At 70.5% G+C, this 82,783-nt stretch carries 87 protein-coding genes (1 of these 87 cut by a window edge); 21 read left to right on the top strand and 66 right to left on the bottom strand.

The window, feature by feature from the left end:
• From HPT28_RS12590 to HPT28_RS12575, 4 genes are all read right to left on the bottom strand, one after another.
• Positions 1-302, bottom strand: a 302-nt coding sequence (locus tag HPT28_RS12590; RefSeq protein ID WP_306824609.1) for an NAD(P)H-hydrate epimerase, incomplete at its 3' end; no start/stop codon positions are given.
• A 41-nt stretch (positions 303-343) separates the two neighbouring features.
• Positions 344-712: a holo-ACP synthase gene (locus tag HPT28_RS12585; RefSeq protein WP_219091121.1), complete on the bottom strand. Its 369-nt coding sequence runs from the start codon at positions 710-712 to the stop codon at positions 344-346.
• A gap of 8 nt (positions 713-720) precedes the next feature.
• A complete protein-coding gene (glmS, locus tag HPT28_RS12580; protein ID WP_219091120.1) occupies positions 721-2,568 on the bottom strand; it encodes a glutamine--fructose-6-phosphate transaminase (isomerizing) in 1,848 nt (615 codons plus the stop codon).
• A 102-nt stretch (positions 2,569-2,670) separates the two neighbouring features.
• Complete coding sequence (locus HPT28_RS12575; protein ID WP_219091127.1) at positions 2,671-2,925, bottom strand: hypothetical protein; 255 nt, start codon at positions 2,923-2,925, stop codon at positions 2,671-2,673.
• A 123-nt stretch (positions 2,926-3,048) separates the two neighbouring features.
• On the opposite strand from HPT28_RS12575, the gene coaA reads away from it, so the two are divergent.
• Complete coding sequence (coaA, locus tag HPT28_RS12570) at positions 3,049-4,071, top strand: type I pantothenate kinase (protein WP_219091119.1); 1,023 nt, start codon at positions 3,049-3,051, stop codon at positions 4,069-4,071.
• A 1,246-nt stretch (positions 4,072-5,317) separates the two neighbouring features.
• Here the strand turns inward: coaA and glmM are convergent.
• The 5 genes from glmM to HPT28_RS12545 form a co-directional block, all read right to left on the bottom strand.
• Entirely contained in the window at positions 5,318-6,676 is a 1,359-nt protein-coding gene (gene glmM / locus HPT28_RS12565) for a phosphoglucosamine mutase (protein ID WP_219091118.1), read from the bottom strand.
• A gap of 243 nt (positions 6,677-6,919) precedes the next feature.
• Complete coding sequence (gene rpsI, locus HPT28_RS12560; RefSeq protein WP_219091117.1) at positions 6,920-7,435, bottom strand: 30S ribosomal protein S9; 516 nt, start codon at positions 7,433-7,435, stop codon at positions 6,920-6,922.
• A gap of 38 nt (positions 7,436-7,473) precedes the next feature.
• On the bottom strand, positions 7,474-7,917 hold the full coding sequence (gene rplM, locus HPT28_RS12555; protein ID WP_219091116.1) for a 50S ribosomal protein L13: 444 nt from the start codon (positions 7,915-7,917) through the stop codon (positions 7,474-7,476).
• Between the two features lie 290 nt (positions 7,918-8,207).
• A complete protein-coding gene (locus HPT28_RS12550; RefSeq protein WP_219091115.1) occupies positions 8,208-9,836 on the bottom strand; it encodes an ABC-F family ATP-binding cassette domain-containing protein in 1,629 nt (542 codons plus the stop codon).
• Between the two features lie 82 nt (positions 9,837-9,918).
• On the bottom strand, positions 9,919-11,631 hold the full coding sequence (locus tag HPT28_RS12545; protein ID WP_219091114.1) for a hypothetical protein: 1,713 nt from the start codon (positions 11,629-11,631) through the stop codon (positions 9,919-9,921).
• 184 nt (positions 11,632-11,815) lie between these two features.
• On the opposite strand from HPT28_RS12545, the gene HPT28_RS12540 reads away from it, so the two are divergent.
• Entirely contained in the window at positions 11,816-12,667 is an 852-nt protein-coding gene (locus HPT28_RS12540) for a hypothetical protein (protein WP_219091113.1), read from the top strand.
• A gap of 270 nt (positions 12,668-12,937) precedes the next feature.
• On the opposite strand, the gene truA is transcribed toward HPT28_RS12540, so the two are convergent.
• The 9 genes from truA to map all read right to left on the bottom strand — a co-directional run bounded on the left by truA (position 12,938) and on the right by map (position 19,164).
• Positions 12,938-13,780: a tRNA pseudouridine(38-40) synthase TruA gene (truA, locus tag HPT28_RS12535; RefSeq protein WP_219091112.1), complete on the bottom strand. Its 843-nt coding sequence runs from the start codon at positions 13,778-13,780 to the stop codon at positions 12,938-12,940.
• A gap of 127 nt (positions 13,781-13,907) precedes the next feature.
• Positions 13,908-14,423 carry a 50S ribosomal protein L17 gene (rplQ, locus tag HPT28_RS12530; protein WP_219091111.1) on the bottom strand — a complete coding sequence of 172 codons (516 nt, stop codon included), beginning with the start codon at positions 14,421-14,423 and terminating at the stop codon, positions 13,908-13,910.
• 122 nt (positions 14,424-14,545) lie between these two features.
• Positions 14,546-15,568 carry a DNA-directed RNA polymerase subunit alpha gene (locus HPT28_RS12525; RefSeq protein ID WP_191209723.1) on the bottom strand — a complete coding sequence of 341 codons (1,023 nt, stop codon included), beginning with the start codon at positions 15,566-15,568 and terminating at the stop codon, positions 14,546-14,548.
• 135 nt (positions 15,569-15,703) lie between these two features.
• Positions 15,704-16,330: a 30S ribosomal protein S4 gene (rpsD, locus tag HPT28_RS12520; RefSeq protein WP_219091110.1), complete on the bottom strand. Its 627-nt coding sequence runs from the start codon at positions 16,328-16,330 to the stop codon at positions 15,704-15,706.
• A gap of 25 nt (positions 16,331-16,355) precedes the next feature.
• Positions 16,356-16,760: a 30S ribosomal protein S11 gene (gene rpsK / locus HPT28_RS12515; protein ID WP_004571845.1), complete on the bottom strand. Its 405-nt coding sequence runs from the start codon at positions 16,758-16,760 to the stop codon at positions 16,356-16,358.
• A 65-nt stretch (positions 16,761-16,825) separates the two neighbouring features.
• A complete protein-coding gene (rpsM, locus tag HPT28_RS12510) occupies positions 16,826-17,206 on the bottom strand; it encodes a 30S ribosomal protein S13 (RefSeq protein WP_219091109.1) in 381 nt (126 codons plus the stop codon).
• A gap of 198 nt (positions 17,207-17,404) precedes the next feature.
• Positions 17,405-17,518 carry a 50S ribosomal protein L36 gene (gene rpmJ / locus HPT28_RS12505; protein ID WP_003956441.1) on the bottom strand — a complete coding sequence of 38 codons (114 nt, stop codon included), beginning with the start codon at positions 17,516-17,518 and terminating at the stop codon, positions 17,405-17,407.
• Positions 17,519-17,576: 58 nt separating this feature from the next.
• Entirely contained in the window at positions 17,577-17,798 is a 222-nt protein-coding gene (gene infA, locus HPT28_RS12500; RefSeq protein ID WP_003948620.1) for a translation initiation factor IF-1, read from the bottom strand.
• Between the two features lie 520 nt (positions 17,799-18,318).
• Positions 18,319-19,164: a type I methionyl aminopeptidase gene (map, locus tag HPT28_RS12495; RefSeq protein WP_219091108.1), complete on the bottom strand. Its 846-nt coding sequence runs from the start codon at positions 19,162-19,164 to the stop codon at positions 18,319-18,321.
• A 646-nt stretch (positions 19,165-19,810) separates the two neighbouring features.
• Here map and HPT28_RS12490 point away from each other — a divergent pair.
• Positions 19,811-20,182 (top strand): hypothetical protein, encoded by a 372-nt coding sequence (locus HPT28_RS12490; protein ID WP_219091107.1) that lies wholly within the window; start codon positions 19,811-19,813, stop codon positions 20,180-20,182.
• A 742-nt stretch (positions 20,183-20,924) separates the two neighbouring features.
• On the opposite strand, the gene HPT28_RS12485 is transcribed toward HPT28_RS12490, so the two are convergent.
• The 29 genes from HPT28_RS12485 to HPT28_RS12345 all read right to left on the bottom strand — a co-directional run bounded on the left by HPT28_RS12485 (position 20,925) and on the right by HPT28_RS12345 (position 39,948).
• Positions 20,925-21,578: an adenylate kinase gene (locus HPT28_RS12485; RefSeq protein WP_219091106.1), complete on the bottom strand. Its 654-nt coding sequence runs from the start codon at positions 21,576-21,578 to the stop codon at positions 20,925-20,927.
• A complete protein-coding gene (gene secY, locus HPT28_RS12480; protein ID WP_219091105.1) occupies positions 21,578-22,894 on the bottom strand; it encodes a preprotein translocase subunit SecY in 1,317 nt (438 codons plus the stop codon). The genes HPT28_RS12485 and secY overlap by 1 nt, the downstream gene beginning before the upstream one ends.
• Before the next feature lie 218 nt (positions 22,895-23,112).
• Positions 23,113-23,568 carry a 50S ribosomal protein L15 gene (rplO, locus tag HPT28_RS12475; RefSeq protein WP_219091104.1) on the bottom strand — a complete coding sequence of 152 codons (456 nt, stop codon included), beginning with the start codon at positions 23,566-23,568 and terminating at the stop codon, positions 23,113-23,115.
• A 1-nt stretch (position 23,569) separates the two neighbouring features.
• Complete coding sequence (gene rpmD, locus HPT28_RS12470) at positions 23,570-23,752, bottom strand: 50S ribosomal protein L30 (RefSeq protein ID WP_219091103.1); 183 nt, start codon at positions 23,750-23,752, stop codon at positions 23,570-23,572.
• Positions 23,752-24,357, bottom strand: coding sequence for a 30S ribosomal protein S5 (gene rpsE / locus HPT28_RS12465; protein WP_191209731.1), 606 nt, complete (start codon positions 24,355-24,357; stop codon positions 23,752-23,754). The genes rpmD and rpsE overlap by 1 nt, the downstream gene beginning before the upstream one ends.
• A 43-nt stretch (positions 24,358-24,400) precedes the next feature.
• Positions 24,401-24,784: a 50S ribosomal protein L18 gene (gene rplR / locus HPT28_RS12460; protein ID WP_219091102.1), complete on the bottom strand. Its 384-nt coding sequence runs from the start codon at positions 24,782-24,784 to the stop codon at positions 24,401-24,403.
• A gap of 3 nt (positions 24,785-24,787) precedes the next feature.
• Entirely contained in the window at positions 24,788-25,327 is a 540-nt protein-coding gene (gene rplF / locus HPT28_RS12455; RefSeq protein ID WP_219091101.1) for a 50S ribosomal protein L6, read from the bottom strand.
• Positions 25,328-25,350: 23 nt separating this feature from the next.
• Entirely contained in the window at positions 25,351-25,749 is a 399-nt protein-coding gene (gene rpsH / locus HPT28_RS12450) for a 30S ribosomal protein S8 (protein ID WP_219091100.1), read from the bottom strand.
• 236 nt (positions 25,750-25,985) lie between these two features.
• Positions 25,986-26,171, bottom strand: coding sequence for a type Z 30S ribosomal protein S14 (locus HPT28_RS12445; protein WP_003948630.1), 186 nt, complete (start codon positions 26,169-26,171; stop codon positions 25,986-25,988).
• 1 nt (position 26,172) lies between these two features.
• Complete coding sequence (gene rplE / locus HPT28_RS12440) at positions 26,173-26,733, bottom strand: 50S ribosomal protein L5 (RefSeq protein ID WP_219091099.1); 561 nt, start codon at positions 26,731-26,733, stop codon at positions 26,173-26,175.
• A complete protein-coding gene (rplX, locus tag HPT28_RS12435) occupies positions 26,733-27,056 on the bottom strand; it encodes a 50S ribosomal protein L24 (protein ID WP_219091098.1) in 324 nt (107 codons plus the stop codon). The genes rplE and rplX overlap by 1 nt, the downstream gene beginning before the upstream one ends.
• Positions 27,057-27,058: 2 nt before the next feature.
• Positions 27,059-27,427: a 50S ribosomal protein L14 gene (rplN, locus tag HPT28_RS12430; protein ID WP_219091097.1), complete on the bottom strand. Its 369-nt coding sequence runs from the start codon at positions 27,425-27,427 to the stop codon at positions 27,059-27,061.
• Between the two features lie 153 nt (positions 27,428-27,580).
• On the bottom strand, positions 27,581-27,865 hold the full coding sequence (gene rpsQ / locus HPT28_RS12425) for a 30S ribosomal protein S17 (RefSeq protein ID WP_065963004.1): 285 nt from the start codon (positions 27,863-27,865) through the stop codon (positions 27,581-27,583).
• A complete protein-coding gene (rpmC, locus tag HPT28_RS12420) occupies positions 27,865-28,089 on the bottom strand; it encodes a 50S ribosomal protein L29 (protein WP_219091096.1) in 225 nt (74 codons plus the stop codon). Before rpmC ends, rpsQ begins: the two co-directional genes overlap by 1 nt.
• Positions 28,089-28,508: a 50S ribosomal protein L16 gene (rplP, locus tag HPT28_RS12415; protein WP_219091095.1), complete on the bottom strand. Its 420-nt coding sequence runs from the start codon at positions 28,506-28,508 to the stop codon at positions 28,089-28,091. The genes rpmC and rplP overlap by 1 nt, the downstream gene beginning before the upstream one ends.
• A gap of 5 nt (positions 28,509-28,513) precedes the next feature.
• The gene (gene rpsC, locus HPT28_RS12410) at positions 28,514-29,332 is read right to left on the bottom strand and encodes a 30S ribosomal protein S3 (protein ID WP_219091094.1); all 819 of its coding nucleotides are present in this window, start codon (positions 29,330-29,332) and stop codon (positions 28,514-28,516) included.
• On the bottom strand, positions 29,332-29,679 hold the full coding sequence (gene rplV / locus HPT28_RS12405) for a 50S ribosomal protein L22 (protein ID WP_219091126.1): 348 nt from the start codon (positions 29,677-29,679) through the stop codon (positions 29,332-29,334). Before rplV ends, rpsC begins: the two co-directional genes overlap by 1 nt.
• Positions 29,680-29,722: 43 nt before the next feature.
• Positions 29,723-30,004: a 30S ribosomal protein S19 gene (gene rpsS, locus HPT28_RS12400; RefSeq protein WP_143616895.1), complete on the bottom strand. Its 282-nt coding sequence runs from the start codon at positions 30,002-30,004 to the stop codon at positions 29,723-29,725.
• A gap of 12 nt (positions 30,005-30,016) precedes the next feature.
• The gene (rplB, locus tag HPT28_RS12395; protein WP_219091093.1) at positions 30,017-30,853 is read right to left on the bottom strand and encodes a 50S ribosomal protein L2; all 837 of its coding nucleotides are present in this window, start codon (positions 30,851-30,853) and stop codon (positions 30,017-30,019) included.
• 40 nt (positions 30,854-30,893) lie between these two features.
• Positions 30,894-31,235 (bottom strand): 50S ribosomal protein L23, encoded by a 342-nt coding sequence (gene rplW / locus HPT28_RS12390; RefSeq protein WP_219091092.1) that lies wholly within the window; start codon positions 31,233-31,235, stop codon positions 30,894-30,896.
• Entirely contained in the window at positions 31,235-31,909 is a 675-nt protein-coding gene (gene rplD / locus HPT28_RS12385) for a 50S ribosomal protein L4 (RefSeq protein WP_219091091.1), read from the bottom strand. Before rplD ends, rplW begins: the two co-directional genes overlap by 1 nt.
• A gap of 5 nt (positions 31,910-31,914) precedes the next feature.
• On the bottom strand, positions 31,915-32,559 hold the full coding sequence (gene rplC, locus HPT28_RS12380) for a 50S ribosomal protein L3 (protein ID WP_219091090.1): 645 nt from the start codon (positions 32,557-32,559) through the stop codon (positions 31,915-31,917).
• 13 nt (positions 32,560-32,572) lie between these two features.
• Positions 32,573-32,881: a 30S ribosomal protein S10 gene (gene rpsJ / locus HPT28_RS12375; protein WP_016473429.1), complete on the bottom strand. Its 309-nt coding sequence runs from the start codon at positions 32,879-32,881 to the stop codon at positions 32,573-32,575.
• 465 nt (positions 32,882-33,346) lie between these two features.
• Positions 33,347-34,666, bottom strand: coding sequence for a hypothetical protein (locus HPT28_RS12370; RefSeq protein ID WP_219091089.1), 1,320 nt, complete (start codon positions 34,664-34,666; stop codon positions 33,347-33,349).
• Between the two features lie 244 nt (positions 34,667-34,910).
• Positions 34,911-36,116 (bottom strand): hypothetical protein, encoded by a 1,206-nt coding sequence (locus HPT28_RS12365; RefSeq protein WP_219091088.1) that lies wholly within the window; start codon positions 36,114-36,116, stop codon positions 34,911-34,913.
• A 152-nt stretch (positions 36,117-36,268) separates the two neighbouring features.
• On the bottom strand, positions 36,269-37,579 hold the full coding sequence (locus HPT28_RS12360; protein ID WP_219091087.1) for a hypothetical protein: 1,311 nt from the start codon (positions 37,577-37,579) through the stop codon (positions 36,269-36,271).
• 29 nt (positions 37,580-37,608) lie between these two features.
• Positions 37,609-38,010, bottom strand: coding sequence for a hypothetical protein (locus tag HPT28_RS12355; protein ID WP_219091086.1), 402 nt, complete (start codon positions 38,008-38,010; stop codon positions 37,609-37,611).
• Between the two features lie 37 nt (positions 38,011-38,047).
• Entirely contained in the window at positions 38,048-38,581 is a 534-nt protein-coding gene (locus HPT28_RS12350; protein ID WP_219091085.1) for a hypothetical protein, read from the bottom strand.
• Positions 38,582-38,604: 23 nt separating this feature from the next.
• Complete coding sequence (locus HPT28_RS12345) at positions 38,605-39,948, bottom strand: AAA family ATPase (protein WP_219091084.1); 1,344 nt, start codon at positions 39,946-39,948, stop codon at positions 38,605-38,607.
• 593 nt (positions 39,949-40,541) lie between these two features.
• Between HPT28_RS12345 and HPT28_RS12340 the strand changes: the two genes are divergently transcribed.
• Positions 40,542-40,955 carry a DUF5959 family protein gene (locus tag HPT28_RS12340; protein WP_219091083.1) on the top strand — a complete coding sequence of 138 codons (414 nt, stop codon included), beginning with the start codon at positions 40,542-40,544 and terminating at the stop codon, positions 40,953-40,955.
• Positions 40,956-41,008: 53 nt separating this feature from the next.
• On the opposite strand, the gene HPT28_RS12335 is transcribed toward HPT28_RS12340, so the two are convergent.
• A complete protein-coding gene (locus HPT28_RS12335; RefSeq protein ID WP_219091082.1) occupies positions 41,009-50,143 on the bottom strand; it encodes a DNRLRE domain-containing protein in 9,135 nt (3,044 codons plus the stop codon).
• Positions 50,144-50,588: 445 nt separating this feature from the next.
• Here HPT28_RS12335 and HPT28_RS12330 point away from each other — a divergent pair, with 445 nt between their 5' ends.
• On the top strand, positions 50,589-52,148 hold the full coding sequence (locus HPT28_RS12330; RefSeq protein WP_219091081.1) for an integrin alpha: 1,560 nt from the start codon (positions 50,589-50,591) through the stop codon (positions 52,146-52,148).
• A gap of 21 nt (positions 52,149-52,169) precedes the next feature.
• On the opposite strand, the gene HPT28_RS12325 is transcribed toward HPT28_RS12330, so the two are convergent.
• On the bottom strand, positions 52,170-53,045 hold the full coding sequence (locus tag HPT28_RS12325; protein WP_219091080.1) for a LysR family transcriptional regulator: 876 nt from the start codon (positions 53,043-53,045) through the stop codon (positions 52,170-52,172).
• 114 nt (positions 53,046-53,159) lie between these two features.
• A complete protein-coding gene (locus HPT28_RS12320; RefSeq protein WP_219091079.1) occupies positions 53,160-53,600 on the bottom strand; it encodes a VOC family protein in 441 nt (146 codons plus the stop codon).
• Positions 53,601-53,874: 274 nt separating this feature from the next.
• On the opposite strand from HPT28_RS12320, the gene HPT28_RS12315 reads away from it, so the two are divergent.
• Complete coding sequence (locus HPT28_RS12315; protein ID WP_219091078.1) at positions 53,875-54,243, top strand: nuclear transport factor 2 family protein; 369 nt, start codon at positions 53,875-53,877, stop codon at positions 54,241-54,243.
• Positions 54,244-54,261: 18 nt separating this feature from the next.
• Here the strand turns inward: HPT28_RS12315 and HPT28_RS12310 are convergent, their stop codons facing one another.
• Positions 54,262-54,702, bottom strand: coding sequence for a hypothetical protein (locus HPT28_RS12310; RefSeq protein WP_219091077.1), 441 nt, complete (start codon positions 54,700-54,702; stop codon positions 54,262-54,264).
• 245 nt (positions 54,703-54,947) lie between these two features.
• Between HPT28_RS12310 and HPT28_RS12305 the strand changes: the two genes are divergently transcribed.
• A complete protein-coding gene (locus HPT28_RS12305) occupies positions 54,948-55,904 on the top strand; it encodes an alpha/beta fold hydrolase (RefSeq protein ID WP_219091076.1) in 957 nt (318 codons plus the stop codon).
• Between the two features lie 240 nt (positions 55,905-56,144).
• Positions 56,145-57,788, top strand: a complete 1,644-nt coding sequence (locus HPT28_RS12300; protein WP_219091075.1) for a right-handed parallel beta-helix repeat-containing protein — start codon at positions 56,145-56,147, stop codon at positions 57,786-57,788.
• Here HPT28_RS12300 and HPT28_RS12295 read toward each other — a convergent pair.
• The 4 genes from HPT28_RS12295 to HPT28_RS12280 form a co-directional block, all read right to left on the bottom strand.
• Positions 57,713-59,188 carry a UDP-glucose/GDP-mannose dehydrogenase family protein gene (locus HPT28_RS12295; protein WP_219091074.1) on the bottom strand — a complete coding sequence of 492 codons (1,476 nt, stop codon included), beginning with the start codon at positions 59,186-59,188 and terminating at the stop codon, positions 57,713-57,715. The genes HPT28_RS12300 and HPT28_RS12295 overlap by 76 nt on opposite strands.
• 94 nt (positions 59,189-59,282) lie before the next feature.
• The gene (gene galE / locus HPT28_RS12290; RefSeq protein ID WP_219091073.1) at positions 59,283-60,305 is read right to left on the bottom strand and encodes a UDP-glucose 4-epimerase GalE; all 1,023 of its coding nucleotides are present in this window, start codon (positions 60,303-60,305) and stop codon (positions 59,283-59,285) included.
• Between the two features lie 41 nt (positions 60,306-60,346).
• A complete protein-coding gene (locus tag HPT28_RS12285) occupies positions 60,347-62,230 on the bottom strand; it encodes a glycosyltransferase family 2 protein (RefSeq protein ID WP_219091072.1) in 1,884 nt (627 codons plus the stop codon).
• Positions 62,231-62,334: 104 nt separating this feature from the next.
• A complete protein-coding gene (locus tag HPT28_RS12280) occupies positions 62,335-63,516 on the bottom strand; it encodes a UDP-glucuronic acid decarboxylase family protein (protein ID WP_219091071.1) in 1,182 nt (393 codons plus the stop codon).
• Between the two features lie 374 nt (positions 63,517-63,890).
• Between HPT28_RS12280 and HPT28_RS12275 the strand changes: the two genes are divergently transcribed.
• From HPT28_RS12275 to HPT28_RS12260, 4 genes are all read left to right on the top strand, one after another.
• Positions 63,891-64,307 carry a hypothetical protein gene (locus tag HPT28_RS12275; protein ID WP_219091070.1) on the top strand — a complete coding sequence of 139 codons (417 nt, stop codon included), beginning with the start codon at positions 63,891-63,893 and terminating at the stop codon, positions 64,305-64,307.
• Positions 64,308-64,409: 102 nt separating this feature from the next.
• Positions 64,410-65,153 carry an ATP-binding cassette domain-containing protein gene (locus tag HPT28_RS12270; RefSeq protein ID WP_219091069.1) on the top strand — a complete coding sequence of 248 codons (744 nt, stop codon included), beginning with the start codon at positions 64,410-64,412 and terminating at the stop codon, positions 65,151-65,153.
• 7 nt (positions 65,154-65,160) lie between these two features.
• Positions 65,161-66,414, top strand: coding sequence for a hypothetical protein (locus HPT28_RS12265; protein ID WP_219091068.1), 1,254 nt, complete (start codon positions 65,161-65,163; stop codon positions 66,412-66,414).
• A 44-nt stretch (positions 66,415-66,458) separates the two neighbouring features.
• Entirely contained in the window at positions 66,459-67,028 is a 570-nt protein-coding gene (locus tag HPT28_RS12260) for a hypothetical protein (RefSeq protein WP_219091067.1), read from the top strand.
• Positions 67,029-67,077: 49 nt separating this feature from the next.
• Here HPT28_RS12260 and HPT28_RS12255 read toward each other — a convergent pair whose 3' ends face one another.
• The 4 genes from HPT28_RS12255 to HPT28_RS12240 form a co-directional block, all read right to left on the bottom strand.
• Entirely contained in the window at positions 67,078-67,314 is a 237-nt protein-coding gene (locus HPT28_RS12255) for a hypothetical protein (protein WP_219091066.1), read from the bottom strand.
• 92 nt (positions 67,315-67,406) lie between these two features.
• Complete coding sequence (locus HPT28_RS26835) at positions 67,407-67,547, bottom strand: hypothetical protein (RefSeq protein WP_306824608.1); 141 nt, start codon at positions 67,545-67,547, stop codon at positions 67,407-67,409.
• A 92-nt stretch (positions 67,548-67,639) separates the two neighbouring features.
• Positions 67,640-67,843 carry a DUF397 domain-containing protein gene (locus tag HPT28_RS12245; RefSeq protein WP_219091064.1) on the bottom strand — a complete coding sequence of 68 codons (204 nt, stop codon included), beginning with the start codon at positions 67,841-67,843 and terminating at the stop codon, positions 67,640-67,642.
• Entirely contained in the window at positions 67,840-68,691 is an 852-nt protein-coding gene (locus HPT28_RS12240; RefSeq protein ID WP_308119188.1) for a helix-turn-helix transcriptional regulator, read from the bottom strand. The genes HPT28_RS12245 and HPT28_RS12240 overlap by 4 nt, the downstream gene beginning before the upstream one ends.
• A gap of 166 nt (positions 68,692-68,857) precedes the next feature.
• On the opposite strand from HPT28_RS12240, the gene HPT28_RS12235 reads away from it, so the two are divergent.
• The 4 genes from HPT28_RS12235 (at position 68,858) to HPT28_RS12220 (ending at position 71,007) form a co-directional block, all read left to right on the top strand.
• Positions 68,858-69,286, top strand: coding sequence for an ATP-binding protein (locus HPT28_RS12235; RefSeq protein WP_219091063.1), 429 nt, complete (start codon positions 68,858-68,860; stop codon positions 69,284-69,286).
• 140 nt (positions 69,287-69,426) lie between these two features.
• Positions 69,427-69,870, top strand: a complete 444-nt coding sequence (locus tag HPT28_RS12230; protein WP_219091062.1) for a GNAT family N-acetyltransferase — start codon at positions 69,427-69,429, stop codon at positions 69,868-69,870.
• Between the two features lie 614 nt (positions 69,871-70,484).
• The gene (locus HPT28_RS12225) at positions 70,485-70,751 is read left to right on the top strand and encodes a type II toxin-antitoxin system Phd/YefM family antitoxin (RefSeq protein WP_219091061.1); all 267 of its coding nucleotides are present in this window, start codon (positions 70,485-70,487) and stop codon (positions 70,749-70,751) included.
• Positions 70,744-71,007 carry a type II toxin-antitoxin system RelE/ParE family toxin gene (locus HPT28_RS12220; RefSeq protein WP_219091060.1) on the top strand — a complete coding sequence of 88 codons (264 nt, stop codon included), beginning with the start codon at positions 70,744-70,746 and terminating at the stop codon, positions 71,005-71,007. The genes HPT28_RS12225 and HPT28_RS12220 overlap by 8 nt, the downstream gene beginning before the upstream one ends.
• Before the next feature lie 16 nt (positions 71,008-71,023).
• Here HPT28_RS12220 and HPT28_RS12215 read toward each other — a convergent pair whose 3' ends face one another.
• Positions 71,024-72,436 carry an aminopeptidase P family protein gene (locus HPT28_RS12215; RefSeq protein WP_219091059.1) on the bottom strand — a complete coding sequence of 471 codons (1,413 nt, stop codon included), beginning with the start codon at positions 72,434-72,436 and terminating at the stop codon, positions 71,024-71,026.
• A 234-nt stretch (positions 72,437-72,670) separates the two neighbouring features.
• On the opposite strand from HPT28_RS12215, the gene HPT28_RS12210 reads away from it, so the two are divergent.
• Positions 72,671-73,657: a LuxR family transcriptional regulator gene (locus tag HPT28_RS12210; protein ID WP_219091058.1), complete on the top strand. Its 987-nt coding sequence runs from the start codon at positions 72,671-72,673 to the stop codon at positions 73,655-73,657.
• A 74-nt stretch (positions 73,658-73,731) separates the two neighbouring features.
• Entirely contained in the window at positions 73,732-74,535 is an 804-nt protein-coding gene (locus tag HPT28_RS12205) for a hypothetical protein (protein WP_219091057.1), read from the top strand.
• A 75-nt stretch (positions 74,536-74,610) separates the two neighbouring features.
• Here HPT28_RS12205 and HPT28_RS12200 read toward each other — a convergent pair whose 3' ends face one another.
• The gene (locus tag HPT28_RS12200; RefSeq protein ID WP_219091056.1) at positions 74,611-75,630 is read right to left on the bottom strand and encodes a triacylglycerol lipase; all 1,020 of its coding nucleotides are present in this window, start codon (positions 75,628-75,630) and stop codon (positions 74,611-74,613) included.
• A 271-nt stretch (positions 75,631-75,901) separates the two neighbouring features.
• Here HPT28_RS12200 and HPT28_RS12195 point away from each other — a divergent pair, with 271 nt between their 5' ends.
• Positions 75,902-77,146, top strand: coding sequence for a CdaR family transcriptional regulator (locus tag HPT28_RS12195; protein ID WP_219091055.1), 1,245 nt, complete (start codon positions 75,902-75,904; stop codon positions 77,144-77,146).
• Between the two features lie 31 nt (positions 77,147-77,177).
• On the opposite strand, the gene HPT28_RS12190 is transcribed toward HPT28_RS12195, so the two are convergent.
• The 5 genes from HPT28_RS12190 to HPT28_RS12170 form a co-directional block, all read right to left on the bottom strand.
• Positions 77,178-77,564 carry a VOC family protein gene (locus HPT28_RS12190; protein ID WP_219091054.1) on the bottom strand — a complete coding sequence of 129 codons (387 nt, stop codon included), beginning with the start codon at positions 77,562-77,564 and terminating at the stop codon, positions 77,178-77,180.
• A gap of 212 nt (positions 77,565-77,776) precedes the next feature.
• Entirely contained in the window at positions 77,777-78,952 is a 1,176-nt protein-coding gene (locus HPT28_RS12185) for an acyl-CoA dehydrogenase family protein (RefSeq protein WP_219091053.1), read from the bottom strand.
• A gap of 117 nt (positions 78,953-79,069) precedes the next feature.
• Positions 79,070-79,642, bottom strand: coding sequence for a TetR/AcrR family transcriptional regulator (locus HPT28_RS12180; protein ID WP_219091052.1), 573 nt, complete (start codon positions 79,640-79,642; stop codon positions 79,070-79,072).
• 65 nt (positions 79,643-79,707) lie between these two features.
• Positions 79,708-80,106, bottom strand: coding sequence for a RidA family protein (locus tag HPT28_RS12175; RefSeq protein WP_219091051.1), 399 nt, complete (start codon positions 80,104-80,106; stop codon positions 79,708-79,710).
• A 21-nt stretch (positions 80,107-80,127) separates the two neighbouring features.
• Complete coding sequence (locus HPT28_RS12170) at positions 80,128-80,892, bottom strand: DUF4232 domain-containing protein (RefSeq protein WP_219091050.1); 765 nt, start codon at positions 80,890-80,892, stop codon at positions 80,128-80,130.
• A gap of 201 nt (positions 80,893-81,093) precedes the next feature.
• Here HPT28_RS12170 and HPT28_RS12165 point away from each other — a divergent pair, with 201 nt between their 5' ends.
• Both HPT28_RS12165 and HPT28_RS12160 read left to right on the top strand, forming a co-directional pair.
• Positions 81,094-81,975 carry a peptidase S1 gene (locus HPT28_RS12165; RefSeq protein WP_219091049.1) on the top strand — a complete coding sequence of 294 codons (882 nt, stop codon included), beginning with the start codon at positions 81,094-81,096 and terminating at the stop codon, positions 81,973-81,975.
• A 489-nt stretch (positions 81,976-82,464) separates the two neighbouring features.
• Positions 82,465-82,783: the 5' portion of a DoxX family membrane protein gene (locus HPT28_RS12160; RefSeq protein ID WP_219091048.1), read on the top strand. 101 nt of this gene lie beyond the right edge of the window; the window shows 319 of its 420 coding nt (coding positions 1-319); the start codon lies at positions 82,465-82,467; its stop codon lies beyond the right edge, outside the window.

Below are 82,783 nucleotides of genomic sequence, written 5' to 3'. Positions count from 1 at the left end.
CGCCCGCCGGCCGCCCGGAGCGCGGCGAGCCCGCCGGGGTGGGCCCGGTCGGGGGCGAGCAGCACGGCCGTCACGGCGGCCCCGCGCCGCGCCAGCCGGGCCCCGGCGTACAGGGCGTCACCGCCGTTGTCCCCGCTGCCGACGAGGAGGGCCACCCGAGCGCCGTAGGTGCGGCCCAGCAGCTCCGCCGCGGCGACGGCGAGCCCCGCGGCCGCCCGCTGCATGAGGGCGCCCTCGGGGAGCCGCGCCATCAGCTCCCGCTCCGCATCCCGTACGGCCTCGACCCGGTAAGCGTTCCGCATGGCCGCCAGCGTAGGCCGTCCCGTCCGCGTCCACCCGCCCGTCAGGCCTCGGCGACGACCACCGCCGAGGCCACGCCGGCGTCGTGGCTCAGGGAGACGTGCCAGCGCCGGACGCCGAGGGCGGCGGCGCGCTCCGCCACCGTGCCCCGGACCACCAGCGAGGGCGCGCCGCTGTCCGCCGTCACCACCTCCGCGTCCGTCCAGCGCAGGCCGCGCGGCGCGCCGAGTGCCTTGGCCAGTGCCTCCTTGGCGGCGAACCGGGCGGCCAGGGAGGCCACACCGCGCCGTTCCCCGCTCGGCAGGAACCGCTCGGCGGGAAGGAAGAGCCGGGTGGCCAGCCCAGGCGTCCGCTCCAGGGACCGCGCGAAGCGGTCGATCTCGGCGACGTCGATGCCCACCCCCACGATCATGCCCGCGCTCACTCCACGGTCACGGACTTGGCGAGGTTGCGCGGCTGGTCGACCTCGTTGCCCCGGGCCGTGGCCAGCTCGCAGGCGAACACCTGCAGCGGGACGGTCGCCACGAGCGGCTGGAGCAGGGTGGGCGTCGCGGGTACTCGGATGAGGTGGTCGGCGTAGGGCGCGACGGCCTCGTCGCCCTCCTCGGCGATGACGATCGTGCGTGCGCCGCGGGCCCGGATCTCCTGGATGTTGGAGACGATCTTGTCGTGCAGCACCGAGCGGCCGCGCGGCGAGGGCACCACGACGACGACGGGCAGGTCCTCCTCGATGAGCGCGATCGGCCCGTGCTTCAGCTCGCCCGCCGCGAAACCCTCGGCGTGCATGTAGGCCAGCTCCTTGAGCTTGAGCGCGCCCTCCAGGGCCACCGGGAAGCCGACGTGGCGGCCCAGGAACAGCACGGTGTCCTTGTCGGCGAGGGAGCGGGCCAGCTCGCGCACCGGCTCCATGGTGCCGAGCACCTTGTCCACCTCGGTACCCATGTGGGCCAGCTCGCCGATGACGGACTGGATCTCGTCGCCCCACTTGGTGCCGCGCACCTGGCCCAGGTACAGCGCGACGAGGTAGCAGGCCACGAGCTGGGTCAGGAACGCCTTGGTCGAGGCCACGGCGACCTCGGGCCCGGCGTGCGTGTAGAGGACGGCGTCGGACTCGCGCGGGATCGTGGAGCCGTTGGTGTTGCAGATGGCCAGCACCTTCGCGCCCTGCTCGCGGGCGTGCCGCAGGGCCATCAGGGTGTCCATGGTCTCGCCGGACTGGGAGATGGCGATGACGAGCGTGCGCTGGTCGAGGATCGGGTCCCGGTAGCGGAACTCGCTGGCCAGCTCCGTCTCGCAGGGGACGCGGGTCCAGTGCTCGATGGCGTACTTGGCGATCATCCCCGCGTGGTAGGCGGTGCCGCAGGCCACGACGACGACCTTGTTGACCTCGCGCAGCACCGAGGCGGGGATGCGGACCTCGTCGAGGTGCAGGGTGCCCTGGGCGTCGATGCGGCCCAGCAGCGTGTCCGCGACGGCCTTGGGCTGCTCGGCGATCTCCTTGAGCATGAAGTAGTCGTAGCCGCCCTTCTCGGCGGCGGACGCGTCCCAGTCGACGTGGTAGCGGCGCACCTCGGCGGGGGCGCCGTCGAAGTCGGTGACGGTGACGGAGTCCCGGGTGAGCGCCACGACCTGGTCCTGGCCCAGCTCGATGGCCTCGCGGGTGTGCTCGATGAAGGCGGCGACGTCGGAGGCGAGGAAGGCCTCCTCGTCACCGACGCCGACGACCAGCGGCGAGTTGCGCCGGGCGCCGACGACGGTGTCCGGCTCGTCGGCGTGCACGGCGACCAGCGTGAACGCGCCCTCCAGCCTGCGGCACACGTGGCGCATCGCCTCGGCCAGGTCGCCCACCGAGGAGAACGCCTCGGCCAGCAGGTGGGAGACGACCTCGGTGTCCGTCTCGGAGGTCAGCTCGTGGCCGCGCTCGGCCAGCTCGGCCCGCAGCACGGCGAAGTTCTCGATGATCCCGTTGTGGACGACGGCGACCCGGCCCGCGTTGTCCAGGTGCGGGTGGGCGTTGCCGTCGGTGGGGCCGCCGTGGGTGGCCCAGCGGGTGTGCCCGAGCCCGGTGGTGCCGGACGGCAGCGGGCGCTCGTCCAGCACCTTGGTGAGGTTGGCGAGCTTGCCCGCCTTCTTGGCGGAGGCCAGCCCGCCGTCGGCCAGGACGGCCACGCCGGCCGAGTCATAGCCGCGGTACTCCAGCCGCTTCAGACCTGCGATGACCACGTCGAGGGCGGACTGCCCTCCCACATATCCCACGATGCCGCACATGGCACGGCAGCCTACGCGGTACCGGCCGGCGGGGCGGCGACGGCGCCGGAGGAACGCCGGGCGCGGCCCGCCGCCCGGGTGGCCGCGGGGGCCGGGCACCCGCTACCGGGCGCCCTCGCCCGGATCGTCGTCGGCCGCGTCCAGGAGGGCGAGGAACTCCTCCTCCTCGCCCTGCGGCTTGCTCCCCGTGACGTACAGGTCGAGCGCCTCACCGGCGTCGGAGCCGAGGTCGTCGTCGGGCATTTCCTCCACGAGCAGCTCGAACCGGTCGGGCCGTACGGACCGCTCTCGCCGGGCATACCGGTCGGTTCGGAGCCAGGGTAACCGCTTCAGGACGCCTCGGTCGAAATGGTACATCCCCCGAACCTAACCCCGCCCGACCAGGCACGTACAGGGGTTCGATGCCGGGGTACGTCACATCGCGGGGCGGTACACGCCCCCCGGGTGTGGGGGCGCGCCCGGCGGGCGCACAATGGGCGCGTGCCCCGTCCATCTGGAACCTCCCCCGGCCTCAGACCTGCGAATTCGCCCGCCCCGCCGCCCGTCGGCCCCGGACGGCGACGCACCGACGTCACGCCGTACGTCGACCTCAGCCGCGCCGAGTGGAGCGCCCTGCGCGAGCGCACCCCCCTGCCGCTGACGGCCGACGAGGTCGAGGAGCTGCGCGGCCTCGGCGACGTCGTCGACCTCGACGAGGTGCGCGACATCTACCTGCCGCTGTCCCGGCTGCTGAACCTGTACGTCGGCGCGACGCACGGCCTGCGCGGCGCGCTGAACACGTTCCTCGGCGAGGGCGCCCAGCCGGGCACGCCGTTCGTCATAGGGGTCGCCGGGAGCGTCGCCGTCGGCAAGTCCACCACCGCGCGGCTGCTGCGGGCGCTGCTGGCCCGCTGGCCCGAGCACCCGCGGGTGGAGCTGGTGACGACCGACGGCTTCCTCTTCCCCAACGCCGAGCTGCACCGGCGCGGGCTGATGGCGCGCAAGGGCTTCCCCGAGTCCTACGACCGCCGCGCGCTGACCCGCTTCGTGGCCGACGTGAAGGCCGGGCGCGACGAGGTCACCGCCCCCGTCTACTCCCATCTGATCTACGACATCGTCCCCGGCGAGCGGCTCACGGTGCGGCGCCCCGACATCCTCATCGTCGAGGGCCTCAACGTCCTCCAGCCGGCGCTGCCCGGCACCGACGGCCGCACCCGTGTCGCCGTCGCCGACTACTTCGACTTCTCCGTCTACGTCGACGCCCGCACCGAGGACATCGAGCGCTGGTACCTGGAGCGCTTCCGCAAGCTGCGGCAGACGGCCTTCCAGAACCCCTTCTCCTACTTCCGCAGGTACACGCAGGTGTCGGAGGAGGAGGCGCTGGACTACGCCCGCGGCACCTGGCGGGACATCAACTGCCCCAACCTGCGGGAGAACATCGTCCCCACCCGCGGCCGGGCCTCCCTCGTGCTCCGCAAGGGCCCCGACCACACGGTCCAGCGCCTGTCCCTGCGCAAGCTCTGACGCCCCGCCGGATCCGCCGCGAACGGAACCAAGCCGCACTACACCGAAGTCCTGAACCCTGGGGGATGTTGCGCATGGCGGACCAGGCCGAGATCGACGAGAAGCTGGCCCGGGAGGCCGAGGAGCTCCGGAACCGCCCGCTGTCCGTACAGCGACGCGCCACGGGCTGGGCCTACGTCTCCTGGATCGGCATGCTCGTCGCGATGGCCGTCGTCTGGGACGAGGTCCCGCCCTGGCTGGGCCTCCTCCTCTGGCTGGCCCTGTTCGTGGGCTTCGCGTGCGGCCCGATGCGCCGTCTCGCGGCCACCGACGGCCTCAGTCACGGGCTGGTGGTCGTGCCGCTCATCGCGCTGCCCTGCGTGGTGTGGGGGCTGGAGCCTGCCAAGGGCCACGTGGTGCTCCTCACCACCGGCGAACGCGCCGTGGCCGAGGTCGAGTCGGAACTCGGGGACTCGTACGTGTGGAAGGGCCAGAGGTACTGGGACAACTTCTACACCTTCCACGACGTCGAGACGGGCGAGCGCCTGCCGGGTCCGGAGCGCACGGCGCGTGTGGGCACCTTCCGGTCCGGTATGACGGTGACGGTCCTGTACGACCCGCGCGGCGTGCATGCGCCGCAGCGGGTCCAGGACGTGAACCCCTACGGGAAGCTGGGCTTCGGCGGTGCGATGGCGCTGCTGGGCCTCGTCTTCATCCGGAGCACGTCCCGGCGGGTCAGCCCGGCCTACGACAAGGCCACCCGACGGCTCGTGACGCACCGGTGGCGGCGGTGGTGGGAGCGTGCCGCGCGGCGGCGGGCCCGGGACTCACAACCGGAGCGGCATGCCCGGCTACGGCTGCTCGCCTATCTCAACTGGCCCGTCACCTACTCAGTGTACGCCGTGCTGTGGGGGCTCACCGCGTACGAGGGCGCTCCGCTGCACGGCCAGTACACCCTGGTGCTCTTCGGTCCCATCCTCTGGCTGTGGTGGCCCTTGCAGCGCATCCACCAGCCCTGGGCCGGGCTGCCCTGCGCCTGCGGGCTGTGGCTCCTGATGGCCGGCGGCCGCGTACCGGCGGGGCAGCCTCGTCCCGCTGCTCATCGCCGCCGCGATCTGTCTGCCGCTGGGCGCCCTGTGGATGTGGGGGATGCTGAAGGCACACGCCCAACCCCTGGCCCGCCCGGCCGGGCACGACTCCGCCCGCGCCCGGAACTGACCGCGGGCGCGGGCGGTGGGGCTTTGGGGCCGGGGCGACCCGGCCCGGCTCAGCCCAGGGCCGTCTTGACGGCGTCGGCCAGGCGGCCGGCGACGGCGCGGGCCTGTTCGATGTCGGCGGCCTCGACCATGACCCGCACGAGCGGCTCGGTGCCGGAGGGGCGCAGGAGCACGCGCCCGGTCTCGCCCAGCTCGCGCTCGGCGGCCAGGACGGCGGTGGCCAGCTCGGCGGACGTCGCCACCCGCGACTTGTCGACGTCGGGCACGTTGATCAGCACCTGCGGCAGCCGCTCCATGACGGCGGCCAGCTCGGCGAGCGTCTTGCCGGTGGCCGCGACGCGGGAGGCGAGCAGCAGGCCCGTGAGGGTGCCGTCGCCCGTCGTCGCGTGGTCGAGGGCGATGACGTGCCCGGACTGCTCGCCGCCGAGCGAGAAGCCGCCACGCTTGAGCTCCTCCAGCACGTAGCGGTCGCCGACCGCCGTCTGGACGAGCCGCACGCCCTCGCGCTCCATGGCCAGCTTGAAGCCGAGATTGGACATGACCGTGGCCACGACGGTGTCGCCGCGCAGGGCGCCCGCCTCGCGCATGCCGAGGGCGAGGACGGCGAGGATCTGGTCGCCGTCGACCTCGTTGCCGTCGGCGTCCACCGCCAGGCAGCGGTCGGCGTCGCCGTCGTGGGCGACGCCGAGGTCGGCGCCGTGCTCGACGACGGCGGCGCGCAGCCCGGCGAGGTGGGTGGAGCCGCAGTCGTCGTTGATGTTGAGCCCGTCGGGCTCGGCACCGATGGTGACGACCTCGGCGCCCGCGCGGGCGAAGGCCTCGGGCGAGACGCGGGCGGCGGCGCCGTGGGCGCCGTCGATGACGACCTTCAGCCCGTCCAGCCGGTGCGGCAGAACGCCGATGAGGTGCGCGACGTAGGTGTCGAGGCCCTCACCGTGGTCGCGCACCCGGCCGACCCCGGCGCCGGTCGGCCGCTGCCACGGCTCTCCGGACTCGTGCTCGTGGTAGACGGCCTCGATGCGGTCCTCGATGTCGTCGGGGAGCTTGTGCCCGCCGCGGGCGAAGAACTTGATGCCGTTGTCCGGCATGGGGTTGTGGCTGGCGGAGAGCATGACGCCCAGGTCGGCGCCGAGCGAGCCGGTCAGGTGCGCGACGGCGGGAGTGGGCAGGACGCCCACCCGGAGGACGTCCACCCCGGCGCTGGCCAGCCCGGCCACCACCGCCGCCTCCAGGAACTCGCCCGAGGCCCGCGGATCCCGGCCGACCACGGCCACCGGACGATGTCCTTCGAACGATCCGGCCTCACCGAGCACGTGCGCCGCCGCGACCGACAGCCCCAGAGCCATCTCGGCCGTCAGATCCGCGTTGGCGACACCGCGCACGCCGTCCGTTCCGAAGAGTCGTCCCACCGTGGTACCTCCGAGTGCTTCGAACCGGCACCGCCGCTCGAGGACGCGCGGTGCCCCGTGAAAGGCGTGGCCGGGAGAGTGCGGCGATAGGCCGGTTTCACTGGTTCTTCCCGTTTTACGCCAGGTATTCCCCGATGCCGCGAACGGACAGGTGCCCTTGGCACATGCGACCCGTCCGGAAAGGGGAACGCCCCGGCGGCACTGCTGTACCGCCGGGGCGTTCCGAGCGCGGAGCGCGAGGCGTCAGCGCTTGCTGTACTGCGTACCCTTACGGGCCTTCTTGAGACCGGCCTTCTTGCGCTCGACGGCGCGGGCGTCACGGGTGAGGAAGCCGGCCTTCTTCAGCGGGCCGCGGTTGTTCTCCACGTCCGCCTCGTTCAGGGCACGGGCCACGCCCAGGCGCAGCGCACCCGCCTGGCCGGAGATGCCGCCGCCGCTGATGCGGGCGACGACGTCGTACCGGCTGTCCAGCTCGAGCACCTTGAAGGGCTCGTTGACTTCCTGCTGGTGCACCTTGTTGGGGAAGTACCCCTCCAGGGTGCGACCGTTGATCTTCCACTTGCCGGTGCCCGGCACGATGCGGACGCGGGCGATGGCGTTCTTGCGCCGCCCGGTGCCGGCGCCCGGCTGCGGGTCGCCGAAGCGGGAGGCGAGCGACTCGGTCGAGTACTCGCCCTCGACACCCTCGGGGGTCTCGGTGCTGTAGTGCTCGATGTCCTCGGTGTCGACGACAGGGGTCTCAGCGGTGGTCTCGGCCACGATGCTCCTCGGTTCTCTTCGTTCCGGTAGTGGCCGGATTACTGGCTGATCTGGGTGATCTCGAACGGCACGGGCTGCTGGGCACCGTGGGGGTGCTCGGCGCCGCGGTAGACCTTCAGCTTCGACAGCATCTGACGGCCCAGCGTGTTCTTCGGGAGCATGCCCTTGACGGCCTTCTCGATGGCCTTCTCCGGGTTCTTCTCCAGCAGGTCCTCGTAGCGGACGGAGCGGAGACCGCCCGGGTAGCCCGAGTGACGGTAGGCCATCTTCTGGGTCCGCTTGTTGCCGGAGAGGTGCACCTTCTCGGCGTTGATGATGATGACGAAGTCACCAGCGTCAACGTGCGGCGCGTACACGGGCTTGTGCTTGCCCCGGAGGAGGGTTGCGGCCTGGGAGGCCAGACGGCCCAGGACAACGTCCTGCGCGTCGATGACGTGCCACTGGCGCTTGATGTCGCCGGGCTTGGGGCTGTACGTACGCACGGTCGTATGCCTTCGCTTCTTCTGAGTGAGTCCTGACAGGGCCACCAGGCAGATCACGACAGCCTTGGACCGCACGACGGTGACGCGGGCCGCGTGCAGATGCTGGTCATCGACCGGTGGGCCGGTGTAGGGCCCCCCTCACGTGAGAATGAGGCAGACCAGTACACAACGATCTCGCAGAATACCGGCACCACCCCGAGGGGGTCAAAGCGAGCCCCCGTGAAGGGCCGACGGCTCAGCCCTTCACGGGGCCGTCGACGATCTCGACGCCCGTTCAGCCCACGCCCGGCTCAGCGGGCGCGGGCGACCCGCGTCTCGTCCCAGACCGGTTCCGCCGTCTCGCGGACGCGGCCGTCGGCGCCGAAGACGAGGTAGCGGTCGAAGGCGCGGGCGAACCAGCGGTCGTGGGTGACGGCGAGCACCGTGCCCTGGTACTGCTCCAGCCCCGCCTGGAGAGCCTCCGCGCTCTCCAGGTCCAGGTTGTCCGTCGGCTCGTCCAGGAGCAGCGCCGTCGCCCCGGCCAGCTCCAGCAGCAGGATCTGGAACCGGGCCTGCTGCCCGCCGGAGAGCCGGTCGAAGGGCTGCTCGGAGGCGCGGTCCAGCTCGTAGCGGCGCAGCGCGGACATCGCGGCGCCGCGGTCGAGGGCGTGCTCGGTCCACAGGATGTCCCGCAGCGGCCGCCCGGCCAGCTCCGGATGGGCGTGCGTCTGGGCGAAGTGCCCGGGGACGACACGGGCGCCGAGCTTCCACGCCCCGGTGTGGGCGACGGGCCGCTCGGGGTCGCCGGCGAGCAGCCGCAGGAAGTGCGACTTGCCAGACCCGTTCGAGCCGAGGACGGCGACCCGCTCGCCGTAGAAGACCTCCAGGCCGAACGGTTTCATCAGCCCCGTCAGCTCCAGGTTCTCGCAGGTCACCGCCCGAACCCCGGTACGCCCGCCGCGCAGCCGCATGGTGATCTGCTGCTCGCGCGGCGGCTCCTGCGGCGGCCCGGCCTCCTCGAACTTCCGCAGCCGGGTCTGCGCGGCCTGGTAGCGGGAGGCCAGGCCGTCGTTGAAGGCGGCCTTGTTCTTGAGCGTGTTCACGAGCTGCTTGAGCTGGGCGTGCTTCTCGTCCCAGCGGCGCCGCAGCTCCTCGAAGCGGGCGAACCGCTCGCGCCGGGCCTCGTGGTAGGTGTCGAAGCCGCCGCCGTGCACCCACACGTCCGAGCCGGCCGGGCTGGGCTCCACGCTGATGATCTTCTCGGCGGAACGGGCCAGCAGCTCGCGGTCGTGCGAGATGAACAGCACGGTCTTGCGGGTCTCCCGCAGCCGCTCCTCCAGCCAGCGCTTGCCGGGGACGTCGAGGTAGTTGTCCGGCTCGTCCAGCAGGAGCACCTCGTCCGGGCCGCGCAGCAGAGCCTCCAGTACGAGCCGCTTCTGCTCGCCGCCCGAGAGGGTGCGCACCTGTCGCCACTGCGCCTTCTCGTAGGGGACGCCGAGTGCGGCCGTCGTGCAGATGTCCCACCGCGTCTCGGCCTCGTAGCCCCGGGCCTCGGCCCAGTCGCTCAGGGCCTGCGCGTAGTCGAGCTGGGCGGCCTCGTCGTCTCTCTCCATGATCGCCAGCTCCGCGGCGTCCACCGCCTCGGCGGCCTTGCGGATGCGCGGCGGGGCGACGGAGACGAGCAGGTCCCGCACGGTGCGTTCGTCCCGCACCGAGCCGACGAACTGGGGCATCACGCCGAGGCCGCCGGAGACGGTCACGCTGCCGCCGTGCGCCTCCAGCTCGCCCGCGACGATGCGCAGCAGCGTCGTCTTCCCGGCGCCGTTCGCGCCGACGAGCGCCACGGCCGCGCCCTCGCCGACGCGGAACGAGGCGTCCGCGAGCAGCAGCCGCCCGTCCGGCAGGTAGTACTCGACGTGTGCGACTTCGACGTGACCCATGGGTCCGGATTGTGGACGCCGTCGGCGGGGAAAGGCCAACCCTTTTCCACGCCGACGGCGTCACCGCCTCGGGCCGGCGGGGTCAGCCGGCGGCGACCGTGGAGCGGCGGCGGGCGGCCCAGTAGACCGCGACACCGGCGCCGAGCACGACCAGCGAGCCGCCGACGAGGAGCAGCACGCCACCGGCGCCGGTGAGAGCGAGGTCACCCTCGGCCGCGTCCTTGCCGGAGCCGTCGCCGGAACCGTCCGCGCCGCCGGAGCCGTCGGCCGAGCCGGAGCCGCCGGTCGAACCGTCACCGTCGCCCTCGCCCTTGCCGGAGTCGCCGTCACCGGAGCCACCGGACGAGCCGGAGTCCCCGGAGCCGCCGGTGCCGGAGCCGTCGCCGGGACCGTTGAGGACGATCCACGCCGTGTCGTTGGAGTGGTCGCCGTCCTTCGGCGACGAGTAACCGACGTACACCTTGCCCCTGGCGTTCTCGACCACCTCGTCGATACGCAGCTCGAACGGGAACGAACGCTCGTCGTCCTCCAGGACCGGCGTGGACAGCCAGCACAGGTAGAGGGAGGTGCTCACCTCACCGTTCTGGGACATCGGGCCGCATTTCTTCGGCGCCTCGACGACGCTCGCACCAGGCGGGACCTCGACCTGGAACCCGATCGGCTCCCCGCCCGCGCGCTGCGAGCCGAGCCACGCCGGGCCGTTGTTGGCGAAGCCGACGTCCACCGTCACGACGTCGCCCTCGCCACCCCTGGCCGAGCCCCCGGTGAAGGCGAGGTCGTAGGTGTTGCGCGTCGGGAAGTCCAGCTCCCCGAAGCGCACGTAGGCGGCCGGGTCCGCGTCGGCGACCTCGACCAGGCGCAGCTTCGCCCCCGTGCCGGACTCGTACGGGTGCTCGCCGCGCAGCTCGTCCAGCTCCGCCTCGGTCACCGGCGAGAAGCGGTAGGCGAAGACGTCGTCGAGGGCGAAGGGGGCGGTCTTGACGGCGAACGGCTCGCTCAGCCCGTAGGCGGCCCCGGGGTGGAAGGTCCCGTCGAACGCGCACAGCACCCGGCTGCTTTCTGTCAGCGGGCTGTCACCGGTCCGGGCGTAGGAGCAGTTGCTGTAGGTGTCGGGGAACGACAGGCCCCGCGAACCGGTGAGACGCAGGACGACGCCGTCGGAGGCGGCGGTGCCGCCGACGTTGCGGAAGCCCAGGGGCGCCTTGTAGGTCTCGCCCGGGGCGAAGCCCTCCGGCTCGGCGAGCGTGCGCATGTGCAGCTCGGCCTGGCCGACCAGGACGTCGATGTTCAGCCCGGCGAAGTCGACGCCGTCGGCCTCGCCGGTCACCTTGACGGTGCCGGACTCCCCGGCCTCGCTTCCGTCGTTGACGTCGAGCCGCAGGTCCGGAACGTTGTAGGACCAGTCACCGGGGTAGATCTCGTGCCCCGTGCACACGAAGACCAGGCCCTTGGTGGTGCAGGCCCAGCCGTCCACCAGCGTGACGTCGGCGATTCCGGCGAGCTCCGAGGCATCGATCGTGAGCGTGTAGTCACCCTGGAAGACCGGGTAGGTGATGCCGTCCTCGTCCGGGCCGTGTTCGCCGTCGTCCGGCGCGCTCAGCCCGAGGTCGATCTGCGGCTCCGTGCCGTCGTCCTCGGTGTTCAGGGACAGCGCGACCTGTTCGGGGCCGGTGATCGTGACGGGCAGGGGCGCGTCCGCGGCCTGGGCGCCGCCGGCGAGCCCGCCGGTGAGCAGACCGGCCAGTGCCAGACCGCCGAGCGCCCGGGTCAGCGGACGGGGAAATGCGTGGACCATGTTGCCTCTCTCGTTCCGGCTCCGGCCGGTTCACCGCAGAGCCGTCGTCGGGGAGTTTGACCGGCCCATGCCGACCCGGGTTGTGCACGGCGCCATCACGGGCACGTCTCGAAACCGTCAACGCCCCTCCCCGGCTTCACCCCGCGCCGGGGACGTGGGTGGGCGGCGCGTCTAGGATTCCGGCATGAGCTTTGGGCAAGGGGGGCCCGGCTGGGGCCCGGGCGGCGGACCGACGCCGGACTGGAACGCACTCGCCGAACAGGCGGCGGCCACGCGCGCACGCCGCCGCCGTCTGCTGCTGATCGGCTGCGGCGCGGCGGCGACGGTGGCGGTGGCGGCCGTCGTCGCTCTCGCCGTCACACAGGGCATCAGCGGTGGGGAGCCGTCCGACGCTTCGACCACGTCCCTGCCGAGCCCGGCCGACCTGCCCTCCGGCCCCTCACAGCCCGAGCCCGACTTCACCAAGGCTCCCCCGCCACCCAACCCGTACGAGTTCATATCCGACCCCGAGAAGGACACCGCGCCGCGCAGCGCGGAGGGCTTCTTCCCGGACACGACGGTCGAACTCGACGGACGTTCCTACCGCCGGGCCGCGGTGAAGTCGGCCGAGGACTGCCCCTCGGCCGCCGCGACCAACGATCTGGAGAAGGTGCTCAAGGACTGGAACTGCACGGAGATGCACCAGGCGTCGTTCACGCGGGACGGCATCTCCGTGACCGTCGGCATCGCCGTGCTCCACGGGGAGTCGGAGGCGGGCGAGGTGAAGAAGGCGGCGAAGCCCTACCTCGCGCCGCTGACCGGCGGCGACGTCCCCAAGGACTTCTGCCGCTACTCCGCCTGCCGCTCCAGCGCCGAGGCCTACGGCCGCTACGTGGTCTTCACCGTCTCCGGCTATGTCGACGGCACGGACGTCACCCGCGAGGAGACGACGGCCCTCGCGGCGGGCCGGGACCTCACCGCCCACGCCAGGGAGCGCCTCAAGGCGCGTGGCCGCGAGCAGGCCGCCGCCGCGGCCACCGAACAGCCCGCGCCCTGACCGCTGCCGTCAGGGCGGGCCTGGGGACACGGCGGGCCTGGTGAGAGGGCGGCCCTGGGCCCTGTCGTCAAGGGGACGTCCGTCCGCGAGCTGGGGGTGCCCCCGGCGTTGGCCGGGGGAGTCTGGTGCGGTGCGTCGCAAGGCGGGGGATCGCCCTCGTACCGGGCGTGCTCGGGCGACTCCGACAACGCAGCGAGGTGCCCTGCCCGGGGCCATCTCCCAGCGTTGGCTGCGGGAGTCGCGAGCAGGGCGTCCTTGTGCCGACGGGGCCTAGCGGCAGGGCAGCGTACGCAGGTTGCGGGACTCGGCGTTGCGGGCGGCGAGCGCGTCGTCCGCCGGGTAGCCGACCTCCTCCAGCGTCAGCCCGTGCGGGCGGACGACGTGGACGGCCGAGTCGCGTACGCCCGCCGCCAGGACCTCGCCCGGCCAGGCCGGGGGCCGGTGCCCGTCGCCGACGAAGAGCATCGCGCCGACCAGCGAGCGCACCATGTTGTGGCAGAAGGCGTCGGCCTTGACGGTGGCCTCCAGCACGCCGTCGGGCCGACGCTCCCACCGCAGGTCCAGCAGCCGCCGGATGGTCGTCGCGCCGTCGCGCTTCTTGCAGTACGCCGCGAAGTCGTGCTCCCCCAACAGCCGCTTCGCCGCCGCGTTCATCGCGTCCAGGTCCAGCGGCCAGTTGTGCCACAGGACGTGTCCGCGCTGGAGGGGGTCGACGCCGCCGGGGTGGTCGGTGACGCGGTAGGCGTAGCGGCGCCAGATCGCGGAGAAGCGCGCGTCGAAGTGCGGCGGTGCCGGTGTCAGGCGGCGGACCCGGACGTCGTGCGGCAGCCGCCCGGCGAGGCGGCGCAGCAGCTTGTCCTCGTGCGCGGCCCACAGCTCGGCGGGCAGATCCACGTGGGCGACCTGGCCCCGGGCGTGCACACCGGCGTCCGTCCGCCCGGCGACGGTCAGCTCGAAGGGCTCGGCGGAGCGGGTGACGACGCGCAGCGCCTCCTGCACCTCGCCCTGCACCGTCCGCCGGCCGCGCTGTACGGCCCAGCCGGAGAAGTCCCGGCCGTCGTAACTCAGGTCCAGCCGTACCCGGACGAGGCCGGACTCCACGCCGTCACTCACTTGCGTCACTCACCTGACTGCTCTGTGTCATCTCTGCCCGGTCGCCGCTCCGGCCCGCGGGCGGTCCCGGTACGCGGACGGGCCCGCCCCCACACGGGAGCGGGCCCACGAGCACACGGTTCGGTGCTCAGGCGTCCTTGGACTCCTCGGAAGCCTCGGCGGCCTCCTCGGCCGGAGCCTCATCGGCGTCCGCCTTCTTGAGGTCCGCGGCCTTCTCGCCCTCGGCGTCCTTGGCGGCACGCTTCGCGGCGGCCTCGGCCTCGCCGACGGCCGTCTGCTGCACGGTCAGCGCCTCGACCAGCTCGATGACCGCCATCGGCGCGTTGTCACCGCGACGGTTACCGATCTTGGTGATCCGGGTGTAGCCACCCGGACGGTTCTCGTAGCGCGGGCCGATCTCGGTGAAGAGGGTGTGCACGACGGACTTGTCCAGGATCGTGCGCATGACCTGGCGACGGTTGTGCAGGTCGCCCTTCTTCGCCTTGGTGATCAGACGCTCCGCGACCGGACGCAGGCGGCGGGCCTTGGCCTCGGTCGTGGTGATGCGGCCGTGCTCGAAGAGGGCCGTGGCGAGGTTCCCCAGCATGGCCTTCTGGTGCGCGGCGCTGCCGCCCAGACGGGCACCCTTGGTGGGCTTCGGCATCGTGTTTCTCCTTGGTGTCTGCACCGGCCGTATCAGGTACCGGTGTCAGTGTCCGCACGGGCTTGTGCCCGGCGGAACCCGCGGCCCGCCCCGCCCGTGCGGACGGGACGGGCCGCGGACGATCAGTACTGCTCGGTCTCGACGAAGCCCTGGTCGGCGTCGTCGTCCGCGCCGTAGGCGTCGGCGGCGGCGGTCGGGTCGAACCCGGGGGGGCTGTCCTTGAGCGCCAGGCCCATGCCGTGCAGCTTGGCCTTGACCTCGTCGATGGACTTCGCGCCGAAGTTGCGGATGTCCAGCAGGTCCGCCTCGGAACGGGCCACCAGCTCGCCCACCGAGTGGATGCCCTCGCGCTTGAGGCAGTTGTAGGAGCGGACCGTCAGCTCCAGCTCCTCGATCGGCAGCGCCAGGTCGGCGGCCAGGGCGGCGTCGGTCGGGGACGGGCCCATGTCGATGCCCTCGGCGTCGACGTTGAGCTCGCGGGCCAGACCGAACAGCTCCACCAGCGTCTTGCCCGCGGAGGCGACGGCGTCACGCGGACGCATCGACTCCTTGGTCTCGACGTCGACGATCAGCTTGTCGAAGTCGGTGCGCTGCTCGACACGGGTCGCCTCGACCTTGTAGGTGACCTTGAGCACCGGGCTGTAGATGGAGTCGACCGGGATGCGGCCGATCTCCTGGCCCGCCTGCTTGTTCTGCACGGCGGAGACGTAGCCGCGGCCGCGCTCGACCGTCAGCTCCATCTCCAGCTTGCCCTTGCCGTTCAGCGTGGCGAGGACGAGGTCGGGGTTGTGCACCTCGACACCGGCCGGGGGCGCGATGTCGGCGGCGGTGACCAGACCCGGGCCCTGCTTGCGCAGGTACATCACGACCGGCTCGTCGTGCTCGGAGGAGACGACCAGCTGCTTGATGTTGAGGATCAGGTCGGTGACGTCCTCCTTGACGCCCGGCACGGTGGTGAACTCGTGCAGGACGCCGTCGATCCGGATGCTCGTGACAGCCGCACCGGGGATCGAGGAGAGGAGCGTACGACGCAGGGAGTTACCGAGGGTGTAGCCGAACCCCGGCTCCAGCGGCTCGATCACGAACCGGGAGCGGAACTCGTCGACGACCTCTTCGGTCAGGGAAGGGCGCTGAGCGATCAGCATGAGGATGTGCCTCCAGTCTTCGGCAACCGCTATTTGATGCCGGACTACCGCACGGCCTGCGGGCCACACGGCTCTACTGCAAGGGTACGGGCGACCCGGCGATGACGCGCCGGGCCGCCCGTGACACTCGAGCTGTTACTTCGAGTACAGCTCGACGATCAGCTGCTCCTGCACCTGGGTGTCGATCACCTGGCGCTCGGGCAGGCTGTGCACGAGGATCCGCAGCCGCGAGGGAATGACCTCCAGCCACGCCGGGACGGTCTTGTCGCCCGCCTCGGCCTGGGCCACCTGGAACGGGGTCATGTTCCGGGAGGACTCGCGGACCTCGATGATGTCGTTCGGGCTGACCCGAGCCGACGGGATGTCCGTCTTGCGGCCGTTCACGAGGATGTGGCCGTGGCGGACGAGCTGACGGGCGTGGTCGCGGGACTTGGCGAAGCCGGCCCGGTAGACCACGTTGTCGAGCCGGGTCTCGAGGATGCGCAGGAGGTTCTCACCGGTCTTGCCGGACTTCCTGTTGGCCTCGTTGTAGTAGCCCCGGAACTGCTTCTCGAGGACACCGTAGATCCGCGCGCACTTCTGCTTCTCACGCTTCTGCAGCAGGTACTCGCTGTCCTTGGTGCGCCCGCGTCCGTGCTCACCCGGGGGGTAAGGACGGATCTCGATCGGGCACTTCGCGCTCTCGCACTTAGCTCCCTTGAGGAAGAGCTTCTGCTTCTCCCGACGGCAACGCTTGCAGTCGGCCCCGGTGTAACGCGCCATAGTCTCTAATCTCCTACTTCGCTGGTCAGACGCGGCGACGCTTCGGCGGGCGGCAGCCGTTGTGCGGGGTGGGGGTGACGTCCTGGATCGAGCCGACCTCCAGGCCGGTGGCCTGGAGCGAACGGATCGCGGTCTCACGGCCGGAGCCGGGACCCTTCACGAAGACGTCCACCTTCCGCATGCCGTGCTCCTGCGCGCGACGGGCGGCCGACTCGGCGGCCATCTGCGCGGCGAACGGCGTCGACTTGCGCGAACCCTTGAAGCCCACGTGCCCGGCCGAAGCCCAGGAGATCACGTTGCCGGTGGGGTCGGTGATGGAAACGATGGTGTTGTTGAACGTGCTCTTGATGTGAGCGTGCCCGTGGGCGACGTTCTTCTTCTCCTTGCGGCGCACCTTCTTGGCGCCGGCCGTACGGCCCTTCGGAGGCATAAAGATTTACTCCCGTGGAGGTGGTCGGTCCTGCTACTCGGACCGCTTGGAGCGTCCGGTGCGGACTACTTCTTGCCCGGCTTCTTCTTGCCGGCGATCGCGCGACGCGGGCCCTTGCGGGTGCGGGCGTTGGTCTTCGTGCGCTGACCGCGGACCGGAAGGCCGCGGCGGTGACGCAGACCCTGGTAGTTGCCGATCTCGACCTTGCGGCGGATGTCGGCCTGGATCTCTCGACGGAGGTCACCCTCGGTCTGGATGTTGGCCTCGACGTACTCGCGGATCTTGATCAGCTCGTCCTCGGCCAGATCACGAACGCGGGTGTCGGGGTTCACGCCGGTGGCGGCGAGGGTCTCCCGGGACCGGGTGCGACCGATACCGAAGACATAGGTGAGGGCAACCTCCACACGCTTGTCGCGCGGGAGGTCAACGCCTTCGAGGCGTGCCATGGATGTGGCTCCTGAGTGTTCACGGAGGTCTTCCGCAGCACCGTTCCCGTAAGGCTCACGAGAGGCCTACGAGCCGGGTCCCCGGCCTCCGGACCGGGGGTGTCGTCCCCACACGTGACGTGGGGGGTCGGGTGACTGCGTATCTACTTGTCTTGCTCGCGTCGCGCGAAGAGGTGCGAGTGCGGGTCGAGAGCTGCGTCAGCCCTGGCGCTGCTTGTGGCGCAGGTTGTCGCAGATGACCATGACCCGGCCGTGACGGCGGATCACCTTGCACTTGTCGCAGATCTTCTTGACGCTCGGCTTGACCTTCATGGGATTGAGGTTCTCCGGGTCACGCCATCACCTCACGGGAGCGAGGCGAGGGCTCGATCTACTTGTAGCGGTAGACGATCCGTCCACGCGTCAGGTCGTAGGGAGAGAGCTCCACCACGACCCGGTCGTCGGGAAGGATACGGATGTAGTGCATCCGCATCTTGCCGCTGATGTGCGCGAGGACCTGGTGACCGTTCTGCAGCTCCACCTTGAACATCGCGTTCGGCAGAGACTCGACAACGGTGCCCTCGATTTCGATGGCCCCTTGTTTTTTGGCCATGCTTGAGGCTTTCACCTTCCGGGATCGGCTACCTGGACCGGCCCCGGGCACAGGCGTACACGGGGACCGACGCATCAGTCTACGCCACGCCCCCGGCCAAGGCGAAATCGCCCCCGGACCCCCAGTCTGCCCACATGCCGCTCGGCTCAATCCTTCACTCCGCGCGTGGGAGGCCCGCGCACAGGCGCAGGGCTGGCGAGCGCAGGGCTGGCGAGCGCGGCCCCCGGCCCCGGCGGCTCCGGGTGCCCCACCCGGCCCGGGGCCCCGAGCCGGAGTCCCGGGGCTCCACACCCCACCCAGCCCCGGGGTCCGGGGGCGGAGCCCCCTGAGTTTCGGGAAGGGGAGGGTCAGGGGAGGAAGCCCGCAGCGCCCACCACTCGCAGCCGACGGGCTCGGACGGCAGGCCAGGGATCTGACCCCGGCGCTCGCCACAGGCCACAGGACCGAAGGACAGGGCCCGGCCCGGCGGTGGGCCGGACGGGACGGCCGACGCGGAGCCGACGCGGGCCGGATCCGGGGCTCAGCCCAGCGGGTCGGGCGCGGCGGTGACACCGTACTCGGCGAGCTTCGCCTTGCCCCCGTCCACCGCGGTCAGCACCAGCGGACCCTTCTCCGTCAGCGCCACCGAGTGCTCCCAGTGGCTCGACCAGGAGCCGTCGTCCGTCTTGACGGTCCACTCGTCCTCGAGGACGTGCGTGCGCGGCGTGCCCAGCGAGATCATCGGCTCGATCGCGAGACACATGCCGGGCACGAGCTTCGGGTTGTGCCGGCCGACGAGCCGCCGCCGGTCCACGTAGTTCAGCAGGTGGGGGTCCATGTGCATCTGGCTGCCGATGCCGTGGCCGCCGTAGTCCTCGATGATCCCGTACCGGCCGCCCGACGGCCGGGGCTGCCGCTTGACGTAGCCCTCGACCGCGCGGGAGATCTCGATCAGCCGCGAGCCCTTGCGGAAGGCCGCGATGCCGGCCCACAGCGACTCGTGGGTCACCCGGCTCAGCTCGTGCAGCTCCGGTGCGTGCCCCTCGCCGACGAAGACGGTGATCGCGGCGTCGCCGTGCCAGCCGTCCACGATGGCGCCGGCGTCGATGGAGAGGATGTCGCCGGACTTCAGGACCGTCTCCCGGTCCGGGATGCCGTGGACGACGACCTCGTTCACCGAGGTGCAGATGTTGCCGGGGAAGCCGCCGTACCCGAGGAAGTTCGGCTTGGCACCGTGCTCGGCGAGCACCTTCGCGGCGGCCTCGTCGAGGTCCTTCGTGGTGGCGCCGGGCACCGCGGCCTCGGCGCAGGCGCGGTGCATGGCGGCGACCACCAGCCCCGCCGCCCGCATCTTGGCGATCTGCTCCGGGGTCTTGATCTCCACCATGACGGCTGGCGCCTCCTATGGAACTGGTCTGATTCTCGCCATCAACGATACGGCCGGAACGAACAGGAAGCTCGGCCCCACAACCGCCCGCTGCAGGGTCGGGGAAGGCTCGGTCCGACTCGGCCCCGTGCGGGCGCACCCGCACCGTTCGGCCGAGGCCTGCGCGTCGCCCTGGAAGACCCTTCGGCTGGTGTAGCTGCGCGGACGGTTAGCGACCACAACTCCATCACACCCGATGCGTCTCTGTTGAGCCGCCAGACCGTACCATCTTCCCACTCAGACATCCGATGTGATCTCCCACCTGGGCTTCTGGCGTTCGCTCACCTTCCACCAAACCCGTTCTTGGCGGAGCGGAGGGCGCGGAACCGACCTGAAGGGTCGCTTTGAAGTAGTGAACTTCCTACTGGATTCACCAACAGAGATGCGGCTCCTGGCACATTGAAACATTGCGGCGCACAGGCTCCGAGCGAACATCACCGCCTCGTGCACACATGGCTCAAATTGAACCTTTGCGCGCGCACCACCTTTGACGTGATCAACTGCACCATCTAGCGTCTCCTCAGATCGCCCCGAAATCTTCAAGGCCATAGGGCACCCGCTTGGCTTGACAGAGTGACTTGCAGCCCCATGAACGAGGAGGCAATAAATGATCAATTCCAAGTATGCACGCGTAGGTCTAGTGAGTGCTGCCACCGCCACGATGCTTCTATTCACGGCGACCCCGGCGCTGGCCGCCAACTTCCGCATCTCCTTGCCGTACGACCGTGGCTACATGCAGTACATCGACGACGGGGATGTATTCACGGTCTGTGACACGAAAGCAGACGGCCATGGCGTCACAGGCTACGTGCGGCGGCTGATGCTGGATGGCCGCATAATCACGCTCGCCACCATTGATGATGGTGGCGATGCTGGCTGCGACAAGAAGGGCGTCGACATTAACCGACAGGCCCACGACATTGTACTCTGCTGGAACGGTGGCGGCCCGTGCGTTGTTTCTCGCCCCTTCGAGGAGTAGAGGTGAGCGCATAAGCGACTTCGGAAGACTCTGCGAATTCGACAGCTTGCGGATTTAACGCGAGCCGATTCAGAGCGAACCCGCCGCTTAAGCCGCCATCGACAGGTTGGGAATTCTGAGTTCTGCAACCTGACTTCCTGATGCTAATTCTTGTGCGACCCGCCGGAGTGCCCGGCGGGTCGCACTCATTTCACGGCACTTCCGTCGGCAAATGGTTGCGGCTACCGAACCTGACCAGTGACGACTCTCCACGACGAGAAGTGTGTTTGATATCACCTCATGCGGCCCATCCATGTCGATGCCGCTGATCCATGTCAGCTCGATGTTCGCTCCATCGACGCGGCGGACGCGGGCAGCCTGTCGACTCAGTGCTCCTCACGCCGACATCCGCTTCCACAAGAGCTGCTGCCCCGGCTCAGCTACCGCCCCGCCCGCTTCACGAACTGATCGCGAATGCCCCGGTGCGACGAGCCGCTGGACGACGTCGGGAAGGCATTCGCCACGCGGCGCCGCCGGAACAACGAGGGCTGGCGAGTGATGTCGGTCCTCCTGGACGCGGGCGTTCGCTTCCGGACCTGCGGCTGCGGCCCCGGCCACCGGCCGCGCACGGCACTCGAGCGCTTGGCCTACGCCGTACCGCGAACCCTTCGTCCACTCCCTGACCCGTGCCCGGCTGACGACAGACGGCGAAGGCCGCCGCCCCGGTCCGGGGTGGCGGCCTTCGCGGAAGACGAAGCGGGGGTTACGCCTTCGCCGGCAGTGCCGACATCGCGCGCTGCGTGACGTCGGCGACAGCCCCCAGCGCGGAGAGCGTGGTCACGAGCCCCTGCGCCTTGTAGTAGTCGATGATCGGCTCGGTCTCACTGTGGTAGACCTCCAGCCGCTTGCGCACGGTGTCCTCGCGGTCGTCGTCGCGCTGGTACAGCTCGCCACCGCACACGTCGCACACACCCGTCTCCTTCGGGGGCGTGTAGTCGACGTGGAAGATGTGGCTGCTGTCGTTGCGGCACATGCGGCGGCCGGCGATGCGCCGGACGACCTCGTCCTCGGGGACCTCGAGGTCCAGCACCGCGTCCAGGGCCAGCTCGGCGTCCCGCAGGATGCCGTCCAGCGCCTCGGCCTGCGCGAGGTTGCGCGGGAAGCCGTCGAGGAGGAAGCCGCCGGCGGCGTCTTCCTGCTCCATCCGGTCCTTGGCCATGTTTACGGTGACCTCGTCCGGCACCAGCTCCCCCGCGCGCATGTACTCCTGCGCGCGACGACCCAGTTCCGTGCCCTGGCTGATGTTGGCGCGGAACAGGTCGCCGGTGGAGATGTGGGGGATGCCGAGATTCTTGGCGAGCAACGCGGCCTGCGTGCCCTTGCCCGCACCAGGCGGCCCGACGAGGACGATACGCATTAGCGGAGGAACCCTTCGTAGTTGCGCTGCTGGAGCTGGCTCTCGATCTGCTTCACGGTCTCCAGGCCGACACCCACGATGATGAGGATGCTGGTACCGCCGAACGGGAACTCACCCTCCGCGTTGAAGGCGATCAGCGCGACCGTGGGCACCAGGGCGATCAAACCGAGGTAGATCGACCCGGGCCACGTGATGCGGTTCAGCACGTAGCTCAGATACTCCGCCGTGGGGCGACCGGCCCGGATACCCGGGATGAAGCCACCATACTTCTTCATGTTGTCTGCAACTTCTTCGGGGTTGAAGGAGATCGCGACGTAGAAGAAGGCGAAGAAGACGATGAGCACAAAGTACGTAAGGACGTAAATCGGGGCATTCTGGCTCTGGAAATTCTGCCGAATCCAGTCTGCCCAGCCCGCCGTGGACCCGCTGAACTGAACGATCAAGGCGGGAATGTAGAGCAGCGACGAAGCGAAGATGACAGGAATCACACCTGCCTGGTTCACCTTCAAAGGGATGTACGTGGACGTTCCGCCGTACGAACGGCGGCCGATCATCCGCTTCGCGTACTGCACCGGGATACGCCGCTGTGCCTGCTCGACGAAGACGACCAAGCCGACCATGGCCAGGCCCATCACGATCACGGCGCCGAACTCGATCCAGCCGTCGGCCAGCTCGCCCTGCGCCTTGATGGCCCACAGCGCGCCGGGGAAGCCGGCCGCGATGGAGACGAACATGAGGATCGACATGCCGTTGCCGATGCCGCGGTCGGTGACGAGCTCACCGAGCCACATGATGAGCGCCGTACCGGCCGTCATGGTGATGACCATGGTCATGGTCACGAACACCGAGTCGTCCGGGACGATCTGGTCGCCCACGGGGCAGCCCTGGAAGAGGGTGCCGCTGCGCGCCGTCGCCACCAGACCGGTAGCCTGCAGCACCGCCAGCGCGACGGTCAGATAGCGGGTGTACTGGGTGATCTTCGCCTGCCCGGCCTGGCCTTCCTTCTTCAGGGCCTCCAGGCGCGGGATCACGACGACGAGCAACTGCAGGATGATGCTCGCCGTGATGTAGGGCATGATCCCGAGGGCGAAGATGGTCACCTGCAACAGTGCGCCACCGCTGAACATGTTCACCAGGCCGAGCAGACCGGCGTCGCCGCTCTCCCGGTTGTCCAGACAGATCTGGACGTTCTGATAGCTGATCCCGGGGACGGGGATCTGTGCCCCCAGCCGGTAGAGCACCACGATGCCCAGCGTGAACAGCAGCTTCTTGCGCAGGTCGGGCGTCTTGAAAGCCCGGGTGAACGCGCTGAGCACGGTACCTCCTGCGGGCTCCCGCGCTGTGCTGCGCGAGAGGTGACGGTCTGGGTATTGACGGATACGACGGTGTTACTGCGCCCGGTTGCAACGGGTGGCTGCGTCCAGCGGGCAGTGCCGCTCACCTTACCGGCGAGAAGCCCGCCCACGGAACGACCGAACGACCAACCGGGGATGCCCGTTGGTGGGCATCCCCGGTTGGTGTTACGTCATCATGCTCAGACGAGCTCGGTGACGGTGCCGCCGGCGGCGGTGATCTTCTCCTTGGCGGAGCCGGAGACCTTGTCCACGGTCACCGTCAGCGCCACGGAGATCTCGCCGGTGCCGAGCACCTTGACGAGGTTGTTCTTGCGCACGGCACCCTTGGCGACCAGGTCGGCCACGGTGACCTCGCCACCCTCGGGGTAGAGGGCGGCGAGCTTGTCCAGGTTGACGACCTGGTACTCGGTGCGGAACGGGTTCTTGAAGCCCTTGAGCTTGGGCAGCCGCATGTGCAGCGGCATCTGCCCACCCTCGAAACGCTCGGGAACCTGGTAACGGGCCTTGGTGCCCTTGGTGCCACGACCAGCCGTCTTACCCTTCGACGCCTCACCACGACCGACGCGGGTCTTGGTGGTCTTGGCGCCCGGGGCCGGACGGAGGTTGTGGACCTTCAGCGGCTTCTCTTCCGCCATCTCAGTCGACCTCCTCGACCGTCACGAGGTGACGCACGGTGTGCACCATGCCGCGCACCTCGGGGCGGTCCGCCTTGACGACCACGTCGTTGACGCGCTTGAGACCGAGGGTCCGCAGCGTGTCACGGTGGTTCTGCTTCGTGCCGATCACGGAACGGGTCTGGGTGATCTTGAGCTGAGCCATCACGCGCTCACCCCGGCACGGGCCCGCAGCAGGGCGGCGGGCGCGACGTCCTCGAGCGGCAGGCCACGGCGAGCGGCGATCTCCTCGGGGCGCTGGAGGCCCCGCAGAGCTGCCACCGTGGCGTGCACGATGTTGATCGGGTTCGACGAGCCGAGCGACTTGCTCAGCACGTCGTGGATGCCCGCGCACTCCAGCACGGCGCGCACCGGGCCACCGGCGATCACACCGGTACCGGGCGAAGCCGGCTTGAGCAGCACGACACCCGCGGCCTCCTCACCCTGGATCGGGTGCGGGATGGTGCCCTGGATGCGGGGGACCTTGAAGAAGTGCTTCTTGGCCTCCTCAACGCCCTTGGCGATGGCGGCCGGCACCTCCTTGGCCTTGCCGTATCCGACACCCACGGTGCCGTCACCGTCGCCCACCACGACCAGCGCGGTGAAGCTGAAGCGACGACCACCCTTCACAACCTTGGCGACGCGGTTGATCGCGACGACGCGCTCGACGTACGCGGTCTTGTCGGCGGCAGCGCCACCGTCCCGCCGGTCCTTACGGTCCCGCCGCTCGCCGCCACCGGCGCCGCCACCGCGGCGCTGGGGTCCAGCCATTGGAATTACCTCTCTCGTTGATCCGCTGTGCGTGGGGACCGGCTCAGAACCTGAGCCCGGCCTCGCGGGCGGCGTCGGCCAGGGCGGCGATGCGCCCGGCGTACTTGTTGCCACCGCGGTCGAAGACGACGGCCTCGACACCGGCGGCCTTGGCCCGCTCGGCCACGAGGGCGCCAACCTGCTTCGCCTGGGCGCTCTTGTCGCCCTCGACGCCGCGGATGGAGCTGTCCATGGACGAGGCCGAGGCCAGCGTGTGGCCCTGGATGTCGTCGATGACCTGCGCCACCATGTGCCGGTTGGAACGCGTCACGACCAGACGCGGACGCTCGGCGGTGCCGGAGACCTTCTTCCGGACGCGGATGTGACGCCGCTTGATGGCGGCGCGCTTGTAGGCGTCGCCCTTGGCGATCTTCACGCCGAATGCCATGGCTTACTTACCAGCCTTTCCGACCTTGCGGCGGATGACTTCGCCCTCGTACTTGACGCCCTTGGCCTTGTACGGGTCGGGCTTGCGCAGCTTGCGGATGTTGGCCGCGACCTCGCCCACCTTCTGCTTGTCGATGCCCTCGACCGAGAAGCGGGTCGGGGCCTCGACCTTGAAGGTGATGCCGTCGGGGGCCTCGACCAGCACGGGGTGGCTGAACCCGAGCGAGAACTCCAGGTTGGAGCCCTTCGCCTGGACGCGGTAACCGACACCGCTGATCTCGAGCTTCTTGACGTAGCCCTGGGTCACGCCAGTGATCATGTTCGCCACCAGCGTGCGGGACAGGCCGTGCAGGGCCTTGTTCCGGCTCTCGTCGTTCGGGCGGGTCACGACGATGGCGCCGTCCTCACCCTTGGCGACCTCGATGGGCGCGGCGACGGTGTGCGAGAGGGCGCCCTTGGGGCCCTTCACGTTGACCGTCCGGCCATCGATGGTGACGTCCACACCGGCGGGAACCGTGATGGGGAGCTTGCCGATTCGCGACATGGCTTTTCCTCCGTTCCCTTCCGTTACCAGACGTAGGCGAGGACTTCCCCGCCCACACCCTTCTTGCCGGCCTGCTTGTCGGTGAGGAGCCCGTGCGACGTGGAGATGATCGCCACGCCCAGGCCGCCGAGCACCTTCGGCAGGTTGGTGGACTTTGCGTAGACCCGAAGACCCGGCTTCGAAATCCGCTTGATGCCGGCGATCGAGCGCTCGCGGTTCGGGCCGAACTTCAGCTCCAGGACGAGGTTCTTGCCCACGGGGGCCTCCTCGACCTTCCAGCCGGTGATGTAGCCCTCCTGCTGGAGGATTTCCGCGATGTGCGACTTGATCTTGCTGTGCGGCATCTCGACGGTGTCGTGGTACGCCGAGTTCGCGTTCCGCAGACGTGTCAGCATGTCTGCGATCGGATCGGTCATGGTCATGTGATGGCCTTCGGCCTCTCTCGCCGGGGTTTCCTGTCTGCGCCGTCCTTCTCCCCACTCGGTGGCGGGGCAGGTGTGGCGCGGGGACCTACGGCGTAGTAAGCGTCTATCGCGGGCTGGACCCGCGGACGGTCGTGGGCGGCGGACGCCCAACCCCACCAGCCTAAGCCATGGGGGCCGGGCACCCGCCGTCCAGGATGCTTACCGAGAGTCCTGGTCAACCCGCGGGTGCGGGATTACCAGGAGCTCTTGGTCACGCCCGGCAGCTCGCCGCGGTGGGCCATCTCGCGAAGGCACACACGGCACAGGCCGAACTTGCGGTAGACGGAGTGCGGACGGCCGCAGCGCTGGCAGCGGGTGTAACCGCGCACACCGAACTTCGGCTTGCGGGCGGCCTTGGCGATCAGAGCCTTCTTCGCCATGTCAGTTCTCCTTGAACGGGAAGCCGAGGTGACGCAGCAGGGCGCGGCCCTCTTCGTCGTTGGTCGCCGTGGTGACCACGGTGATGTCCATGCCCCGGACCCGGTCGATCTTGTCCTGATCGATCTCGTGGAACATGACCTGCTCGGTGAGACCGAAGGTGTAGTTCCCGCGCCCGTCGAACTGCTTCGGGGACAGACCGCGGAAGTCGCGGATGCGCGGCAGCGCGAGCGACAGCAGGCGGTCGAGGAACTCCCACATCCGGTCGCCGCGCAGCGTCGAGTGCGCACCGATCGGCTGGCCCTCGCGCAGCTTGAACTGCGCGATGGACTTGCGGGCCTTGGTCACGGCCGGCTTCTGGCCGGTGATCGTGGCGAGGTCGCGGATGGCGCCCTCGATCAGCTTGGAGTCGCGGGCGGCGTCGCCCACACCCATGTTGACCACGATCTTGGTGAGACCCGGGATCTGCATGACGTTCTCGTAGGAGAACTCCTCACGCAGCTTGCCCTGGATCTCCTCGCGGTAGCGCTGCTTGAGGCGCGGGGCGTTGGTGGTGGTCGTCATCAGATGTCCTCACCGGTCCGCTTGGCAACGCGGATCTTGTTGCCGTCCTCGTCGAAGCGGTATCCGACGCGCGTCACGACCTTGTTGCCGTCCTTCTCCACCACGAGCTGAACGTTGCTCACGTGGATGGGGGCCTCGGTCGTCACGATGCCGCCGGTCTTCGAACCGCGAGCGGTCTGGCCGGCCTTGGTGTGCTTCTTGACCCGGTTGACACCCTCGACCAGGACGCGGTCCTCGCGGGGGTAGGCCTGAATGACCTTGCCCTGCTTGCCCTTGTCCTTACCGGTGATGACCTGGACCAGGTCGCCCTTCTTGATCTTCATGCTCACAGCACCTCCGGCGCGAGCGAGATGATCTTCATGAACTTCTTCTCGCGCAGTTCACGGCCCACCGGACCGAAGATTCGGGTGCCGCGGGGGTCGCCGTCACCCTTGAGGATGACAGCGGCGTTCTCGTCGAAGCGGATGTACGAGCCGTCGGGACGTCGGCGCTCCTTGACGGTGCGCACGATGACGGCCTTGACGACGTCACCCTTCTTCACGTTGCCACCGGGGATCGCGTCCTTGACGGTGGCGACGACGACGTCGCCGATACCCGCGTAGCGGCGACCCGAGCCGCCGAGCACACGGATGCAAAGAATCTCCTTCGCACCCGTGTTGTCGGCGACACGCAGTCGCGACTCCTGCTGGATCACGTCTATCTCCTGATCGTCTGCCGGTTCCCGGTGGGCGCCCTCGGGCGGCCCACCGAGCCTGGCGGAACTGATGCCGGGCGCCCGCCGCCCGGACCGTGCGGCCCGGGGGCGGAGCCCCCAGCGGGGGCGTGACGGGGGCCAGGCCCCCGCCGGTTACTTGGCCTTCTCGAGGATCTCGACGACGCGCCAGCGCTTCGTCGCGGACAGCGGCCGGGTCTCCATGAGGAGGACGCGGTCGCCGACACCCGCGGCGTTCTGCTCGTCGTGCGCCTTGAGCTTGTTGGTACGGCGGATGACCTTGCCGTACAGCGCGTGCTTGACGCGGTCCTCGACGGCGACGACGACGGTCTTGTCCATCTTGTCGCTGACGACCAGACCCTCACGGGTCTTGCGGAAGCCGCGCTGCTCGTTCGTTTCAGTCACATTCGTCTCGCTCATCAGGCGCTCTCCACCGTCTCGATGCCGAGCTCGCGCTCCCGCATCAGGGTGTAGATCCGGGCGATGTCCTTGCGGATGACCTTCAGTCGGCTGTTGTTCTCCAGCTGACCGGTCGCCGCCTGGAAACGGAGGTTGAAAAGCTCCTCCTTGGCCTCGCGCAGCTTCGCAACGAGTTCCTCGTTGTTCAGCTCACGCAGCTCGCTGGCCTTGGTACCGGCCGACATCACGCCTCACCTGCCTCGCGCCGCACGATCCGGCACTTCATCGGAAGCTTGTGAGCAGCGCGGAGGAGCGCCTCACGAGCAATCTTCTCGTTCGGGTAGGACAGCTCGAACATCACCCGGCCGGGCTTGACGTTCGCGACCCACCACTCCGGCGAACCCTTACCGGAACCCATGCGGGTCTCGGCCGGCTTCTTGGTCAGCGGGCGGTCCGGGTAGATGTTGATCCAGACCTTGCCGCCACGCTTGATGTGACGGGTCATGGCGATACGAGCTGCCTCGATCTGCCGGTTCGTCACATACGCGGGGGTGACGGCCTGGATGCCGTACTCGCCGAACGCGACCTCGGTACCGCCCTTGGCCATACCGTTCCGCTTCGGGTGGTGCTGCTTGCGGTGCTTGACCCTACGGGGGATCAGCATGGCGGTCAGGCCTCCTGTCCGGTGCTCTCAGCCGGAGCGGCGGCAGCGGCCTCGGCCTTGGGGGCCTCGGCGGGAGCCTGCTGCTGCTGCGGCTTGCGGCCACGGCGCTCGCCGCCGCCCCGGCGCGGACGGTCGCTGCCACCGCGGGAGGGACGGTTGCCGGCGCGCGCGGCGGCGTTCTCGGCGCGGACCTCGGCGATGTTCTTCACGTCGCCCTTGTAGATCCACACCTTGACGCCGATGCGGCCGAAGGTGGTCTTGGCCTCGAAGAAGCCGTAGTCGACATTCGCGCGGAGCGTGTGCAGGGGCACGCGGCCCTCGCGGTAGAACTCCGAGCGGGACATCTCGGCACCGCCGAGACGGCCACCGCACTGGATCTTGATGCCCTTGGCGCCGGCCTTCATCGTCGACTGCATGCTCTTGCGCATGGCGCGACGGAAGGAGACGCGGGAGGACAGCTGCTCGGCGACGGCCTGCGCGACGAGCTGCGCGTCCAGCTCCGGGTTCTTCACCTCGAGGATGTTGAACTGGATCTGCTTGCCGGTCAGCTTCTCGAGCCGGCCGCGGATGCGCTCCGCCTCGGCGCCGCGGCGGCCGATGACGATGCCCGGACGAGCGGTGTGGACGTCGACCCGGACGCGGTCGCGGGTGCGCTCGATCTCCACCTTGGAGATGCCGGCCCGCTCCATGCCCTGCGTGAGCAGGCGGCGGATCTCGACGTCTTCCTTGATGTAGTCCTTGTACAGCTTGTCGGCGTACCACCGGGACTTGAAGTCGGTGGTGATGCCGAGCCGGAACCCGTGCGGGTTAACCTTCTGGCCCATTACCGGGTTCCTTCCTTGGTGCCGACGACCACCGTGATGTGGCTGGTCCGCTTGCGAATCCGGTAGGCGCGGCCCTGGGCGCGCGGACGGAAACGCTTCAGGGTCGGGCCCTCGTCGACGTAGGCCTCCTTGACGAACAAGGTGGTCACGTCGGTGTGGTCGTAGTTGTGCGCGGCGTTGGCGATGGCGCTGTCCAGCACCTTGCCCACCGGCACGCTCGCGGCCTGCGGGGTGAAACGCAGGACCGCCTGAGCCTCCGTGGCATCCATGCCACGGACAAGGTCCACCACCCGGCGGGCCTTCATGGGCGTGACACGCACGTAGCGCGCCTGGGCCCTGGCTTCCATGGTTGTCCCTTCGGTGTCAGTCATAGTCGATGCACCCAGCCGATCAGCGACGACGCGACTTGCGGTCGTCCTTCACGTGGCCGCGGAAGGTGCGGGTCGGCGCGAACTCGCCGAGCTTGTGGCCGACCATCGACTCGGTGACGAACACCGGGACGTGCTTGCGGCCGTCGTGCACCGCGATCGTGTGGCCGAGCATGGCCGGGACGATCATGGAGCGGCGGGACCAGGTCTTGATGACGTTCTTGGTGCCGGCTTCGTTCTGTGCGTCCACCTTCTTGCTCAGGTGGTCGTCGACGAAGGGCCCCTTCTTGAGACTGCGCGGCATCTAAACCCGCTCCTAGCGCTTCTTGTTCGTCTTGCGGCGGCGGACGATGTACTTGTTGCTGGCCTTCTTCGGCGAGCGAGTACGTCCTTCCTTCTGACCCCAGGGCGACACCGGGTGCCGACCACCGGAGGTCCGGCCCTCACCACCACCGTGCGGGTGGTCGATCGGGTTCATCACGACGCCGCGGACGGTCGGGCGAACGCCCAGCCAGCGCTTGCGGCCCGCCTTGCCCCAGTTGATGTTCGACTGCTCGGCGTTGCCGACCTCGCCGACGGTGGCGCGGCAGCGGACGTCGACCAGGCGGATCTCACCGGACGGCATGCGCAGGTGGGCCATGGAGCCCTCACGCGCGAGGAGCTGCACGGCGGCACCGGCGGAGCGGGCGAACTTCGCACCGCCGCCCGGCCGCAGCTCGATGGCGTGGATGGTCGTACCGACCGGGATGTTGCGCAGCGGCAGGTTGTTGCCCGGCTTGATGTCGGCCCCGGGGCCGTTCTCGACCCGGTCGCCCTGCTGGATGCCGCGCGGCGCGAGGATGTAGCGCTTCTCGCCGTCGGCGTAGTGCAGGAGCGCGATACGCGCCGTGCGGTTGGGGTCGTACTCGATGTGCGCGACCTTGGCCGGCACGCCGTCCTTGTCGTGACGACGGAAGTCGATCACGCGGTAGGCGCGCTTGTGGCCACCGCCCTGGTGGCGGACGGTCACACGACCGGCGTTGTTACGGCCGCCCTTGCTGTGCAGCGGGCGGACCAGCGACTTCTCCGGCGTGGACCGCGTGACCTCGACGAAGTCGGCGACGCTGGCGCCACGACGGCCAGGAGTCGTCGGCTTGTACTTGCGGATACCCATTTCTCAGTCCTCGTCCGATATCGGACGGCTCCTGTCTCCGTTAGGAGACCGGGCCGCCGAAGATGTCGATACGGTCGCCCTCGGCGAGGGTCACGATGGCGCGCTTGGTGTTGGCGCGCTTGCCGTAACCGGTGCGGGTGCGCTTGCGCTTGCCCTGCCGGTTGATCGTGTTGACCCCGGTGACCTTGACCGAGAAGACCGCCTCGACGGCCTGCTTGATCTGGGTCTTGTTGGCGCGCGGGTCGACGATGAACGTGTACTTGTTCTCGTCCAGCAGCGCGTAGCTCTTCTCCGAGACCACGGGCTTCAGCAGCACGTCACGGGGGTCCGTGAACGTGGAGCTGGTGACCGCGGTGGCCGCGGTGGCGGTTGCCTCGCTCATCAGGCTTCGCTCCCTTCGAGCTCAGCCTCGGAGGCGACGGCCTTGGCGGCCTTGGCGGGCCCGGCGACGAAGGCGTCGTAGGCGGCCTTGGTGAAGACCACGTCGTCGGAGACGAGCACGTCGTACGTGTTCAGCTGGCCCGGCTCCAGGATGTGGACCTGGGGCAGGTTGCGGGCGGACAGCCACGCGGCCTCGTCGGCCCGGTCGACGACCAGGAGCACGTTCTTGCGCTCGCTGATCTTGCCGAACAGGGTCTTGGCGGCCTTGGTGGACACCTCGCCCTCGACCACGCCGGTGACGACGTGGACGCGGTTGTGGCGGGCCCGGTCGGAGAGGGCGCCACGCAGGGCGGCGGCCTTCATCTTCTTGGGGGTCCGCTGCGAGTAGTCACGCGGCACGGGACCGTGCACGACGCCACCGCCCGCGAACTGCGGGGCGCGGGTCGAGCCCTGACGCGCCCGGCCGGTGCCCTTCTGGCGGTACGGCTTCTTGCCGCCACCGCGGACCTCGCCGCGGGTCTTCGTCTTGTGCGTGCCCTGGCGGGCCGCCGCGAGCTGGGCGACGACGACCTGGTGGATCAGCGGAACGCTGACCTTCGCGTCGAAGATCTCCGCGGGGAGCTCGACGGACCCGGCCTTGTCGCCAGCCGGCGAAAGGATGTCAATGGTGCTCATCTACCTCAGGCCCCCTTGGCCGCGGTACGGACCAGGACGAGGCCGCCGTTCGGACCGGGGACGGCGCCCTTGATGAGCAGCAGTCCCTTCTCCGCGTCAACGGCGTGGACGGTCAGGTTCTGGGTGGTGACCCGCTCGTTGCCCGCGCGGCCCGCCATCTTCATTCCCTTGAAGACGCGGCCCGGCGTGGCGCAGCCACCGATGGAGCCCGGCTTGCGGTGCACGCGGTGCGCACCGTGCGAGGCCTTGCCGCCGTGGAAGCCGTGGCGCTTCATGACACCGGCGGTGCCCTTGCCCTTGGACTTGCCGGTCACGTCCACCTTGACGCCGGACTCGAACACCTCGGCGGTGATCTCCTGGCCCAGGGTGTACTCGGAGGCGTCCTCGGTGCGCAGCTCGACGAGGTGGCGCCGGGGCGTCACGTCGGCCTTGGCGAAGTGGCCCTTGAGGGGCTTGTTCACCTTGCGCGGGTCGATCTCGCCGAAGGCGATCTGGACGGCGCCGTAGCCGTCACGGTCATCGGAGCGCACCTGGGTCACGACACAGGGGCCGGCCTTCACCACGGTCACCGGGACGACACGGTTGTTCTCGTCCCAGACCTGGGTCATGCCGAGCTTCTCGCCCAGGAGGCCCTTGATCTGCTTAGCCATCTTCCCGCACCCCTCAGAGCTTGATCTCGATGTCAACGCCGGCCGGGAGGTCCAGGCGCATCAGCGAGTCAACGGTCTTGGGCGTCGGGTCGAGGATGTCGATCAGACGCTTGTGGGTGCGCATCTCGAAGTGCTCGCGCGAGTCCTTGTACTTGTGCGGCGACTTGATGACGCAGTACACGTTCTTCTCAGTGGGCAGCGGCACCGGGCCCGCGACCGACGCACCAGTGCGGGTCACCGTCTCGACGATCTTCTTCGCCGAGTTGTCGATGACCTCGTGGTCGTAGGCCTTGAGCCGGATGCGGATCTTCTGTCCCGCCATGGCTACTTCGTAGTCCTGTCTCTCGTAAACGCTCTGGTCCCGGTGGCTCCGCCCTCACCCCCGACCCACGCGGTCGGGCGTGTCGCACCCTTCCTCGTACTTCTCCACAGGTGGAGAGCCCTCGAAGGGGGGAACCGGGGGAAGAAACCCACCGGGCGCCTGGTTAAAAGCCCCTCCTGCGCTTCCCGGAAGATTCCCGTACTTCCGCCCCTGACGAGGGGCGACGAATACCTGGGACTCGCTTCCGGTCCTCCCGGCGGGAGGCGCACAGCATCGGCACTCAACCGAGCAACCGGAACAGTGTGCCATACAGGACAGAGCCCCCGCCAATCGGCCCGGGCCACCCTTGACGGCCTCCCGAAGCCGTCGTCGCCGGTTCTCCGGCCCGCCGACCGCACGGCACCCGCCACCCGGATGTGACCGAACGTGATGACACGGCCACGAGACGCGTCGCCTCTCCCGTGGTCAGCCCTCGGTGGTGGCCCGCACGGCCGTCAGCAGAGCATAGAGCTGCTGGGCGTACGTCTTGCCCCAGTTCCCGTACTTCACCTCTTCATCACCCAAGCTCACATCCACCGCGTACTCGATGACGAACCTGCCGAAGCCCGCGTCGACCCGCATGGAGGAGAGCGAGAGACCGAGCTGCGACAGCCTGCCGTACGGGCAGCGCAACCGTCCGTACGCGGTGACGAGGTAGAGGGCCTGATCGGTGAAGACGATCAGACGGCTGCCGGGGAACCATTCGACGCGCCCCAGCGGCAGGCATACGGCGTTGACCTTCTCGCCGGACCGGACGTCGCACTGCTCGCTCACCTTCCCGGCAAGGCGCGAGGACAGCCGGTACCCCTGGCGCACGAGCCGCTCGGGCTGAGTGCTGAGCACCCGGGCCACCCGCTCGGCGACCGGCGGTACCGGCCGCGGGCCGGGAGGCGGGACCGGCGGCTCGGGTGGGCCCGGCGGCGGCTGCTCCGAGCCCGCCGCCGGGTTCGGGAACAGCGGCACCCGGGAAAGGTCACCGGCCGCCTGGACCGGGACGTGCACCTCGGGCTTCGGCGCGCCCTTCGACCGCTGGAGGGCGGCCACGGCCGCACAGACGTCGTACAGCGACAGCGCCGCCGGAGCGCCACGGAGGCCCCCGGTGAGGACGTCGAGGAGACTGCGCACGAATGTCGTCCACCTCAGCGAGCCGTCGAGCTCCGCCCAGGTGTTCCGGTCGGAGGCACACAGCACCGCCACACTCCCCGGCCCGGCCGCCGGCTCCTTGTCCAGCACGGTCTGTACCCGCCCCCCGACGACGTCGTCAAGCGAAGCCTGCATGTATGGCACGGCGGCCGCCGCGAAGCACGCGTCGACCACCAGCACCCGGTCGCTGTCCGGTGCCACCTCCCGCAGCAGCTGCCCCAGCGAGCTGGCCCGCAGGCTGGTGTCCGCCCTCATCGGCGACCGGGTGTCGTGCAGGGCCAAGTGGTACTCGTTGGGGGACGAGAGGAAGAAGCCGTGCCCCGTGTAGAAGAACAGCACCGTCCACCCGCCGCCACGCGGCGAACCGTCCCCGAAGGCCGCCGCCAGAAAGGTCACGATCTCGTCCAGGTGCTGCGGGACACCCGACTTCCCGAACAGCCACAGCACATGCCCGTCCGGCAGCCCGAGGTGCTCGCCGGTCAGATAGTCGCGAAAGGCCGTCGCGGTCGTACGAAACGCCTCCGTGTCCTCGAACTCCCGCAGATTCGGCCAGGAGTCGGCCCCGCAGACGATCGCCAGTGTGCAGCGCGGGTCGAGCGTCACCCCTGTGGGTCCCCCGTGCCTCCGTCAGCAGCCCGCGCCCTCTGAAGGACCCCCTCGACGCCCCTGTCCTGCTCCATCACACCGACCCCCCGCACAGACCGACGACCACCCGCCTGCCCTCTACCCCCTCGCCGTCCCGCCCAAGCACACGTACCCGGCGTACCGCCGATCAGCTCGGTCGGCCGGTCGGGGGCCGTGACGGGCAGGCCGCCACGGCCCCCACGACCAAGTGCGCCGGGCGGCTTCAGACGCGGCTGACCGCGCCGCACTCGCCGTTCTGGACGCTCTGCAGCTCGTCCAGGGTCTTGCTGCGGTCGTACGGGTCGGCGGTCGGGCCGGTGGGCTGGGGGTTGTCCATCAGGTCGGACGGGAACTCCGGGTGCAGCAGACCGTCGTGCACACCGCACGCCGTATTGCCCACGTCCCGTATGTACTCGGTCACCCAGAGCCTGCCCGGCGTCGCCAGCCACCGCTGCGGGTCGACCACCTCGACCTCCAGCACGCGACGCACCACGGTACGTGTGACCTCCCCGGGCCGCCGGACGCTCTCCACCGGGTAGACGAACGTGTAGTCCGCCCGGATCGCGGCCCTGCCCTCACCCCTCGCCGAGAGTTCCATCCTGCCCCGCACCTTCACGGTGTCGCCGATCAGCCGGGCCTCGCTCGGATCGAAGCGGGAGAACCACGCCGTCGCGTTGTTGTCCGGGGTCGGGTCCTCCAGCGCCGCCTCGACGAGATCGGCCATCTCCTTCTGCTCGGGGGCGAGCAGCGCGATCGCGTCCTCGGGTGCGCCGCCGTTCACCACCGCGGGGTCCAGGTTGGCGGCGACGAGGAACTTCTTGAGGGTGACCAGCTTGGCCGACACACGCTCCGCCGACACGCCTCCGACCGCCCGGGCCTCCGGCAGCACGATCGCTTCCGCCCCGCCCGCCCAGCGCTCGGCGGGCGACCCCGCGAACGGCTCCGCCAGTGTGGGCAGGTCACTCAGCAGCTCGTGCTCCGGGGCCGCGCTCGGGGCGCCCGTCTCCGCGGGCAGCGGCTCCGCCGGTTCGTCCGACCCGCCGGACAGGACGGTGTCGAGGTCGACCTTGGCGTCGTCGAGGTAGTGGACGGCGCCCCAGCACACCGCGCACAACGCCACGAACCCCGCGACCCAGCGCCCCGCCCGGCCGCCGCGCCGCCCGCCCTGCATCTCCCGCCAGGCGGGGCCGGTCCGCCACCCCTCCGGCTGCCAGGGCTCCGGCTCCCGCTTCCCGCCCCACCACCGTCGCTTCGGCTGCTGCCGCGCGGCCGCCTCGTCCAGCTCCCGCAGCCGTCCCGCAACCATCCGCGCCCGTGCCGACGGCTCCTTCGGGGCGGCGTCACTCCCCTGGCCACTGGCGGAGTCCCGCAGAAAGGCCGCCCACTCCTCGTCCGACTTCCCCGAGTCGCGCCCCGGCTCCTCCGCCACGTCCCAACGCCTCCGCCATCGCTTTCCTGCTGGTCAAACAAGCGGCGACGCTAGCAACGGCACATCACCAACCAAGATCGGCGACATGACGTTCCCGTCACTCCGGCACCGCCGCCGTGCAGTGGGGTGGCCAGGCGCCGTGGGCGGGCCCCTCAGCCCGTCCGGCCCGCCGCCGCCCGGACGGCCCCGAGCACCGCCCTGAGCTTCTTCGCGTAGCCGCCGCTCCAGGGGCCGTACGAGATGCTCTCGCCGGCGGCGCTCAGCTCCAGGTAGTAGTCCGACCTGCTGTGTCCGGGCCCGGGGTAGAACCATGAAACGCGCATCTCGATCCCCAACTCGTGCAAAGCGTCGTACCCACAGCGGAACCGCCCGGGATCTCCGGTGGTGGCATGCATCCCCGAGTCCGTGAACGCGATCACGTGTACCCAGGAAGCGCCCCGCACCGCCACCCGCGGCTTCACGACCGCGTGCACCTCGTCCCCCTCGGTCAGCCCGCACCGCTTCCGCACGACCGCCATGAGCCGCGGCGATATCCGCGTCCCCGTGCGCACGAGACCCTCCGGCTGCGTGGCGAGGACGTCCAGCACACTTCGCCGCACGGAGTCCGCGGACATCACGGGGCCACCGGGCACCGGCTGTGGCGACCGGGGAACCGGCTCCGGGACAGGACCGGACGTGGCGCCGTCCCACGCGGGGTTCGGGAACAGCGGCACCTTCGAGAGATCGCCCGCCGCCTGTACGGGCACGTGCAGCTCGGGCGCGGGCGCCGCCTTGCTCCGTTGCAGCCCGCTCACGCCCTCGCACACCTCGCGCAGGGACAGTGCCGCCTGAGCGCCGTGCCGGCCCCCGGTGAGGACGTCCAGCAGACTCCGCCCGAAAGTCGTCCACCTCAGCGAGCCATCGAGCTGGGCCCAGGTGTTCTGGTCCGACGCGCACAGCACCGCCACACTCCCCGGCCCGGCCGCCGGCTCCTCATCCAGCACCGTCCGCACCCGCCGCTCCACGACATCGTCCAACGACGCCTGCATGTAGCGCACCGCGGCCGCCGCGAAGCACGCGTCCACCACCAGCACACGATCACTGTCCGGCGCCACCGCCCGCAGCAACCGCCCCAGCGAACTGGCCCGCAGGCTGGTCTCCTCCCTCAACGGCGGCCGGGTGTCATGCAGCGCCAGGCAGTACTCGGTGGGCGACGACGGAAAGAAACCGTGGCCGGTGTAGAAGAACAACACCCTCCACCCACCACCACGCGGCGCCCCATCCCCGAAAGCCGCCTGCAGGAAGCCCCCAATGCGATCCAGGTGCCGCTGGGCGTCCGACTCCCCGAACAGCCAGAGCACATGCCCCTCGGGAAGCCCGAGATGCTCGCCGGTCAGATAATCGCGCAACGCCGTCGCCGTCGTACGAAACGCGTCCGCGTCCTCGAACTCCCCCAGCTTCGGCCAGGAGTCAGCCCCACACACGATCGCCAGGGTGCGACGCGGGTCGAGCGTCACCCCTCAACGTCCCCCGTGCCGTCGGCGTCCCGGGTCTCCTCAAGGAAGCCCTCGATGACCCGCATCGTGCGCGCCGAGGGACGCCCCTCCAGCTTCACCTCGGTGACGATCTCACCGGAATCCGTGCGCCGTCGGGAGAGGTGCAGCGCGGCTAGGCTCCGCTTGCTCATCCACGTGGCGACGCCACGCGCGAGCGTCGGCACCACCGCGAGCGACAGCATCCCGACCAGCGCGACAACCGTCCCCGCGTCCTGCCGTGTCGGGTCCTCCCGCTCCTGAACCGCCGTCACCTGCGGAACCTGCGCATGCAGGAACTCCACCAACTCGGCCGCCAGCCCGTTGGCCTCCGCCGCACTGGCCCCCGGGAACGCAACGATCACCTTGTCCTGCTCCGTCACACCAACCCCCCAAGCCGGCCGACCACCTGCCAGCCCCCTACCCCCTCCCCACCCCGCCCATGCACACGCGATCCCGCCCGGTCGCCCGCTCAGTCGAACGTGACCCAGGTGTCATCGTGGCCTCCAGGGTCCCGATCCTCACCGTCGCCTGCGCACGGGAGGCGTAGAGGTCACGCTCGGCCACAATGCTGAGATCACCGGTACCGAGCTGCTGCCGGACGGCGTGCTCGGCCAGGTTCATGCCGGTGCGGACGCCCGCGCTCAAGGCAGCGAGAAACTCACCGCTCCATTGCCGCTCGTGCAGCACCCACGGGGCTTCCCCGCGCGCGGTCTTCTCCAGCATGGCCTGGAAGGTCCGGGCGCACCTGCCCCGCGCGGTGCCCGCCTTGACCTGGAACACGTGGTTGCCGGTCTCGATGATCGTCGCCGTCGGAAGGACGAAACGGACCCCCTTACTCAGCCGGTCCTGCATCTCCGCCAGGACCTCCGCACGGTGGTCGTTCATGAACGGAACATCGAGGAGCTCCACGAAAACGGAAGTGTCGAGGAAGTCGACGACCTGCCGCGCCATGGGCATCCGTAAACGTCGTTGGGTCACAGGCTCCCCAGGAAGTCCTCGATACTGGCCGTCCCATCGGAACGCGGCTCGATCGCGTCGGCCAACCGCCCCTTGGTGACGGCGTCTCCCAGATCACCTGCGGCCATGAGCTCCACATAGCCGGGAAGTTCGGGCAGCCGCGTCAGGCGGCTCTCCCCCGACGCCCCGTCCCGGGTGCAGACGACGACCCCCGAGTGGTCGGCCGCCTCCAACGAGTTGAGCAGCACGGGACTGTGAGTGGTGAACAGCACGTCGATGCGACGGCGGCGCGACTCCTCTTTCATCAGGCGCAGCACCCGCGCCGCCTGCGTGGGGTAGAGGCCGTTCTCGACCTCCTCGATCACCAGGTGCCGCTGAACCGCGGCGATCTCCCCGCCGTCTCCATCACCCATCGTGGGGGCGCTCAGCAGAGCCGTACCGAAGGCCAGGAAGCGGAGCATGCCGTCGCTGACCAGCCGGGCGGGCACATCGTGCTCGCTGCCGTGGAATCCGGCTTCGCGGAGCACCACCTGCACGTCACCCAGAGGCGTTCCCACGCTGCTGATCGCCCGGACGGGGTATTCCGGCATACCGCCGATCAGCTCGGTCAGCCGCGCGAAGGCACCGGGATCGTCGGCTTCGAGCGCGGCCACCGAGGCACTGAGGTTGTCGGCGTTGCGACGCAGCTCGGAGTCCTGGCGATTGACGTACTGCCGCATGAGGTGCGGCACCGGGTCGAGGAGGAAGACCTCCCGCAGCACGCCGAGCACTTCCCGGGCGGCCATGTGGACCAGCCGTGTGGCCTCGCTGGTCGCCGGGACCCGCACAGGAGTCTGGCTGGTCAGGAGCCGGTCAGAGAGGAACGGGACAGCCGGGTCCACACCACGGCGCCCGTTGAAGTACCGCACGTTCAGGTCGCCGCGCCGCTTGTCGGGCGGGTCGCTTGCGAGCAGGACGCGCCCCTGCCCGAGCCGGCGCCCGGCGTACCGCACGCCCTCCACGGCGGTCAGCGTCTCCCGCAGCACCCGCACCTCGGGGAAGACCGCAAGCCTCACGTCGAGATCGAAGACGCCCCGCGGCGATCGGACCCGGCAACCAACGGTGAACTCGTCCGCACCGAGCGGAGCACACCCGGCGGCCCCGCCCCGGATCGGCTCCTCTGCGGCTCGCGGCCCGTCCAGCGCGTCCCGCACGGGCTCGCCCAGCGCCAGCCGGGACAGCACCAGCAAGGCGTCGAGCGCGTTGGACTTGCCGCTGCCGTTCCGGCCGATCAGAACCGTCAGGTCCTGGAGTGGCAAGCACTGCCCGGTGAAGCTCTTGAAGGAGGTCAGGCGCACCTCTTCCAGCCGCGAAGCCTCCACCGGCACCTCACTTCCCCTCTCAGCCCGAACGCCGCCTCCACGGCGTGTGAGCCCAGCTAACCAGCACCCCCGACCCCGGTCCAACGGCACACGCGACGTCACCCTTGGCCGAGAGCACCGTGGCCTGAGCCCACTCGATGAACCAGGCGTTGAGCGGTCGGACGCAGGTAAGTCCGCCCAGTAGAAGGCGAGCGCCGCGAAGCCCCCGCGAGCACGAGAACGAGCGCGTGGCCGACAGAAGTACAACGAATCGCTGAAGCGACAGAGCGAGGAGGGGCTGCCACCGTCGTCCTTGTAGTGCCGCCCACCATTTCCTCGAATTCACCCCAACCGGACTGAAGTGATTCAGCAATGTACGGCGGGACACCGAGGAGTCCTTCAAATTCTTCAATCAGGACACCGTGCATTACGTTCTACCCCCTCTCCACCGCCCATCGGTAGCGCAGTCGGCGTGTCACGAAAGCTCACCAACTCACAGGGTTGTGTTGCTGCCGCGCCGACACCTCTCCCTTGCCTTGCGTGAAGTAGCCAGTAGAGTGGTCAGCAACAATCAAGGACAGTGCCAGCACGGTCAATTCGGAGGAATCGAGGCCATGGATCTAATCAACCTGACCGACGAGGAGCAGGGCGTAGTAATCAACGTCACCAATGGCGAGAAATTCGGCAGTCAAGAAGGATTCGACGCGCTCCGATGCGATATCACCATTTCAAGTGACTTCATCAACGGACATCTAGAACTCTACGTCACACTATATGACCTTGACTCGTGGAGTTCCGCTCTGGACACGCTCTCGTCGGGTGATGGCATCACCTGGCTTGAAGGCGGACGCTCCCCTCGAATCATGATCGATCTCGAAGGAGAAAGCGGCTGCACAGAGATCAGCGTTTACGACGTCGTAGACTCACAGATTTTCGCCACCATCCCCGTCAGAACAGCAGAGAACTGGATCACTACACACAGGGCCATGTTGAACGCAGTGCGAAGCGCCTTCCCGTTGACTCCCTAGATTTTCAGGCCCTGCCGCCCACCTTGACAGTAGGTGGACGGCAGGGCCAACGGCTAGGGATTTCGAGGCTGGTTTTTCACAGGCAAGGCTTCATCAGTCCCTCGATTACCGACTGCGTACAGCGTAATCTGATAGGGGATCAAGTCATCCCCATCATATTTCGGCACAGCGAGATAGTAGATCCTCTCACCACTGGCAACCGCTTCCGCAATCTTTCCTTCAAATTTCTGCTGCACCACAGAATTTGGATATGGATATTGAGGAACCAGGTTCCTCAATTCCTTCCCGTCTCCGCCAAGCTGGCGGCCTATCAGGTGCCCTCGCGCAAGCCCACGCCTGTACCCAGGGGGGTCATGCCTTCCGTCCCGGACCGTGTCGCTTCCGACGATATCCGTATCCTTGGCGTTGGGCTTGGCACCCCGACCAGTCACCTTAATTGAATCTCGATGGAGGCAAGCCGCTGCCCCAGTGGCTCGGCCTAGCTCGTCACGAGGGTGATAGTAGACCCAGCTCGTACTACCGGAAGTGCAGTTACGCTCTTGATCCTCCCAAGTACTGACGAACCGCCTGAATTCTCCTCGGAAGGATTCGTCGTCTGTGGCACGCGGGTCCATCTTGAAGTAGTCGCGCAGCTCCTCCAAGGGCAGGCCGAAGTCCTTGCGTGCCCTCGTAAGGGAATCTTTCAGGAATTCCTCGCGCTCGTCATCGACCGTCACCCCGGAAACGGGGCGCGGAAACGGCGTCTGGAGGATCTCCTTGAGTTTCTGGTACCAGTTCACCGGAGGCGGGGGGAGAGGCGGTCCCGACGGTGCGCCCGGAAGTGTTCCAACGCCGGTGCCGCCACCGGGTGAAGTGCCGTAGCCGGAGCTGGTTCCGGAACGATTTCCCCTATTGCCGCTGCTGCAGCAGTTGCGCAGGCCCTCCGCAATCGCTGCCGCCTCTGCGGCTGCTGCTGCGGCCGCCGAATTCCTTGCGGTAACCCGTGCGGCATAGTCCGCTGCGGCCCGCGCGTGATCCGCCTGGGCTCTGATTGACGCCGCCGCTGATTGGGCGTTCGTATTCGCCCAATCAACTGTTGCGGAGGATGAGTGGGAGCTGGAACCCGAGGCCCAGTCCCAGATGGCGAAGCCAGTTCCAATGAGGATGGCTCCCGCACTAACAGCTATCGCCCCGTCGATCAAACCTGCGCTGACTGCGACAGCGCCCGCTCCGGCTGCGATGGGGGCAGCGTAATGACCGCTCGGGTCGCCGTTCGAGAGCGGGCTGCCGTTGCCGTAGGTGTAGCGGTTGGCCTGGATGGAAGGGGTGGGGTTGAGGGTCCAGGAGTCGCGGGAGGCGAAGGCGCCGGTGCTGGGGTCGTACCAGCGGGCGTGCATGTTGACCTTGCCGGTGTCCGGGTCGGTGTACTCGCCCTGGTAGCCGAGGGAGCCTCGGGCTCCGGCCTGGTCGGTGACGTTGCCGAACGGGGAGTAGGCGGAAGAGCCGGCCAGGGTGCCCGTGGACGGCGTGAAGGTGCCGGTGACGTCGCCGTGGGCGTCGGCCAGCACGGCCTGAGCGCCCGAGCCGTCCGACGCGGCCGTGGACAGGGGGTTGCCCGCCGGGTCGCGGAAGACCAGCTCTCCTGCCGTGGAGACCGCGTTGTTGGAGTGGTCCGCGTAGGCGAGGGTGACCTCGCCTCGCTTGACCAGGCGGCCCAGGCCGTCGTAGGCGTAGGTCGTCGTGCCGTCGGTGAGCAGACGGCCCAGGGCGTCGTAGGCGGCGGTGGTGTCGCCGTTCGGGCCGCCGGTGGTGCCGAGCAGGGTGCCCCGGGCCGACCAGCTGTAGGTGACGCCGTCGGCGGTGAGGAGGCGGTTGCGCTCGTCGTAGGTCGCCGTCTTGGTGCCGGCGGTGACGCGGTTGCCGGAGGCATCCCAGATGTAGGGCGTCTCGGTGTCGTCGGGTGCCGTCCAGTTGGTCAGGCGGCCGGCGTGGTCGTAGGCGTAGGTGTGCTGTCCGGCGCCCGCCGTGCCGGTGGTCGTCTTGCCGGTGAGCTGGTCGGCCTCGTCGAAGGTGTAGGCGATGGACGCCGTCGTCGTGCCGTCCGGGGCCTTGAGGGTGTCGGAGGACAGGCGGCCCAGGGGGTCGTAGCCGAAGGCCCGGGTGGCCGAGCCGGTGCCGTAGCTGATGGCGGACGGGCGGGAGAGGGCGTCGTAGGTGTAGCTCTGGACGGCTCCCGTCAGGGGGTCGGCGGCCGAGGCGAGTCGGCCCGCGGTGTCGTAGCCGAAGGTCGCGGCGCCCGCCGCGTCGGTGCGTCCGGTGAGGCGTCCTTCGGCGTCGTAGCTGAAGGTGGCGGTACCGGAGGGGCCGGACGCGCTGAGCAGGTTGCCGCGGTCGTCGTAGGTGTAGGCGTTCGTGCCGCCGGGTGCGCTCACGGAGGTGACGCGTCCGGCCAGGTCGTAGCCGAAGGTGTCGGTACCCGTGGCGGCTTCGGCGCCCGCCCCGGTGACGGAGACGATGCGGCCGAGGGCGTCGAAGGTGCGGTTCTGCTCGACGCCGCCGGGCTGCAGTTCGCGCACCGGTTGCCCGGCCGCGTCGTACACCGTGGTGAACGTGCGGTCGGCGGCGTCGGGGTGGGCGGCGGTGGCCGGTTCGATGACGGACTCGGGCAGGCCACGGCTGGTGAAGGTGTACCAGGTGACGTTGGAGCGCCCGTCGGTGAGCCGCGTGCGGTGGCCCGCCGCATCGTAGCCGAAGGTGGTGGTGACGGAGGTTTCGGCGTCCACCGGTTCCACCAGCTCCGTGAGCCGTCCGTGGGCGTCGAACGTCTGCTGGACGGTGTGGCCGAGCGGGTTGGTGACGGCGACGGGGTTGCCCACAGCGTCGTAGGAGGAGCTGCGGGTGCGCAGTTCCGTCCCGTCGGGCGCCAGGTCGGTCACCGCCGTGACGCGGCCCGCGAGGTCGTGGGTGCTGCGCACCGTGCGGCCGAGGGGATCGGTGACGGCGACGGGCAGGCCGGTCGGGCCGTAGTCGTACGTCGTCGTCTCCCCTGCCGTGTCCGTGGAGGAGGTCGGCTGGCCTGCCGCGTTGTAGTCGGTGGTGGTGACGATGCCGGTGGGACTCGTGGTGGAGCGGAGGTTTCCGGCGTCGTCGTAGGTCAGGTGCGTCGTGTAGACGCCCGCCGACGGCTGACGCTCGATGACCGTGGACGTGATCTGGCGGCCCAGCTCGTCGTACGTGGCCTCGGTCCGGGCGCCCGTCGGGTCCGTGGCGGACAGGCGTTCGCCCAGCAGGTCGTAGGTGTACCGGGTGACCGGCTGCTCGGCTCCCTCGGTGGGGGCGGGCTCGGTGACGGCGGTGAGCCGCCCGAGCTGGTCGTAGGTATAGGAGGTGACGTTGCCGAGCGGGTCCGTGTCGGTGACCGGCCGGCCGGCGGCGTCGTACGTGCTCCGGAGCGTCGCCGCTTGCGGGGTGGTCGTGCCGGGCGGGGTGTAGGCAGGCAGCGTGGTGCTCACCGGCCTGCCCGCGGCGTCGTAGGACGTGTGCGTGACCTCGCCGTTCGGGTCCCGCGCGTCCGTGACCTCGCCGAAGGTGTTGTAGCCGGTCGCGGTGGCGGGCCGAGCGACGGTGGCCGGGGCTCCGTGCTCCTCGACGGTCACGGGGGCGGCGGCCGACTCGGTGAGGCGGCCGAGCACGTCATACGTGAAGTCGGTGGTGTGAGCGGCCGGGTCGCCTCCGGTCGCGTTGCCGAGGGGTGAGGTCTCGGCTGTGACCAGGCCCCGGTCGTCCACCTGGTAGGTGGTGACGAGGTCCTCGGTGCCGTTCTCCACGGTCTGGCGGATGAGGTCGCCCGCGACGTTGCGCTCGTAGGTGACGCGCTCGGTGCGCGTACCGCCCGCCCCGGTGTGGGTCTCGGTGAGGACGGCCCCGCCCGCGTCGTGGGTGTAGGCGGTGCGCCGGGCCAGTCCCGCCGGGTCGAGGGTCTCGGCGGTGGTGCGCCCGGTGGCGTCCACGTCGTACGTGGTGGTGACGGTGCCGTTGCCGGTGATCTCCGTGACGAGGTGGCCTGCGGGGTCGTACTGGCGCTCGCTCAGGACGAGGTCGCGCGTGGTGCCGTCGGGGTCCTGGAACCCGACGAGGGTCGTCTGGGCGGGCAGGCCGTCGTCGTAGTAGGTGTGGCGGGTGGTGCGGCCCATCGCGTCGGTGTGCTCGGCGAGCCGGCCGGTGGGGTCGTAGGCGTAGGAGTCGAGGACGACGTCGGCCGGTGTGCCCCCGCCGTCGTCGTAGCCCTTCAGCGTGACCTCGGCGAGCTGGCCGAGCGGGGTGTAGGCGTAGGTGAACTGCTCGCCCGTCGGCATCGTCCGCGACGTCTGGTTGCCGTAGACGTCGTAGGCGTAGCTCTCCTCGCCGTTCTCGGGGTCGGCGAGCGTGGCGAGGCGGCCGTGCACGTCGTAGGTGCGTGTGGTGGTGCGGGTGGCGTCGTTGCCCCGAGCGTCCGACACGGACTCGGTCAGCGTGAGGCCGTCGGCGTCGTAGGTGTACTCGGTGACGGCCTGGTGCTCCTCGCCGGTGACGGCGTTGGTGGTCACCGGTCCGGTGGTCTTCAGCACGCGGGACTCGCCGTCGTAGCGAGTCGACGTTGTGACACCCGTGGGGTGTGCGTCGGAGATGACGGTGCTGGACACCTCGCGGCCCAGAGCGTCGTAGGTGTACTCCGTGACGAGTCCGGCCGCGTCGGTGACCCTCGCGACATCGCCCGTCGCGGTGTACTCACGGACGGTCGTGCCGCCCCGGGCGTCGGTGGTCGTGGACAGCAGCCCGGCCGGGACGGTGCCGCCACCGACCGCGGTCTCGGTCCCGTCGGTGAACGTGTGCGTCACCGTGCGGCCTTCGGGGAAGCCGGGCGTGGCCGGGGTGGTGGTCGAGACGCGGTCGCCGTACGTGTTGTACCCGTACGAGGTCAGGTAGGTGGTGTCCGTCGCGTCGGAGGAGCGGGCGTCGCGGTGGGCGATGACCTGGTCGTTGCGCGGATCCAGCGGATCGTCCGGATCGAGGAAGTACTCGGTGTACTCGGTGTGGCAGGTCGCCTCAGCTCCGGCGTCGCGGCACGTGGTCTGCGAGATCTTGTTGCCGCGCTCGTCGTGGCCGAGGCGGGTGACCGTGCCGTCCGGCGCCGTCGTCGCGGCGAGGAAGCCGCCCGTGTCATAGGCGAACGTGGCGGTGTTGCCGCCCGCGTCGGTCTGGGCGACGACTCGGTATCCCTGTAGCGGGTCGTAGCTGTAGCTCGACGTCCGCTCGTCCGGGTCGGTGAGCGTGACGGTCACCGTCGGGTCCGCCTCGACGCCCTCCTCGCCGTCGGACGACGGACGTGCTTCCGGGCCGGTCAGTTCGTGACGGGAGAGCTGGTAGGTGCCGCCGTGGGCATCCGTGTACGAGGAGACGCGGTCGAGGGCCGTGTCGTAGACGACCTGGGCGTGGACGCGTCCGCTGGGCCGGACGACCTCGGTGAGCTGCTGGGCGGTGGTGCCGGACGCGTAGTGCTCGGCGACGGTCCGGGCGCCCAGCGGGCGGGCGTACACGGCGGCTTCGTCGATGTCACCGGCGAAGTGGCCCTGGGCACCGGTAGTGGCGGGCCAGTTGTTCCAGTAGCCCGCGCCGAGGTAGACGAAACGCTGGTCGAACTGGGAGATGCTGCCGCTCAGGCTGCCGACGGCGACGCCGTCCAGGTAGAGCGTCTGGGTGTTTCCGGCCGCGGAGAGTGCGGCGTGATGCCAGGTGCCGTCATTGACGGGGGTGGCGGAGGTGATCGGCGTGGCGGAACCGTTCCAGAACTCGCCGCGGAGCTTGCCGTCGGTGCCGACGTACAGCGCGGGCGTGAAGGCTCCGGTGGTGTTCTCCTCCAGCGTGTGGTCCTGGTAGCTGAACAGCACACCGCTGCCCATCGTGCGGAACCACAGCTCCACGGTGAGATAGGGGGTGTCGGAGACGAGCTGGTCCGGCAACTGCACGTAGGAGCTGGTGCCGTTGAAGGACGCGGCCGTGTCCGGACTGCCCTGGAGGGCTCCGGGCAGCCCGAGCGTCACGTCGTGGTAGGTGCCGGCGTGGTTGTCGCGGTTGAGCAGCAGGTCGCTCTCGGCGCGCTCGGCGCCTGAGCCTTCGCCCAGTCGCCAGTAGGAGTAGGGGCTCGCGTCACGCACCACGGTGCGGTGGTGGGAGCCGTCGCCGTAGGTGTAGCGGGTGCAGGAGCCGAGGGTGTCCTCCGGCCCGCATACCTGGATAAGTCGGTCGCCGCTGTACGCGTAATCCCAGGTCAGCGGTTCCGTCCCGGCGTCCGGGGCCTCCGTGGTGACGCTGGCGACGTGCCCGTCGGCCCAGGTGAGGTGCAGGGCGCGACCGCCCGTGGCGGTGACGGTGGTGAGCTCGTCACCGGTGTACGTCATCGTCTGCGTGCGGTCACGAAAGTCGGTGACCTCCGTGATACGGCCCTGCGCATCGAAGACGTAGTCGGTCTGGTTCTTGTCCGTCAGGCGCCAGCCGTCCTCGGCCGTGCGCGTCAGGGTGGCGAAGCTGCCGTACGGCGGCGCGTAGGTACCGTCGGGGTTGTGCCCGAAGCGGACCTGCCGTCCGCTGGGGTACGTGACGACGACGTTGCCGCTGCCGTCTCCGTCCGGCTCGGCCCGCATGTCGTAACGCGTGCTCCAGCCCGCGCCGAACGCGTTGTCGTCCCGCGGATCACGGCTGTTGTAGGTGCGGGTGACGGTCAGCGCCGGGCCGACGGTGGCGACCGTGGCGTCGGTGTCCGTGGTGGTGAAGTTCCCGATGCGGGGGTCCACCTCCCGGCCGCCCGCGCCGGCACCGCCGAGGTGAGACGTGATGGCGGGCTGTTCAACAGCCGTGGTGAACGGGTAATACGGGCTGAGCGCCCCCTCGACGGTGGCCTCGCGTGCCTTCACACGCCACACGTACTGCTCACCCCAGCCGAGCTTCCCGGCCGGTACGTCCCAGGTGCGGTGCTCCACCCAGCCGGAGTTCACGCAGTCGACCGGCGCCTCGGTCGTCCCGGCACAGACCTCGAACCAGTAGTCGAGATCGGCTCCAGCGGGCCATTGGTCGATGCTCTCGGCGTCCACGAAGAGGGCGGGGGCCAGGCTGCCGACCTGGCCACCGGGCTGCGGGTAGATGTCCGTGATCCGCGGCCCGACATCCTGCGAGGTGACCGTCGCCGCCGCGGCCGGCACGCCCTCGCTCGACATCCACTTCTGATCACGCAGCCGCTGCATGTCGAAGGTGACCGTGTACTTGCCGGGAGGCAGCTCGGGTATGCGGGCACGCAGTGTCGCGTCGTCGCCCCCAGGGGTCAGACGCTCGTTGAGCCGGGTGAAGGCCACGGCATCGAGGAGTTCGCCGGTTTCGTAATCCCGTACCCGAGTGCCGAGACGGAGCTCGTTCCAGCCGAGCGGCTCCCAGGTGAAATCGCCCAGGTTCTTGACCGTGACGTCGACCTCACCGCTCTGGTGCCCGGTCAGGGGAGCGGACTGCGAGCCCAGCGTGTACTCGGCGCCCCAGGCGCTGTGCGTGACGGCCAGGTAGGGAGGGTTGGCGGAGTTGCGGCTGGCGAACCGCTTCCACGCGCCGCTGTCGGTGTAACTGGCACGCAGGCTCAGGCCGTAGTTGTTGACCGAGCCGTCAACCCAGCCCTGTACCAGCTCCGCGCCGTCGAGTCCGAGGTCTATGACCCTCCACCGGGAACCGCCACAGTCCGCCCCGTACGCGAAGGAGTCCTTGGCGACAGGGGTGCTCTTCACGGCCGGCGCGTTGTTCCACGTGACGGTCCCGACACTCCAGGACTGCGTCACCTGATGCACCCGTACCTCGTGGGCGTCACATGCCGAAGACCAGTGATTGAACAGCCCGAGAGAGACGTGCTGGATGTAACGGTTGTCGAGCGTGGTGCCGATGTCGTGGAAGCTGAGATAGCTCATGGCCCGGCTGCCGCCGCCGTCGTAGCTGCCGACCTTCAGCTCGTCGTCCCCGCTGAAGTTGTCGTTCGGCCAGTCGTCCTGGACGAACGCGTCCCCGTACGTCTCGACGTCGTCGACGCTGGGGTCGACGTATACGGGGTAGACGCGGTCGGGGCTGTCCAGCCACGCGTCGTCCAGCGTCACCCGCAGCGTCCAGCCGCCACCGCTGCGCTGCTCCAGCCCGTAGACCACGTCACCGGACAGCGCCGGGCCCCCGGACGCGTCGCTCTTGGAGGAGTCCTCCATCCAGCCCGAGGGGATCACGGCACGGACCGTGCCCCCATCGTCGCTGAGCAGGACGGCGCCGTTCTCGTTCAGCTTGGGCGTGAGCCCGTCGAGTTCGAGCGGAAACGACCACGTCCGGGGCGCGTCAGGCGAGTTGAGGACGATCGTTTCCTTGATCCTCCCGTGCTCGGCCTGGATGGCGAGGTCTGCCTCCGCCCGAATCCCCTCGTAGGTGACGGTGTCGTCCGCCACCGTTCCGCCGACGCCCTCGGCGTCGGCGAGCCCGAAGGCCACGCCATGCCCTTCGTCACCGACGGCCATCGCGGCGATGGCGGGGTCGTCACCCTGCTTCGCGACGCTGAGGCCCGTGTCGTCGGCGGCGACGTGCAGACGGTCCTCGTCTCTTCCGTCGACCGGGGTCTGCGGGGCCGCGGATCGGTCCGCGGTTTCGGCGGGAACGAGCGAGGTGTCGATGTCCTGCCAGTCACCTTCGGGGGCGCGGAAGTGCACCGGTTCCGTGTAGGTGTGCGTCGTGCGAGTGCCGTCCGGGTTCCGGAATTCCTTGGTGGTGGCGGTGCGTTCGGTGGTGTCCTCGTCGCTGAGGCCGGGGACGAACCCGGAGGGGTTCCCACCGTCCGTCGCCTTCGCGGCTTTCAGCTCTACGGGCTCGACCGCGGGCTCCACGGCCGTGAAGGCGGCGGAGCTGTCCGTCAGAGGCAGGGCATCCCCATCGGCTACCAGTTCGCCAAAGTCGGCACTGTTTCGGCCGGTGGCGTCTGTGCGTTCGGCGCCGACCGCGTGGTCACGACCGGCCGCTGTCCCGGATCGCTGCTTCGGGACGTCCCCGGCCTCCCCTGCTGTCGAGGGCGCTGCCTCAGCGATTCCGGCCAGGACCGGTGAGGGCAACACGCCGGCGGCGACGGCGAGGACGAGTGCACTCGCCCGCAGCCTGAAGGGCTTCCGCATGCCCCGTGCCTCGGCTCGCCATCGGAGTCCAGACGGCTTCCGCGGTCGAGAGCTGAGCACTGGGACTCCTTCTGATGGCCGATACAGCAAAGCCGACCGCGCCCGTGGAAGGGAGCGGTCGGCCACGTGTGCGTGGGACGTCGAGCGCGTGGAGCCCCGCGAACGGGAATTCGCAGCCTCCAAGCGGCCTACACGGTAAATGATCAGATGGACTACATGTGGAGATCATGACAACAAACGGGTAACGCATGCAACGATGGCGAAGAGCTCGTGAAGATCCACTGACGTCCCGTCGGACCGGCAACTAAGCGCCTTGCGCCCCGCCATGAGGGCGACCGTTGCCCCGACTGAACCCCTGTCATGCCGAAGACGACTTGATCAAGTTGAGATGTTGGCCTGGATAGCCTGCGTCCTCGATTCAGCCTCAGCCCAAGAAGGGGGAGTCATGGCCACCACGAGGACGAAGTTGCCGCGACCACGAAAGCGGGTCCTGGTGGCCGGTCTGCTGGCCTGTGCCGGCGCAGCGACCACTACGCTCCTGCTGACCGGGGCCTCAGACCCGGCGGCCACCTCGCCCTACGACTTCAACGGCGACGGCATTGCCGACCTGACGATCGGGCTGCCGGGCAACACTGTCGCCGGGCACGTGGACGCGGGCTCACTGGTGGTGGCCAACGGCACGTCCTCCGGCCCGGCGAGCACCTCCGTCCGCATCGACCAGCAGACCACGGGCGTTCCGGGCGCGGCCGAGGCGAACGACTACTTCGGGAACTCCTTCGCCAGCGCCGACTTCGACGCGGACGGATACGCGGACCTGGCCGTCAGCTCCCCCTTCGAGGCCATAGGCACCACAGGGGGTGCCGGGTGGGTGACGGTTCATTACGGCAGCTCGACCGGTATCCACGGCTCGCGCGCCGAAGGATTCCACGAGGACACCCCCGGCATCCCGGGCACCACGTACTGGGACGAGATCTTCGGCTACTCTCTCGCCGCGGGCGATCTGAATGACGACGGCTACGGCGACCTCGTGATCGGCCAACCCCTGGATCACGCGGGCGGCGGCTCCAACGCGGGTACCCTGCGCGTCATCTTCGGTTCAAGCAGCGGGCTGGACGCCGCGTCCGCCATCTGGATCGATCAGGACACCCCCAACGTTCCCGGCGTGCCCGAGGCGGAGGACAGGTTCGGCGAACAGCTCGCCATCGGGGACATCGACGGCGACGGCCTGAACGATCTGGTCGTCACCACCTTGGGTGAGCAGATCCAGGGAAGTTCGGACCGAGGTTCCATACACGTACTCTTCGGCCCGTTCAGCGACGCACCGGCCAGGGGCGGTTACATCGACTCCGGGAACATCGACGGAATCGGCCAGTTCGCCGGCAGCGCCCTGGCACTCGGACAGTTCAACGACGACGCGTACCTCGACGTCGCCATCGGCGTCTCCGACGAGAAAGTCGGAGAGGATGGTGCCGCCGGACGGCTCGCCGTGTTCTACGCCGACGAGAACGGGCTGTCCCACGACGACTTCGAACTCTTCGACCAGGACACCCCCGGCATCGCCGGTGGTCCGGAAGCTGAGGACTACTTCGCCTCCTCCCTGGCCGCCGGTGACTTCGACGGCGACGGCATCGACGACCTTGTCCTCGGCATGCGCAGTGAGGCCATCGGCTCGGCCACAGGCTCCGGTGCCTCACTCATCCTCTTCGGCAACCCGACCGGCGGCATCTCCACGACCGGAGCCGTGTGGATCGACCAGGACACACCCTCAGTTCCCGGCGTCGTCTACAAGCATGACCACTTCGGCTGGACCGTCGGTGCGCTGGACACTGACGGCAACGGGCGGGACGAAGCGTTGATCGGCGCGCCGGGCAACGCCGCGGGGACGGTGACCGTGGTGAAGGCCAGCCCCGGTTCCCTGGAGTCGGCGGTGGCACTCTCGGAAGGAGACCTCGGCTGGCCGGCCGGGGAGGACGGCGACGCCTTCGGCATCGCCCTGCCCCGGTGAACCGGTCGTGCCGGAGGTCGGCTACGCGAACGCCCGGCCGGCGTGGCGTAGGAGGGCTCGGGCCGCGGGGCTGGGTGAGGGACGCCAGGCCAGGGTCAGGTGGGCGAGGTCCTCGACGTCGTCGATCGTGCGGGCCACGAGGCGTTCCCCGTCGGGCTCGGCCGTCGAGGCGCTGAGGACGGCTGCGGCCAGCCCTCGGGCGGCGAGGGCGGCGATGGCCTCCGGCGCGCTGGCCTGAAGGGTGACCGCGGGGCGCAGGTTCCGTGCGGCGCAGGCCCGGTCGAAGACGGCGCGCAGGCCGGTTCCGGGCGGCATGCACACGAGCGGGTGCGCGCACACGTCGCGCAGGGTGACCCGCTTCCGCCGTGCCAGTGGATGGCTCGGCGGGACGGCGACGACGAGCCGCTCGGCGACGACGGGCAGCGCTTCCAGGCCCTCGGGGGCGGCCGTCGTGGTGCCGACGAGGGCCACGTCCACGGTGCCGGAGCGCACGGCGTCCAGGAGTTGACGCGAGTGGCCCTCGACGAGCGAGATCTCGACCCCGGGGTGAGCCCGGTGGAAGGCGGCGAGGGCGTCGAAGAGCGGGGTGAGCGCGCAGCCGGTGACCATGCCGACGGTCACCCATCCCCGGAGCACCTCCGTCACCTCCCCGACCGCCTGGCCGATCGCCTCGGCCGCGGCGAGGGTGGCGCGGGCGTGGGTGAGGGCCGCCTCCCCGGCGGCGGTGAGCGTGACGCCACGTGCCGAGCGGTCGAACAGCTCCGCGCCCAGGTCCCGCTCCAGCTGCCGGACCTGGGCGCTGACGCCGGACTGGCTGATGTGGACGCGCTCGGCGGCCCGGGTGAACTTCCGCTCCTCGGCGACGGCCACGAAGTACTCCAGCTGCCTCAGTTCCACTGTCCTGTGCCCCCGAACCTTGAGCGTGTGCCGACGAAGTCTGCGGGAGAGGGGCGCCTGGGTCCAAGATGACCGCCGGAGGACTTGCGGTGGCACCCGGACTCACCGGGGTCTTCAGCTGAGCTGCTCGGCCAGTCCGACGATGATGCCCTCCGGCCCACGGACGTAGCAGAGCCGGTAGCTGTCCTCGTACTGCGCCAGGTCGCCGAGGAGTTCGGCGCCGTGGCTGCGCAGGCGGGCGAGGGTGTCCTCGATGTCGTCGACGGCGAACATGACGCGGTGTGTGCCCAGAACGTTGTGCGGGCGGTTGCGCTGCCCGGCGCTGATCACCGCGGGGCTGCGGTACTTCGCCAGCTCGATTCGGCTGTGACCGTCCGGGGTCCGGAGCATGGCGATATCACAGTGGACGCCGTCGAGTCCGGTGCACCGGTCAGCGACCGGGCCCTCGACCTCCGCCCTGCCCTCCAGCTCCATTCCGAGTTCCACGAAGAACGCGATGGCGGCATCCATGTCCTCGACGACGATGCCGACGTTGTCCATCCGCTGAATCGCCATGCCGGTTCCTCTTCCCTCATGTCGTCTCGTGCGGCCGGTGGTGACCGCTGACGTCCCCGGGACGGAGGCGATGGCACGATCTCGACACTCTCCGGCGCGCATCTCGGCGAGCGGCCTGCACCGATCAGGGTCCGTCGGCGCACGCTCAGCCTCCTGTGGCACAGGAAAACTATGAGCTCTGGTTCTGGCTCTCACACTGTGCAGCTGTTGGACTTCTGACGATCACCTCATCACGCTGAAGGGGCACGCCGGGCCACGCGCGACAGGAGGCACCATGACGGAGGACGAGGCGTATGAGAAGGCGATGCGGCCGGAGGACCTCACGCGGCTGTTCGTCGAACGGTCCAACGCCGGGGACGCGGCCGGGGTCGCCGCGCTCTACGCGGAGGACGCGGTGATGGCCTACCCGCCCGGCGAGACGACGGTGGGCCGCGAGGCCATCCGCGCCCTGTGGGCGCGCGTGCTCGCCGCGGCTCCCCGGTTCGAGCCGGAGGAGCCGCTGCCCACCCTGGTCAGCGGCGACCTCGCCCTCACCGCGACCCCGCCCCGGGACGGAGCGGGCGCCCGCGCCCAGGTCGTCCGCCGTCAACCCGACGGCAGCTGGCTCCGCGTCCTCGACCAGCCGGAGTTCCTCCGGCCCTGACGAGGATGCGTCTCCCCCTCAGAGGCGGGCGTCCAAGCGGTGCTGGAGGGTTCCGTCCGGGCCGAAGACGTCCATGAGGTAGCCGCGGCTCAGGGAGAGACCTTCCTTGTGCCGCATGAACGCGGTGACCGAGCGCCGCAGTCGCTCGAACGGCTGGGAGCCGTCGTCCGGGTCGCGGGTCCATACGGTGAAGAGAGGAACGCCGTCGGGGCCGGGGGCGTGCCGCGACCCGTATACGTCCTCCAGCCCGCCGTCCCGGCGGTAGCGTTCGGCCAGCGTCACCGCCGGGTCCGGTGCGACCGTCGAGGTGACGGTCGGTCCGGCTTCGCGTGGTGGCCGATCGGTCTCCGCGAGGACCGAGGAGCAGCCGGAAGCCAGGCCGAGGACCGAGGAGCAGCCGGAAGCCGGGCCGAGGATCGCCGCAGAGAGCAGGGCGGGCCCGATTCGGGGTCTCCGCATGGCGTGATCGTGACACGATCGCCCGACGCGTGTCGGGCGAGGAGTGCGGGTTCCGCGCGGTGGGGCGCGGAGCTGTGACGGCTCATCACATCAGCACGTAAATTCCGGGTTTCCTCACAGGGGCCGGGGCGTTGCCGTGGCTTCACGCTGGCCCGAAGGGCAGGCAGCCCCCGTCCGGCACCCCACGTGCCGCTCCCCCACTGGCCCTCTTCAGGCAGAGGGCCGGGCGACCCGCAGGAGAGCCCATGTCGTGGATCTCGCGCACCACAAGACGGACCCGTCTCGCCGTGACGTCGCTCGCGGCTTCCGTCGCGCTCGTCCTCACCGCCGCCGCTCCCACCCAGGCCGCGGAGGAGCCGCTGCCCGAGGGCGGGCTGCTCAAGGCGCTGTCGAACTACGTGCACTCCCCCGACGCCGTCGCCGGGGCCAACGACTGGTCCTGCGTGCCGGACGCCGAGCGTCCCAACCCGGTGATCCTGCTGCCGGGGACGTTCGCGAACCTCGGGGCCAACTTCGTGAAGACCGCGCCGAGGTTGAAGAACGAGGGGTACTGCGTCTTCGCGATGAACTACGGCTTCACCGCCGCCTCGCTCGACCGCGTGGGCGGCCTGGGCCACATCAAGGACTCGGCGGCCGAGCTGGACGCCTTCGTGACGAAGGTGCGGCAGGCCACCGGCGCGGCGAAGGTGGACATCGTGGGCCACTCGCAGGGCGGGAACGTGCCGATGTGGTGGATGAAGAAGATGGGCGGGGCCGAACAGGTCGCCCACTACGTGGGCTGGGCGCCCAGCTCGAACGGCACTGATCTGAACGGCCTGGTGACGCTCGCCGACGCGCTGAACCTCATGGGGTTCGCGACGGGGCTGTCGGAGGTCGGCCAGTTCCCCGGCGTCCTGGACCAGGCGGCCACCAGCGACTACACGGCCGAGCTGTGGGCGGACGGCGACGAGGTCCCGGCGGGCCCGGACTACACCGTGATCATGACCAAATACGACAAGGTCGTGACGCCGTACCGCAGTCAGGCACTCCAGGGTGAGAACGTGAACAACGTGCTCCTCCAGGACCTGTGCCCGTTCGACCTGGCAGGGCACCTCGGGCTGTTCACCGACGAGCCGACGCACCAGCTGACCCTGAACGCGCTGGCGGACGGCCCGGCGGACTTCCAGCCGCGGTGCCGGGGCTACGGCGTCCCACTGCTCTGAGCCGACGCGTACCGCCGGGGCCCTGCGGCAGCGGGGCCCCGGCGGCGTGCCGGCCGACAGACCGCGGGCCGAAACGCCGTGGTCGGAACGCCGCCCCCGGCGCTCGACGTCTGGGAGGATTCATCCGTTTCGTACGGATTCCTTCACCGTGGGCAGGGAGTGCGTGTGCGGATGGGACACCAGAGGAGCCGAGGCCCCCGGAACGGCGCGGGGGGCAGAGGCACCCGGGGCGCCGCGAGGGTGGCGGGCGGGCTCCTGGCCGTGGTGCTGCTGCCGGCCGGGTGCGCGCTGCCGGAGCCGTACGCGCCCCCGGGAAAGAACGCGGCCGGCGGGTTCACGTACTACGTCAGTCCGGACGGCGACGACGGAGCCGACGGCACGTCACCGGAGACGGCGTGGCGGACGCTGGACCGGGCGGACGTGGCGAAGTTCCGCCCGGGAGACCGGTTGCGCCTCCAGGGCGGGGCGAAGTTCCGCGGCGGGTTGGACATCGCGGCCGGGGAGGCGGGAGACGCGGAGAATCCGGTGGTCGTGGAGTCCTTCGGGAAGGGCCGGGCGGTGATCCGGGCGGCGTCGTCGGCCGGGGTGGCCGTGCACAACACGGGCGGTGTGGTGATCCGTGATCTGGTCCTGCGCGGGGGCAGCGGCACGCGCCGGGAGTACGACGGGGTGCAACTCTTCAGTGACGTGGCGGACGGGGAGCGCTTCGGACACGTGTGGATCTCCGACGTGGACGCCTCGGGGTTCCGCCACGGCATCGGCATCGGCGCCGAGGACGGCGTGGGCTTCCGCGATGTGCGGGTGAGCCGGGCGACGCTGCACGACAATCTGGAGGCCGGGCTCTCCGCGAGCGGCCCGGAGTTCCACGCGGAGACCCCGGTGTACGCGCACGAGGACGTGCGGGTTTCGGACGTCAGGGCGTTCGGGAACGAGGGCGACCCGACGGCGAGCGACCGGAACACGGGCAGCGGGATCGTCTTCGGCAGTGTGCGCGCGGGCCGGATCGAGGACTCTGTGGCGTTCGACAACGGGGAGCGGTCGTCGGCGTCGGCGGTGGAGGGCCCGGAGGGCATCTGGACGTACGACTCGACGAAGATCGTCATCGAGAACAACGTCTCGTACGGCAATCACACCGGGTCCCGGGTGGACGGCGGTGGGTTCGGTCTGGACAACAACGTCTCGGAGTCCGTCGTCCAGTACAACCTGTCGTTCGGCAACGACGGCCCCGGCTACCTCGTCTACTCCGGGAAGCCGACGGGCGCGCACCGCGACAACGTCCTGCGGTTCAACCTGAGCGCGAACGACACCCGCAAGCTGGAGGTCTACGGAGGCATCGTCGTCTACGGCGTGAAGCTGCGCGATCTGGACGTCTACCACAACACGGTGGCGATGAAGGCGAACGGGCCGGTGAAGGCGCCCGCACTGCGGCTTCAGGAGGACCTGGAGGGCATCCGCGTGCACAACAACGTCTTCCTCACCGACGGCGCGCCCGTGGTGGACGCGGACGGCGACTTCGACCCGGACGAGGTCGCCCTGCAGGGCAACGCCTACCACAGCACCGGCGGATGGACGGTGCACTGGGGCCAGAAGCGGTACGACGCGTTGGACGTGTGGCGCGCCGGGACGGGCCACGAGCGGTGGGACGGCGAGGACACCGGCACCGACGAGGACCCGTGCCTCGGCGCGGCGGCGGCCCCGGTCACCGAGGTGGCCGAGGCCGCGCTGCTGCGCTCCGGCTGTCCCGCGGACCTGGAGGACGCGGGCGTCGACCTGCGCGAGGCCGGGGTCCGCGATCCGGGCCGCGTGGACTACTCGGGGACGCCGCTGAGGAGCCCGCTGACGGTCGGGGCGCTACAGGGCCGCCCGGAGGACGCGGAGGACTGACCGTCGGCCACCGCGCCCGCGACGGCACCTGAAGCGGCCACCGCCAGCGCGGGCTGGAGGGGCAGCGCCGAGGGGACGACGGCGGGCGCGGGCCGCCCGAGGGCTCGTACCGTCCAGCCGGCCGAGCGCCACAGCCCGGCGTCGAGCGCGTTGCGGGCGTCCAGCAGCCGCGGGGTGCGCACGACCTCGGCGAGCACGGAGGGCCGTAGCTCGCGGTAGTCGCGCCACTCGGTCAGGTGCAGGACGAGGTCGGCGTCCCGGCAGGCCGCGGTGGCGTCGGTGGTGTAGAGGAGGGCGGGGTGGACGGCGCGGGCGTTCTCGGTGCCGCGCGGGTCGTGGACGCAGACCTCGGCGCCCTCGCGGTGCAGGGCGCCGGCCACGGCGAGGGCGGGCGAGTCGCGGACGTCGTCGCTGTCGGGCTTGAAGGTGGCGCCGAGCACGGCGAGACGACGGGCGGTGAAGGAGCCGCCGACGAGCTCCCGGGCGGCCTCGACGGTGCGTCGGCGCTGGCGGGTGTTGATGGTGTCGATCTGCCGCAGGAACTCGACGGCGGGTTCGGCGCCGAGCTCGGCCGCGCGGGCGGTGAAGGCGCGGATGTCCTTGGGCAGGCAGCCGCCGCCGAAGCCCAGTCCGGCGGCCAGGAAGCGGCGGCCGATGCGGGGGTCGTGGCCGAGGATGTCGGCGAGGGTGACGACATCGGCTCCGGAGGCGTCGCAGACCTCGGACATGGCGTTGATGAAGGAGATCTTGGTGGCGAGGAAGGAGTTGGCGGCGGCCTTGGCGAGTTCGGCGGTGGCGGGGTCGGTGCTGATGAACGGCACCCCGGCGGCGCGCGGGGTGGCGTAGACCTCGGCGAGGGTGTCGTGGGCCCGGGTGGAGCGGACGCCGATGACGAGCCGGTCGGGCCGGAGCGTGTCCTGGACGGCGAGGCCCTCGCGCAGGAACTCCGGGTTCCAGGCGAGTTCGGCGTCCCCGTCCTCGGGCAGCAGGGCGGGGACCTCGGCGGCGAGCCGGTCGCAGGTGCCGACGGGGACGGTGGACTTGCCCACGATGAGGCAGCGCCGGTGCAGATGCGGGGCGAGGCCGTGGACGACGGCCTCGACCTGCCGCAGGTCGGCGGCGTCGGAGCCGGGCTGCTGCGGGGTGCCGACGCACACGAAGTGGACGTCGCCGAACTCGGCGGCTTCGCGCAGCGAGGTGGTGAAGCGCAGCCGCCCGCGGTGGAGGGTGCGGGTGAGCAGTTCGGGCAGGCCGGGCTCGTAGAAGGGCGGTCTGCCCTCGGCGAGCGCGTTGATCTTGCGCGGGTCGACGTCGACGCCGAGGACGTCGTGTCCGAGTTCGGCCATACACGCGGCGTGCACGGCTCCGAGGTATCCCGTACCGATGACGGTCAACCGCATGCTGGTGTCTCCTGTCTGTCCGTGAGAGGGCACGAGGGCCGCGGGGCCGCGAGGGCCACGAGGCCGGAAGGGCGGCGAGGCCCGCGAGGGGGTGTCAGCCCGGGTAGCCCGAGGGGTTGAGCTCCTGGAAGCGCCACGCGTCGCGGCACATGTCGGTGAGGTCGCGCCGGGTGGTCCAGCCCCAGGCGCGGGCCACGGCTCCGGGGTCGGCGACGAGGGCGGGGACGTCGCCGGGGCGGCGCCCGGTGATCTCGTGGGGGATCTCCCGGCCACAGGCGGCGGAGAAGGCGGCGAGGAGTTCGAGGACGGAGGTGCCGGTTCCGGTGCCGAGGTTGAAGACCCGCATGCCGTGCTCGTCGTCGAGGTGTTCGAGGGCGACGCGGTGGCCCTCGGCGACGTCCATGACGTGGATGTAGTCGCGGACGCCGGTGCCGTCGGGGGTGGGGTAGTCGTCGCCGAAGACGCGCAGCCGGTCGCGGCGGCCGACGGCTACCTGGGCGAGGTAGGGCATGACGTTGTTCGGCACGCCGCGCGGGTCCTCCCCGAGGTGGCCGCTCGGGTGGGCGCCGACGGGGTTGAAGTAGCGCAGGGCGAGGACGCTGAGGCCGGGCAGCCGCCGGCAGACGTCGCCCGTGATCCGCTCGCACAGCAGCTTGGTGGTGGCGTAGGGATTGGTGGGGGCGACGGGGTCGGCCTCGGTGAGCGGCACCTTGGTCGCGTCGCCGTAGACGGAGCAGGAGGAGGAGAAGACGAGCCGCCGCACATCGTGCTGTTCCATGGCGGCCAGCAGCGCGGTGGTGCCGCCCACGTTGGTGTCGTAGTAGGCGACGGGGATCTGGACGGACTCCCCGACGGCCTTCCTGGCCGCGAAGTGGATGACGGCGTCGACGCGGTGTGCGTCGAAGACGGCGTTCAGGGCGCGGCGGTCGCGCAGGTCGGTCTCGTAGGCGGCGGTGACGGGCCGCCCGGCGGTCTTGGCGACGCGTTCGAGGGCGTGCGGCGAGCTGTTGGAGTGGTCGTCCACGACGACGACGTCGTAGCCGTGGGTGAGGAGTTCGACGCAGGTGTGGCTGCCGATGAATCCGGCGCCGCCGGTCACCAGGACGGTCGTGGGCATGGGGATGCTCCTTCGGGAACGGGCGGGGCCGTGGGACGTCGTCACCAGCGCAGGACGTTCGTCAGGTAGACGGGGTACAGGGCGTAGGCCAGGGCCAGCGGCGCGAGGGCGAGGGTGCCGGCGAGCAGGGGCAGCCGGGCGGTGCGCAGGGCCCGGTGCCGGCGGACGCCGTTCGCGCGTGCCGTCTCGCAGACGTGCAGCCAGGAGACGGCGAGGGTGACGACGGCGTAGGACGAGGCGCCGAGGATGCACAGGAAGACGTAGCCGACCGCCGGGCCGGTGAGTTCGCCGACGACGGCCGCCGAGGAGAGCACGACGGTGATGAGCACGTACGGCGCGACGAGCCGCAGCGCGAGGGGTTCGAGCCCGTCGCGGGACTTCGGCGTCACCTTGAAGGTGACCGTGCGCGGCCGGAGCCGCTGGAGGACGGCGGCCCCGACGCCCCAGGCGACCCAGGGCCAGCGGGCGAGGGCGAACAGCCAGCCCTCCCAGCTCACCACGGGCGCCTCGGGCGGACGCAGCAGCCCGCGTCGGCGCAGCAGGAGCACCAGCAGGATGAGGCACAGCGACATGGCCCAGAAGTGGCCGAGGAACGCGAAGTAGTTGACGTTGACCCAGGGCAGCCCGGTGACGGCGGCGACGGGCGGCAGGGTGAGCCCTGCCGTCGTCGTCAGGGCGAGCAGCGGGTAGTAGGCGAGCACGACGGTGAAGCGCAGCCGCAGCAGCGCGGGGAGCCGCCTCACATGCTTGGGCAGCAGCCCCATCAGCGACACCGCCAGGCTGCGCGACCACTGGAACTCCTGCGTCACCATCGCCGAGAACGTGATGGGCCCCTCCCCGTGGGCCTCGGCGTCGATGGCGAACGCGCCGTGCCACCCGGCGGAGTTGAGCAGGAACGTGGTGGTGAAGTCCTCGGCCAGCTCGGGCCCGAGCCCGCCGATGTCCTTCAGCGCGGTGGTGCGGACGGCGTAGTGCGAGCCGATGCACAAAGGGGCCAGCCCGGCGGAGTAGCCGAGCTGGACCGGGCCGTGGAGGATCGCCTCCCGGTGGAGTCTGCCGCGGGCGGACCAGGAGGCGTCGGCGTTGGAGTCGCACACCGAGGGCGCGGCGACGTAGCCGATGGCCGGGTCGGCGAAGGGCCGCACCACCTCGGCGAGGTAACCCGGCCGCGGCACGTGGTCGCAGTCGAGCTGGGCGACGACGTCGTACGCGTCGTAGCCCCAGTGGTCGTAGAAGTAGGCGAGGTTGCCCTCCTTGCAGCGGGTGCGGCGCGGCCAGGTGTCGCGGTGGTACTCCGTCACCCCCTTGCGACAGGAGACCCGCACCCCGTTGCGCCGGCACCAGCGCCGGATGCGCGGCGTGGGGTCCTCGTCGCAGAGCCAGACGTCGTACGGGTGCGGGTACTCCTGGTCGAGCATGGCCCGCAGCGTGGCGCGGGCAATGGCCCACTCCTCCGAGGGCGCCCGGGTGACGGCGAAGGCGACGCGCAGCTCGGGCACCTCGGTCTTCGGGTCGAGGCGGCGCAGCCGGATGACGGCGACGACGAAGTGCAGCGGCAGGAGGGCGAGGTACGCCAGCAGCGCGCTGTTGACGATCAGGCCGATCCACCCGGCCCGGTGCTCGGGCTGGAGCCACCAGGACCAGAACCACACGAGGCAGGCCACCCAGGCGACGCTGAGCAGCGTCGCCTTGACGCGGGTGGCGCCGGAGAGCTGCCGCACGAAGGCGGTGGGCCGCGTGGCGAGCCGGCGGCGCGGGCGCCCGAAGACCGGCCCGTCGGGGGTGATGGCGGCGACGTTGCCGTCGGACAGTCCGAGGAGCTGGTCGCGCAGGGATCCCTCGACGTCGGCGGGGCACGGGGCCGTGGCGGGCGTCTGGGAGGTCGGGGGCGTCGGAGGGAGGAGGGCGGGCTCGGCCTGCGTCATGGAAGGCGTGCTCCGTGGCGGGGGCGGGGCGGGGATGCGGCGACCGGCGCGGGCGGGCCCGGGCGCGGGGGCCTGACGAGGTGCGGGGACGGGGCCTTCGGGTGTCAGGACGGCGCGGACTCCACCGGGGCCGCGGACGCTCGCGATGCCGCCCGCGATGCCGTCGGCGCCCCGGAGACCGCGGGCCCGCCGGAGACCGCGGGCCCGCCGGAGACCGCGGGCCCGCCGGAGACCGCGGGCGCCGCAGCGACCGGGGACACCGCGCCTGCCACGGGCACCGCGGGCCGAAGCGGGTCCCCGGCACCCCCGCCGTCCTCCTGACCGCCCCGGATCGCGGCGGCCCCGGCGGCGACGTCCCGCGGGCGGGCGGCGAACCACTCGATCGTGCGCCGCAGCCCGTCCTCGACGCCCACCTCCGGGAGCCAGCCGAGCCGCTCCGCCGCCCGGGTGATCACGGGCCGGCGGCGGACGGGGTCGTCCACGGGCAGCGGGTGGTACCGCACCTCGGACACCGAGCCGGTGAGGCGCACGACGAGCTCGGCGAGGTCGGAGACGGACAGCTCGACGGGGTTGCCCAGGTTGACGGGCCCGGTCTCGTCGGAGTCCGCCATCGCGACGAGCCCGCGCACGAGGTCGTCGACGTAGCAGAAGCTCCGGCTCTGCTTGCCGTCGCCGTAGACGGTCAGCGGCTCCCCGGTGAGCGCCTGGGCGATGAAGCTGGACACCACGCGCCCGTCGTGCGGGCGCATCCGCGGGCCGTAGGTGTTGAAGATCCGCACGATGCCGACGTTGAGGTCGTGCGTGCGGTGGTAGGCGAGCGTCACGGCCTCGGCGAACCGTTTCGCCTCGTCGTACACGCTGCGCGGCCCGTTGGGGTTGACGTTCCCCCAGTACTCCTCGTCCTGGGGATGGACGAGCGGGTCGCCGTAGACCTCGCTCGTGGACGCCAGCAGGAACCGGGCACCGTTCCGCGCGGCCAGCCGCAGCGCGTTCTCGGTCCCCCGGCTGCCGACGGCCAGGGTCTGCAGGGGCAGCCGCAGGTAGTCGGGCGGCGACGCGGGACTCGCCAGGTGCGCGACGACGTCGAGCGCCCCGGGGACGTCCAGGTCCGCGCTGACGTCGGCACGGAGGAAGGTGAAGGTGGGGTACGGCTTGAGGTGGGCGATGTTGTCCGACGTGCCGGTCGAGAGATCGTCAAGGCAGACGACCTCGTCGCCGCGCCGCAGCAGGGCCTCACACAGATGCGACCCGAGGAACCCTGCCCCTCCGGTGACGGCAACACGCATGGGCTTCTCCGTGATTCGGGGCAACACACTGACCTCCGCTCACGCCTGCCCTGCCGCCGCACGGCACGCCTGGCGCGGAGACGGTCCGCCGTCGAACCGCAGAGTAAGAATATGGGCATAGATAGTATTTTCCGCTCATCACCACGCAAAATGCCCCAACCGGACGAATGACTCCCTTGCTCGACTCATCGCCAGCACATGCCAGTGGAGTATCTTCACCCACTTCGAAGTAGCTGCAGCATGAAATGAGTCATTGAAGCTCAGACCTTCCTCAGATCGACCATCTGATGTTGATCAGTGACATTCGGTGACTGCAAGATCCCTACGTAATCGAACAACAGCGCGGAGTTCCGCACTGTCGAGAGGGATCGACCATGCGCCTCAAGCACAGAGCCAACGCCATCGCAGCAGGCGTGCTGATATCACTGACCGCGGGTGCGGGAGTCGCCCACGCGGAAGGCTTCAAGGACACCTGGATCTCGGGCTGGCTGCCGGGCAAGGAGTCGAGTCACTGGAAGGACCGCAATCTCGACGGCACCTCAACGTCCATCAAATTTGCGAAATGCAGCGGGACTTCTGACACGAACCCGTTCCGCTACGCGGGCTTGCAGCTCAAGAAGGAGCGGTCCTGGTCGCCCGACCCCGTGGTGGCACGCGACAACAACTACTGCGACACGTCCTACTTCGGCGACCGCTCAGCCGGTGGCTACTACTTCAACTACACCACCTACAACGGCAGCAACCGAGTTCGCTCGTACCTGAACGTCAAGGACGTGACTATCCGCTGGTAACCCCGGGAACCTCTGTCTGGCCCCGCGGCGTCGCCCTTCGCGGGGCCAGGCTCTCGGGCAGGCCCTATCCCCCACTGTCGCGCTCTAGACTGGAAGTTCACCGTGCCCCTGCGCTACACAGACTGCACGTTCCGCTACCGGGCGAGTTCCCCCGTCCTGGACCGGGTGTCCCTGGAGTTCCCCGAAGGCGGTTCGGTGCTCCTTGGGCCGAACGGGGCCGGTAAATCCACGCTGCTGGCACTTGGTGCATCGTCTCTCACGCCACGAACGGGCGCGGTGACGTGGAAGAACCTCGACAGCGCACGCCGGGGCGACAGGCGTGAGTACCGGAGAGGAGTGGGGTGGCTGCCCCAACAGGTCCACCCCCTTCCGGGGCTGACAGTGCGCGAGCAGGCCGCCTACGCGGGCTGGCTGAAAGGGCTGTCCAAGGCCGAAGCCTGGAGCAGGTCCGCCCTGGCGCTCGCACGAGTCCGCCTGAGCGATCTTGCCGACAGGCGCAGCCACGAACTGTCCGGTGGGCAGCTTCGCCGACTCGGAATCGCCCAGACGCTCACCCACGACGCAGACGTGATCCTCCTGGACGAACCGACCGCCGGGCTGGACCCCGTCCAGAGGGGCGTCTTCAGAGAACTCATGGGGGAACTCGGAGAGCATCTCAGCTTCATCGTCTCGACGCACCAGACGGAAGACTTGCTGGACGTCTACGAGTCCGTCGTCGTCCTCGATCGCGGCCGCATCGCCTATCAGGGGCACACCGACACGTTCCTCGCGCTGGCCGGACCCGACGTCAGCACAGAGCGCAGGGCCGAGGCCGCCTATCGCGGCCTGGTACGCGGAGAGGCGTGAGCGCACCATGAACTGGAGAACCCTGTTCGCGTCCGGCCCCACGGCGTGGGCCGCCGGTCTGCTCATTCCGGGCCTGGTGCTGTTCGGTGGCAGGAACACTGACTCGGCCGTTCCGTACTGGGAGTCGCTCACCGCCCAGTCGACCGTCTCGCTCGGCTTCGTCACCGCCGTGTGCGGAGCGTGTGCGGCCTGGGAAGGCGCACGGCTGGAGTCCGCCCGGATCTGGGACTGGGCGCCGGCACGCAACCCTCTGCGCATCGCCGTGGAACATCTGACGCCTGTGGCGCTGCTTGGCCTCACAGGGCTGCTCACAGCGTTGGTCACCTACTACATCTCCAACCCCGCCCCCACGGGGCGCCCCAGCGCCCCGATTCTCGGCACCGCCTGTCTCGTGGTTCTCTCCCATGTGGCCGTGGGCTTCGTCGTCGGTCGCACACTGCACCGACTCCTGGGCGCCGCGTTGATGCTGGTGGTCGGCTACCTGTGGGGGTTCTGGCCAGCGGCCCTGTCCTCACCGGCCTGGCTACGCCACCTGAACGGCCAGGGCGTGGGCGAATGCTGCACTCTCGCCCAGGAAGCGTCGGCACGCAGCCTCGCGGCTACCGCGTTCTTCAGCACTGCCTTGATCGCGGGAGCGCTTGCCGCGCTGCTGCTGCGCAGCGGCACGTTCCGCATCAGCGTGGCCGGCGGCGCGACCTTGGCGTGCATCGCGGCCTCCGTCGCTCTGGCGGTGCCGTTGGGATTCGACGGCACCCAGCAGCGGGACCCCGCAGCGCTGAAGTGCACTGGTGACCGACCACGGATCTGTCTCTGGCCGGAGCAGCAGCCTCATGAAGACGAGTTCACCAGGACCGCGGAGTCCGTGCGCGAACGACTCGAAGCCGTCGGGGTCGAGCTGCCGGAACGCATCGAGTACAGCCTGGTGAAACCGCGCGAGGCGGACCTCCTCAGAGCAACCGCCACAAGCGTCCTCCCCGGCGAACCCCCAGCCTGCGCCCGGGTTCCGAACGCTCGCTACCCGGGCTACGAAGCCGCAGGTGTCATCTACGCCTGGCTGACGCTGACGGCAGGGACGCCCCCGCACGAACTGAGCGGCCAGTGGCCACCCGAGGAACTCCAGCTCGCCCAGCAGGTGCGGGAGCTTCCCGTCGCGGCCCAGAAGGCTTGGTTCGAGCGCAACATCCGCTCGGTCGAGGACTGCGCGGTGACTCCAGAACTCTCGCCTGCTTCCTTCCACGACCCGACAGACGGCCGATCATGATCTGGTGGCTCCGCGTACACGCTGTCACCGCAGGAGCAGCGGCCATGGTGCTCTGCTTCGGCATGGCGCCCCTGCTCGGCTCGTCCAGCCTGCCCGTTCCCGCTCTCTTCGGAGGCATCTCGGGTGGCGTACCCATCCCACTGGTGCTCGCCGCACTCCCCGCCGGGACCTTGCTCTACTGCCTCAACCGGCCGCCTGCCGACCTCGAAGCCACAGCGGCGAGGCGGACGAGCTGGTGGTCCAGCGGACTCCTGATCGCCGCGTGCGGAACAGCGATCCTCCTGGGCATCGTGGAACAGTCCTGGCTGGACTTCCCCCTCGCCTGGGCGGTCACACGGAACATGCTCGGGTACCTGGGGGTCGGCCTGTTGGCGCAATGGCTCCTCGGCCCCCGGTACGGCCCGGTGACGGTGGCGATCCTGCCTCTGGTCAGCGCCCTCGTGGGTACGGGCCCGGGGGGCCGACCCTACCCATGGGCCTGGCCTCTGCTGCCCAGCGGATCAGCCCACGCGTCACTCGCGGCACTGGCCCTGCTCATCGCCGGGACTGCCCTCTGCCACGCCCGGCCGAACCACACGTTCGCGCGCGGGCGGACGTGGGTGTCGGCCCGGTGACGGAACCGCCGCCGGACCGACACCCGCTTGGCGTAGCACTCACAAGGCGTCAGACCCCGCGCAGGAAGCTGTCCCCGTGCGTGGCGATATGCGCTTCCAGCGCGTTGAGCGCGCTCTGCGTTGCCTGCTCCGAGCCGGAGCCGCGCCGCTCCGCGTAGTACGCCGCGCCCAGCTTCTTCAGCAGCTCGTTCCCGGCCCGCTGCTGCTGGACCTCGTCCACCTTCTGCTTGCCCTGGTTGAGGGCCTGCTGCGCCTGCTCCTTGGCCCGGTCGAGGAATCCCGCCATGACAACCTCCTGTATCGGTGCTCCGAGTCTGCTGCACCCGAGGGCGCGGGTGCGCTCTTTCGCGGGCGTGTCCCGCGTGGAGGCGGAGGTCCTCAGGCTCCGACCGAGCCGTCGAACGCCTCGCGCAGGAAGTCCGCGTGGCCGTTGTGCCGCACCGGGCACAGCGGCGTCAACATCGACGGCGGCGTCGGGCGGCGCCGCGGCTCCTCGTCCGACAGCCCCTCGCAGTTCATGGCCGCTGTCGCCCGTCGGTACTCCAGGAGAACCCGCGGCGGCTCCCACCCGCCCCCGGCGAGCGGCGGCCCGGTGCGCCCGCCCCCAGACCTCAGCCCCGCGCGGCGAACCCGACGAACGCGGCCCACGCGGGCGACGGCACCGCGAGCTGCGGACCGCCCACGTCCTTGGAGTCACGCACGCGGACGGTACCGGGGGCGGCGGCGACCTCAACGCAACTGGAATCGGGCTCACTGTTGCTGTAGCTGCTCTTGAACCAGTGCAGCTCGTAGCCGGCTGCGAGCTTGTCAGTCATGTCTCTCCCAGGATCTTCTCGATGAACGCCAGCGACTCCCGGGGCGTGAGCGCTTGGGCTCGGATAATCCCATACTGAATCTCCAAGCGCTGCAACTCCCTTGGCTCCGAGATGGCGCGGGAGTAGCCGTGCACCTCCACCTGCCCCAGGGCCGTGCCATTGCGCAACCTCAGCAGTTGGAGCGGTCCGCCCATCCCGGCGTGATCCTCGCGGCGCGTCGGCATGACCTGGATCTCGACGTTCCGGAGGCGTCCCAGCTCCAGAATCCTCCGCAGCTGCTCGCGGTGGGCCTCCACGCCCCCGAGCGGACGACGGAGCGTCACCTCTTCCTGCACGAAGCTGAAAATGGGCGCCCCGCGCTGCTCGAAGATCCCCTGACGGGCAAGCCGTGCGGCGACGCTGCGCTCGATGACCTCCTCGTCGAGCATGGGGCGCCGCATCTCGAACAGCGCACGGGAATGCCACTTCGTCTGGAGCAGGCCGTGGAGATTGTGGTTCTCGTAGACCCCCATCTCCGTGACTTCGCGCTCCAGCTTGGCGAGGTCACGGACCTTGCGGGGATAGCGGGCCTCGACGACCTCCTTGGTCATCGCCTTGATCTTGCCGCCTGCGTTGAGGACCTCGTCGGCACGCTCCAGCATGCTCGGCTTGGGCAGGCGTCGGCCGCGTTCGACGGCTGAGATCATCTCCTCGCTGTAGCCCAGCTCCAGACCCAGCTCGGCCTGAGTGAGGCCCGCGTCCTCGCGCCACAGCTTGATCTGGCGGCCCACCGTGCGGCCCACCGCGGCGGACTCGTCTTCCAGGCCCTCGTCCAACAGGCCGTCGTCGCGGCCCACGTCATCGCTCACAACCGGTCACCTCCGTCGTGCCGTTGCCAACGCCGCAGGGCGGGCGACGGTCACCCGGACCGGGCCGGACAACGCCCCGACAGCGCGCCGGGCAGCGCCGTACCAGCACGCACCGTGCGGGCTGTGTTACTTCTCAGCGTAGACACGACTGACCACGCTGGGTGATGTGAACGGAGAAACCATCACCGAAAACCCGGCAGCGGCCCACGAGTTCACGGTGCTGCTCTCGCCCACCCGGCGCGGGGCGCGCCTGGCGCGACTGCTGACCGTCGCACAGCTCGGCTCCTGGGGCTTCCCGGACGAGCGGGCGGGGCAGGTCGTCGCGGAGCTGGCGGCCAACGCCGTCCTGCACGGGCGCGTGCCCGGCCGGGACTTCCGGCTCGGCCTGACCGTCAGGGACGGGACGCTGCGCATCGAGGTCACCGACACGCGCGCCGAGCGGATGCCCGCCACGAACGGCGGGGCGACGGCACCGCTCGCCGAGACCGGGCGCGGGCTGCTGCTGGTGGCCGTGCTCGCCGACCGGTGGGGCGTGCGCACGGGCCCGACGCCGCGCAAGACGGTCTGGGCGGAGCTGGCGCTGCCGACGTCCTGAGGCGCACCGCCCGCACCGGGGCGCCGCGCGCCCCGTCCCGGCGCGCCGCGCCCCGGCACGACGCGACGTCACCTCCTACGAGGCATCCCGGAAAGATCACTCCCCCACCACCCGTTACCGCAGCCGGTAGTGTGGCGATCATGGCGGACTGGGATCTCCGGCCGGCGGCGGACTCGGACGTCGAGGCCGTGGCGGAGCTGCGGGCCGTGGTCCTGCGGGCGGATCTGGAGCGGCTCGGGCGGTACGACGCCCACCGGGTGCGGCAGCGGCTGCGTGACGGCTTCGAGCCCGCCCACACCTGGGTGATCGAGGTGGGCGGCGCGTTCGCGGGCTGCGTCGCCCTGCGAGCCGCCGAGGACTCCCACTGGCTGGAGCACTTCTACCTGGCCCCGCACCTTCAGGGCCACGGCGTCGGTACGGCCGTGCTGCGCCAACTGCTGGAGCGGTGCGACGGCGACGGCGTCCGCGTCAGGTTGAACGTGCTCCAGGGCAGTCCGGCCCGGCGGCTGTACGAACGGCACGGGTTCACCGTCGAGACCGAGGACGCGGTGGACGTGTTCATGGCGCGCGAACCGTCCTCCTGAGCACTGCTCACCCAGACGATCATCACCCGCACCCTCTGCCACCACCGCCCCGGCCCGCCGCCCGGCCCGCCCCCCGGTGACGCCCCGCGCACCGGCACGCCGCCCGGCGTCTTCCCCCTGCCCCTGCCCCGGGCCCGCGGCCCAAGCCGGGTCCCGGCCGGCGTCCGAGCCGGTGTCCCGCCCCGGGCCCCGGCTCCGGGTTCGGCCCGTGCCCGGGCACGCACCCGGGCACGCACCTCGGCCCGCGCCCGGACCCGCGCCCCGGCTCGCGTCCGTCGACATCGCCGGGCCACCGGAGCCGTCGCCCGCCGTGCGGCCCGACCGCGTCCCGCCTCCTGCCCTGCCCGCGCCGCGCACCGCCAACCCCGGCCGCAACCGCACCGCCGCCGACCTCCTGGCCACCGCCTCGGCACCCTCATCCCGCCGTCGCTCCCGGCGGCTCCCCCGCCACCGCCGCCCCCGGACCCGTTCCAGAGCTGCACCACCTGCCACCGCGTCTACCGTGCCCCGCACCAGGCCCCCGCCGGCCCCCGCCCCATCTGCCTGGCCGAAGCGGGAGTACCCCACACATGAGAGCCCATGTGTACACATGGCACACCTGGTACTTTGAGGGCATGACTGAGATGCCCATAGAGTCCATCCGCGATGTCCGGGCCCATCTTGCCGAGGTCGTGGAGCGGGCTGATCGAGATGACGTGCCGACCGTGATCACCCGCCGGGGCAAGGAGGTCGCAGCCGTCGTGTCGATCGACACGCTCCGCAAGTACCAGGAGTGGGAAGAGCGCGAGATCAACCGCATCATCGACGAACGCATGGCGAACCGCGTGGCGGGCGTTCCCATCGAAGAAGTGATGAGGGAGACGCTGGCTCGCAGTGAGTGACTACCGCACGGTCTTCCGGCCTGAGGCTCAGGCCGAGCTCCGCAAGATCCCCCGGGCCATGGCTCTGCGCATCCTGGCGAAACTCACGGAGCTCGAAAGCGACCCCCTCGGTTTCAGCACCACCGCGCTCGTGTCGCAGCCCGAACGCCGCCGCCTGCGAGTCGGCGACTATCGGATCATCTACACGATCGACAACGGCGAGCTCACCATCTGGGTAGTCCACGTCGGGCACCGGTCCACGATCTACGAGGCCTGACGGTCGCCAAGCCGGGTCAGCCCGCGAACTCGGCCATCCACGCCTCGACGTCGTCCGCCGAGCGCGGCAGGCCCGCCGAGAGGTTCTCGTGGCCGCTGTCGGTGACGACGACGTCGTCCTCGATCCGGACGCCGATGCCGCGCCACTCCTTCGGCACCGTCAGGTCGTCCGGCTGGACGTACAGGCCGGGCTCCACGGTGAGGACCATGCCCGGCTCCAGCAGGGCGTCGACGTACCCCTCGGTGCGGGCCCGCGCGCAGTCGTGGACGTCGAGGCCGAGCATGTGGCCGGTGCCCGCCATGGTGAAGCGGCGTTGCAGGCCGAGCTCGTAGGCGCGGTCGACGGGACCGTCGATGAAGCCCCACTCGACCAGCCTCGCCGTCAGGGAGCGCTGGGCGGCCTCGTGGAAGTCGCGGTAGTGGGCGCCGGGTTTGACCGCCGCCATGCCGGCTTCCTGGGCCTCGTACACCGCGTCGTAGACCGTGCGTTGCAGCGGGGTGAACGTTCCGCTGATCGGGAGGGTGCGGGTGACGTCGGCGGTGTAGAGGGTGCGCGTCTCCACCCCGGCGTCGAGCAGGAGGAGGTCGCCCGGGCGCACGGGGCCGTCGTTCTCCGTCCAGTGCATGATCGTGGCGTGCTCGCCCGCGGCACAGATGGTGCCGTAGCCGACGGCGTTGCCCTCCAGCCGGGCGCGGCGGAAGAAGGTGCCCTCGATCCACCGCTCGGACGAGGCGATGGCCGCCGACAGCTCGCGTACGACGTCGACGAAGCCGCGCACGGTGGAGTCCACCGCCTTGCGCATCTCCGCCAGCTCCCACTCGTCCTTGACGAGGCGCAGGTCGTCGAGCGCCTCCTCCAGCTCGGCGTCGCGCTCCTCGTCGGTCGTGACGGCGGCCTCCAGGGCGGGGTCGTGGCCGCGGACGATGCGGGTGCGGACCGCCGGTCCGGCCGCCAGGTCCTCGGCCGCGGTGCGCACGTCGCGGCAGGGCAGGCCCAGTACGCGCTCCGACTCGGCGAGGGAGCGGCGGCGTCCCATCCACAGCTCGGCCGTGGGACCCGTCCAGAACTCGTCGCTGTCCCGGCCGTCGCGGGGCAGTTGGTAACAGTAGGCGTCGTGGCCCCCGTCGGAGCGGGGCTCCAGGACGAGGGCGCCGTCGCGGGCCTGGTCGCCGGTCATGTGCACGTAGCCCGAGTAGGGCCGGAAGGGGTACGTGTCGTCGTTCGACCGGACCTTGAGGTTGCCGGACGGTATGACGAGCCGCTCGCCGGTGAAGCGCGCCGAGAGCGCGGCACGGCGGCGGGCCGCGTAGGGGGCCTGCTCGCTGAGCGTCAGGTCGCGCCGCTCGGTGTCGGCCCATCCCGTCCGCATCAGGGCGGACAGCTCGGCGGAGATGCCTCCGTAGAGGCCGTTCTTCCGGCCCTTGGTCATGTCGGGTGCCCTTCTCTCGATCGAGCGCACGCGTCCGCCGGCCAGGCCCGGCCCGGACGCATGCGCTGCCTGCGGTCTGCGGTCTGCGGTCTGCGGTCTGCGGTCTGCGACGGACCCGAACGGTACGCCGCACCGAGACTTCCGGTGTCCGGGATCCGCCACCGGCACAGATCCGCCATCACGAGCCCCACCCGAACCGTCCGGGCCGGGCCGGAACGCCCGATAATGCGGCGCATGACGAACGCGAGGCTCACAGAGGCCCTGGGGCTGCTGGGGATCGGGCACGCCGCGGCGCGGGTCTATCCGGTGCTGTTGGAGCTGGCGCCCGCTGCGCTGAGCGAGATCGGGGCCGCCGCCGGGCTGACGGGCCCGGAGCTCACGTCGGCCTACGCCGAGCTGGTCGCCGTCGGCCTGGCGAGTCCGGCCGCCGACGACCGGGACGTGGTGGCGCCGATCCCGCCCGCCGCGGGCCTGGAGGTCCTCGGGCGGCACCGGGCGGCCGAGGTCGACGCGTCGCGGCTGACCGTCGGCGGCGCGTTCGAGTCGTTCCGGCGGCAGCGGCTCGCCGCGTACAACGACAACCTCGTCGAGGTCGTCACCGGGGAGGCCGTCGGACCGCGGCTGCGCCAGGCGTGGGCCAGCGCCCGCGAGCAGATCCGGCAGTTCGACTCCCCGCCGTACTTCCCCCTCTCCGGGGCCACCGAGGACGCGCTGGCCACCCTGGCCCGCGGGGTGAAGCAGCGCGTCGTGTACTCGCAGGCGTCGATCGAGCTCCCGGGGAACCTGGAAGAGGCCATCGAGCCGTGCATCGAGGCCGGGGAGCAGGCCAGGGTGCTGCCGTCGGTACCGGTCAAGCTGCTGATCATCGACGACGCGTACGCGCTGGTGTCCTTGTCGATCAAGGAGGCCGACGTCCACAACACGCTGCTGATCGTGCAGCCGTGCGGGCTGCTCTCCGCGCTGGTGGCGCTGTTCGAGCAGTCCTGGCAGAGCGCGCTGCCCTTCCACGGGCGCGCCGTTCCCCGGCCGGGCGGGCTGCTGCCCGCCGACCGCCGGCTGCTGTGGCTGCTCGCGGGCGGGGCGCGCGACGAGGTCATCGCACGCGAACTCGGAGTCAGCCGCCGCACGCTGTTCCGCCGCATGGAGGTCCTGATGGCCCGGCTGGGCGCCCGGAGCCGCTTCCAGATGGCACTCCAGGCACAGCGCCACGGCTGGCTCTGACCGGTCGCGCTGAACCGGCGACCCCACGGTGCGGGCTCCCCGGTACGGGGGCTGCGCGCTGCCAGGATGCGGTCATGTCGTTCGCGGACTGGTACCAGCGGGAGATCCTCGACACCGGGAAGCAGCCGCTGCTCTGCGCCTTCCTGGGGCTGCTCGTCGCGTTCCTGTTCATCCGGGTCAGCGTGCGGCTGATCCGGGCGGATGTGCGGTGGTGGCCGAAGAACGTCGAGCCCGGCGGGATGCACATCCACCACGTGGTCTTCGGCGTCGTCTTCATGATCGTCGCGGGGCTCGGGCTGTCCGCCCCGGTGGGCGACGACCGGCCCTGGGCGGAGATCCTCGCCACGCTCTTCGGTGTCGGGACGGCGCTGGTGCTGGACGAGTTCGCGCTCATCCTGCATCTGCAGGACGTCTACTGGCAGGAGCAGGGCCGGCTCTCCGTGGACGCCGTGGTGCTCGGGGTGGCGGCCTGCGGACTGCTGCTCGTCGGGCTCACCCCGTTCGGGCTCGGGGAGGAGGGCGGCAGCGGCTGGTCGGGAGTGTTCGTGATCCTCGCCAACGGCTCGCTCGCCGTCGTCACGCTGGTGAAGGGCAAGGTGTTCACCGGGCTGGTGGGGATCATGGTGCCGGTGTTCGCGCTGATCGGCGCGGTGCGGCTGGCCCACCCCGCCTCGCCCTGGGCGCGCCGCTTCTACCGTCCCGGCTCGCACAAGGCGCACCGGGCTCAAGTGCGCGAGCGGCGCGGCGGCTGGCGCCGCACACTGCGCGTCCGCGTGTACAACGCCATCGCCGGCCGGCCCACGCGGTCGGCCACGGCCTCCGCGGCGAAGTCCCCGTCACCGTCGACGGAGCAGCCGACGGGCCCGGCGCCGGACTGACGCCGAGCCCCTCGCGACGGCGCGGCCCCGGTCCCGGAGCGGGCCGCACCGTCGTCGCAGCCGCCTGACCGCCTGTCAGCAGGCGGGGCGCTGGGCGCCCGCGGGGTCGAGGGCACCCATGACGAGCGCGTTGGCGGTGTCGTCGTAGGAGACGCCGAGGTGCTCGGCGGTGTTGTTGAGGCAGTGGCGCTGGAGACTCTCGTTGGTGACGTTGGGGGCGGGGGCGAGGTAGCCGAGGGTGTACGGGGTGACGACCCAGTCATAGGTGGTGACGATCACCGTGTAGTCGACGTCGGGGTGGGTGCCGCCGTCGGCGTTGAGCTCCTTGAGGAAGTCGGAGCCGATGATCTGCTGGCTGCACGCCTCGCAGGTGGTGCCGACGAGTTCCTCGCCGCCGGGGAAGAGCTTGGCCAGGACGGCGAAGCCCCACAGCGTCGTGCCGTGGCTGGTCGGGGTCGTGGCGACGAGGTTCTCGACGTGGGCAGCGCCGCCGAGCTCGTTGATGTAGTAGCGGGGCATCACGCCGCCCTGCGAGTGGCCGACGAGGTCGACCTTGTCGGCGCCGCTGGCGGTCTTGACGCGGTCGACGAAGTCGGCGAGTTCGCGAGCGGAGTCGCGCATGTCGGCCAGGCCCCGCAGACTGCCGGCGCTGCCGCCGTAGTTGAGGGCGTAGACGCAGTACCCGGCGTCCTTGAGCTGGGGCGAGAGCCCGGCCCAGTTGGCGTAGCGGTTCTCGAAGGTGCCGTGGACGAGGACGACGGGGCGCGGGTGGGCGGCGCTGGGCTCGCAGTTCCAGTCGTTGGCGCCGGTGGGGACGGCGTCGGGGTGGAGCAGCCCGTAGCCGAAGGCGGACATGAAGTCGTCCTGGGGCGGGCCGACGGGCCCGTCCGTCGTGGACGAGGGCGTGGACGAGGACGTGGACTCGGGGGTGGACGCCGTGGCGGCCGTCGTGCTCGACGCGGTGTCACCGCTCTCCGGTGCGCCCTGGGCCGCCGGGACGGCGGTCACGCCGAGCCCCACGGCCACGGCGAGGCCGGTCAGCGCGGAGGCGATACGGGGCAGACGCGCGGAGCGCCGGTTTCTGGAGGTGCGCATGGGGGTTGTCTCCTTTGCCGTGCTCGGACAGGAAGCCGGCGGCGCTCCGCGAAATGTGGGGCATCGAACGGAGACACGGAAGCTACCGGCACGTAACCTCGGACTCACACTGGCGTCGTATGCGCGGGACGAACCAGGGAGCGGGCCGCCCGGACGGCAGAAGTGTCACGGGCCTGACAGCTTTTGCGGACGCGGTCTCACCCGGTGCAGCCCATTTCCCCGCGGGCGGGGCCGGGCCGTGCGCCTGATGTCGGACGAGGGGGCTTCTGGGATGACGTCGTCACCGGCCGCGCGATTCTCGCGGCAGCCCTGGCACGAGCTGCACCCGTCGCTGGCCCCGCTGATCCGGCACCGGATGGAGGAGATCGTCCGGGACATGATCGAGGCGATCCGCACCGAGGTGCCCGCCTACCGGCGCCCGCTGGACTCCGCCGTCGGCCGGGACCTCACCGAGTCGATCCGGCGGGCCCTGCGGCAGTTCGCGGAGCTGGTGGAGGACCCCGACGGGCCGCAGGACCACCACATCCAGCACTTCCGGCAACTGGGCCGCATCGAGTACCTGGGCGGCCGCACCACCGACGGCCTGCAGGCCGCGTTCCGCGTGGGCGCGCGCGTCGGCAGCAGGCGGTACGCCGAGATCGTGCAGGAGGCGTCGCTGCCACCGGAGCTGGTCGTGCCGCTGCACGAGGCGGTGCTGATCCACATCAACACGCTGGCCAACGAGTGCGTGGCCGGGTTCCTCGCCGCGCAGATGCGCTCCGAGGGTGAGATCAGGCGGGCTCGCCGGGCCCTGACGGGGGCGCTCCTGGAACAGCCGCGCGGGGAGGGGCACCCGGCGCTGGAGCCGTTGGCGGAGCGGGCCCGCTGGCCGCTCCCCCGCACCCTGGCCTGCGTCCTCGTCCGGCCCGGCATCCGGCTCCCCGTCTCCGGTACGGAGGTGGACGGCGAGCTGCTCGGCACGCAGCGGGGCAACGACACGGTGCTGATCGTCCCCGGGCCGGAGTCCGGGGACCTGCTGGCCCGCATTCGGAAGGCCACCCAGGGGCGGGCCGCCGTGGTGGGGCCGGCCGTCGACGTCCGGGAGGCGTGGCTGTCCGCGCAGTCCGCCCGGCTCGCGCTCGACCACCGCGGGCCGGAGGGCGGCGGCGAGCTGTTCCTGTACGCCGAGGACGAGTTGGCCGAGCTGCACCTGCTGCGGGCCGCGCCCATCGGGAGGTTGCTGGCCCGGCGGGTGCTGGACGCCTTCGCCGGACTGCCGAGCGGCAAGGCGGCGCGGCTGGCCGAGACGCTGGACGCGCTGCTGATGTCCTGGGGGCGGACGGCGCCCGAGGTGGCGCGGGCTCTGGGCATCCATCCGCAGACGGCACGGCAGCGGCTGCGGCAGCTCGACGCGCTCTTCGGCGAGCGGCTGGCCGACCCGCGGTTCCGCTTCGAGGCGCTGTTGGCGCTGCGTACCCGCGCCGCGCTGCCGCCGCCCGCCGAGGGCGCGGGTGGGGCGGGGCCCGCCGCGGGATGACGTGCTCCGGGCGGGGCGGGCGGCGGGAGCGTCAGTCGGGCTGCAGGACGCTGAGGATGTTGCCCGAGGGGTCGGTGAACCAGGCGATGTTCGGGCCCTCGCCGCGGTCGATGCCCTTCTCGTCCTGGTCGAAGCCGGGGTACCGCTCGAAGGTGACGCCGCTTTGGGTCAGCCCGTCCACGGCCTGGTCGATGTCGTCCACGAGGAAGTTGAGGACGGTGAAGACCGCCGGGACGTGGTCCGGCTTGCCGTAGACGAGGACCTGCGTGCCGCCCTTGATGTGCAGGGTCAGCAGGCCGCCGCCGGGGGCCTCCATGTCCCAGGTGACGCGCAGGCCGAGGGTGTTCGCGTAGAAGTCCTCGGCCTGCTGGATGTCTCTGACGGCGAAGCTGCTGAACGCCTTCGAGTTCCCGAACATGACCAGCTGTTCCTTCCGCCCGGTGCCGGTGGGGGTGGGTGCGGGTCCGAGTATCGGCACGGGGCGGCGTCCGGGGCCGTGCGCCGGGCGGCCGGAGACGCGAACGCCCGCTAACGGGCGCCCGACGTTCGGCCAGGTGGGCGCGCGGGCACCCGCGGAGAGCGCCCGCCGTCGGGCTGGCGGGCACCCGCGGAGAGCGACCCGGGGCGGGGCTAGCGGGCGGCGACGGTGACGGCGCCGGCGGCCTCGCGGGTCAGCGCGCGGCTGATGACCAGGCGCTGGATCTGGTTGGTGCCCTCGAAGATCTGCATGACCTTGGCCTCGCGCATGTGCCGCTCGACGGGGAAGTCCCGGGTGTAGCCGTAGCCGCCGAGGACCTGGACGGCGTCGGTGGTCACCTTCATCGCGTTGTCCGTGGCGACGAGCTTGGCGACGGACGCCTCGTGGGTGAAGGGCAGGCCCAGGTCCTTGAGCCGGGCCGCGGACTGGGTGGCGGCGCGGGCGGAGGCGATGGCGGCGTCCATGTCGGCGAGGACGAAGGCCAGGCCCTGGTGCTCGATGATCGGCTTGCCGAAGGTCTCGCGCTCCTGGGCGTAGCGCAGGGCGTGGTCGAAGGAGCCCTGGGCGAGGCCGGTGGCGACGGCGGCGATGCCGAGCCGGCCGCAGTCCAGGGAGGCCAGGGCGATGCGCAGGCCCTCGCCCTCGGCCCCGATGCGGCGGTGGGCCGGGACGCGGACGCCGTCGAACCGCATGGTGGCCGTCGCGGAGCCGGTGAGGCCCATCTTGCGCTCGGGCGGGTCGGCACTGAGGCCGGGGGTGTCGGCGGGGACGAGGAAGCAGGAGACGCCGTGCGCGCGGTCCTCGGAGGTGCGGGCCATGACGGTGTAGAAGTCGGCGTGGCCGCCGTGCGTCGTCCACGCCTTGGCGCCGTCGATGACGTAGTCGTCGCCGTCCCGGACGGCGCGGGTGCGCATGGCCGCCGGGTCGGAGCCGGCGTGCGGCTCGGAGAGGCAGTAGGCGCCGAGCAGTTCGCCGCCCAGCAGGTCCGGGAGCCACTCGCGCTTCTGCTCCTCGGTGCCGTAGGCGGCGAGCGCGAAGCAGGACAGGGCGTGGACGGAGACGCCCACGGCGACGCTGGACCACACGGAGGCGATCTCCTCCAGCACCTGGAGGTAGACCTCGTAGGGCTGACCGCCGCCGCCGTACTCCTCGTCGTAGGGCAGGCCAAGGAGCCCGCTGCGGCCGAGCAGGGCGAAGACGTCGCGGGGGAACTCCTCGTTCGTCTCCGCCTCCGTGACCCGGGGCGCGAGTTCCTTCACCGCGAAGGTGCGCGTGAGGTCGATGAGGTCGGCCGCTTCCTGCGTGGGCACAGTGCGGGTTGCGGGCATCGGAGCACCTCCCGGAACGATACTGGTAACAGTACGAGAGTATCAGTCATAGTACCCATGGAGCGCAAGACGAGGTCCGGCGTCCGCATACAGGACGCCGGACCTGCGGAGATCGACTCAGGGCGAGACGGCGTGCACGATCAGCGACGCCAGCTGGGCGTACGCCTCGGAATCGCTCAGCCCCGTACGGGCGGCGAGCTCGCCCTGCTGGATCTGGCGCATCGTCGCCGCGGCCACCTCACCGACGAAGGCGGCGTCCACCGGACGGAAGACCCCGGCCGTCACGCCCTCGGCGATCAGCTGCCGCACCCGCTCGGCGGCCCGCTGGGTGTTGGCCTCGTACACCTGCCGCGCGGGCGGGAACGCGGCCATGTCGTCCAGGAACCGCCGGGACAGCGGCCGAAGCTGCTCGGCCACGGCGTTCAGGTAGGCGTGCACCCGGTCGCTGGGCGTGACCGTCTCCGCCACCCGCTTCTCGACGGCCTCGGTCGCCCCGCGGAAGTAGTGCTTGACAGCCTCGACGACCAGATCCTGCTTACTGCCCGCGAGCTGGTAAAGCGTCGTCTTGGAACAGCGCAGGCGCTCGGCCAGGCCGTCGAGGGTGAAGGCGGAGAAACCCTCCGCCAGCAGCAGCGCCACCAGCCGTTCCAGCAGGTCGGTCTGGCGTGCGGTGAGGCGACGGGACGACATGACGGCAGCCTATCGACGCGGCGCCGCACCACCGGCACCGCGGTCACGAACCGGACGATCGAGGATCAGTCGCCGACGAACGACGGACGGCGGGCGTCGACCTCGATCTCGAACCTCATCCGGGGGTCGGCCAGCCCGCACACCATCATCGTCGCCGCCGGGCGCACCTCGCCGAAGCACCGCCGCAGCACCGGCCAGCAGGGCTCGAAGTCCTCCCGCCGGGGCAGGAGGTACCGGACGCGCACGACGTCGTCGAACGTGCACCCCGCCTGCTTCAGCGCGTCCTCGACGTTGCGCAGGCACTGCTCGGCCTGCTCGACGACGTCGTCGGAGATCGTCATCGTCGCGTAGTCGAAGCCCGTGGTGCCGGAGACGTGCACCCGGTCCCCCTCGACGACGGCCCGCGCGTACCCGATCCGCTCCTCGAACGTCGAACCGCTGAGGATCGCACTTCGCTCACTCATGTGCGCACGGTACGTGACCGACTACGAACCGAGCGTCTTCCACGGACTGACGGCGAGTTCGTCCACCCCGCCGAACTCCATGCCACCGGGGCTGAGCTTCTGCCACGGGTCACCCTCGGACGGCGCCACCTTCAGCCCCCGGCCGCCGGAGCCGCCGACGGGACGCCACACGGCGACGGACTCCACCGTCTGCCCGGGCCCCAGCGTGAACCGCTGCGGCTTGCCCGTGTGGCCGCGCACGTCGTAGACGGCGGAGACGCCCTGGTGCAGCTCGACGTCCAGCTCCTCACCGCCCTCGCCGAGGACCCGGACGTCCGGGTAGCCGCTCACCGGGAAGTCCTCGGCCCCGCAATTGATCATCATCAGCCGCACCAGGCGCAGCCCGTCGTCGCCGTCCACGGGCCCGGGCATGACGCGCACTCCGGGCTCCGGGCAGTCGGGGTCCGTCGGGGCGCCGTCCGGGGTACCGGGCTCGCTGTCGCCGTCCTTGCCCCCGTCGCCGCCGCTCCCGCCGCCGTCGCTCCCGCCGCCGTCGCCCTGGTCGCCCGTGCCGCCGTCGGCGCCCTCGCCACCGCCCTCGGAGCCGTCGCCGCCGTCGCCGCCGTCAGCGTCTGCCCCGTCGCCGCCCGCGGCGGAGCCGCCGTCCTGCGACGAGCCGCCGCCCTCGGCCTTCGGCTTCCCGCCGTCCTCGCTGCTGCACCCGGCCGCCAGCAGTGCTCCGGCGGCGAGCAGCACGCCCAGCCGCTGGATCGTCATTCGGCCGCGCCCGGCCCGCTTGGTGTCCACATCGCGGGATGTTCGCACGTACGCCCGAGCGGACACCAGCCCCCCGCCGTCGGAGAGGCGCCGGGAGGGGCGACGCCGCCACTCCGGTACTCCGCGTCGGGCATCCGGGTGACACTGCGTGACCACCGTCGGCGAGGCGGCGTTGGCTCCGATCGGAATCACCCTCAGGCATATGCCCGAACAACGAGAACGGAGCATCGAATGCACAGCAAGATCCCGTCCGCCATCGCCCTGCTGGCCGCCGCGAGCCTGGTGGGCGTCGGCACCGCCACGACCGCCAGCGCGACGGTGTCGGGGGACGGCGGCGACCGCATCGGCACGCTGCGGGCCGACGGCACCGCCTTCGTCAAGGAGGGCGGCCTCAGCGCGTCGTGGGTCAAGGAGGCCCTCGGCGTCAAGCAGATCGTGCTGGCCGGCGACCGGATCGGCATCCTCCAGGTCGACGGCGACGCCTACGTCAAGGAAGGCGGCCTCAGCGCGAACTGGGTCAAGGAGGCCACCGACGTCAAGCAGCTCGCCCTCTCCGGTGACCGCATCGGCATCGTCAAGGCCAACGGCGACGCCTACGTCAAGGAGGGCGGCCTCAGCGCGACGTGGGTCAAGGAGTCCACGAAGGTCAAGGAGCTGGAGCTCTCCGGTGACCGCATCGGCATCGTCAAGGGCAACGGCGACGCCTACGTCAAGGAGGGTCACCTCAGCGCGAACTGGGTCCTGGAGGCCCGCGACGTCACCGACATCGACCTCGCGGGCAAGCGGATCGGCGTCCTCGACGGCCGGGGCGTGGCCCACGTCAAGGAGGGCGGCCTCAGCGCGACGTGGGTCAAGGAGGCCACCGACGTCATCCAGCTCGAACTGTCCAAGAACCGGATCGGCGTCCTGAAGGACGACGGCGTCGCCTACGTCAAGGAGGGCGGCCTCAGCGCGAACTGGGTCAAGGAGGCCACCGACATCATCCAGCTCGCCCTCTCCGGCGACCGCATCGGCGTCCTCAAGGGCAACGGCGAGGCCCACGTCAAGGAGGGCGGCCTCAGCGCGAACTGGGTCCTGGAGGCCACCGACGTCACCGAGCTCTCCCTCTCCTGAGGGCCCGTGGGCCGGGCCGCCGCACACGGCCCGGCCCACCCGAAAGGGTGAACCCGGCTCACCGCGTCCCGACATCGGTCCTCCGCGTCGACGTCGAACGTCACCGTGGCGAGCACCCGGCCCGGGCCGCGGAACACGGGCCTCGGGCCGCCGTCGAGACCGACCAGCTCCGCCCGCACGTCCTCCGGCGCCGAGAAGCGTTCCGTCGCCTCCCGCCGCCGTGAACGGTCCGCGCGTGCCGTTCCCACGCTGTGCACCCGTATCCCTCCGCCTCCTCCGCGTGGTGCAGACACCCGGGTGATGCGGCAGCCCCGCCGGAACGTGGCGCGCCTCGGCGTGGCGACGGTCACGGCCTGCGCCGCGACGGGCGGCGGGCGGCGGGCGGCGGGCGGCGGGCGCAGCACTGCGGAAGAGACCTCTCGCGCATATCAGGATAAACTGCGCAGAGACGAGCTCTCACCCAGTGGAAGTCCACACCTGGAGGCCGTCATGGACGTCCTGGTGCTCATCGGACGCATCCTCTTCACGACGCTGTTCCTCGCCTCTGCCTTCAACCACCTCACGCAGACGAAGGCCATGGCCGGTTACGCGGCCTCCCGGGGCATCCCGGCCGCCACCCCGGCCACCATCGGCAGCGGCCTGCTGCTCCTCGCCGGCGGGCTGAGCGTGCTGCTCGGCGTCTGGGCCGACCTGGGCGCCCTGCTTCTCGCCGCCTTCCTCGTCCCCACCGCGCTGCTGATGCACGCGTTCTGGAAGGAGGAGGACGCCCAGGCACGGCAGGGCGAGATGCTCCACTTCCTCAAGGACA

The organism is Streptomyces sp. JJ38, assembly GCF_019303475.1.
Lineage (GTDB): Bacteria > Actinomycetota > Actinomycetes > Streptomycetales > Streptomycetaceae > Streptomyces.
The sequence above is the reverse complement of the archived record's forward strand: the minus strand, read 5'-3'. Positions and strand labels throughout refer to the sequence as shown.

Coding starts and splice junctions, on each gene's coding strand:
- HPT28_RS12490 (WP_219091107.1), top strand. CDS start 19,811: ATGATCAATTCCAAGTATGCACGCGTAGGTCTAGTGAGTGCTGCCACC.
- HPT28_RS12260 (WP_219091067.1), top strand. CDS start 66,459: ATGGTGCTCTGCTTCGGCATGGCGCCCCTGCTCGGCTCGTCCAGCCTG.
- HPT28_RS12305 (WP_219091076.1), top strand. CDS start 54,948: ATGTCGTGGATCTCGCGCACCACAAGACGGACCCGTCTCGCCGTGACG.
- infA (WP_003948620.1), bottom strand. CDS start 17,798: ATGGCCAAAAAACAAGGGGCCATCGAAATCGAGGGCACCGTTGTCGAG.
- rpsC (WP_219091094.1), bottom strand. CDS start 29,332: ATGGGCCAGAAGGTTAACCCGCACGGGTTCCGGCTCGGCATCACCACC.
- rpsK (WP_004571845.1), bottom strand. CDS start 16,760: ATGCCTCCGAAGGGCCGTACGGCCGGCGCCAAGAAGGTGCGCCGCAAG.
- rplC (WP_219091090.1), bottom strand. CDS start 32,559: ATGGCTAAGCAGATCAAGGGCCTCCTGGGCGAGAAGCTCGGCATGACC.
- HPT28_RS12180 (WP_219091052.1), bottom strand. CDS start 79,642: ATGTCGTCCCGTCGCCTCACCGCACGCCAGACCGACCTGCTGGAACGG.
- HPT28_RS12275 (WP_219091070.1), top strand. CDS start 63,891: ATGCGCCTCAAGCACAGAGCCAACGCCATCGCAGCAGGCGTGCTGATA.
- HPT28_RS12575 (WP_219091127.1), bottom strand. CDS start 2,925: ATGTACCATTTCGACCGAGGCGTCCTGAAGCGGTTACCCTGGCTCCGA.
- rpmD (WP_219091103.1), bottom strand. CDS start 23,752: ATGGCTCAGCTCAAGATCACCCAGACCCGTTCCGTGATCGGCACGAAG.
- HPT28_RS12545 (WP_219091114.1), bottom strand. CDS start 11,631: ATGGTCCACGCATTTCCCCGTCCGCTGACCCGGGCGCTCGGCGGTCTG.
- HPT28_RS12190 (WP_219091054.1), bottom strand. CDS start 77,564: ATGTTCGGGAACTCGAAGGCGTTCAGCAGCTTCGCCGTCAGAGACATC.
- rplO (WP_219091104.1), bottom strand. CDS start 23,568: ATGGCGGAAGAGAAGCCGCTGAAGGTCCACAACCTCCGTCCGGCCCCG.
- HPT28_RS12285 (WP_219091072.1), bottom strand. CDS start 62,230: ATGACGCAGGCCGAGCCCGCCCTCCTCCCTCCGACGCCCCCGACCTCC.
- HPT28_RS12525 (WP_191209723.1), bottom strand. CDS start 15,568: ATGCTGATCGCTCAGCGCCCTTCCCTGACCGAAGAGGTCGTCGACGAG.
- HPT28_RS12225 (WP_219091061.1), top strand. CDS start 70,485: ATGACTGAGATGCCCATAGAGTCCATCCGCGATGTCCGGGCCCATCTT.
- rpsH (WP_219091100.1), bottom strand. CDS start 25,749: ATGACCATGACCGATCCGATCGCAGACATGCTGACACGTCTGCGGAAC.
- rplQ (WP_219091111.1), bottom strand. CDS start 14,423: ATGCCGAAGCCCACCAAGGGTGCCCGTCTGGGCGGCAGCGCCGCGCAC.
- HPT28_RS12340 (WP_219091083.1), top strand. CDS start 40,542: ATGGATCTAATCAACCTGACCGACGAGGAGCAGGGCGTAGTAATCAAC.
- rplP (WP_219091095.1), bottom strand. CDS start 28,508: ATGCTGATCCCCCGTAGGGTCAAGCACCGCAAGCAGCACCACCCGAAG.
- HPT28_RS12280 (WP_219091071.1), bottom strand. CDS start 63,516: ATGCGTGTTGCCGTCACCGGAGGGGCAGGGTTCCTCGGGTCGCATCTG.
- rpsS (WP_143616895.1), bottom strand. CDS start 30,004: ATGCCGCGCAGTCTCAAGAAGGGGCCCTTCGTCGACGACCACCTGAGC.
- rplD (WP_219091091.1), bottom strand. CDS start 31,909: ATGAGCACCATTGACATCCTTTCGCCGGCTGGCGACAAGGCCGGGTCC.
- HPT28_RS12255 (WP_219091066.1), bottom strand. CDS start 67,314: ATGGCGGGATTCCTCGACCGGGCCAAGGAGCAGGCGCAGCAGGCCCTC.
- HPT28_RS12165 (WP_219091049.1), top strand. CDS start 81,094: ATGCACAGCAAGATCCCGTCCGCCATCGCCCTGCTGGCCGCCGCGAGC.
- HPT28_RS12200 (WP_219091056.1), bottom strand. CDS start 75,630: ATGCGCACCTCCAGAAACCGGCGCTCCGCGCGTCTGCCCCGTATCGCC.
- HPT28_RS26835 (WP_306824608.1), bottom strand. CDS start 67,547: ATGAACTGCGAGGGGCTGTCGGACGAGGAGCCGCGGCGCCGCCCGACG.
- HPT28_RS12245 (WP_219091064.1), bottom strand. CDS start 67,843: ATGACTGACAAGCTCGCAGCCGGCTACGAGCTGCACTGGTTCAAGAGC.
- HPT28_RS12310 (WP_219091077.1), bottom strand. CDS start 54,702: ATGCGGAGACCCCGAATCGGGCCCGCCCTGCTCTCTGCGGCGATCCTC.
- HPT28_RS12320 (WP_219091079.1), bottom strand. CDS start 53,600: ATGGCGATTCAGCGGATGGACAACGTCGGCATCGTCGTCGAGGACATG.
- rplR (WP_219091102.1), bottom strand. CDS start 24,784: ATGGCATTCGGCGTGAAGATCGCCAAGGGCGACGCCTACAAGCGCGCC.
- HPT28_RS12445 (WP_003948630.1), bottom strand. CDS start 26,171: ATGGCGAAGAAGGCTCTGATCGCCAAGGCCGCCCGCAAGCCGAAGTTC.
- HPT28_RS12540 (WP_219091113.1), top strand. CDS start 11,816: ATGAGCTTTGGGCAAGGGGGGCCCGGCTGGGGCCCGGGCGGCGGACCG.
- HPT28_RS12215 (WP_219091059.1), bottom strand. CDS start 72,436: ATGACCAAGGGCCGGAAGAACGGCCTCTACGGAGGCATCTCCGCCGAG.
- HPT28_RS12335 (WP_219091082.1), bottom strand. CDS start 50,143: ATGCGGAAGCCCTTCAGGCTGCGGGCGAGTGCACTCGTCCTCGCCGTC.
- HPT28_RS12195 (WP_219091055.1), top strand. CDS start 75,902: ATGACGTCGTCACCGGCCGCGCGATTCTCGCGGCAGCCCTGGCACGAG.
- HPT28_RS12550 (WP_219091115.1), bottom strand. CDS start 9,836: ATGGGTCACGTCGAAGTCGCACACGTCGAGTACTACCTGCCGGACGGG.
- rplB (WP_219091093.1), bottom strand. CDS start 30,853: ATGGGTATCCGCAAGTACAAGCCGACGACTCCTGGCCGTCGTGGCGCC.
- rpsM (WP_219091109.1), bottom strand. CDS start 17,206: ATGGCACGCCTCGAAGGCGTTGACCTCCCGCGCGACAAGCGTGTGGAG.
- HPT28_RS12585 (WP_219091121.1), bottom strand. CDS start 712: ATGATCGTGGGGGTGGGCATCGACGTCGCCGAGATCGACCGCTTCGCG.
- map (WP_219091108.1), bottom strand. CDS start 19,164: ATGGTGGAGATCAAGACCCCGGAGCAGATCGCCAAGATGCGGGCGGCG.
- rpmJ (WP_003956441.1), bottom strand. CDS start 17,518: ATGAAGGTCAAGCCGAGCGTCAAGAAGATCTGCGACAAGTGCAAGGTG.
- rpsE (WP_191209731.1), bottom strand. CDS start 24,357: ATGGCTGGACCCCAGCGCCGCGGTGGCGGCGCCGGTGGCGGCGAGCGG.
- HPT28_RS12205 (WP_219091057.1), top strand. CDS start 73,732: ATGTCGTTCGCGGACTGGTACCAGCGGGAGATCCTCGACACCGGGAAG.
- glmS (WP_219091120.1), bottom strand. CDS start 2,568: ATGTGCGGCATCGTGGGATATGTGGGAGGGCAGTCCGCCCTCGACGTG.
- HPT28_RS12210 (WP_219091058.1), top strand. CDS start 72,671: ATGACGAACGCGAGGCTCACAGAGGCCCTGGGGCTGCTGGGGATCGGG.
- rpsD (WP_219091110.1), bottom strand. CDS start 16,330: ATGGCGCGTTACACCGGGGCCGACTGCAAGCGTTGCCGTCGGGAGAAG.
- HPT28_RS12330 (WP_219091081.1), top strand. CDS start 50,589: ATGGCCACCACGAGGACGAAGTTGCCGCGACCACGAAAGCGGGTCCTG.
- HPT28_RS12265 (WP_219091068.1), top strand. CDS start 65,161: ATGAACTGGAGAACCCTGTTCGCGTCCGGCCCCACGGCGTGGGCCGCC.
- HPT28_RS12350 (WP_219091085.1), bottom strand. CDS start 38,581: ATGGCGCGGCAGGTCGTCGACTTCCTCGACACTTCCGTTTTCGTGGAG.
- HPT28_RS12295 (WP_219091074.1), bottom strand. CDS start 59,188: ATGCGGTTGACCGTCATCGGTACGGGATACCTCGGAGCCGTGCACGCC.
- rplX (WP_219091098.1), bottom strand. CDS start 27,056: ATGAAGATCAAGAAGGGCGACCTGGTCCAGGTCATCACCGGTAAGGAC.
- rplV (WP_219091126.1), bottom strand. CDS start 29,679: ATGGAAGCCAGGGCCCAGGCGCGCTACGTGCGTGTCACGCCCATGAAG.
- HPT28_RS12175 (WP_219091051.1), bottom strand. CDS start 80,106: ATGAGTGAGCGAAGTGCGATCCTCAGCGGTTCGACGTTCGAGGAGCGG.
- HPT28_RS12485 (WP_219091106.1), bottom strand. CDS start 21,578: ATGCGTATCGTCCTCGTCGGGCCGCCTGGTGCGGGCAAGGGCACGCAG.
- rpmC (WP_219091096.1), bottom strand. CDS start 28,089: ATGTCGGCCGGTACCAAGGCCAGCGAGCTGCGTGAGCTGAACAACGAG.
- rplW (WP_219091092.1), bottom strand. CDS start 31,235: ATGAGCGAGGCAACCGCCACCGCGGCCACCGCGGTCACCAGCTCCACG.
- rplE (WP_219091099.1), bottom strand. CDS start 26,733: ATGACGACCACCACCAACGCCCCGCGCCTCAAGCAGCGCTACCGCGAG.
- HPT28_RS12230 (WP_219091062.1), top strand. CDS start 69,427: ATGGCGGACTGGGATCTCCGGCCGGCGGCGGACTCGGACGTCGAGGCC.
- galE (WP_219091073.1), bottom strand. CDS start 60,305: ATGCCCACGACCGTCCTGGTGACCGGCGGCGCCGGATTCATCGGCAGC.
- rplF (WP_219091101.1), bottom strand. CDS start 25,327: ATGTCGCGAATCGGCAAGCTCCCCATCACGGTTCCCGCCGGTGTGGAC.
- HPT28_RS12315 (WP_219091078.1), top strand. CDS start 53,875: ATGACGGAGGACGAGGCGTATGAGAAGGCGATGCGGCCGGAGGACCTC.
- rpsQ (WP_065963004.1), bottom strand. CDS start 27,865: ATGAGCGAGACGAATGTGACTGAAACGAACGAGCAGCGCGGCTTCCGC.
- rpsJ (WP_016473429.1), bottom strand. CDS start 32,881: ATGGCGGGACAGAAGATCCGCATCCGGCTCAAGGCCTACGACCACGAG.
- HPT28_RS12185 (WP_219091053.1), bottom strand. CDS start 78,952: ATGCCCGCAACCCGCACTGTGCCCACGCAGGAAGCGGCCGACCTCATC.